The 115,042-nt window shown below is 66.5% G+C and carries 97 protein-coding genes, 1 tRNA gene, 1 other RNA gene and 1 riboswitch (2 of these 100 only partly in view); of the genes, 60 read left to right on the top strand and 39 right to left on the bottom strand.

The genetic code is table 11. The features are described from left to right. Positions 1-1,780, top strand: the 3' portion of a protein-coding gene (gene ggt, locus ACZK33_RS19385) for a gamma-glutamyltransferase (protein ID WP_423175197.1). The gene continues 14 nt to the left of window position 1, outside the view; only the last 1,780 of its 1,794 coding nucleotides appear in the window; its start codon lies beyond the left edge, outside the window; its stop codon occupies positions 1,778-1,780. A 558-nt stretch (positions 1,781-2,338) separates the two neighbouring features. Here ggt and ACZK33_RS19380 read toward each other — a convergent pair. Beyond that, complete coding sequence (locus ACZK33_RS19380; RefSeq protein WP_049400562.1) at positions 2,339-3,916, bottom strand: BCCT family transporter; 1,578 nt, start codon at positions 3,914-3,916, stop codon at positions 2,339-2,341. 245 nt (positions 3,917-4,161) lie between these two features. Beyond that, positions 4,162-4,263: riboswitch (TPP riboswitch) on the top strand. Positions 4,264-4,345: 82 nt separating this feature from the next. Here ACZK33_RS19380 and thiC point away from each other — a divergent pair. The 5 genes from thiC to ACZK33_RS19355 all read left to right on the top strand — a co-directional run bounded on the left by thiC (position 4,346) and on the right by ACZK33_RS19355 (position 13,513). Further along, positions 4,346-6,190 carry a phosphomethylpyrimidine synthase ThiC gene (gene thiC / locus ACZK33_RS19375; protein ID WP_032128403.1) on the top strand — a complete coding sequence of 615 codons (1,845 nt, stop codon included), beginning with the start codon at positions 4,346-4,348 and terminating at the stop codon, positions 6,188-6,190. A 137-nt stretch (positions 6,191-6,327) separates the two neighbouring features. After that, complete coding sequence (locus ACZK33_RS19370) at positions 6,328-6,999, top strand: ion channel (RefSeq protein ID WP_032128402.1); 672 nt, start codon at positions 6,328-6,330, stop codon at positions 6,997-6,999. Between the two features lie 260 nt (positions 7,000-7,259). After that, complete coding sequence (locus ACZK33_RS19365) at positions 7,260-9,584, top strand: winged helix-turn-helix domain-containing protein (protein ID WP_197616263.1); 2,325 nt, start codon at positions 7,260-7,262, stop codon at positions 9,582-9,584. A gap of 115 nt (positions 9,585-9,699) precedes the next feature. Beyond that, positions 9,700-10,599, top strand: coding sequence for a helix-turn-helix transcriptional regulator (locus ACZK33_RS19360; RefSeq protein ID WP_032128400.1), 900 nt, complete (start codon positions 9,700-9,702; stop codon positions 10,597-10,599). 49 nt (positions 10,600-10,648) lie between these two features. Beyond that, a complete protein-coding gene (locus tag ACZK33_RS19355) occupies positions 10,649-13,513 on the top strand; it encodes a TonB-dependent receptor domain-containing protein (protein ID WP_478453751.1) in 2,865 nt (954 codons plus the stop codon). 179 nt (positions 13,514-13,692) lie between these two features. On the opposite strand, the gene ACZK33_RS19350 is transcribed toward ACZK33_RS19355, so the two are convergent. Beyond that, entirely contained in the window at positions 13,693-14,814 is a 1,122-nt protein-coding gene (locus tag ACZK33_RS19350) for an HDOD domain-containing protein (protein ID WP_032128397.1), read from the bottom strand. 152 nt (positions 14,815-14,966) lie between these two features. Further along, a complete protein-coding gene (gene ppa, locus ACZK33_RS19345; protein WP_005410935.1) occupies positions 14,967-15,503 on the bottom strand; it encodes an inorganic diphosphatase in 537 nt (178 codons plus the stop codon). Positions 15,504-15,688: 185 nt separating this feature from the next. Between ppa and ACZK33_RS19340 the strand changes: the two genes are divergently transcribed. From ACZK33_RS19340 to ACZK33_RS19325, 4 genes are all read left to right on the top strand, one after another. Continuing rightward, positions 15,689-16,162, top strand: coding sequence for a hypothetical protein (locus ACZK33_RS19340; RefSeq protein WP_197616267.1), 474 nt, complete (start codon positions 15,689-15,691; stop codon positions 16,160-16,162). Between the two features lie 72 nt (positions 16,163-16,234). Further along, on the top strand, positions 16,235-16,735 hold the full coding sequence (locus tag ACZK33_RS19335) for an RNA polymerase sigma factor (RefSeq protein ID WP_423175180.1): 501 nt from the start codon (positions 16,235-16,237) through the stop codon (positions 16,733-16,735). Positions 16,736-16,839: 104 nt separating this feature from the next. Further along, positions 16,840-17,772, top strand: coding sequence for a FecR family protein (locus tag ACZK33_RS19330; RefSeq protein WP_423175181.1), 933 nt, complete (start codon positions 16,840-16,842; stop codon positions 17,770-17,772). Between the two features lie 233 nt (positions 17,773-18,005). Next, the gene (locus ACZK33_RS19325) at positions 18,006-20,924 is read left to right on the top strand and encodes a TonB-dependent receptor (protein ID WP_423175182.1); all 2,919 of its coding nucleotides are present in this window, start codon (positions 18,006-18,008) and stop codon (positions 20,922-20,924) included. Positions 20,925-21,020: 96 nt separating this feature from the next. Here ACZK33_RS19325 and ACZK33_RS19320 read toward each other — a convergent pair whose 3' ends face one another. Continuing rightward, positions 21,021-21,278: a DUF2789 domain-containing protein gene (locus ACZK33_RS19320; protein ID WP_006390068.1), complete on the bottom strand. Its 258-nt coding sequence runs from the start codon at positions 21,276-21,278 to the stop codon at positions 21,021-21,023. A gap of 106 nt (positions 21,279-21,384) precedes the next feature. Here ACZK33_RS19320 and ACZK33_RS19315 point away from each other — a divergent pair, with 106 nt between their 5' ends. From ACZK33_RS19315 to ACZK33_RS19295, 5 genes are read left to right on the top strand one after another with little or no spacing between them, the layout of a single operon-like run. Then, on the top strand, positions 21,385-21,972 hold the full coding sequence (locus tag ACZK33_RS19315) for a biliverdin-producing heme oxygenase (protein WP_423175183.1): 588 nt from the start codon (positions 21,385-21,387) through the stop codon (positions 21,970-21,972). 31 nt (positions 21,973-22,003) lie between these two features. Continuing rightward, the gene (locus ACZK33_RS19310) at positions 22,004-22,471 is read left to right on the top strand and encodes a YbaN family protein (protein ID WP_253145186.1); all 468 of its coding nucleotides are present in this window, start codon (positions 22,004-22,006) and stop codon (positions 22,469-22,471) included. Next, positions 22,458-23,186: a tonB-system energizer ExbB gene (gene exbB / locus ACZK33_RS19305; protein ID WP_423175184.1), complete on the top strand. Its 729-nt coding sequence runs from the start codon at positions 22,458-22,460 to the stop codon at positions 23,184-23,186. The genes ACZK33_RS19310 and exbB overlap by 14 nt, the downstream gene beginning before the upstream one ends. Positions 23,187-23,195: 9 nt before the next feature. After that, positions 23,196-23,621: a TonB system transport protein ExbD gene (gene exbD / locus ACZK33_RS19300; RefSeq protein WP_134951973.1), complete on the top strand. Its 426-nt coding sequence runs from the start codon at positions 23,196-23,198 to the stop codon at positions 23,619-23,621. Next, the gene (locus ACZK33_RS19295) at positions 23,618-24,337 is read left to right on the top strand and encodes an energy transducer TonB (protein ID WP_423175185.1); all 720 of its coding nucleotides are present in this window, start codon (positions 23,618-23,620) and stop codon (positions 24,335-24,337) included. Before exbD ends, ACZK33_RS19295 begins: the two co-directional genes overlap by 4 nt. A gap of 141 nt (positions 24,338-24,478) precedes the next feature. Here ACZK33_RS19295 and ACZK33_RS19290 read toward each other — a convergent pair whose 3' ends face one another. Continuing rightward, entirely contained in the window at positions 24,479-26,521 is a 2,043-nt protein-coding gene (locus ACZK33_RS19290) for a sodium-translocating pyrophosphatase (RefSeq protein ID WP_423175186.1), read from the bottom strand. A gap of 308 nt (positions 26,522-26,829) precedes the next feature. Here ACZK33_RS19290 and ACZK33_RS19285 point away from each other — a divergent pair, with 308 nt between their 5' ends. After that, on the top strand, positions 26,830-27,333 hold the full coding sequence (locus ACZK33_RS19285) for a hypothetical protein (RefSeq protein ID WP_032128388.1): 504 nt from the start codon (positions 26,830-26,832) through the stop codon (positions 27,331-27,333). A gap of 72 nt (positions 27,334-27,405) precedes the next feature. Here the strand turns inward: ACZK33_RS19285 and ACZK33_RS19280 are convergent, their stop codons facing one another. Both ACZK33_RS19280 and ACZK33_RS19275 read right to left on the bottom strand, forming a co-directional pair. Beyond that, entirely contained in the window at positions 27,406-27,795 is a 390-nt protein-coding gene (locus ACZK33_RS19280) for a DUF488 domain-containing protein (RefSeq protein ID WP_423175187.1), read from the bottom strand. A gap of 119 nt (positions 27,796-27,914) precedes the next feature. After that, positions 27,915-29,171, bottom strand: a complete 1,257-nt coding sequence (locus ACZK33_RS19275; protein ID WP_423175188.1) for a 6-phosphofructokinase — start codon at positions 29,169-29,171, stop codon at positions 27,915-27,917. Positions 29,172-29,307: 136 nt separating this feature from the next. Between ACZK33_RS19275 and ACZK33_RS19270 the strand changes: the two genes are divergently transcribed. From ACZK33_RS19270 to ACZK33_RS19260, 3 genes are all read left to right on the top strand, one after another. Then, positions 29,308-29,871, top strand: coding sequence for an adenylate kinase (locus tag ACZK33_RS19270; protein WP_032128385.1), 564 nt, complete (start codon positions 29,308-29,310; stop codon positions 29,869-29,871). A 328-nt stretch (positions 29,872-30,199) separates the two neighbouring features. Beyond that, the gene (gene mpl, locus ACZK33_RS19265; RefSeq protein WP_423175189.1) at positions 30,200-31,564 is read left to right on the top strand and encodes a UDP-N-acetylmuramate:L-alanyl-gamma-D-glutamyl-meso-diaminopimelate ligase; all 1,365 of its coding nucleotides are present in this window, start codon (positions 30,200-30,202) and stop codon (positions 31,562-31,564) included. Then, positions 31,561-32,139 carry an LON peptidase substrate-binding domain-containing protein gene (locus ACZK33_RS19260; protein ID WP_010484006.1) on the top strand — a complete coding sequence of 193 codons (579 nt, stop codon included), beginning with the start codon at positions 31,561-31,563 and terminating at the stop codon, positions 32,137-32,139. Before mpl ends, ACZK33_RS19260 begins: the two co-directional genes overlap by 4 nt. Positions 32,140-32,313: 174 nt before the next feature. Here ACZK33_RS19260 and ACZK33_RS19255 read toward each other — a convergent pair whose 3' ends face one another. Further along, on the bottom strand, positions 32,314-34,308 hold the full coding sequence (locus ACZK33_RS19255; protein ID WP_423175190.1) for a bifunctional DedA family/phosphatase PAP2 family protein: 1,995 nt from the start codon (positions 34,306-34,308) through the stop codon (positions 32,314-32,316). Between the two features lie 85 nt (positions 34,309-34,393). On the opposite strand from ACZK33_RS19255, the gene ACZK33_RS19250 reads away from it, so the two are divergent. The 3 genes from ACZK33_RS19250 to ACZK33_RS19240 all read left to right on the top strand — a co-directional run bounded on the left by ACZK33_RS19250 (position 34,394) and on the right by ACZK33_RS19240 (position 36,079). Then, complete coding sequence (locus tag ACZK33_RS19250; protein ID WP_049400706.1) at positions 34,394-35,056, top strand: serine/threonine-protein kinase; 663 nt, start codon at positions 34,394-34,396, stop codon at positions 35,054-35,056. Between the two features lie 14 nt (positions 35,057-35,070). Then, entirely contained in the window at positions 35,071-35,559 is a 489-nt protein-coding gene (locus ACZK33_RS19245; RefSeq protein ID WP_423175191.1) for a DUF2867 domain-containing protein, read from the top strand. A gap of 157 nt (positions 35,560-35,716) precedes the next feature. Then, complete coding sequence (locus tag ACZK33_RS19240) at positions 35,717-36,079, top strand: DUF4288 domain-containing protein (protein ID WP_423175192.1); 363 nt, start codon at positions 35,717-35,719, stop codon at positions 36,077-36,079. Positions 36,080-36,124: 45 nt separating this feature from the next. On the opposite strand, the gene ACZK33_RS19235 is transcribed toward ACZK33_RS19240, so the two are convergent. Next, a complete protein-coding gene (locus ACZK33_RS19235) occupies positions 36,125-36,808 on the bottom strand; it encodes a hypothetical protein (RefSeq protein WP_423175193.1) in 684 nt (227 codons plus the stop codon). 108 nt (positions 36,809-36,916) lie between these two features. Between ACZK33_RS19235 and ACZK33_RS19230 the strand changes: the two genes are divergently transcribed. From ACZK33_RS19230 to ACZK33_RS19220, 3 genes are all read left to right on the top strand, one after another. Then, on the top strand, positions 36,917-37,735 hold the full coding sequence (locus ACZK33_RS19230) for an SDR family oxidoreductase (RefSeq protein ID WP_071228178.1): 819 nt from the start codon (positions 36,917-36,919) through the stop codon (positions 37,733-37,735). Between the two features lie 93 nt (positions 37,736-37,828). Next, positions 37,829-38,821, top strand: a complete 993-nt coding sequence (locus tag ACZK33_RS19225; RefSeq protein WP_423175194.1) for a YiiG family protein — start codon at positions 37,829-37,831, stop codon at positions 38,819-38,821. A gap of 17 nt (positions 38,822-38,838) precedes the next feature. Then, positions 38,839-39,804 (top strand): YiiG family protein, encoded by a 966-nt coding sequence (locus tag ACZK33_RS19220; RefSeq protein WP_071228198.1) that lies wholly within the window; start codon positions 38,839-38,841, stop codon positions 39,802-39,804. Between the two features lie 65 nt (positions 39,805-39,869). Here the strand turns inward: ACZK33_RS19220 and ACZK33_RS19215 are convergent, their stop codons facing one another. Then, the gene (locus ACZK33_RS19215) at positions 39,870-40,742 is read right to left on the bottom strand and encodes an ion transporter (protein ID WP_032128376.1); all 873 of its coding nucleotides are present in this window, start codon (positions 40,740-40,742) and stop codon (positions 39,870-39,872) included. 63 nt (positions 40,743-40,805) lie between these two features. On the opposite strand from ACZK33_RS19215, the gene ACZK33_RS19210 reads away from it, so the two are divergent. Next, positions 40,806-42,032: an acetylornithine transaminase gene (locus ACZK33_RS19210; RefSeq protein WP_006467246.1), complete on the top strand. Its 1,227-nt coding sequence runs from the start codon at positions 40,806-40,808 to the stop codon at positions 42,030-42,032. A 53-nt stretch (positions 42,033-42,085) separates the two neighbouring features. Here ACZK33_RS19210 and ACZK33_RS19205 read toward each other — a convergent pair whose 3' ends face one another. Continuing rightward, positions 42,086-42,688, bottom strand: coding sequence for an HAD-IA family hydrolase (locus ACZK33_RS19205; RefSeq protein WP_423175195.1), 603 nt, complete (start codon positions 42,686-42,688; stop codon positions 42,086-42,088). Positions 42,689-42,811: 123 nt separating this feature from the next. On the opposite strand from ACZK33_RS19205, the gene azu reads away from it, so the two are divergent. Then, a complete protein-coding gene (gene azu, locus ACZK33_RS19200; RefSeq protein WP_049460658.1) occupies positions 42,812-43,261 on the top strand; it encodes an azurin in 450 nt (149 codons plus the stop codon). A 79-nt stretch (positions 43,262-43,340) separates the two neighbouring features. Here the strand turns inward: azu and hemL are convergent, their stop codons facing one another. Together hemL and thiE are read right to left on the bottom strand one after the other, a co-directional pair. Next, entirely contained in the window at positions 43,341-44,630 is a 1,290-nt protein-coding gene (hemL, locus tag ACZK33_RS19195; protein ID WP_423175196.1) for a glutamate-1-semialdehyde 2,1-aminomutase, read from the bottom strand. Between the two features lie 16 nt (positions 44,631-44,646). Further along, positions 44,647-45,273 (bottom strand): thiamine phosphate synthase, encoded by a 627-nt coding sequence (gene thiE / locus ACZK33_RS19190; protein WP_182266644.1) that lies wholly within the window; start codon positions 45,271-45,273, stop codon positions 44,647-44,649. A gap of 34 nt (positions 45,274-45,307) precedes the next feature. On the opposite strand from thiE, the gene ACZK33_RS19185 reads away from it, so the two are divergent. Further along, positions 45,308-45,532: a rubredoxin gene (locus ACZK33_RS19185; RefSeq protein ID WP_080291769.1), complete on the top strand. Its 225-nt coding sequence runs from the start codon at positions 45,308-45,310 to the stop codon at positions 45,530-45,532. Positions 45,533-45,603: 71 nt separating this feature from the next. Here ACZK33_RS19185 and ACZK33_RS19180 read toward each other — a convergent pair whose 3' ends face one another. From ACZK33_RS19180 to ACZK33_RS19145, 8 genes are all read right to left on the bottom strand, one after another. After that, complete coding sequence (locus ACZK33_RS19180; protein ID WP_100473812.1) at positions 45,604-46,449, bottom strand: SirB1 family protein; 846 nt, start codon at positions 46,447-46,449, stop codon at positions 45,604-45,606. Between the two features lie 144 nt (positions 46,450-46,593). Next, complete coding sequence (locus ACZK33_RS19175) at positions 46,594-47,037, bottom strand: DUF192 domain-containing protein (protein WP_099605443.1); 444 nt, start codon at positions 47,035-47,037, stop codon at positions 46,594-46,596. Positions 47,038-47,058: 21 nt separating this feature from the next. After that, positions 47,059-47,706, bottom strand: a complete 648-nt coding sequence (rpiA, locus tag ACZK33_RS19170) for a ribose-5-phosphate isomerase RpiA (protein ID WP_006389802.1) — start codon at positions 47,704-47,706, stop codon at positions 47,059-47,061. A 22-nt stretch (positions 47,707-47,728) separates the two neighbouring features. Further along, complete coding sequence (locus ACZK33_RS19165; protein ID WP_032128370.1) at positions 47,729-48,208, bottom strand: EVE domain-containing protein; 480 nt, start codon at positions 48,206-48,208, stop codon at positions 47,729-47,731. Continuing rightward, positions 48,205-48,798 (bottom strand): 5-formyltetrahydrofolate cyclo-ligase, encoded by a 594-nt coding sequence (locus tag ACZK33_RS19160; protein WP_032128369.1) that lies wholly within the window; start codon positions 48,796-48,798, stop codon positions 48,205-48,207. The genes ACZK33_RS19165 and ACZK33_RS19160 overlap by 4 nt, the downstream gene beginning before the upstream one ends. Before the next feature lie 83 nt (positions 48,799-48,881). Further along, a non-coding RNA gene (ssrS, locus tag ACZK33_RS19155) (6S RNA) lies at positions 48,882-49,067 on the bottom strand. Between the two features lie 152 nt (positions 49,068-49,219). Continuing rightward, a complete protein-coding gene (locus ACZK33_RS19150) occupies positions 49,220-49,516 on the bottom strand; it encodes a cell division protein ZapA (RefSeq protein ID WP_005410899.1) in 297 nt (98 codons plus the stop codon). Beyond that, a complete protein-coding gene (locus ACZK33_RS19145; RefSeq protein ID WP_005410898.1) occupies positions 49,513-49,734 on the bottom strand; it encodes a TIGR02449 family protein in 222 nt (73 codons plus the stop codon). Before ACZK33_RS19145 ends, ACZK33_RS19150 begins: the two co-directional genes overlap by 4 nt. A gap of 153 nt (positions 49,735-49,887) precedes the next feature. Between ACZK33_RS19145 and ACZK33_RS19140 the strand changes: the two genes are divergently transcribed. Both ACZK33_RS19140 and ACZK33_RS19135 read left to right on the top strand, forming a co-directional pair. After that, positions 49,888-50,436, top strand: a complete 549-nt coding sequence (locus ACZK33_RS19140; protein ID WP_032128368.1) for a YecA/YgfB family protein — start codon at positions 49,888-49,890, stop codon at positions 50,434-50,436. A 5-nt stretch (positions 50,437-50,441) separates the two neighbouring features. Next, a complete protein-coding gene (locus tag ACZK33_RS19135) occupies positions 50,442-51,764 on the top strand; it encodes an aminopeptidase P N-terminal domain-containing protein (RefSeq protein ID WP_152906883.1) in 1,323 nt (440 codons plus the stop codon). Positions 51,765-52,268: 504 nt separating this feature from the next. On the opposite strand, the gene ACZK33_RS19130 is transcribed toward ACZK33_RS19135, so the two are convergent. The 8 genes from ACZK33_RS19130 to rph form a co-directional block, all read right to left on the bottom strand. After that, a protein-coding gene (locus tag ACZK33_RS19130; RefSeq protein ID WP_423174462.1) for an IS3-like element ISStma2 family transposase occupies positions 52,269-53,620 on the bottom strand; the annotation gives its coding sequence in 2 pieces (ribosomal slippage) (positions 52,269-53,173 and positions 53,173-53,620; 1,353 coding nt in all). A 131-nt stretch (positions 53,621-53,751) separates the two neighbouring features. Then, positions 53,752-55,083 (bottom strand): Xaa-Pro dipeptidase, encoded by a 1,332-nt coding sequence (gene pepQ, locus ACZK33_RS19125; RefSeq protein WP_277778969.1) that lies wholly within the window; start codon positions 55,081-55,083, stop codon positions 53,752-53,754. A 75-nt stretch (positions 55,084-55,158) separates the two neighbouring features. Further along, a complete protein-coding gene (locus ACZK33_RS19120) occupies positions 55,159-55,533 on the bottom strand; it encodes a PilZ domain-containing protein (protein WP_032130391.1) in 375 nt (124 codons plus the stop codon). After that, on the bottom strand, positions 55,530-57,809 hold the full coding sequence (locus ACZK33_RS19115; protein WP_423175830.1) for a DUF1631 family protein: 2,280 nt from the start codon (positions 57,807-57,809) through the stop codon (positions 55,530-55,532). The genes ACZK33_RS19120 and ACZK33_RS19115 overlap by 4 nt, the downstream gene beginning before the upstream one ends. A 201-nt stretch (positions 57,810-58,010) precedes the next feature. After that, positions 58,011-59,237 (bottom strand): radical SAM family heme chaperone HemW, encoded by a 1,227-nt coding sequence (gene hemW / locus ACZK33_RS19110; protein WP_423174869.1) that lies wholly within the window; start codon positions 59,235-59,237, stop codon positions 58,011-58,013. Positions 59,238-59,293: 56 nt separating this feature from the next. After that, the gene (rdgB, locus tag ACZK33_RS19105; RefSeq protein ID WP_014038346.1) at positions 59,294-59,890 is read right to left on the bottom strand and encodes an RdgB/HAM1 family non-canonical purine NTP pyrophosphatase; all 597 of its coding nucleotides are present in this window, start codon (positions 59,888-59,890) and stop codon (positions 59,294-59,296) included. After that, positions 59,887-60,276, bottom strand: coding sequence for a VOC family protein (locus ACZK33_RS19100; RefSeq protein ID WP_423174868.1), 390 nt, complete (start codon positions 60,274-60,276; stop codon positions 59,887-59,889). The genes rdgB and ACZK33_RS19100 overlap by 4 nt, the downstream gene beginning before the upstream one ends. Next, positions 60,273-60,998 carry a ribonuclease PH gene (gene rph / locus ACZK33_RS19095; protein ID WP_423174867.1) on the bottom strand — a complete coding sequence of 242 codons (726 nt, stop codon included), beginning with the start codon at positions 60,996-60,998 and terminating at the stop codon, positions 60,273-60,275. The genes ACZK33_RS19100 and rph overlap by 4 nt, the downstream gene beginning before the upstream one ends. A 124-nt stretch (positions 60,999-61,122) precedes the next feature. Between rph and ACZK33_RS19090 the strand changes: the two genes are divergently transcribed. Continuing rightward, positions 61,123-61,983: a YicC/YloC family endoribonuclease gene (locus ACZK33_RS19090; RefSeq protein WP_019661992.1), complete on the top strand. Its 861-nt coding sequence runs from the start codon at positions 61,123-61,125 to the stop codon at positions 61,981-61,983. Between the two features lie 57 nt (positions 61,984-62,040). On the opposite strand, the gene selD is transcribed toward ACZK33_RS19090, so the two are convergent. The 8 genes from selD to fdnG form a co-directional block, all read right to left on the bottom strand. Then, positions 62,041-63,120, bottom strand: coding sequence for a selenide, water dikinase SelD (selD, locus tag ACZK33_RS19085; RefSeq protein WP_423174866.1), 1,080 nt, complete (start codon positions 63,118-63,120; stop codon positions 62,041-62,043). Positions 63,121-63,146: 26 nt separating this feature from the next. Next, a tRNA-Sec gene (locus ACZK33_RS19080) sits at positions 63,147-63,242 on the bottom strand. 24 nt (positions 63,243-63,266) lie between these two features. Next, positions 63,267-65,198, bottom strand: coding sequence for a selenocysteine-specific translation elongation factor (selB, locus tag ACZK33_RS19075; protein WP_423174865.1), 1,932 nt, complete (start codon positions 65,196-65,198; stop codon positions 63,267-63,269). Then, positions 65,195-66,619: an L-seryl-tRNA(Sec) selenium transferase gene (gene selA, locus ACZK33_RS19070; protein ID WP_423174864.1), complete on the bottom strand. Its 1,425-nt coding sequence runs from the start codon at positions 66,617-66,619 to the stop codon at positions 65,195-65,197. Before selA ends, selB begins: the two co-directional genes overlap by 4 nt. Before the next feature lie 4 nt (positions 66,620-66,623). Continuing rightward, positions 66,624-67,607, bottom strand: a complete 984-nt coding sequence (fdhE, locus tag ACZK33_RS19065) for a formate dehydrogenase accessory protein FdhE (RefSeq protein WP_423174863.1) — start codon at positions 67,605-67,607, stop codon at positions 66,624-66,626. A 265-nt stretch (positions 67,608-67,872) separates the two neighbouring features. Then, positions 67,873-68,520 (bottom strand): formate dehydrogenase subunit gamma, encoded by a 648-nt coding sequence (locus tag ACZK33_RS19060; protein ID WP_071228193.1) that lies wholly within the window; start codon positions 68,518-68,520, stop codon positions 67,873-67,875. Next, positions 68,517-69,434 carry a formate dehydrogenase subunit beta gene (gene fdxH, locus ACZK33_RS19055; protein WP_012481154.1) on the bottom strand — a complete coding sequence of 306 codons (918 nt, stop codon included), beginning with the start codon at positions 69,432-69,434 and terminating at the stop codon, positions 68,517-68,519. Before fdxH ends, ACZK33_RS19060 begins: the two co-directional genes overlap by 4 nt. Positions 69,435-69,444: 10 nt before the next feature. Next, positions 69,445-72,513, bottom strand: a complete 3,069-nt coding sequence (gene fdnG / locus ACZK33_RS19050; protein ID WP_423174862.1) for a formate dehydrogenase-N subunit alpha — start codon at positions 72,511-72,513, stop codon at positions 69,445-69,447. Positions 72,514-72,803: 290 nt separating this feature from the next. Between fdnG and gmk the strand changes: the two genes are divergently transcribed. From gmk to ACZK33_RS18970, 16 genes are all read left to right on the top strand, one after another. Further along, positions 72,804-73,469, top strand: coding sequence for a guanylate kinase (gene gmk / locus ACZK33_RS19045; RefSeq protein ID WP_014038334.1), 666 nt, complete (start codon positions 72,804-72,806; stop codon positions 73,467-73,469). 110 nt (positions 73,470-73,579) lie between these two features. Then, positions 73,580-73,879, top strand: a complete 300-nt coding sequence (gene rpoZ / locus ACZK33_RS19040) for a DNA-directed RNA polymerase subunit omega (protein WP_005410877.1) — start codon at positions 73,580-73,582, stop codon at positions 73,877-73,879. Between the two features lie 106 nt (positions 73,880-73,985). Beyond that, positions 73,986-76,148 carry a RelA/SpoT family protein gene (locus ACZK33_RS19035; protein ID WP_019661980.1) on the top strand — a complete coding sequence of 721 codons (2,163 nt, stop codon included), beginning with the start codon at positions 73,986-73,988 and terminating at the stop codon, positions 76,146-76,148. Positions 76,149-76,331: 183 nt separating this feature from the next. After that, positions 76,332-76,718, top strand: a complete 387-nt coding sequence (locus ACZK33_RS19030; protein WP_005410875.1) for a RidA family protein — start codon at positions 76,332-76,334, stop codon at positions 76,716-76,718. A gap of 67 nt (positions 76,719-76,785) precedes the next feature. Further along, complete coding sequence (recG, locus tag ACZK33_RS19025; protein ID WP_478455106.1) at positions 76,786-78,837, top strand: ATP-dependent DNA helicase RecG; 2,052 nt, start codon at positions 76,786-76,788, stop codon at positions 78,835-78,837. A 469-nt stretch (positions 78,838-79,306) separates the two neighbouring features. Further along, positions 79,307-80,245 (top strand): nucleoside hydrolase, encoded by a 939-nt coding sequence (locus ACZK33_RS19020; RefSeq protein ID WP_032127836.1) that lies wholly within the window; start codon positions 79,307-79,309, stop codon positions 80,243-80,245. A gap of 88 nt (positions 80,246-80,333) precedes the next feature. Further along, positions 80,334-80,576, top strand: coding sequence for a type B 50S ribosomal protein L31 (locus ACZK33_RS19015; RefSeq protein ID WP_005410871.1), 243 nt, complete (start codon positions 80,334-80,336; stop codon positions 80,574-80,576). A 296-nt stretch (positions 80,577-80,872) separates the two neighbouring features. Further along, positions 80,873-82,150 (top strand): citrate synthase, encoded by a 1,278-nt coding sequence (locus tag ACZK33_RS19010; protein WP_032127838.1) that lies wholly within the window; start codon positions 80,873-80,875, stop codon positions 82,148-82,150. 347 nt (positions 82,151-82,497) lie between these two features. Beyond that, a complete protein-coding gene (locus ACZK33_RS19005) occupies positions 82,498-83,568 on the top strand; it encodes a hypothetical protein (RefSeq protein ID WP_423174860.1) in 1,071 nt (356 codons plus the stop codon). Between the two features lie 298 nt (positions 83,569-83,866). Then, on the top strand, positions 83,867-84,229 hold the full coding sequence (locus ACZK33_RS19000; protein ID WP_329811380.1) for a NirD/YgiW/YdeI family stress tolerance protein: 363 nt from the start codon (positions 83,867-83,869) through the stop codon (positions 84,227-84,229). Positions 84,230-84,566: 337 nt separating this feature from the next. Continuing rightward, a complete protein-coding gene (locus tag ACZK33_RS18995; RefSeq protein WP_329893108.1) occupies positions 84,567-85,073 on the top strand; it encodes a CS1 type fimbrial major subunit in 507 nt (168 codons plus the stop codon). Between the two features lie 51 nt (positions 85,074-85,124). Continuing rightward, a complete protein-coding gene (locus ACZK33_RS18990; protein WP_423174859.1) occupies positions 85,125-87,857 on the top strand; it encodes a TcfC E-set like domain-containing protein in 2,733 nt (910 codons plus the stop codon). After that, complete coding sequence (locus tag ACZK33_RS18985; protein ID WP_423174858.1) at positions 87,854-88,999, top strand: CfaE/CblD family pilus tip adhesin; 1,146 nt, start codon at positions 87,854-87,856, stop codon at positions 88,997-88,999. The genes ACZK33_RS18990 and ACZK33_RS18985 overlap by 4 nt, the downstream gene beginning before the upstream one ends. A gap of 18 nt (positions 89,000-89,017) precedes the next feature. After that, positions 89,018-89,725 carry a pilus assembly protein gene (locus ACZK33_RS18980; RefSeq protein ID WP_423174857.1) on the top strand — a complete coding sequence of 236 codons (708 nt, stop codon included), beginning with the start codon at positions 89,018-89,020 and terminating at the stop codon, positions 89,723-89,725. A gap of 60 nt (positions 89,726-89,785) precedes the next feature. Next, the gene (locus ACZK33_RS18975; RefSeq protein ID WP_423174856.1) at positions 89,786-95,245 is read left to right on the top strand and encodes an ESPR-type extended signal peptide-containing protein; all 5,460 of its coding nucleotides are present in this window, start codon (positions 89,786-89,788) and stop codon (positions 95,243-95,245) included. Between the two features lie 69 nt (positions 95,246-95,314). Then, the gene (locus ACZK33_RS18970) at positions 95,315-96,058 is read left to right on the top strand and encodes a hypothetical protein (protein WP_107432127.1); all 744 of its coding nucleotides are present in this window, start codon (positions 95,315-95,317) and stop codon (positions 96,056-96,058) included. 281 nt (positions 96,059-96,339) lie between these two features. Here the strand turns inward: ACZK33_RS18970 and ACZK33_RS18965 are convergent, their stop codons facing one another. Both ACZK33_RS18965 and ACZK33_RS18960 read right to left on the bottom strand, forming a co-directional pair. Continuing rightward, positions 96,340-96,984: a hypothetical protein gene (locus tag ACZK33_RS18965; protein WP_010484059.1), complete on the bottom strand. Its 645-nt coding sequence runs from the start codon at positions 96,982-96,984 to the stop codon at positions 96,340-96,342. A gap of 108 nt (positions 96,985-97,092) precedes the next feature. Next, a complete protein-coding gene (locus ACZK33_RS18960) occupies positions 97,093-99,516 on the bottom strand; it encodes a penicillin-binding protein 1A (RefSeq protein WP_132810710.1) in 2,424 nt (807 codons plus the stop codon). Positions 99,517-99,735: 219 nt separating this feature from the next. On the opposite strand from ACZK33_RS18960, the gene ACZK33_RS18955 reads away from it, so the two are divergent. The 13 genes from ACZK33_RS18955 to tkt all read left to right on the top strand — a co-directional run. After that, positions 99,736-100,794, top strand: a complete 1,059-nt coding sequence (locus ACZK33_RS18955; protein ID WP_010484061.1) for a pilus assembly protein PilM — start codon at positions 99,736-99,738, stop codon at positions 100,792-100,794. Further along, on the top strand, positions 100,794-101,690 hold the full coding sequence (locus tag ACZK33_RS18950; protein WP_049422632.1) for a PilN domain-containing protein: 897 nt from the start codon (positions 100,794-100,796) through the stop codon (positions 101,688-101,690). Before ACZK33_RS18955 ends, ACZK33_RS18950 begins: the two co-directional genes overlap by 1 nt. Continuing rightward, a complete protein-coding gene (locus ACZK33_RS18945) occupies positions 101,687-102,343 on the top strand; it encodes a type IV pilus inner membrane component PilO (protein ID WP_049400744.1) in 657 nt (218 codons plus the stop codon). The genes ACZK33_RS18950 and ACZK33_RS18945 overlap by 4 nt, the downstream gene beginning before the upstream one ends. A gap of 26 nt (positions 102,344-102,369) precedes the next feature. Continuing rightward, positions 102,370-102,876, top strand: a complete 507-nt coding sequence (locus ACZK33_RS18940; RefSeq protein ID WP_010484064.1) for a pilus assembly protein PilP — start codon at positions 102,370-102,372, stop codon at positions 102,874-102,876. 21 nt (positions 102,877-102,897) lie between these two features. After that, the gene (locus ACZK33_RS18935) at positions 102,898-104,871 is read left to right on the top strand and encodes a type IV pilus secretin PilQ (protein ID WP_049422631.1); all 1,974 of its coding nucleotides are present in this window, start codon (positions 102,898-102,900) and stop codon (positions 104,869-104,871) included. 172 nt (positions 104,872-105,043) lie between these two features. Beyond that, on the top strand, positions 105,044-106,069 hold the full coding sequence (locus tag ACZK33_RS18930) for an AAA family ATPase (RefSeq protein WP_032127852.1): 1,026 nt from the start codon (positions 105,044-105,046) through the stop codon (positions 106,067-106,069). Between the two features lie 8 nt (positions 106,070-106,077). Continuing rightward, complete coding sequence (locus ACZK33_RS18925; RefSeq protein ID WP_049422629.1) at positions 106,078-107,007, top strand: DUF58 domain-containing protein; 930 nt, start codon at positions 106,078-106,080, stop codon at positions 107,005-107,007. Then, positions 107,004-107,453 (top strand): DUF4381 family protein, encoded by a 450-nt coding sequence (locus ACZK33_RS18920; protein WP_197616968.1) that lies wholly within the window; start codon positions 107,004-107,006, stop codon positions 107,451-107,453. Before ACZK33_RS18925 ends, ACZK33_RS18920 begins: the two co-directional genes overlap by 4 nt. Further along, complete coding sequence (locus ACZK33_RS18915) at positions 107,450-108,454, top strand: vWA domain-containing protein (RefSeq protein WP_197616969.1); 1,005 nt, start codon at positions 107,450-107,452, stop codon at positions 108,452-108,454. Before ACZK33_RS18920 ends, ACZK33_RS18915 begins: the two co-directional genes overlap by 4 nt. Then, positions 108,451-110,289 (top strand): tetratricopeptide repeat protein, encoded by a 1,839-nt coding sequence (locus tag ACZK33_RS18910; RefSeq protein WP_423174855.1) that lies wholly within the window; start codon positions 108,451-108,453, stop codon positions 110,287-110,289. The genes ACZK33_RS18915 and ACZK33_RS18910 overlap by 4 nt, the downstream gene beginning before the upstream one ends. After that, a complete protein-coding gene (locus ACZK33_RS18905; protein WP_423174854.1) occupies positions 110,286-112,001 on the top strand; it encodes a BatD family protein in 1,716 nt (571 codons plus the stop codon). The genes ACZK33_RS18910 and ACZK33_RS18905 overlap by 4 nt, the downstream gene beginning before the upstream one ends. Positions 112,002-112,058: 57 nt before the next feature. Then, positions 112,059-113,378 (top strand): dicarboxylate/amino acid:cation symporter, encoded by a 1,320-nt coding sequence (locus tag ACZK33_RS18900; RefSeq protein ID WP_032127858.1) that lies wholly within the window; start codon positions 112,059-112,061, stop codon positions 113,376-113,378. Between the two features lie 473 nt (positions 113,379-113,851). Beyond that, positions 113,852-115,042 carry the 5' portion of a transketolase gene (tkt, locus tag ACZK33_RS18895; RefSeq protein WP_423174853.1) on the top strand. 807 nt of this gene lie beyond the right edge of the window, so 1,191 of the gene's 1,998 nt are visible here — the first part of the coding sequence; the start codon lies at positions 113,852-113,854; its stop codon lies off the right edge, out of view.

The raw sequence follows: 115,042 nt of genomic DNA, 5'->3' as shown, positions 1-115,042 counted from the left end.
ATACCGCATGCAGGCCGCAGCGGCGAAGATCGAGGGACCACCCTTCCATCGGAACCCGACCGTGTCCCGACGCCTTGCCCGTTCCCTGCTGGCCGCTGCTCTGCTGGCCGCTGTGCCCGCACTGTCTTCCGCCGCCGACCGCATCACCGGCCACACCTTTGCCACGCGTTCGGAGGTGATCGCCCCGCATGCGATGGCTGCCACTTCACAGCCGCTGGCCACCCAGATCGCGCTGGACGTGATGAAGGGCGGTGGCTCGGCGGTGGACGCGGCGATCGCCGCCAACGCCGCGCTTGGCCTGATGGAGCCGACCGGCAACGGCATCGGCGGCGACCTGTTCGCCATCGTCTGGGACCCGAAGACGCAGAAGCTCTATGGCTACAACGGTTCGGGCCGTTCGCCGAAGTCACTCACCCTGGCCGAGTTCCAGCGCCGTGGCCTGAAGGACATCCCGGCTACCGGCCCGCTCCCGGTCTCCGTGCCCGGCGCAGTCGATGGCTGGTTCGCGCTGCACGACCGCTTCGGCCGCAAGCCGATGGCCGACAACCTGGCGCCGGCGATCCGCTACGCCCGCGAGGGCCATCCGGTGGCCGAGGTGATCGCCTACTACTGGGACCGCTCGGTGCCCAAGCTGTCGCAGTACCCGGGCTTCAAGGAACAGTTCACGATCAACGGCCACGCCCCGCGCAAGGGTGAGATGTGGAAGAACCCGAACCTGGCCAACACCCTGCAGCAGATTGCCGACGGCGGCCGCGATGCCTTCTACAAGGGCGATATCGCCCGCACCATCGGCGACTATTTCAAGGCCAACGGTGGCTACCTGAGCTACCAGGACATGGCTGACCACCACGGTGAGTGGGTCGAACCGGTCAGCAGCAACTACCGTGGCTACGACGTGTGGGAGCTGCCGCCGAACAGCCAGGGCATCGCCGCGCTGCAGATCCTCAACGTGCTGGAAGGCTACGACTTCTCGAAGATTCCCTTCGGTTCACCGGAGCATGTGCACCTGTTCGTTGAAGCGAAGAAGCTGGCCTTCGCCGATCGCGCGCGCTTCTATGCCGACATGGCGTTCCAGCCGGCGCCGGTGCAGAAGCTGATTTCCAAGGACTACGCCGCACAGCGCCGCGCGCTGATTTCCATGGACAAGGCGCTGAAGGAAGTGCAGCCGGGCACGCCGAAGCAGCTGGAAGAAGGCGACACCATCTACATGACCGTGGCCGACGCCGACGGCATGATGGTGTCGCTGATCCAGTCCAACTACCGCGGCATGGGCAGCGGTATGGCGCCGCCGGGGCTGGGCTTCATCCTGCAGGATCGTGGCGAGATGTTCGTGCTGCAGAAGAACCATCCCAACGGCTACGCACCGGGCAAGCGCCCGTTCCAGACGATCATCCCGGCGTTCATCACCAAGGGCGGCAAGCCGTATGCCAGCTTCGGCGTGATGGGCGGCGCGATGCAGCCGCAGGGCCACGCGCAGATCGTGATGAACCTGGTGGATTTCGGCATGAACCTGCAGGAAGCCGGTGATGCGCCGCGCATCCAGCACGAAGGCTCGACTGAACCGACAGGTCAGGCCACGGCGATGACCGACGGTGGTGAAGTGAATCTGGAAACCGGCTTCCCGTATGAAACGGTGCGTGCGTTGATGCGCAAGGGGCATCGCATCGTGTTCGCCGATGGTCCGTATGGCGGGTATCAGGCGATCATGCGTGATCCGGAATCCGGCGTTTACTACGGTGCGTCTGAGAGTCGAAAGGATGGGCAGGCGGCGGGGTATTGAGGTTTCCCGGCCACCGGGCGCAGCCCCCTCCGCGGTGATGGTTCGTGGAAGCGGGATCATGTGATTGGGCCGGGCGGGTGGGCTGGTCGGGGGACGCCGTGAATCCGTCCCTGGAGGCTTGGCCGCGGCATCCATGCCGCGGACACCCCCGCCCAGCCCACCCGCCCGGCCACGGATAGTTTCCGTGTCCATCACCGCAGGAAAAGAAAAAAGAAGATCAAGAGCAAAGGCAATGGCAACAGCCGCGTGCTGTGAGTAGGGGGCGGATCCATTTTCCGGAGGAAAACGAATCCGACCCCTTCTTGTTTTCCGATACACCTCATCCACGCATAGCGTGGAAAACCCACCGTCACCGGGAAACTGTCGGAGGCGGGGAGGGGGCAGATGGCGGGACCGTCCACGGCATGGATGCCGTGGCCGAGCCTACAGGGACGTACTTGCGGTGTGTCCCGCCATCTGCCCCCTCCCCGCCAAGCAAGCAGCAACCCAGAGCCGCTCTGGCTTTTGAATCTGCACTTGCTTGAAAGAAGCGGTGCAGCCGCAGGCTGCAAAACACCCTCAATCCTGATCGTGCGCGCGCGCCGCCTCCGCCTGGGTCTCCTCCTGCGCCGCCATCTCCCGTGCGATCCACGCATCGATCATGTGCCGCTGGCGCTGCGCCTGCCGCCGCTCCCGCGTGTACTCCTGGTCCAGCACCCGGTACAGCGACACCATCACCAGCACCATCAGCAGCGCGAATGGCAACGCCGCAATCGTGATCATGCCCTGCAGTGCATCCAGGCCACCGGCCAGCAGCAACGCCGCTGCGATCAGCGCCACCGCGATGCCCCAGGCCAGCTTGCGCTTCAACGGCGGATCGCCTGCCTCGTCAGTGGACATGCTGGCCAGCACCAGCACCGCCGAATCGGCTGATGTCACGAAGAAGATCATCAGCAGCACCAGTGCGATGCAGGAAAGCAGCAAGGGCAGCGGCATGCTGTCAAACAGGGTGAACAGCACCGTTTCATAGCCGTTGCCCAGCGCCTGCACCAGGTCGGCATGGCCGAAGATCTGCGCCCACAGGGCAGTACCACCAAACACCGCGAACCAGAAGAAGCCCAGCACCGTGGGTGCCAGCACGACGCCGATGACGAACTCGCGGACGCTGCGCCCACGCGAGATGCGCGCGATGAACGAGCCGACGAACGGGGCCCAGGAAATCCACCACGCCCAGTAGAAGATGGTCCAGTCCGCTACCCATGTGCTGCCCGAGAACGGCGACATGCGCAGGCTCATCGTCACCAGCTGGTTGAGGTACGACCCCAGTGTGGTGGTGAACGTATCGAAGATGAATCCGGTCGGACCCAGCACCAGTACGGTGGCCGCAAGAAGCGCGGCCAGTGCAAGATTGAAGTTGGACAGCCACTTCACCCCGCGCTCGACACCGCTGGCGGTGGAGGCCATGTACAGCACGAACGCGATGGCGATGATGGTCAGCTGCAGTGGCACACCCGCGTGCAGGCCGAACACGCGTTCCATGCCGGCAGCGATCTGGATGGTGCCGAAGCCCAGCGTGGTGGCCACGCCAATGGCAGTGGCAACAACCGCGGCGATGTTGACCACGCGTCCGATCCAGCCGCGATGGTGCCGGCCGATGATCGGTTGCAGCATGTCACTGACCAGTCCACGGCCATTGCGGTTGAACTGGAACCAGGCCATGGCCAGGCCGATCAGCGCGTAGATCGCCCACGGGTGCAGGCCCCAGTGGAAGAATGCATAGCGCATCGAAGCCCGCGCCGCGTCCATGCTCTGCGGTGCGAGGCCTTCCGGAGGCTTGGTGAAGTGGGAAATCGGCTCGGCGGCGCCCCAGAACACCAGGCCGATGCCCATGCCGGCTGCGAACAGCATCGACATCCAGCTGGCGCGCGAGAACTCCGGCTCGGCATCTTCACCGCCGATGCGCAGGTTGCCGAAGCGACCGAATGCCAGGTACATCAGGAACGTCAGTGCCAGGAACACGACCAGAAGATAGAGCCAGCCGACACTGCGGATGACATCGGCCAGTACCGACTGCACCACGGTATTGAAGGGGCCGGGTGCAACACCGGCAAGCAGCACCAGAAGCAGAACCAGTGCGATGGAAACGCGAAACACCATGAAGGAGCTTCTCCGATCAAGGGATTGAGGGGAGCGAGCAGAGCTTGCTGCGAGGGGCCGGCGACATGCAGCACAGACCGGGCAGGGGCCGCGGAGGCGGCGGGGAAACACCGGCCGCAGCGGCACGATGCGCGTGCACGTTACTGAATGCGATGTCACGGTTCTGTTAATACAGAAACAGCAGATCCACGCCGTGCGTGGATGGAACCACCAGGAGCTGCAGTGCGTTCTATGCTCTAATGCACACCAAGAAGCGGGGGTACCGCGGCCATGTGGCCACGGTTGAGACAGTCCCTTGGAACCTGATCCGGCTCATACCGGCGTAGGGAAGCTTTGCAGTGCAGCCATGCCCGGACTCCGCCCAAGGACCGTCCGGGCGCGGCAGCAGTGCGCCGCCGCTTCGTCCCTGACCTTCCTGGACGATGCCCGATGAACGCACAGCTCTCCGCCCTGCAGCAACAGGCCCAGCAACTCTCCGAATCCGTGACCCGGCCCATTCCCGGCTCGCGCAAGATCCACGTGCCCGGTTCACGCCCGGATCTGCAGGTGCCGATGCGCGAGATCGCGCTGACCCGCACGCCGACCTTGTTCGGAGGCGAAGAGAATGCACCGGTGACCGTTTACGACACGTCGGGCCCGTACACCGATCCGGAGGTGCGCATCGATCTGTCCGCTGGTTTGCCGGCACTGCGTCGCGGCTGGGTGGAAGAACGCGGTGATACCGAGCGGCTGGAAGGACTGAGCTCTTCGTTCGGTCGCGATCGCGAGCATGACCCGAAGCTCGATGCGGTGCGCTTCCCCGCGCGCAGCCTGCCTCGCCGTGCGCGTGCAGGTGCCAACGTCACCCAGATGCACTACGCGCGCCGCGGCATCATCACGCCGGAAATGGAATTCGTCGCCATCCGCGAGAACCAGCGGCTGGACGCGATCCGCGATGCCGGGCTGCTGCAGCAGCACCCGGGCGAGGCGTTCGGCGCTTCGATCCAGAAGATCATCACCCCGGAGTTCGTGCGCGACGAAATCGCCCGCGGCCGTGCGGTGCTGCCCAACAACATCAACCATCCGGAAAGCGAGCCGATGATCATCGGCCGCAATTTCCTGACCAAGATCAACGCCAACATCGGCAACAGCGCTGTTTCCTCGGGCATTGCCGAGGAGGTGGAGAAGCTGGTGTGGGCGATCCGCTGGGGCGGTGACACGGTGATGGACCTGTCCACCGGCAAGCACATCCATGAGACCCGCGAGTGGATCATCCGCAACTCGCCGGTGGCGATCGGTACCGTGCCGATCTACCAGGCGCTGGAGAAGGTCGATGGCCGCGCCGAGGCGCTCACCTGGGAGATCTTCCGCGACACACTGATCGAGCAGGCCGAGCAGGGCGTGGATTACTTCACCATCCACGCCGGCGTGCTGCTGCGCTATGTGCCGCTCACCGCCAAGCGGGTCACCGGCATCGTCAGCCGCGGTGGCTCGATCATGGCCAAGTGGTGCCTGGCGCACCACAAGGAGAATTTCCTCTACACGCATTTCGAAGAGATCTGCGAGATCATGAAGGCCTATGACGTGACCTTCTCGCTGGGTGACGGCCTGCGCCCAGGCTGCATCGCAGATGCCAACGATGCCGCGCAGTTCGGTGAGCTGGAGACGCTGGGTGAGTTGACGAAGATCGCCTGGAAGCACGACGTGCAGACCATGATCGAAGGCCCCGGCCACGTGCCGATGCAGCTGATCAAGGAGAACATGGACAAGCAGCTGCGCGAATGCGGCGAAGCGCCGTTCTATACGCTGGGGCCGCTGACCACCGACATCGCACCGGGCTACGACCACATCACCAGCGCGATCGGTGCGGCGATGATCGGTTGGTTCGGTACGGCGATGCTGTGCTACGTGACGCCGAAGGAGCACCTCGGCCTGCCCAACCGCCAGGACGTACGCGACGGCATCATGGCCTACCGCATCGCCGCGCATGCGGCCGACCTGGCCAAGGGACACCCCGGCGCACAGGTGCGCGACAACGCGCTGAGCAAGGCACGCTTCGAGTTCCGCTGGGAAGACCAGTTCCATCTCGGGCTGGACCCGGAGAAGGCCAAGGAATTCCATGATGAGACGCTGCCGAAGGATGCGCACAAGCTGGCGCACTTCTGCTCGATGTGCGGCCCGCACTTCTGCTCGATGAAGATCACCCAGGACGTGCGCGACTACGCCGAGGCCGGCATGAAGGAGAAGTCGGAAGAGTTTCGCGCCGCCGGCGCCGAGGTCTATCACCAGGGCTGACGTGTAACGGGTAGTGCCGGCCGCTGGCCGGCATTCCGTCGTGCGTGGGACCGGGAGAGTGCCGGCCAGTGGCCGGCACTACCGCTCATCACGTCGCTCCCGGCTATCCTCCGCCCATCACCCTGGGGAAGGACGCCATGCCCGTTGCCATCACCACCCGCTGGCTGGCCATTGCCCGCCGCCATCCTTCGGCCTGGCTGCTGGGTGCCCAGTTGATCGCGGTGCTGCTGTATCCCGCACTTGATGACACCGCCGGCGGCCGTGCGGCACTGGGCATGTTCGGCATGGCGGTACTCGGCCTGGCGCTGTGGGTGGTCCAGCGCAGTCCGCTGGGCACCTGGCTGGCACTGCTGCTGGCCATTCCTTCGGTGGTGTTCTCGCTGGCCGGCGCACTGCTGGATCGCAGTGCGCTGCTGACCACCGCGCAGCTGCTGGAAAGCCTGCTGTACTTCTATACGGCCGGTGCGCTCATCGCTTACATGCTCCAGGACCATAAAGTCACCCGCGATGAACTGTTCGCAGCAGGTGCGACATTCACGTTGCTGGCGTGGGCCTTCGCGTTTGCTTTCGCCGTGTGCCAGCAATGGTATCCGGGCAGTTTCCAGGGCACCGGTGGTGGCGCGCAGCGCACCTGGATGGAGCTTCTTTATCTGAGCTTCAGTTTGCTCTCGGGCGTTGGCTTGAGCGACGTTGTGCCACTGCATCCGCAGGCGCGCGCCTTGGTCATGCTGGAGCAGTTTTCAGGCGTGATGTACGTAGCTTTGGTGGTTTCGCGACTGGTTGGATTGACCATGCTGCGGCGCATGTGAAAATGAACGCCAGATAAAAATTTCGCGCCCCGCAGGGCGCGAATGGTGCAGCAAATTATGTGAATGCGTCGGCGAGAGAGAGCCTGGATGTCGACCACGCGATAGGCGAGGTAACCCGCATAGGCTAGTATTCGCCCGCTTCATTGTTTTTGCGGTATGCGCCGATGCTTTGTGCGGAGTCTGGCTTTTTGCTGTTCCCAGGACGGGAGGGTATCGAAGGCAAACGCTGCCCCGGACCTGTCTCTACTGTGTAGCGGAAAATGAACAGCAGTGAAAACCAGCCCCCCGGATTCGATCGGATCCGGATAGGAGAGTGCACTGTCACTCTGTCCTCGCGCGAAGTCGAGGTCGTGGGTGCGCGTCGCCCGCGTCGGCTGACGCCGAAGGCGCTGGGCGTGCTGCGTGTGCTGCTGCGCCAGCCGGGGCGTGTTGTCACCCGCGATGAACTGTTCGCGGAAGTCTGGCCGGACACGCTGCCGACCAATGATGTGCTTACCCAGGCCGTCACCCAGCTGCGCAAGGCGTTCAGCAACGACGACGACAACGGCCAGGCCTATATCGAGACCATCGCCAAGACCGGCTATCGCCTGCTGGTGCCGGTGCAGGTACTGGACGATGTCGAGCCGGCGCCGCCCGCAGGAGCCGATGACGAAATCGTGGACATGCAACCGGCGATGGCCATCGCCGAGGTGATGCCGCCACACGTGCAGGCATCGCGCCGCCGCTGGCGCCACGTCCGCCGGCGCGTACTGCTGGTGCTGGGCGTGCTGATGCTGGCCACGGTGGTGGTGCTGACCGCGCTGCTGCTGCGGCGGGCACCGGCCAGCAGTTCAGCTGTGGATGCGGCCGTGGAGAACGGCACGCGCGTGATCGGCAGCCCGCAGCGTCCCTATCGGTTGATCACCGCGACCAGCGGCTTTGAAACCTATCCCACGCTTTCACCCGATGGTTCATTGGTGGCCTATGAGGGCGCCAACGAAGACGGGCAGGGCGGTGGCGCGATCAAGGTGCAGACCTCCGGCAACGCGCCTGCGCGGCAGCTGCTGGCTCCGCCGGCCGGCTCGGTCGATCGCTTCCCGAGCTGGTCGCCGGATGGACGCGAGATCGCCTTCGCGCGGTTCAGCAACAACGGCGGTTGCCAGGTGCTGATCGCCAGCGCGACCGGTGGTGCCCTACGCCAGGCGACACGGTGCGATGGCACCGAGCTGCTCAGTTTCGACTGGACGCCGGACGGCCGTGGTCTGGTGTTCGGCAGCATGGTGGGGCGCTATGCCCATCGCGGCATCCGCAAGCTTGATCTGGCCAGTGGCCAATGGGAGGCGCTGGACTACGGTGTCGCCGAGGATGACTTCGACTATGCGCCGCGCTACTCGCCTGATGGCAAGTGGCTGGTATTCGTGCGCAATCCGCAGCTGGGCGACCTGTGGCGCATGCCGGCCGCGGGTGGCACGCCCGAGCAGCTGACCAACGAGGCCGCTGAACTGCGTGGCTGGGCCTGGTTGCGTGATGGCCGGACGATCGTGTTTGGACGCCGTGTCGACAGTGAGGTGCGCCTGTATTACCTGGACGTCGAGAGCCGCACGCTGCGCGACGCCGGGCTCGACGACGCACAATGGCCGGCGACGGCGCGCCGCGCGGGGATGCTGGCCTTCGTTCACCGCCGCGCGCAGTTCGGCATCTTCAAGGTGCCGATGGAGGGCGGTTCACCCCCGCAGCGCTTGTTTGCATCCAGTGGTCGGGATGGGCAGCCGATGGCGGCGCCGGATGGACGCCAACTGGTGTTCACGTCCGATCGTTCAGGCAGCTTCGCGCTGTGGTGGGCGGACATGGAGCGCCCCGATTCGCTGCGGCCTATCGAAGGATTGCGGCCTGAGGCACGTCAGGCACCGGACTGGTCGGCCGACAGCCGGCGGTTGCTGGTGGTCGGGCGCGACGAACACGGACGCACGGTGGTCTATGAGATCGCACCGCGTGACGAACGCGTCCAGCCGTTGCCGGTACCGTCGGAGCAGCCGCTGCAGGCACTGTACGGCGCAAACCCGGACCAGCTGCTGGTAGTCGAGCGCGATGACCAGCAACAGACGCGGCTGAGCCTGTTTGATCGAAGCGTGCAGCCTTGGCGCCGCCTTGCCAGCATCGAGGGCGTGTCTCAGGCGCGGTTCGATCGCAGCAGCGGGCGAGTGCTGTTCACCCGCCTGGCGGCAGGTGGCCTGTGGTCGGTGGATGCGGCGCTGGCGCCAGGCAGCGTGCAGCAGATCAGCGATGACCAGCCCAGCCGGTGGCGGTACCGGGCCTGGACCGTGGCCGGCAACAGTGCGATCGGCTATCTCGGTACGTCCACCCGCTGCGGTACGACACTCGTGCTGATCCAGGCCGGGCGCGAGGAACCGGAACGCTGCCTGGATGCGGAACGCCTCAGTGCCGGCAACGGGCTGAGTGCCGGCGCCGATGGGCGCACCCTGTTCGTGGCAATGGCGGTCAGCGACGGTGCCGACATCGGTGTGATGCGTTTGCCCGAGCGCTCGCCGACGCTGCTTCCGGCGTTCTCCAAGTTGTTGTTGTTCAACGGAAATGGGCCTTCGTAATTTCTTCGTGGCGACCTCGCCGCGAATTCGTGGCGATCTCGTCTGACTTTCCTGACGTGGTGCCGCCTGATTTGGCAAAACGGAGGCCTGTACTAGGCAAATCCGTGGTGCCCCCATGCGTCAACTCTCGCTGGCCGATCGCGGCCAAACCGTCTCTCTGGACCGGTCGCTCGACGATGCTGCGCCGACCTGCCTGGGCGTGGCCCGGCTCGGCAGCCTGCAGACCGCAGGCAGCAGCTTCACTGTGTGGATGCAGGTGCGCGGCAGTTCCTGGGTGGAAGCCAAGGAAGGACGCTTCCGCTTGCGCCAGGGCGAGTGGATCGCCTTCGAGAAGGAGTCGCGGCCGCTGGTGCAGGCCGGTCGCAACGGCTTGTGCGTTGGCCTGAACCTGACGGTCGAAGCGCTGCGCGTGCTGGCCGAGATGGCCGATTGCGGTCTGTATGCCGGGCGTGGCCGCATGAACCGTGGCGATGCCCGCGTTGCGCTGCGCCTGTGGCGCGATGCGCTTGCCAGTGGCCAGCCGGCACAGGCACTGCGCCCGCTGCTGCTGCACCTGGCGGGCCTGCAGCGTGGGCTGGCCGACAACGTGCAGCGTTGCCCGGGGCGCTCGCGCAGCCGCAAGCGCCAGGTGTTCGGCCGCATGCAGCGCGCCCGCCTGTACCTGGAAGGCAACAGCCACCGCGTGGTGCGCATCGGTGAACTGGCCGAGCTGACCAACTTCTCCAGCTGGTATCTCTCCAAGACCTTCCAGAGCCTGTACGAGGAAAGCCCGCAGTCGCTTTCGGCGCGGCTGCGCCTTGAGCGCGCTGCCGACCTGCTGCGTGACACCGACATGATGGTCGGCGAAGTTGCTGCAGCCAGTGGCTTCGACAACTGCTGCAGCTTCGCGCGTGCGTTCCGCGCCCGCTACGGCCAGTCCGCATCGCGCTTCAGGGAGAACGGCGGCTTGCTGCCGCCACAATCTGCAAAGTCTCCGGTTGGTTCGCGCAAATACAGCGCTGCAACGCAATCGTAACGTGCTGGGGTGTTTTAACACGCTACTAACACGTACCTTGGAGAGATAGATGAACGTTCGTATTCCTGCAGTGCGGCTCGGCTTGTTGCCGGCCGGCATTGCGCTTGCCTTGGCACCGTCCTTCGCTTCGGCGCAGGACGCAGCTGCCGGCGGCACGACCGACCTGGACCGCATTTCGGTTACCGGCTCGCGCATCCGCCAGGCGAGCATGGAAACCGCGCAGCCGGTGATCGCGCTGCAGCGCGCAGACATTGAAAAGCAGGGCTTCACCAGCGTTGCCGACATCGTGCAGAACCTGTCGGCAACCGGTTCGCCGGCGATCAGCCGCGCCGATGCCTTGAGCTCGGGCGAAGAAGTCGGCGGCCAGTATGTTGACCTGCGCAACCTCGGCCCGCAGCGCACCCTGGTACTGCTGGACGGCAAGCGCATGGGCGTCAGTTCCGGCGGCTACACCGATCTGGCCTCGATCCCGACCTCGATCGTCGAGCGCGTGGAAGTGCTGACCGACGGCGCATCGGCGATCTACGGCTCCGATGCCATTGCCGGCGTGGTAAACATCATCACCCGCAAGAACTTCGATGGCCTGGAAGCGAGCGTCTACCGCGGCCAGTACGGCCAGGGCGACGGCGACAAGGAAACCTACAACTTCGTCTACGGCATGACCAACGACCGTGGCTCGTTGACCTTGGGTGCCGAGTACAGCGACGAGAAGCCGGTGCTGGCCAAGGACCGCCGCTTCAGCGCCTATGCCAACGGCCCACGTCATCCGTTCCCGACCGAAGATGACGCCAACGGCTGGTCGGCGATCACCGAGAAGGGCGTACTGGTCAACGGCGGCAAGAACTACGTCGTGAACCCTGGCGCCGATCCGACCGATTTTGCCAACTACCATGAGCTGACCAACGCCGACCTGTCCAACCCGACGCAGCAGATGTATCTGTCGACCGGGATCAAGCGTCGCTCTGTGTTCGCCAACGGCCAGTACGATTTCACCGACAACATCCGCGGTACCGCCAACGTTTTGTACACCGAACGCGAGGCGCTGCAGCAGATCGCCGGTTACCCGTACCGCTCCAGCGCGTATGGGACCAAGCTGTCCAAGGACAGTGCGTTCAACCCTCTGGACCAGGATGTCGACTTCATGCGTCGCACCTGGGAAATGCCGCGCCAGACCAAGTCCGAGCTGAATACCTTCCGCTTCTCGGCCGGCCTGGAAGGCTCGTTCGAGTTCGGCGATAAGTACTTCGACTGGGATGTCGGTTACGTCTACAACCGTAACAAGGGCACCAAGACCGGCACCGGCAACCTGTTCATCCCGAACGTGAAGAATGCCGTCGGCCCGTCGTTCGTCGAGAACGGCGTCGCGTACTGTGGTGCCCCGGGGGCGGTCATCGCCGGTTGCACCCCGTGGAACCCGCTGCTTGGTTATGGCATCGACGGCGCTGGCTCGCTGTCCAACCCGGATCTGCAGAAGTACCTCTTCCTGCCGACCCACGACACGTCGCTGACCACCTCCAAGGTCTACAGCGCCAACCTGTCCGGCGCGCTGTTCACCCTGCCGGCCGGTGACCTGTCGTTTGCAGCAGGCTACGAGCACCGCGAAGAGCAGGCCGAATACAACCCGGATGCGCTGCTTCAGTCGGGCCTGAGCACCGACCTGGCCGGTGCGTCCACGGCGGGTGGCTACAAGCTCAACGAGTTCTTCCTCGAGCTGAACGTACCGATTCTGGCCGACCTGCCGTTCGCCAAGGAACTGTCGGTCGACATGGCCGGTCGCTACTCGGATTACAACACCTTCGGCAACACCTTCAACAGCAAGTTCGGCCTGAAGTGGAAGCCGATCGATGATCTGCTGGTGCGCGGTACCTACGCCACGGGCTTCCGTGCGCCGACGGTGGCTGACCTGTACGGCGGCACCTCGCAGACCTTCGACAAGTACACCGATCCGTGTGACACCCTGTTCGGTGCGGCAGTACGTAACCCGCAGGTTGCCGCGCGCTGCGCCGGTGCCGTCCCGGCCAACTTCCGCCAGGAAGCATCCGGCGGCATCGATGCCACTGGCCCGGGGTCTCAGTCCAACTACGCCTACCTGTCCGGCTCCAATGCCGAACTGCTGCCGGAAACCTCCAAGACCTGGACCGTCGGCCTGGTGTACAGCCCGAACTTCGTACAGGGCCTGGACATCAGCCTGGACTGGTGGAAGATCCGCATCGACAACGTGATCGCGGCCGAATCGGTTACCTCGATCCTCAACCAGTGCTACATTCTGGGCAACGCCAACGCGTGTGATCGTGTCACCCGCGATCCGGAGAACGGCTCCCAGGTGACCGACGTCACCCGTACGCTGATCAACGGTGGTTACCAGGAAACCGCTGGTTACGATCTGGGCATCAAGTACCGCCTGCCGGAGTTCTCCTTCGGCAACATCGTCATCGACTGGAAGACCACCTACGTCGATTACCTGGAGTACAAGCGGGACAACGAAGAGCAGACTGCCGTCGAGCAGCACACCGGCTGGGGCACTGGCGACTGGGGTGGCAACTTCCGCGTGCGTTCGAACCTGAACATCGATTGGAGCCTGGGCAACTTCGGTGTCAACTGGGGCATGCGCTATTACTCCGGCCTGAAGGAAGAGTGCTCCTACGACCGCACCGGCGGTGCCGAGTGCAACAACCCGGACTTCTCCTCGGCCTACACCCTGGCCATTCCGGTTCGCAACACCGGTTCGAACACCTTCCACGACCTGCAGGTGCGTTACAACACTCCCTGGAACGCCACCATCTCGGCAGGTGCCAACAACGTGTTCAACCACGAGGGCCCGGTCATGTACAGCCAGCCGAACTCGAGCTTCTCGTACTACGGTGGCTTCGACATCGGTCGCTTCTACTACATGAAGTACACCCAGCGCTTCTGATCCATCAAAGCGTGACAGCAGAAAGAGGAGGGCGGGCCGCAAGGTCCGCCCTTCTTGTTTGCGCGCTGCACCGACTGAGGAGATCCGCGCCATGCGTGGATGAGTCTTCAGGCACAACGGAAAAAGGCAGGCCATCCGGCCTGCCTTTCATACCCAGAGAACTCGCCCGGGACGGCGCCTCAGGCCTCGCTGGGTACCAGTCCCATCAACGCATTGGCATGCTCGCGCCACTGCGGCAGCCTGTTGAGTACACCTGCGCGCTGCAGGTAGTCCTCATCCACCGGATCGCCGTTGACCAGCGCCAGCGCCACATGCACCGCACCGGTCACCCAGAAGCTGCGCGTATTGGCGCGCTGCGGCTGCAGGTGGAAGGCAACCGCTTCGATGATCGGCATCGGCAGGCCCCACAGGCCCAGCAGGTAGGCGCCGGCCTCGGCATGGCCGGGGCGGGTGTCACCGGCCAGCGACGGTTCGCTGCGCTCGTTGCGTACGCCGGGCAGCAGCAGGCCGATGTCGGCCAGCAGGGCGGCGGTCGCGCCCAGTTCGGCACTGGATTCGGGCAGCAGGCGCGCGGCCAGGCGCGAGGCGAGCAGGGCGCGCTGCTGCAGCGAATTGCGTTCGGCGGTGGACAACGTGGGTGCGGAAAACACCTCGCTGGCCAGCACCAGGTCGCGCAGCGTCGACAGGCCCAGGCGGGTCACGGCCGTGCGCAGGTCAGCGATGGTGCGTCCCTGGCTGAAGAACGCCGAGTTCGACAGCTGCAGCACCTTCGCGGCAATGGCCGGGTCGGCCGCCACCAGCTTGGCGACGTCGGCGCTGTCGGCGTCGTCGTCATGCTCCAGCGCCTGGGTCAGGCTCAGGTACAGGTGCGGCGGCGAGGGCAGCTTCTCGATACGGCCGATGGCATCGCGCAGGCGTGGGCTGTCCAGTACTTCGCGCAGCTCTTCCAGGCTGGTCAGCGCTTCCAGCAGCACTTCCGGTGCCAGTGGCAACGGCAGGAAACGGTGAGCGACACCGATCAGGCGTGCCGGCGGCGGCCGGTTGCCGTGCTGGGCATCGATCAGCGCGATGCGGATGGTTTCCGGGCGCAAGGTCCGGATCTGGCCCAGCAGCGTGGTGGCATTGAGATCCGGCAGCTGCGGGCAGACGATCACCGCATCCACGCCCTGCGTGGCCACCGCAGTCATCGCGGTCTGGCCATCGGTGGCGGTCAGCGGCTGCCAGTCTTCCCCAAGATCGGCAATGAATTCGGTCAGCTCGGCCGGCAGGCTGGCTGCATCCCCAACAAGCAGAATACGCACGACACATTCCCCTGGCTGTCTCGACGATGGATGTCGACGACGTGTGAAGTGACGCAATTTACCTAATACGGCGGCACGTGTGATGTGCCGTCGTCATGAAACGTGACCCGCATCGCTCCGGCGGGGTGCCACCGGAGCGATCCGGTTCAGGCTCAGGCCTTGCTGTCGAGATGGCGCTGGTGCGCCTCGATCAGGATCTGCTTGGCCTCAGCGGCGCCGCCCCAGCCGTCGAGCTTGACCCACTTGCCCTTCTCCAGGTCCTTGTAGTGCTCGAAGAAGTGGCCGATGCGCTCCAGCCAGTGGCTGGACACCTGGGCGATGTCTTCGACGTGGGCATAGCCGCTGAAGATCTTCGACACCGGCACGGCCAGGATCTTCTCGTCGCTGCCCGCCTCATCGCTCATCTTAAGCACGCCGACCGGACGGCAGCGCACGACCGAGCCCGGCACCAGCGGCAGCGGCAGCACCACCAGCACGTCGGCCGGATCGCCGTCGCCGCACAGGGTGCTCGGCACGTAGCCGTAGTTGCAGGGGTAGCGCATCGGGGTGGACAGGATACGGTCGACGAAGATCGCGCCGGTTTCCTTGTCCACTTCGTACTTCACCGGCTCCGAGTCCTTCGGGATCTCGATGATGACGTTGATTTCTTCCGGCGGGTTCTTGCCGGGCGAGACGAGTTCCAGACCCATGGTCGTGCTCCAGGTGGGGGATGTAGACGGATAGCCCCCCATTTTATGCCTTTGCCGGGCGCTGTGCAGAGGGAGGGGCCGACGGCGCTGCGGAGCGGGGGCCTACCCGGCAGGCCGGGATTGGCTGATGGGAGCGGTCGGCATGGGGAGCGCAGGCTGGACCAACCTTCCCAAGGAGTCTGCCCATGAACGTGTCTGCCCTGCCGTTTGGCCTGACCTGCATGCTGCTGGTTGCGCCTTTGGCCCAGGCGTCCCCTTATGTCGACCTGATCGACTACCCGCATCAGGAGGCCAACTGGGACCGCTTCTTTGCCCTGGAAGGCCGTTTGCAGCATGGCTTCGATGCCATCTGTGGCGACACCTTCTGCGAGGGCGAATACAGCGATATCCGCGCCCTGCGCCTGCGCTGTTCGGTGGATGCGGTGCGGGGAACCGTGCATGAATGCCTGTGGGCATTCGCCGCCAGCGATCTGGAGGTGTCCCGCAACGATGGCGCGATCGTGGCCCGGCAACCGACCTGGCTGTGCCGCCTGCCGCTGGTGGCGGGAACCCCGGTGGAAGCCTTCCATGCCGCGCTCGCCGCGCGCAATCCACTGCATGACCCGCTGCCGGGGACCTCGCAGAGCGTCTATGACGGGCTGACCGGGTGCATCCATTGATGAGAACGTGACTGATTCTCATTAACGGAGTAGCATGCGCGGCGCCTTCCGTCTGTCGTCCCGGTTCCGCGCATGTCCTCCAATGCCGCCTCCCTCACCGAACTGCTGATCCGCGAGCGGCCCGCGCTGCTGCGCCGGGTGCAACGCATCCTGGGGGGCGACAACGGCGCCGAAGACGTGATCCAGGCAGTGTGGTTCAAGGCACGTGGCGTCGACGACAGCCAGGCCATCGACAACCCGCGCGCCTATCTGTACCGGCTGGCCGCCAACCTGGCCACCGACCATGGCCGCGAATCGACCCGGCGCAACCGTCTGCTGGCCGACCACTACCTGTGGGGGCCGGACGAGGTGATCTCGACCGAGGAGCAGGCGATGGCACAGGACGAGCTGCAGCGGGTGCTCGACGCGGCGGGACACCTGCCGGAGCCGACCCGCACCATCTTCCGGCTCAACCGCCTGCAGGGCCTGACCCAGGCCGAGATCGCCCGCCGTATGGGGGTGTCGGTGACTACCGTCGAGAACCATGTGCGCACCGCGCTGCAACGCCTGGCCTGGGCGCGCAGCGGCCGATGATCGCCCCGGCTTGGGGCTGGCCCTCGCTGAAACGTCTTGATCACTGGACCGCGGATGCGGTCTAGTTCCTCCGCCCGCGCTTGAATGCGCCTGTCCGCCAGCCGATGAGCCCGCCGAACACGCTGCCCGCCGCCAATGACGATGCCCTGGCCGAACAGGCCCGGGGCTGGATCGCGTGGCTGGCCTCGGGTGACATCGGCGAGGGGCGCATGCATGAGTTCGAACGCTGGCTGGCACAGCCGGGGCACCGTCGGGCCTTCGAGCACGAGCGCGCGCTGTGGCGCAGCGTCGGACCACGCCCGCAGGCCCGGCCCGCCGAACGCCGGCGCCCGCGGCGGCTGCGCTGGGCAATGGCCGCTGCAGCTGCGCTGGCGATGCTGGTGGCATGGCCGGAGGCCTGGTTGCGGCTACAGGCCGACCATCGCAGTACGCATGTCGTGCAGAACGTGCAACTGCCCGATGGCAGTCGAGCCGTGCTGGATGCGGACAGCGCGATCGCCGTGCGGTTTGATGCCGATGCACGCCGGATCGAGCTGCTGCGCGGGCGCGCCTGGTTCGAGGTCAGCCCGGATGCCCAGCGGCGTTTCAGCGTGCGCGCGGGCAATGGTGTGGTCGAGGACATCTCGACCGCGTTCTCCGTCGCACGCGACAACGATCAGGTGGAAACCCAGGTCGGACAGGGCAGGGTGCGCGTGGCCAGCCCGGCCGACGGTGGCTGGACCTACCTGCAGGTGGGACAGCGTGCGGTCTATGGCGAGCGCAGTGGCGTGACGCGTCTGGAAGATGTGGCGGCCGACAGTGTCGGCGCGTGGCGGCAGGGTGAACTGCTGCTGGAGCAGGCCACCGTCGCCGAGGCCGTGCAATGGGTCGGGCGCTATCGCGCTGGCCCGACCTTCGTGCGTGGCGATCTGTCGCAGCTGCCGGCCGTCAGTGCAGCATTGCGCATCGATCGCCCGGAGCAGGCGCTGGATGCGTTGGCGGCAACAGCAGGTCTTCGGGTTACTCGTCTTCCATTCGGCGTCGCCATCGTGCAGTAGATCCACGCCATGCGTGGATGACCGTCCCTGTGCCGACCAACGGTTGGCACCCACCGCTGCAAGCAGCCGACCAACGGTTGGCACCCACCGCGACCGCAAATCGCCCTTGGGGTTGCCACGCTTTCATCCGTCTTACTCGGCGAACGTACCAGCCGCCGCCAGTACGTCGCCGTGTCCGCCCGTGTTGCGGATGACGCCGCGCCCGCGGCACTGATTACCTGACAGGTTCCCCCATGTTCGATTTCCATCGTCCGGGCCGCATGCCGCGTCCGTCCCGCCTGTGCATCGCCCTGCTGGCGGCCGGCCTGGCCAGCGCCGCGCCGTCGGTACTGGCGCAGAACACCAGCGGTGACCACGCTGCCGTGCAGCGCTTCGATATCCCCGCGCAGCCACTGGACGAGGCGCTGCGCAGCTACATGCGCCAGTCCGGCGTGCAGGTCGTGTACCCGGCCACCCTGGCCCGGGGTGTGACCTCGCGTGCGGTCAGCGGCAGCCTGTCGGCCAGCGAGGCTTTGCAGCACCTGCTGCAGGGCAGTGGCCTGGCGGTGCGCCGGGTCAGTGCCGATGCGGTGACCCTGGAAGCGGCAGCGTCGGCGCAGGCCGACAGCGGTGTGATCGTCACCGATACGCTGAGCGTGGCCGGCGACCGTATCGACAGCGGCGCAACCAGCGACGAGGCGCGCCTGCTCGACGGCTATCGCAGCGTCGGCTCCACCACCACGCTCAACCGCACGCACCTGGAGCGATTCCGCGGTACGTCCAACGGCGACATCGTCAAGGGCGTGGCTGGCGTCACCGCCGGTGATCCGCGCGTGGGCAACGGCTTCGACGTCAACATCCGTGGCATCCAGGGCCAGGGCCGTGTGCCGGTGATCATCGACGGTGGCCAGTCCAGCATGGATACCTACCGTGGTTATGCCGGCCAGTCGCAGCGCACCTACCTCGACCCGGACCTGATCTCCAGCCTGACCATCACCAAGGGCCCGAGCCTGCAGGCCAACGCCTCCGGTGGCATCGGCGGCGTGGTCGAGATGGAGACGCTGAAGATCGGTGACGTGCTGCGCGAAGGCCCGGACTTCGGCGTGCGCGTGCGTGGCGGCCTGGCCAACAACAGCGCCAACAACCTGCCGTCCTACAGCGCCGCGCCGCGTACCGACCGCAGCGCCACCGGCAGCCAGTTCTTCAACGTGGCCGCTGCGGGACACTGGGATCGCTTCGATCTGGTTGCCGCCTACGCCTACCGCGACAACGGCAACTACTTCTCCGGCAAGCATGGCTACGATGACTTCCCGCAGACCCGGCGCACGCTGGCACCGCTGAATCCGCCGCGTACCGAGGTGTTCAATACCTCGGCGCGCTCGAAGTCGGCGCTGCTCAAGGGCACCTGGCGCATCGACGATGCACAGACCCTGGAAGCGGGCTACCGCCGCTACGAGGGCACCGCCGGCGAGATAATGGCCTCGCAGATCATCCGTGTGGATCGTGACCGCATTCCGCAATGGGACCCGGGCCACGTCGACATGGACAGCTATACCCTGCGCTATCGCTTCAACCCGGACAGCGAGCTGGTCGACCTGCGCGTCAACGCCACGTACACCGACACCGACAGCGTGATGTACAACAGCCTGACCGGCATCACCCCCTGGTACTTCGATCGCCGCACCGAGTGGTACGACGCGCCCAGCTTCAGTGGCGACCCCGGTTACAAGGATGCCTACCGCAATCCGCTGCGGCAGAAGCGCTTCGGCCTGGATGCCAGCAACACCTCGAAGTTCGATACCCACGCCGGTGCATTCACCCTCGACTACGGCCTGTCCTACAGCGATGAGGACATTGCACCGGGCAGTTCGGGGCCGGTCATGCACGATGACCTGATCAACAACCGCTTCCTGCGCAACGCCGAGCGCAAGGAATACAGTGCCGTGGCCTCGCTGAAGTGGCAGCCAGATGAGCATTGGGAACTGCTGGCGGGCGGCCGCTGGAACCGCGTGGATGTGCACGACCGCAACCGCCTGGCCACGCCCGATGCCTACGAGGTGCAGGGCCAGTACCGCTACACCGAGCTGCTCAATGGCAACCCGGCGCTGCCGTCGTGGCGGGCCAAGCGCATCGCGCTGCTGAACTGGTATCCGGACGCCAACGGCAATTTCACCCAGGAATCGCTGCTGGCTTCACCGTACAAGAAGGGTACGGTGGGCGACATCGGTGGCTGGAACTTCTACGACGCCGGCAAGGCGCAGGACCTGGAGGTGCCGGTCAGCTGGACCTGGTCGCAGCCGATCCGCCGTCGTGACACCGCGTTCTCGCCGACCGCCAGCGTGGCCTACCGCTTCAGCGAAGACACCATGGTCTATGTGAAGTACGCCGAAGGCACCAAGCTGCCGAGCCTGTTCGAGACCACGCTGGGCCTGTTCACCGCCGCCAAGCCGGTCGGCGAACTGAAGCCGGAGCGTGCGCGCAGCTGGGAAATCGGTGCCAGCACCATCCGCTACGATCTGTTCACTGCCGGCGACCGCCTGGCGCTGAAGCTGGCCTACTTCGATACCCGCATCGACGACCTGATCACTCGTGACTACCGCACGCTCTCGGCCGGCCTGATCCGCAACGTCGACCAGTTCAAGGTCTCGGGCATGGAGTTCCAGTCCAGCTATGACAGCGGCAAGGTATTTGCTGATCTGTCCGCGCACTATTACTTCAAGGCCAAGACCTGCGCGCCGGATATCGCTGCCGAGCGCCGCGCCTATGGTGCACAGCGCAGGAACGATGAGCTGGCCAACACGCCGAACTGCGTGGACGGCGGCTTCGAGGGCTCGTACACCAATACCCAGAACCCGCCGCGCTACATGGTCAACCTGACCCTGGGCTCGCGCCTGTTCGACGAGCGCCTGACCTTCGGTACCCGCGTGGTCCACAACGCCGGCCCGATCAGCAAGCTGGACAAGGACTGGAACGTGGGCCTGTCGGCGATCCAGCAGCTGTACCGGCCGACCACCCTGGTGGATCTGTTCGCCAACTGGAGCTTCAACGACCAGCTGTCGGTGGAAGCCGGCGTGGACAACCTGACCGACCGCTACTACCTGGACCCGCTTGCCCTGGGCGTGATGCCGGCCCCGGGCCGTACCGCGAGGCTGGCGCTGACCTGGAAGTATTGATCGTCGGGGTCGGATCCCTTTCCTGCAGAAAGGGCTCTGACCCCAGCGGGAGACAACGGTAGCGCCGGGCCATGCCCGGCGCCTTCCTCCAGCCAGTTACAGCCCGGTCGCCGCCTTAACGGCATCTTCGTGCAGCGACTCGTTCAGCTCATCCACCACCGTGGTCCATGCCGCATCGGCCTGCAGCGACTCGGACAGGAACTGGCGCTGGGCATCGTTCCAGTACGGCGCTTCGACCACTTCCACATCGGTGGCCAGCTGGTGTTCGCGGATGAAGCGGGCGATGCCCTCGGCGCTGGCATCCAGGCCCAGCTGCAGGAACAGGTTGGTCATGCGCGGTTCGGTGGTGATCATCGTCGGTTCCTGCGGGAAGAAGGGATACGCCATTATCGGTGCACATGGCCTTGGGGAAAGCCCCGTGGCGAACGTCTACAGCAGGACGACCCCCTTGGCATCCCCCATGAACGCACACATCGCCCCTGAAGACAGCCGCAGCCTGCGGCTCAAGGCCGCCACCCGCGACAGCCACGGCGCGTTGGACAAACGCATCATGGCCGGCGACATCTTCGCCGACCGCGGCAACTTCGCCCGTTTCCTGCGCGTGCAGTACCGCTTCCACCGCAGCATCGATGCGCTGTATGCCAACCCTGCGCTGGACGCACTGCTGCCCGATCTGGGCGAACGCCGCCGCCTGACCCAGGTGGCGCGCGACCTGCAGGATCTGGAGCAGACCCTGCCGGGGGCCGACATCGCGGCGTTGCCGTCCGATCTGGAGCTACCCGCCGCATTGGGGTGGCTGTATGTGGCCGAAGGCTCCAATCTCGGCGGCACCATTCTGTACAAGATGGCTGCCAAGCTCGGCCTGGACCGCGATTTTGGTGCCCGCCACCTGGCCGCACACCGGGATGGCGCGGCGCGCCACTGGCGTGAATTCACTGCTGCGCTGGATGCGGTGCCGCTGAGCGCCGAGCAGGAGCAGCAGGTGATCGATGCGGCCGATGCTGCGTTCCGCAGCGTGCACGGTCACGTTGAAGTGGAATTCGCCTGATGCACGCCTCCCGCCTATCGGCGCAACGCTGATGCGCTGGCTCTGGTTCGCGCTGGGCTGGGTGATGGTCGGCCTCGGGGTGATCGGCGCGCTGCTGCCGGTGATGCCGACCACCATCTTCCTGATCCTGGCCGTGGGTTGCTTCGCGCGCAGCTCGCCGAAGTTCGAGCAGCGCCTGCTGGCGCATCCACGCTACGGCCCGTCGTTGCGGCTGTGGCGCGAACAGGGCGCGGTGTCACGCAAGGGCAAGGCGTTCGCCAGCGCCGGCATGGCGGTGGGCTTCGCGCTGTTCTGCTGGGGCGCGCACCCGTCCTGGCGCCTGCTGCTGGGCGTGGGCCTGTTCTTCGCGGTCAGCGCCGGCTACGTGCTCAGTCGGCCCGCACCGCGGCTGGAGCCCAATCCGGTCGTGGAAGTGGACGACGCCAATGATCCGCGCGCGGCCCGCCGCCGCGCAGCGACACCTGATGCTGATGGAAACCGAGACGATGCTGCCTGCTGACCTGGCCCCCGTGGCCGCCCCCGCATTGACCCCGTGGGGCATGTACCTGGCCGCCGACGTGGTGGTGAAGACGGTGATGATCGCGCTGGCACTTGCCTCGCTGGCCACCTGGACCGTGCTGCTGTCCAAGGGCTGGGAGCTGGCCCGGCAGGGCCGGCAGCTGCGTGCAGCGCGCGCGCTGTTGCTGCAGGCGCCGAGCCTGCCCGGCGAGAGCGCCGACGCCAGTATGCAGCAGGGTACCGCACTCGCCATGCTGGACGCAGCGCGCACCGAACTGTGCCTGTCGCAGGAACTGGATAGCCGCGACGGCATCAAGGAGCGCGTGGCCTCGCGCCTGGACCGCATTGAACTGGAAACCGCGCGCGTGCAGCGACGCGGCATCGGCGTGCTCGCCAGCATCGGCGCGGTGGCGCCGTTCGTCGGCCTGTTCGGCACGGTGTGGGGCATCATGAACAGCTTCATCGGCATCGCGCACAGCAACACCACCAACCTGGCGGTGGTTGCGCCCGGCATCGCCGAGGCTCTGCTGGCGACCGCGCTGGGTCTGGTCGCAGCGATTCCCGCCGTGCTGGTCTACAACCACTTCAGCCGTGTACTGGCCGGCCTGCGGGGTCTGCTCGGTGATCTGTCGGCGGCCGTGCAGCAACTGGTTTCACGCGATCTCGATCGTGCCGTTCCGCGTACCGCAGCGGCGCCGCTGCGTGCGGTGCACTGAGGCGCGGCGATGGCGATCAGGACCGCGTCCGACCGCGACGATGTGCCGGAAGAAGCACACGAGATCAATGTCACGCCCTTCATCGACGTGATGCTGGTGCTGCTGATCATCTTCATGGTGGCCGCACCGCTGGCCACCGTGTCGGTGCCGGTGCAGCTGCCGGCCAGCAGCGCCAGCGCCACGCCGCCTGAACAGGCACCGGTGTACGTGACCGTGCAGGCCGATCTGTCGCTGCGCGTTGGCGAACAGGCCGTGGCGCGCGACGGCCTGGCGGCCGCATTGCAGGCGGCCACTCACAGTGACACTACGCAGCGCATCTTCCTGCGTGCCGATACCCGCGTGCCCTATGGCGAACTGATGGCCACGCTGGATGCGCTGCGAGCGGCCGGCTACCTGAAGGTGGCGCTGGTCGGCCTGGAGCAGGGCGCACGATGAGTGGACTGCGGCGCTGGGCGACCAGCCTGGCGATCGTGCTGCTGGTGCATGCGCTGTTGATCGGCGCGGCCTGCTGGTGGGCGGCCCGTGCGCCGGCGCTGACGGCTGCGGTTCCGCCTGCGGCGCTGATGCTGGAACTGGCGCCGATGGCACAGGCACCGCCGGTGCCGCCGCGCGAGGTCGCGACCGGGCCGCTGCAGCAGCAACAACAGCGGCAGGCGCCGACGCCGGCCGTGCGTGAACAACCCAAGGCGCCGGTGCAGCCGCAGGGTGACCTGCCGCCGCCGCGTACACCGGAGCCGACGCCGTCGCCGGACACCGCTGACGCCAATGTCGCGCAGACCAGCGCACCGCCGCAGGTGGCGGCTGATGCGGCCACACGCTACACCGCACCGCAGACCACGGCGGGTGAGCGCAGTCGTGCCGAGGCGACCTGGGAAGGACGCCTGCTCGGGCACCTGCAGAAACACCGCCGCTATCCGCGCCAGGCCGAGCGGCTGCGCCAGCAGGGTGTGGTCTACGTGCGCTTTGCGGTTGCCCGCGATGGCGCGGTCTTGGGGTTGAAGCTGGGCCGCAGCAGTGGCTTCGCGCTGCTCGACCAGGAGACGCTGGACACCGTGCAGCGGGCCAGCCCGGTACCGGCGCCGCCGGCCGAAGTGGCCGGCGACCCGGTGGAAGTGATGGTGCCGGTGTCGTTCTTCCTGCGCGGGCGGTGACCGCTTTGGTAGACCCGGCCCCATGCTCGACTGCTCTGCTCTTGCTGCCCTTGTAGAGTCGAGCTTGCTCGACTGCTCCTGCGGTGCGGGCCGGAAGCAGTCGAGCAAGCTCGACTCTACGGGTTTGCGCATGGTGTGGATCTACAGCAGCGGCACCAGCAGCAGCGCCACGATGTTGATGATCTTGATCAGCGGATTGATCGCCGGACCGGCGGTGTCCTTGTAGGGATCGCCGACGGTATCGCCGGTTACCGCCGCCTTGTGCGCCTCGCTGCCCTTGCCGCCGAAGTGGCCGTCCTCGATGTACTTCTTGGCGTTGTCCCAGGCGCCGCCGCCGGTGGTCATCGAGATGGCCACGAACAGGCCGGTCACGATCGTGCCGATCAGCAGGCCGCCCAGTGCGCGCGGCCCCAGCAGCAGGCCGACCACCACCGGCACAGCCACCGGCAGCAGCGAGGGCACGATCATTTCGCGGATCGCCGAGCGGGTCAGCATGTCCACCGCCTTGTCGTACTGCGGCTTGCCGGTGCCCTGCATGATGCCGGGGATCTCGCGGAACTGGCGCCGCACCTCTTCCACCACTGCACCGGCGGCGCGGCCGACCGCTTCCATCGCCATCGCACCGAACAGGTAGGGAATCAGGCCGCCGATCAGCAGTCCGATGATCACCGTGTGGTCGCTGAGGTCGAAGCGGAATTCCTGCCCCGGATGTGCTGCCTGCAGGTTATGGGTGTAGTCGGCGAACAGCACCAGTGCCGCCAGTGCCGCAGAGCCGATCGCATAACCCTTGGTCACTGCCTTGGTGGTGTTGCCCACCGCATCCAGCGGATCGGTGATGTCGCGGATCTCCGAGGGCAGCTCGGCCATCTCGGCGATGCCACCGGCGTTGTCGGTGATCGGTCCATAGGCATCGAGGGCGACGATCATGCCGGCCATCGACAGCATCGCGGTGGCGGCGATGGCGATGCCGTACAGGCCCCCAAGCGCGAACGCGCCCCAGATTGCCGCACACACCGCCACCACCGGTAGCGCGGTGGACTTCATGGAAATGCCAAGGCCGGCGATGATGTTGGTGCCATGCCCAGTGGTCGAGGCCTGTGCCACGTGCTGCACCGGCTTGTACTGGGTGCCGGTGTAGTACTCGGTGATCCACACGATCAGGCCGGTCAGCACCAGCCCGATCAACGCGCAGCCATACAGCGCCATCGGCCCATGCACGTTGTCACTCATCAACCCGGTGGTGATCGGGTAGAACGCGATGGCGGCCAGAACGCCGGAGACGATCACGCCCTTGTACAGCGCCCCCATGATCGAGCTGCCCCGGCCACTACCCGGTTCGCCCACCTTGACGAACAGCGCGCCGATGATCGAGGCGATGATCGACACGCCGCCCAGCACCAGCGGATACAACACCGCATTGGCGCCGGCCTCGGCCAGCATCAGGCTGCCCAGCAGCATGGTGGCGATGACGGTGACCGCATACGTCTCGAACAGGTCGGCGGCCATGCCGGCGCAGTCGCCGACGTTGTCACCGACGTTGTCGGCGATCACCGCCGGGTTGCGCGGGTCGTCCTCGGGAATGCCGGCTTCGACCTTGCCAACCAGGTCGGCACCGACGTCCGCGCCCTTGGTGAAGATGCCGCCGCCCAGGCGCGCGAAGATCGAGATCAGCGAGGAGCCGAAGGCCAGGCCGACCAGGGCATGCAGCGCCTGTTCCATCGGCAGGCCCATGCGCAGCAGCAGCGCGTAGTAACCGGCCACGCCCAGCAGGCCCAGACCGACCACCAGCATGCCGGTGATCGCACCGCCGCGGAAGGCGACGTCCATCGCCGCGCTGATGCCGTGGCGGGCAGCTTCGGCGGTGCGCACGTTGGCGCGTACCGACACGTTCATGCCGATATAGCCGGCCGCGCCGGACAGCACCGCACCGACCGCGAATCCAATCGCGGTGTACCAGCTGAGGAAGATGCCGACCAGCACGAACAGCACCACACCGGCCACGCCGATGGTCAGGTACTGGCGGTTGAGGTAGGCACGCGCACCTTCCTGGATCGCGGTGGCGATCGCGATCATGCGTTCATTGCCGGTGGGTTGGCGCAGGATCCAGCGCGCCGAGACGATTCCGAACAGGATCGCGAGAATGGCGCAGCCCAGCGCCAATGACAGCCCGTGACGTTCCAGCATTAGACCCCTCCGCAGAATGGATGTAGGCATCCAGTGGCGATGAACGGCACCACGAGGGGGACGACGGGCTGCAGCCTGGAACCAACCCGTACCGACCTTGGTGGTCGTCCGACGTATGGCGGTGTTCAGCATTCCCTGGTGCCCGCAGTATGCGTGCCGCGCACTGTAGAGTCGAGCCGTGCTCGACTGGTTTTTACGAGCCCCGCCGCATGCCGCCAGTCCATGGGCATGATTCGGAAGCCGCAGGCCTTTTCACCCCGTTAAGCCAGCCTCTGCAAGCCTGCGCTCAGTCCCGTAGGAGATTCCCCATGCGCCTGTCCCTGTTGATGCTTGCCGCCCTGGTCCCGGCCGTACCGGCACTCGCCGCGGAAACCCCGGAGCTGCAGCGCGCCGTGGGTGCCCCCCAGGCCGTGGGCGCGGTGCACACCCTGCGGCAGATTCCCGAGGCCTGCGCGCGCCTGGAAGGTGCCTTCACCGGTCAGGCGGCCGAGCCGTATCGCTTCGCGCCGGTGCGGACCAGCGAGCAGTGCCAGCCGCGCGCGCGTTTCGTCGACTATGCCAAGGCGCAGCCAAGCGCCGACAAGGGCTGGAAGCTCAATGATGTGATCCGCGTACCCAATGCCGCGTGCCCGGCGCAGCAGGCGGTAGTGCGGGTGTGGCGCCTGCCGTCGAGCAACAAGGTCGAGCTGGACGGGCAGGGCCAGTCGCGCATCTATCTGGAAGAGGCCAAGAAGCAGGCCGCCGCCGGCCAGATTCCGCAGGTGACGATGTTCGCCGCGCAGCTGCAGATGGAAGGCAAGGCCTGCAATTGAAATTGCGTGGGCGATGTACCCGCGCGGTCATCCACGCATAGTGCCGGCCGCTGGCCGGCAACCCTGCGATCTTCACTCCGCCAGCGTCGCCCCGCGCGCCACCAGCAGCTCGCGCAGGGCGCTGCGATGGCAATGCGCTTCATCCTCGCAGTAGCACCCCACGCTGATGTCGCTGTGTTGTGACATCGCGGCCAGCAGGTCCAGCGCGTGGGTCGCATCGGGCGCCTTCATCTCGGCCCTGTAGTGGCGGAAGAACGCATTCCAGTCGGCCGCGGTTTTTGCCTCGTGCGCCTGCTTCACCAGTTCCGCGCTGGGTGACAGGGTCGGGAACCAGACGTCGTACCAGTCCAGTGTCGCGAATTCGCTGCGTGGTACGCCGCGCGGTGGTCGTCGCACGGTACCGATGCGCAGGCCCTCGCCGGGAGCGCGCGGCGTACCCAGTCGAACAACTCGCAGTGCCAAGGTGTGCCTCCACTAAAAAGGGGACGGAGGGGATTAAGTCGTATCCGACCCACTGCTGACGCTGTAGGAGATGACGGAGGGGCGTATACGACTTAATCCCCTCCGTCCCCTTTTTCGGCTCAGCCCTCGAAGGCCGGCAGCTTCTGCTTCACGGCCACGTTCTTCAGCGTCACGTACTTCGGCAGGCCGTCGGTGCCGTACGGCAGCGGGGCTTCGCCCTTGATCAGCGGCGACAGGTAGGCGCGTGCCTTGGCGGTGATGCCGAAGCCATCGCGGCGGATGAAGCCGGCCGGCATCTTCTTCTCGTGGTTGGCGATCTTCGACAGCGGCGCCGCTTCGATCTTCCAGCGATAGGGCGCATCGCTGCTGCGCACGATCACCGGCATCACACCGTTCTGGCCCTTCATTGCCAGCTGCACGGCGGCCTTGCCGACCGCCTGCGCCTGCTCCCAGTCGGTCTTGCTGGCCAGGTGGCGGGCCGAGCGCTGCAGGTAGTCGGGCAGCGCCCAGTGCACCTTCAGGCCCAGCTGGTCCTTGACCCGGCCGGCCAGGTGCGCGGCCACGCCGCCCAGCTGCGAGTGACCGAACGAGTCCTTGCCGCCGCCCGCGTCGGCGACGAAGCGGCCATCGGCGGTGGCGATGCCTTCCGACGCCACCACCACGCAGTACCCGACGCGCTCGACCACCGCCTTGACCTTGGCCAGGAACGCCGCTTCGTCATAGGCGCGTTCGGGCAGCAGGATGATGTGCGGGGCCTCGTCATCGCCATTGCCGGCCAGGCCGGCGGCCGCCGCCAGCCAACCGGCATGGCGACCCATCGCCTCGTAGATGAAGACGCGGGTGGAGGTCTCTGCCATTGCCGCCACGTCCAGCGCCGCCTCGCGCACCGACACGGCGGTGTACTTGGCCGCCGAGCCGAAGCCGGGGCAGGTGTCGGTCACCGCCAGGTCGTTGTCGATGGTCTTGGGTACACCGATGCAGGTCAGGTCATAGCCGGAGGCCTTGGCCAGCTGCGAGACCTTCAGCGCGGTGTCGGCCGAGTCGTTGCCGCCGTTGTAGAGGAACCAGCGCACGTCGTGCGCGCGCAGCACTTCCAGCAGGCGGTCGTAGCGGGCACGGTCGGCATCCAGCGATTTCAGCTTGACCCGGCACGAACCGAAGGCGCCGCCCGGGGTATGGGCCAGCGCGCGGATCGCGGCGGCACTCTCTTTGCTGGTGTCGATCAGCTCCTCGCGCAGGGCGCCGAGGATGCCGTTGCGGGCGGCCAGAACCTTGATGCCCTTGGCCCGGGCCTGCTCGATCACCGCCGCCGCCGTGGCGTTGATGACCGCGGTGACACCGCCGGACTGGGCGTAGAGGAGAGTACCGTTGCGCATGCTTCTACCTGCTCGGGGGAGGGGACATTGCAGGGACATTACCCGGATGCGGTAAAGTGGCGCTATTGCGGTGCAGCGATACCGGTCCGTCCGGGACGCGAACCTTCTTTGTTTTCAACACGTTGGAGTCAGGTCAATGCGATTGGTTCTGTTGGGACCGCCCGGTTCGGGCAAGGGGACACAGGCGACGCGCCTGAAGGAAAAGCTGGGGATCGCCCACATTTCGACCGGTGACATGCTGCGCGCGGAAATCGCCGCGGGCACGGAGCTGGGCAAGCAGGCCAAGACGGTGATGGATGCCGGCAACCTGGTGTCGGACGACATCCTGCTGGGCATGCTGGAGTCGCGCCTGACCCAGGCCGATGTCGCCAAGGGCTTCATCCTCGATGGCTACCCGCGCAATGTGGCCCAGGCCAATGCGATGGACGGCCTGCTGGCCAAGATCGGCCAGCCGCTGGATGCCGTGGTGCAGCTGGACGTGGCCACCGAGCTGCTGGTCGAGCGCATCGCCGGTCGTGCCAAGGAACAGGGCCGCGCCGATGACACGCCGGAAGCGGTGCGCCAGCGCCTGCAGGTCTACAACGACCAGACCGCCCCGGTGGTCGACTTCTACGCCGGCCGTGGCACCCTGGCCCGCGTCGACGGCGTCGGTGAGCTGGACGAGATCGAAGCCCGCATCCTGGCGGCGATCAAGGGTTGATCCTGCAGGGCCGGTGCACTGCCGGTCCTTCGGGCGCAAAAAGCACAGGCCTGGTCCGCGAGGACCAGGCCTGTGTCGTTTGATAGGCGCCAGCAGAGGGCTTGCTCAGGGCCCCGCAGCATGAGCTCCCTTGGGGATGGCCTCTTGGGGAGTAGGACCGGTTCGGGTACTGCGGCTGGCAGTTCGAATTGTGTCCGGGTTCACAGAACATCGCTATCGGGATTTCCCTGACAGATGATTGGAGTTTTCTCACATCCTGTGTAGGACTTGTCTTACCCCGGATCGGACATTGGCCCTATACAGCCGTCATCGGTCACAATCCTCGGTCATGAGCAGCGTACATATCCTTGCAATCGCCGGCACCTTCATGGGCGGCGTGGCCGCCCTGGCGCGGGAACTGGGCCATACGGTCAGCGGCAGCGACCAGGCCATCTATCCGCCGATGTCGACCCAGCTCGAACAGCTGGGTATCACCCTGGACCAGGGTTACCGCGCCGACAGCGTGCCGGCCGGCACCGACGAGGTGGTGATCGGCAACGCGCTCTCGCGCGGCAACCCGGCCGTGGAGGCCGTGCTCGACGCCGGCCAGCGCTACATCTCCGGCGCCCAGTGGCTGTCCGAACAGGTGCTGCCGGGCCGCGACACCCTGGCCGTGGCCGGTACCCACGGCAAGACCACCACCACCACCATCCTCACCTGGCTGCTGGAAAGCGCCGGTCGTTCACCCGGTTTCCTGATCGGCGGCGTAGCCGAGGATTTCGGCGTCTCCGCCCGCCTGGGCCAGGGCCGCGAGTTCGTGGTCGAGGCCGACGAGTACGACACCGCCTTCTTCGACAAGCGCAGCAAGTTCGTGCACTACCGGCCGCTGGTGGCCATCCTCAACAACCTTGAATACGACCACGCCGATATCTTCCCCGACGTGGCCGCGATCCAGCGCCAGTTCCACCATCTGGTGCGCACGGTGCCGGCGCGTGGCCGACTGATCGTCAACGGCGAGGATCAGCATCTGGCCGAAGTGCTGGCGATGGGCTGCTGGACGCCGGTCGAACGCTTCGGATTCGATCCGTCGCTGGAATGGCATGCCGAGCTGCTGGCCGCCGATGGCAGCGCCTTCCGCGTGCATCACCGCGGGCAGGCAATGGGCGATGTGCAGTGGTCGCTTCTGGGCCGTCACAACGTGCTCAACGGCCTGGCCGCGCTGGCCGCCGCGCATGCAGTGGGCGTGGCGCCGGCCGAGGTGATTCCGGCGCTGGCGCGCTTCCGCAGCGTCAAGCGCCGCATGGAAGTGATCGGCCAGCATGACGGCATCACCATTTACGACGACTTCGCCCATCACCCGACCGCGATCGCCACCACATTGGAAGGCCTGCGTGCCAAGGTGGGTGATGCGCGCATCGTGGTCGCGATGGAGCCGCGCAGCAATTCGATGCGACTGGGCGCACACGCTCAGGCGCTGGCTCCGTCGCTGGCGCTGGCCGATGAAGTGGTGTTCCTGCATCGCCCGGAACTGGCCTGGGATGCCGCTGCGGTGATCGCCGCGGTGCGTGGCGAAGCGCACGCGGTGCCCGATACCGACGCGTTGCTGGCGCAATTGCAGGCCAGCGCGTGCAGTGGTGACCACGTGGTGTTCATGTCCAACGGTGGCTTCGACGGTGCACCGCGCCGTTTCCTGGCCGCGCTGCAGGCCCGATGAGCGTCGACGGTTCGCTGCCGCTGTTTCCGCTGCACACCACGCTGGTGCCGGGTGCAGCGGTGGGCCTGCGTGTATTCGAGCGGCGCTACCTGGACCTGGTCCGCGACAGCGGCCGCAGTGGTGAAGGCTTTGGTGTCTGCCTGATCCTCGACGGCCAGGAAGTGGGAGCCCCGGCGACACCGGCAGCGTATGGCGTGCAGGTACGCATCGAAGACTTCGATGTCGGCGCAGACGGCGTGCTGCAGTTGCGCCTGCGTGGCACCCGCCGCTTCCATGTCGAGCGCACCCGCGTGCGCGACAACGGCCTGGTGGTAGCCGACGTGCGTTGGTGCGATGAAGACCCCGATGACGAACTGCGGCCGCAGCATGCGCTGCTGGCCACGGTGCTGGGGCACATCATCGAACAGGCCGGCGAGGCCTATGCGCCGGCCAACCCGGCGTTGCTGGACCAGGCCAGCTGGGTCGGCTGGCGGCTGGCCGAACTGCTGCCACTGAGCGAGCAGCAGCGCCTGCAGCTGCTGCAGATGGATGACCCGCACCAGCGATTGCAGCAGTTGCTGGGCTGGATGCCGTAACCGGAAAACGCCAACCAAGGTTGGCCACTACCAGAGCGCAGCGGAACCGGGAAACGCCAACCAGGGTTGGCGACAGCCAGAGCGCACCGGAACCGGTAGCTGCCAACCTTGGTTGGCGGCCTTTTCCCGAAGCGCCAACCAAGGTTGGCGACTACCAGAGAAGCACCGGCTCGATCACGGCATGGTCTTCAACCGCAACACCGGCAGCCCGGTTTCGCTGTGCACATCCTCCCGCTGCGGCAGGTCCTGCACGGCGTCCTTCACCGCGTTCAACGCCGGGTCGACACCACGCAGCGGGTGCCACATGCCGATCCATTCGAAGTGGCGCTCGTAACGCAGGGTCTGTGCACTGCCCAGCCACAGCGGCGTGTTGCCCGGCTGCAGCTGCGCGGGTGCCGGCCACAAGCGCAGCACATAGCGCTCATCCGGCTGCGCGCCCTGGCGCACCATCAGCAGTGCTTCCACGCGGGTATCCAGCGTTGCCGGCAACACCGGCAGCTCGTCGGCGCCGGTGTTCTTGTCCAGCATCAGCAGCGCCTGCTGCCAGCCGGCCTGCTCCTGCCGCTTCCAGCCGCGGGCTTCCAGCTGCGCCTGCAGCGGCGCCAGCGGGCCCGCCACCTGCACGTCCAGCGGCCAGCGCTGGTCGTCGTCGAACTCGTTGCGGCGCGCCGGCAGCGTGGCCCAGTCGTGCTGCCACCAGGCTTGCGCATCCATCGCCTGCGGTGCCGGCAGGGTCGGCTCGAACCGCTCCAGCTTCACCGGAATGTGGCGCGGCGCGTACCACATCGCCGCCACGGCGAATACGCCGTAGAACAGCCAGGCCACCGGCTTCACCCAGAACGAGCGGTTGAAGCGGCGGCGGTAGGCGATGCCCAGCACCAGCAGCCAGAACGTGCCGAACAGCATGCCGCCGATCACATCGCTCAGCCAATGCGCGCCCAGGTACAGGCGCGAGAAGCCGATCAGGCTGACCACGATGCCCGACACCAGGTACGGCCAGACGCGGGTGCGACCGGGCATCTCGCGGGCGATCAGCACCGCGAAGAAACCGAAGGTGATGGTGGCCATGGTCACCGACACCGACGGGAAGCCAAAGCCGCTGCTGGCATCGACCGGGCGCACCACATCCACGGTGGCACCGAGCAGCATGGTCAGCGCCAGGCCGAAGGCAAGCGCGGCCAGCCAGTGCGCGGCTGCCATCCAGCGCCGGCGCCAGATCAGATAGCCCATCGCCGCCGCGGTGGCCGGCAGCAGTACCTGCCAGGCGCCCAGCGATGCCAGCGCGGCCATCGGGTAGTCGGCCAGCGGATTGCGCAGCGCCAGCATGGCCTGGTGCACCAGCAGGTCGATGGCCAGCGGCTCGCCGTGTGCGACCACCACGGTCAGTAACGCGAACCAGCCCCAGCCCAGTACCAGCAGCATCAACGCCAGCATCGCCAGCGGCACCGATTCGCGGCGCTTGGGATCAAGCACGCCGACGGTGTAGCGGCCCAGCGTTGGGTGGCGGTTGGACCAGTCCAGCAGGCGTGCCAGCCAGTTGTCCATGCGCGCGGCCGACCAGCGATAGCCGTACAGAACGATGGCCCAGACCAGGCCGAGGATCACCGCCAGCAGGCCGACCACCACCACCAGACGCCCGGCCACCGCCGCGACTGCGTCGTAAGCTTCGCCAAGAATCCAGCCCGGCGCCAGGAACAGTACGGCCCAGGAGATGCTGGCGATGCCGCTGGCCTGCACGTAACGGCTGGCGGGCATCTTCATCATGCCGGCGATGGCCGGCACGAACGGTCGGATCGCGCCGACGTAGCGTGCGATCAGGATGCTCTTGAAGGCATTGCGGCGGAACAGGTTCTCGCCGCGGTCGAGCAGCTGCGGGTAGCGGCTGAACGGCCACACGCCGCGCAGGCGGTCACCCCAGCGTCGGCCGATCCAGTAACTGATACCGTCGCCGGCAAATGCGCCCAGGGCTGCAGCCGCCACCGCGTACGGCCCGGAGATCTGGCCCAGGCCGATGAACACGCCCACCGCGAACAGCAGCGGCAGCGCCGGCACGATGGCGCCAAGAATGATCACCGCATCGCAGAAGGCGATGAGGAAGATAACGGCACCCGCCAGCACGGGGTGAGCGGCAATCCACGCGAGCGTGGCGTCGATCCATGAAGAGTCCATTGCCCGATTATAGGGGCGTGAAGGTGACTGGTTCCCAGCCGCTTCGTGACCGTTTGCAACCGGCGCCTTCGCCTAGAATGGCCCCATGCCGCATACTCCAGACGCTCCACCGCATGCTTTGAAGGCCGACAGCTTCGGCCAGATCCTTCTTGTGAAAGGGCCCGATGGCCCCTTCGTGCGCCGTGATCTGGGCGCCACGCCGCTGTGGCTGCGGCTGCCGGCCTGGTGGCTGGCCCGCCGGGAAGCACGCGCGCTGCGCCACATCCACGGCATGGCCGATGTGCCGCAGCTGCTGGCGTGGGATGGCCGTCATCTCGATCGCAGTTTCATGGCCGGCGACGCCATGTACCAGCGTCCACCACGCGGTGACCTGGCCTGGTTCCGCTCGGCGCGTCGGCTGCTGCAGCAGCTGCACCGCAATGGCGTGGCCCACAACGATCTGGCCAAGGAAGCCAACTGGCTGGTCACCGAAGACGGTCGTCCGGCGCTGATCGACTTCCAGCTGGCGGTGATCGGCAACCCGCGCTCGCGCTGGATGCGGCTGCTGGCCCGCGAGGACCTGCGCCACCTGCTCAAGCACAAGCGCATGTATTGCCGCGAGTCGCTCACCCCGGTGGAGAAGCGCGTGCTCAAGCGCACCTCGTGGGTGCGCGAACTGTGGTTCGCCACCGGCAAGCCAGTCTACCGCTTCGTCACCCGGCGCATCCTGCATTGGGAAGACAACGAAGGGCAGGGGCCGAAGCCGTGAGCAGTGCGTCGGTCGTGAGCAGGCCGCCAACTGCCTGCAGCGTGCTGCGTGCGCAGTTGCCCGGTGCCGACTTCGTGCACGCCTGCCAGGCGACGACCCGTCGCGATGGGCGCTCGGCCTTGCAGGCCTATCGCGATATGGCGGCGACCATTCCCGGCTGGTTCGATGGGCTGATGGCGCTGCGCAACCACGGCATGCGCCTGCTCGGCATGAAGCATCTGGGCTCGTTGCGGGCGGTGCAGGTTGTTGCGGATCCTCAACCCGGCCAGCGGCTGGGCATCTTCACCCTGCAGTCGCTGGACGACGATGCCATCGTGCTGGAAGACGACGACCGCCACCTGCGCGTGCAGCTGGCGCTGCAGTGGCAGGGCGACGTGCTGGAAGTGGCGACCGTGGTGCATACGCACAACGCGTTCGGGCGCGTGTACATGCTGCCGGTTGCGCCGGTGCATCGGTTGATCGTGCCGCATCTGCTGGAGAAGCAGGTGCGGTTGTACCGGTAGATCCAGGCCATGCGTGGATGTGGTTTGTGATCCGTGGGCTGCTTAACGGCTAAACGGCTCATTGCCAAGTGCCGCATAAATGTGGATTCCGCTGGCAGCAGAAGGCTCGCGACATCCAAACCAGGGACAACCCGCAAAAGAATCATTGAGGTGATGCATGTGGTATTGCGCACACGCCATTTTCTACTACGAGAGTCCAGGACAGGGGGCGTTCCGGGTGCATGAGAACGTGTATCTGATCAGTGCCGACAACGATGAACACGCTCTTGAGAATGCGGAAGCGCTTGCTTCCGGGTATGAGGATCTGACCGGTCGCCTGGTGGGTGAAGACGGTAGGCCTTCCCTCTATCGATTCGCCGGAATTCGCAAGCTGATATCAGTGGCGAGTGATGAGGACACTGCCGAGGGACGCCTGCACTCGGGTGTGGAGGTCACGTACTCCGTCATGACGGTGGATACGTTGGACCAGGTGAAGCGGCTTGCCCGTGGTGATGGCGTGGCAGTGCTGTACCAGGAATAGAAATGTAGAGCCGAGCCATGCTCGGCTCTATAGGGGGCGGTGGCCTTACGGCGTCGCCGGCACCACCTGCTGGCCGATGAAGTTGCGCTTGGCATCGAAGTCATAGGCGATCTGCAACTGCCCCACATCCGGGCAGGCGTGGCAGTCGCGCAGCGGCGTGCGGTACAGCAGGCGGATGCCGCCGTTCTCCAATGGCGAAGCGCCGGCCGATTGTGCCGGTGCGAACGGCGTGGCCTGCGGGTTGGCCTTCAGCAGTTCCTGCACGGCGGGGTCGGCACGCAGGGTGTCGTCCAATTGCACGGCATCCACATCGATGCGCTTGCCGCTGGCGTCGACCAGGCGGGTGCCTTCGTTGGTGTTGGCGCGGAACGGATACTCGACCGTGGCAATGCCCAGGCCTTCGTTCTCGTGCCAGGCCGTCACATAGGCCAGCTCACCGCCGCTGGACAACTGCTCGGCGGCAGCAATGGCATCGGCGCTGGCGCCACCGGCGCGCATCGCATCGCGCAGGCACTCGCGGGTGGCCGCATTCTCGCCCTGGCGGCAGGCGTTGAGGTCGCCATCCCACACCACGGCCTCGCTCCAGCGCAGCTTGCCGTCGGCGGCGGCCTTCTCTGCGCTGGGCGTGTCACCGGCAGGTGGCTCCTTGCCCGGTTCCGGCGAACGGCCCTGGCAGGCGGTCAGCAGGGCAAGCCCCAGGGCAGGCAGCAACAGGCGGGAACGGCGCATGGCGTGGACCTCGTGCGTTGTCTGGAGGCCCAAGTATCGTCAAGGGCGGGTGAACTCCGCGTCGGCGCGGCATACTAGCGGCTCATTGCATACGCTGGAGTGTGGAACGTGGGCAGTCTGCAGGGCAAAACGCTTTTCATCACTGGTGCCTCGCGCGGCATCGGCCTGGCCATCGCACTGCGCGCTGCGCGCGACGGCGCCAATGTGGCCATTGCAGCCAAGTCGTCGGTGCCGAACCCGAAGCTGCCGGGCACCATCCATACCGCGGCCGAAGCGGTAACGGCGGCTGGCGGCCAGGGCCTGGCCCTGAAGTGCGACATCCGCGAGGAAGAGCAGGTGCAGGCGGCGGTGGCGGCCACGGTCGATACCTTCGGTGGCATCGACATCCTGATCAACAACGCCAGCGCGATCTGGTTGCGCGGCACGCTGGATACGCCGATGAAGCGTTTCGACCTGATGCAGCAGGTCAATTCGCGCGGCAGCTTCCTGTGCGCGCAGGCCTGCCTGCCGTACCTGCTGCAGGCGCCGAACCCGCATATCCTGACTCTGGCGCCGCCGCCGAGCCTGGAGCCGAAGTGGTGGGCACCGCACACCGGCTACACGTTGGCGAAGATGGGCATGAGCTTCGTCACCCTGGGCCTGGCCGCGGAATTCGGTCCGCAGGGCGTAGCGGTGAATGCGCTGTGGCCGCGCACGGTGATCGCCACCGATGCGATCAACATGATTCCGGGCGTGGATGCGGCTGGCTGCCGTACGCCGCAGATCATGGCTGATGCCGCACATGCGGTGCTGGTGCGTGAAGCGGCCGGCTTCCACGGCCAGTTCCTGATCGACGATGAAGTGCTGGCACAGGCCGGTATCACCGATCTTTCCGGATACGCGGTGGATCCGTCGCGGCCGTTGTTGCCGGATCTGTTCCTGGATTGACCGCGCGTCGCTGGAAGAGGCCGAGGGCTGCGACCCTCGGCCTACTGCGCTAGAATGCGTGGCTGTAATCGTTTTCAACAAGGATGTGAGCACATGTCACGCACTCTTTCCGTGGCGGCGCTGGCCGCTTCGCTGTCGTTGATCCTGACCGCCTGCGGTGGCAAGGCACCCGCAGCTGCGGGCGCCGCCGCTGCCTCCGGCACGCCGGACGCCAACACGGCCCCGTCCGATACACAGCAGCAGTTGACCGCCAAGCTCAACGCCTACATCGGCTGCTTCAACGCGCTGGATTCGAAAACCCACGGCAGCATCCAGTCCTACACGCGCTGGATCAAGGATGTCGACGCTGGCCCGACCGGACGCGAGACGCACGTGTACGGCCCGTTCGAGATCAGCGACTACGACATGAAGCAGTGCGACGCCCCGGTGACCGAGGCGATCGCTGCCAAGCCGGCGCTGGCCGAACTCGATGCGGCTGCAGGTCACTACCAGCAGGCGCTGAAGGCGCTGGTGCCGGTCAGCAAGGACGCGCATGACTACTACGATCGCCAGGACTACGAAGACGACCAGTTCGCCAAGGGCAAGCAGCTGCACGCGCCCTTGATGGCTGCCTTCAAGGATTTCGTGGCTGCCAGCGAAACGTTCAATGCCGAGCTGGAGCGCCAGAACGACGCCGCCCAGCGCGAGCAGCTCAAGGCGCTGGAACAGGCCGAGGGGCGCACGCGCGAGTACTACCGTCTGGCGATGATGCTGGAAGCCAAGGCGATCATGGATCTGATGAGCGAGGATGATTTCGATCAGGCCAAGGCCCGCGAACGCCTGGATGCCTTCAACCGCATTTCCGATGAAGCGCACGCCAAGGTTGCCGACCAGGAACCGGGCAAGTCGGACTGGGAAGGCTTCGAGCGTGGGGCCGAGAATTTCCGGCGCGAAGGCAAGGAGCGGCTGCAGCGCGTCAGCGAGAAAAAGCCTTACACCGATTTCGAACGACGCATGCTTGATTCGCCGTCGATGGCGCCGCGTGGCTCTGCCAGCAAGCTCATGCAGGAATACAACACGCTCGTTTTCCAGAGCAACCGCCAGTGACCGGCGCGCCAGCACCCATGCGAGAGACCATGACGACTTCCTGTCTGCGTATCGCGCCGCTGCTGCTGATCGGCGCTGTGGCTGGCCTGAGCGGCTGCAACAAACCGGCAGGGTTGTCGCTGGCCGACCCCAGCCTGGAGAAGGTGAACGCCTACATCGAGTGCTACAACGGCGTTGAACAACCCATTCACGAGGGTTTCCAGACCTACACCAGCTGGATGAAGGACCCTGAAGCCGGCCCGACCGGCAAGGAAGCGCAACCGCGTTCGCCCGGGAAGGTGCTGTCGCACCGCGTCGAGTACTGCGGCCAGCCACTGACCGACGCGCTGGCGAAGACCCCGGCCTTGCCGATGGATGGCCCCGCGCGTGACTATCAGCAGGCCTTCCAGGCATTGAACACCCTGGTCGAGCGCGCCGATGGATACTTCACCCGCGAGGATTATCGTCGTGATGGCGGTGAAGGGATGCGCAGCCAGCATGCCCCGCTGATGCAGGCCTATGCTGATTTCTTCAAGGCCAGCGAAGCGATGGATGTGGCGCTGGAAAAGAACGAGAACGATCGCCGTGCCGCGCAGCTGAAGCAGATCGAGGAGAGCGAAGGGCGCTCGCTGGCCTACTATCACCTTCGCCTGCTGGGCGACGGCAAGCTACTGGCCACGGCGTTCCAGGACGACGCACCGGACGTTGCGGCGCTGCGCGTGCAGCTGGCTGACTATCAGGCACTGGTGACGGAAATCCAGAACGGCGGTGTCGGCAAGGACGACCCGATGTGGGGCCACGTGCAGCGTTCGGCGGACAAGCTGGTGCGTACTGCGGGACGTGGCGTCGAGCGCCTGGAGCAGCACAAGCCGATCACCGCCGAAGCACTGGCGGCAGAGCGGAAGGCGTCGGGCAGTTGGCTCACCACCGACCCGGAAGGGGCGCAGTCAACGATCCTCGCCGCATACAACGATCTGGTGACCACCAGCAACCGCATGCGGTGAGCAACGGCACACGCATCCATGCGTAACCGCCGAGAGGTAGTGCCGGCCGCTGGCCGGCATGTACCTCAATGGTTGAACGCATCCGGCAGCTTGCCGCCGCACTTGCGGCAGTGCAGTGCATCCGGTTCATGGCCTTCCAGCCCACAGTCCGGGCAGCCACGTGCATCGCGGCGCGCGGCCTGCTCGGCTTCACGCATGGTGCTGGCCAGCTCGGCGGTATAGATGCCGGTGGGCACGGCGATGATGCTGTAGCCGATCAGGATCAGCACCGAGGTGACGAAGCGGCCGAGCACGGTCTGCGGCACGATGTCGCCGAAGCCGACCGTGGCCATGGTCACCACCGCCCAGTACATGCTGGCCGGGATGTTGGTGAAGCCGTGTTCGGGGCCCTCGATCACGTACATCAGCGCACCGGCGATGATGGTGATGGTGATCACCGTGAAAAGGAACACCAGCACCTTGCGCCGGCTGCGCCACAGTGACGTCATCAATACGCCGCTTTCCTCGATGTAGCGGGTCAGCTTGAGGATGCGGAACACGCGCAGGATGCGCAGCGCACGCACCACCAGCAGGCTCTGCGCGCCGGGGATGAACATCGACAGGTAGGCGGGCAGGATCGACAGCAGGTCGATGATGCCCCAGATGCTCACCGCGTAACGCAGCGGGCGTTTGACCACCGCCAGCCGCAGCAGGTACTCGGCGGTGAAGATGATCGTGAAGCCCCATTCCAGGATGTACAGGCCGGTGGACCATTCGGCATGCAGGTGCTGCACGCTGTCGATCATCACCACCAGGATGCTGGCGATGATCGCCACCACCAGGATCAGGTCGAAATTGCGCGAAGGCCGGGTGTCGTGGCGGTAGATGATGTCGAACCACCGACGGCGCCAGCCGGTCTCGGTGGCGGGGTTCAGCTGGGGGGCGGAAAACGGTCGCATGGGCGCATTGTGCCGCAGGGGTTCCGGCGCGAGAATGGGGATTCCTGAACCCTGCCGACTGCCATGACCGCCGCTACCGATCCGCTGATCTCCCTTTCGCACTATTACCTGCCGGTCTACAAGCCCCGCCAGGTGGTACTGGAACGAGGCCAGGGCGCCCGCGTGTGGGACAGCCAGGGCCGTGAGTTCATCGACCTGGCCGCCGGCATCGCCGTGTGTGGCCTGGGCCACAACGATCCGGACCTGGTGGCCGCGCTGGTCGAGCAGGCCGGCAAGCTCTGGCACACCAGCAACGTGTTCTACAGTGCACCGCCGCTGCACCTGGCCGAGGAGCTGGTGAAGGCCAGCCGCTTCGCCGAGCGCGTGTTCCTGTGCAACTCCGGCGCCGAAGCCAACGAAGTGGCGATCAAGATGGTCCGCAAGTGGGCCTCCAGCCAGGGCCGCCCGGCTGACAAGCGCGTCATCATCACCTTCCGTGGCAGCTTCCACGGCCGCACCATGGGCGCAGTGACGGCTACTGCCCAGCCGAAGTACCAGGAAGGCTACGAGCCGCTGCCCGGTGGCTTCCGCTACATCGATTTCAACGATGAGGTGCAGCTGGAAACCGCGATGGCCGCCGGCGACGTGGCCGCAGTGATGCTGGAGCCGATCCAGGGCGAGGGCGGCGTGATGCCGGCCAAGTCCGGCTTCCTCAAGCGCGTGCGCGAACTGTGCGACCAGCACAACGCACTGCTGGTGCTGGATGAAATCCAGGCCGGCATGGGCCGCACCGGCACGCTGTTCGCGCACTGGCAGGACGATGTGGTACCGGACATGGTCACCCTGGCCAAGGCGCTGGGTGGTGGCTTCCCGATCGGTGCGATGCTGGCCGGCCCGAAGGTGGCTGAGACCATGCAGTTCGGCGCACACGGCACTACCTTCGGCGGCAACCCGCTGGCTGCTGCGGTGGCCCGCGTGGCACTGCGCAAGCTGGCCTCGGCGGAGATCGCCGCCAACGTCAGCCGCCAGTCGAAGGCGCTGCGCGATGGCTTCGCCCGCATCAACGACGAGTTCGGTGTGTTCAGCGACGTGCGTGGCCGTGGCCTGATGCTGGGCGCGGTGCTGAGCAAGGACTTCGCCGGCCAGGCCGGTGCGATCCTCGACCATGCCGCCGAGCAGGGCCTGCTGACCCTGCAGGCCGGTCCGGACGTGCTGCGCTTCGTGCCGTCGCTGAACATCACCGACGAAGAAGTGGCCGAAGGCCTCAAGCGCCTGCGCGCAGCGATTGCTGCTTTCATCGCCGCGCGCTGACGCCGCGGCGCTGGGGTCGGATCCCTCTCCTGCGGAGAGGGCTCTGACCCCGATCAGCTCACCGCGTAACGCTTCAACACCTTGCCCAGCCCACGGCCATCACGCACGGTTTCCGCGTGCAGGCCGGCGGCGCGTGCGCCGCGCACGTTGGCGAACAGGTCATCGACGAACAGCGTGCGCGCAGGTGCCACGCCGAGTACCTCAAGCGTGCGCAGGAAGACTTCCGGCGCCGGTTTGCGCAGGCCGAAATCGGCGCTGCAGAACACGCGGTCCTGCAGGGCAGGGAACAGTTCCGGTAGCAGGGTGGGCAAGGCCTGTTGCATCAGCGCGCCGTTGTTGGTCAGCACTGCCATCGGCAACTGCAGGGCCTGCAGCCGCTGCAACACGGCAGCCTGCGGATGGCTGGCGGCCCGCCGCGCCGCGGTCCAAGCAGTCACATCGACCGTCGTGCCTAGAAGCTCTCCCAGCTGCGCCAGATAGGCCGGGCCATCGAGCGTGCCATCGTCATGTGCCGCTTCCAGCCCGCTGTCGTACAGCGCGGCCTGCACGGTTTCCGGCATGACATCCAGCGCCTGCGCAAGGTGCAGCACGCGCTGCGCGCGCTGGTACTGCACCAGCACGCCATCCACATCCAGCAGCAACAGGTCGATCCGCATTGGTCGAGCATGCCATTGCAGTGAACACGCGGGAAACCCTGGAGCAGCCATGCGACAGACGGTCGCAGACGCGGCCGCAGGGGCCTGCCTAGAATGGCGCTTGAATCCGCAGGAGATGCAACGATGAAGGCTTGGATGGTGGCAGTGGGACTGGGCGCGCTGATGCTGGCGCCGTCGGCGATGGCGCGGGTGTGTGCGGTGAGCATCGACAGCACCGACCAGATGAGCTTCAGCAGCCGCGAGATCAAGGTGGCCGCTGATTGCACCGCCGTGGATCTGACCCTGCGCCACACCGGCAAGCTGGCCGCTACCGCGATGGGCCACAACTGGGTGCTGACCCGCAGCGCGGATTACCAGCCGGTGGCGATGGCCGGCATGCGCATGACCCTGGCCGACAGCTACCTGCCGAAGGCCGACAAGCGCGTGCTGGCGCACACCAAGGTGATCGGCGGTGGTGAAACCGCGCGCGTGCGCTTCTCTACCCAGGGCCTGCAGAAGGGTGGGGATTACACCTTCTTCTGCTCGTTCCCCGGCCACTTCGCGATGATGAAGGGCAAGTTCGTCTTCGGTTGAAAAAAGGGGACGGAGGGGATTAAGTCGTTTGTGCACAAACGACTTAATCCCCTCCGTCCCCTTTTTGTGCAGAGCGGGCTCAGCCCTTGGCGGCCTTGAATGCCACGCGTGCAGCGGCCAGGGTGGCCTCGATCACCGCATCGTCGTGCGCGCTGGACAGGAAGCCGGCTTCGTACGCCGACGGCGCCAGGAACACGCCCTGGTCCAGCATCGCGTGGAAGAAGCGGTTGAACGCCGGGATGTCACAGGCGGTGGCCTGCGCATAGGTCTCCACCTTTTCACTGGTGAAGAACAGGCCGAACATCGCGCCCACGCGGGTGGTGGTCACGGCCACGCCGGCTTCGGCAGCGGCCGCTTCCAGGCCGGCGCACAGGCGCGCGGTGCGCTCGGCCAGGTCGGCGTGGAAGCCCGGCTGCTGGATCAGTTCCAGCATCGCCAGGCCAGCAGCCATCGCCACCGGGTTGCCGCTCAGCGTGCCGGCCTGGTAGATCGGGCCGGCCGGGGCGATCTGCTGCATCAGCTCGCGGCGGCCGCCGTAGGCACCCACCGGCATGCCACCGCCGATGATCTTGCCGAAGGTGGTCAGGTCCGGCGTGATCCCGTAGTGCGCCTGCGCACCGCCGAGGGCGACGCGGAAGCCGGTCATCACCTCGTCGAAGATCAGCAGCGCGCCGTGCTTCGTGCACAGTTCGCGCAGGTGCTGCAGGTAGCCGTCGCGCGGCGGGATGCAGTTGGCATTGCCGACCACCGGCTCGATGATCAGGCCGGCGATGTCGTCACCCTGTTCCTCGAACAGTGCAGTGGCCGCTTCGAAGTCGTTGTAGGGCAGGGTCAGGGTCAGTTCGCTGAGGCCTGCCGGCACGCCGGGGGAGGTCGGCACGCCCAGCGTCAGCATGCCGCTGCCGGCCTTGACCAGGAACGAGTCGCCGTGGCCGTGGTAGCAGCCTTCGAACTTGACGATGCGGTTGCGGCCGGTGGCGCCGCGCGCCAGGCGGATCGCCGACAGCGTGGCCTCGGTGCCGGAGTTGACCATGCGCACCATCTCGCACGACGGCACCAGGCGGGTGATGGTCTCGGCCATGGTCACTTCGGCCGCGCAGGGCGCGCCGAAGGACAGGCCATTGTCGATCGCCTTCTTCACCGCCTGGCGCACCGCCGTGTGGTTGTGGCCGACGATCATCGGGCCCCAGGAGCCGACGTAGTCGATGTAGCGATTGCCGTCGACGTCGTACAGGTAGGCGCCGTCGGCGCGCTCGACGAAGAACGGCTCGCCGCCGACCGATTTGAACGCGCGTACCGGCGAATTGACGCCGCCCGGCAGCAACTGCTGGGCGCGGGAGAACAGGGCGTGGGACTGGTCGTGGTTCATGGGGCTTTCCTGGGCGTTACGCGAACTGGGCGAGGTAGGCGCGCTGGATCGCCACCGGGTCTTCGGCGGCGAACACGCTGCTGACCACGGCGACCAGATCGGCGCCGGCGTCGATGATGGGACCGACATTGTCCGGCGTCAGGCCGCCGATCGCCACCCGCGGCACGCCCAGTGCGGCGCTTTGCCGCAGCAGGTCGGTGTGGGCGCGGCTGCTGGTGATCTTGGTGGTGGTCGGGAAGAACGCGCCGAAGGCCACGTAGCTGGCGCCGGCCGCCACGGCCTGCTCGGCGTTGGCCAGCTGGTCGTAGCAGGACGCGCCGATGATGGCGTCCGCGCCGAGCAGGGCACGCGCGCTGGGGATATCGCCATCGGTGCCGCCCAGATGCACGCCGGCGGCGCCGACCGCCTTGGCCAGCGCCGGGTCGTCGTTGACGATCAGCGGCACGCCGTGTTCCGCGCACAGCGCCTGCAGGGCGGTGGCCTGCTCGCGCCGCAGCGCGTCGCTGGCGGTCTTGTTGCGGTACTGCAGCCAGGTGGCGCCGGCGGCCAGCAGCGGCGCGGTGCGGGCCAGCAGGCGTGCGGTATCGGGCTCGTCCGGGGTGATCAGGTAGACGCCGCGGGGCGCCGGGGAAGCAGAAGTCATCGATGGCTACCGGTGAGTGGACCGCGATGGGACAATGGCGGCCCGTGAATCCAGCCTTGATTATCCGATGAGCGATGCCACCCCCACCACCTTGCGTACCTGGATGTGCGTGGTCTGCGGCTTTCTTTACAGCGAAGCGGAAGGCTTGCCGGAAGAAGGCATCGCGCCGGGGACGCGCTGGGAAGACATTCCCGAGACCTGGACCTGCCCGGATTGCGGGGTGACCAAGGCCGATTTCGAGATGGTCGAGGTCGATTGAGTTTCCGGGCCGCCGGGCATGGCCCGGCGCTACCGGTGGGTGTGGACCGTTGGTCCGCACACCGGACACCCTCAATGCAGCCGTGGCACCGGCCCGCCGAGGTCGATCAGCTTCTCGCGCAGCCACTGCGCATCGCTGGCCTCGGGATTGCGCTTCAGGTACTGCCCCAGGTCGTGGCGGGCACCGGCCAGATACTCCAGCTGCAGGTAGGCCAGGCCGCGATCACGCAGCGCGTCGTCCTGCTCCGGGGCCAGCTTCAGCAGGCGGTCGGCACTGCGTGCGGCACGGTCCCATTCGCCCGCTTCGGCATACACACCGTGCAGGTTGCGCAGCATCCGCATCAGGATCGCGCGCGCAGGGGCTGGGTCGAGGATCTGCGCCAGCACCTGGTCGTCGGGCATCTGCCCGCCCAGGTGTGACTTGGCCCGCTCGCGCAGTTCGTCCACGTCCAGCGGGCGGCCGCCATTGAACGGGTCCATCACCAGCACGCCGTCGTCTACCGGCAGGCGCACCAGGAAGTGGCCGGGAAAGGACACGCCGTCGAGCGGAATGCCCAGCCGGCGCGCGACTTCCATCTGCACCAGTGCCAGCGAGATCGGGTTGCCCAGGCGGCGCTCGAATACCTGGTTGAGGTAGCTGTTGCGCGGGTCGTAGTACTCGTCGTGGTCGCCGCTGTAGCCCAGCTCGTCGAACAGGTGGCGGTTGATCGCCGCCATCTTCAGCGGGCTGTTGTCGATGCTGTCCACTTCCGAGCGGAGGTGGTCGACATGGCTCTGGATCAGTGCGTCGTAGGTCGACGGCTGCAGATCGGGGTATTCATCGCGCGCGATCAGCAGCGCGGTCGGCAGCAGTGGCAGCGCCTCGTCTTCGAGGTCGGCCAGTGCATCCCAGTCGGGGAGTGTGATCCGGTCCTGCATGGCCACAGACTGGCGTCATTCGCAGGCGGTTTCAAGCGGTGTCGCGTGAAAAATTCAGGGGTCAGATCCCTTTCGCGTGCGAAAGGGATCTGACCCCGGCAGGATTGCCGGCCAGCGGCCGGCACTACCGTGGGCAGAACCCTGTTACTCGATGCCTGGGCCGAATTTCAGCTCCGTGCCGTCCTTCAACTTGAGCTTCTCGGCCTGGCCGGCGTTGAGCTCCAGCACATAGCGCGCCGGGCCGCCGCTGGGGTAGGGCGGGCACATGTCGCCGGCCGAGCACGGCGGCACATCGCGCTGCTGGCTGACCAGCTTGCGCTGGCTGTCGAAGTACAGGATGTCCAGTGCGATCTTGGTGTTCTTCATCCAGTACGCCTGCATTTCTTCGCGGTCGTGGATGAACAGCATGCCGTGGTCGGCCGACATCTGGTCGCGGAACATCAACCCGCGCGCGCGGGTTTCATCGTTGGTGGCCAGCTCCACCTGGTAGCGGGCGCCATCCAGCTCGACCCAATGGCGGGCCGCGTCGGTAGCACAGCCGGCCAGGGCCAGCAGCGGAAGCATCAGCAGCGAACGCAACAGCGACATCGTCAGGATCCTTCGAAAGGGTCAGAGCACGACCGGCGGCTCACCACCGACGATCACCACATCGGCGCGGCGGCGAGCGAACAGGCCCACGCAGACCACGCCCGGCAGCTGGTTGAGCTCGCGCTCCAGCTTTTCCGGATCGGTGATCTGCAGGTTGTGGATGTCCAGGATCTGGTTGCCGTTGTCGGTGACCACGCCTTCGCGCCAGGTCGGCTGGCCGCCGGTCATGTCGCGGATCTGGCGGGCGACCAGGCTGCGCGCCATCGGGATCACTTCCACCGGCAGCGGGAACTTGCCCAGCACCGGCACCTGCTTGCTCGGGTCGACGATGCAGATGAAGCGCTCGCTGGCCTCGGCGATGATCTTCTCGCGGGTCAGTGCGGCGCCGCCGCCCTTGATCAGGCACTTGTTGGCATCGCACTCATCGGCGCCGTCCACGTACAGCGACAGATTGCCGCTGTGGTTCAGCTCGATCACCTCGATGCCGTGCTGCTTCAGGCGCGCGGTGCTCTGCTCGGAGCTGGACACGGCACCCTTGATGCGGTGCTGGATGCGGGCCAGGGCATCGATGAAATAGGCCACGGTGGAACCGGTGCCGACACCGACGATCATGCCGTCTTCAACGTACTCGATGGCTTTCTCGGCGGCCAGGCGCTTGGCTTCGGACATGGGAGAACTCTCAGGCAGGGAATCAGGATTTCTTTTCCAGCGACAGCAGCAGCTTCCACTGCGCGGCGGTCACCGGGAACACCGACAGGCGGTTGCCCTTGGCAACCAGCGGGAAGCCCTCGCCGAGTTCTTCGGCGTGCAGCTTGATCTCGTCCAGCGCGATCACCTGCTTGAGCTTGCGGTCGAAGGCCACGTCCACCAGCATCCAGCGCGGGTTCTCGCGCGTGCTCTTGGGGTCGTGGTAGTCGGATTTGGGGTCGAACTGGGTGTCGTCCGGGTAGGCCGGGCTGGCGACCGTGGCCAGGCCGACGATGCCCGGCACCTTGGTATTGGAGTGGTAGAACAGGATGCCGTCGCCGACCTGCATGCCATCGCGCATGAAGTTGCGCGCCTGGTAGTTGCGCACCCCGTTCCAGGGTTCGACCTTGACCTTGGCGAGGTCATCGATGGAGAAGGCGTCCGGTTCGGACTTCATCAGCCAGTAGCGCTTGCGGGCGGTCATGCGTTCACGGGGGCAGCGGAGGGGAACAGGGTGCCGTCTTCGGTGCAGATCGCATCCACCGGCACGTCCCACGACGCCACCGGCAAGGACTCGACCTGCTGCACCGCGAACGCAGCGCCGACCAGCCAGGGCGGCGCCGGCCGATCGTGGCGGAAGGCGAAGCTGCGATCATACCAGCCGCCCCCCATGCCCAGCCGCCGGCACTGTGTGTCGAAGCCCACCAGCGGGGTCACCACCAGCGCCATCTGCGCCGGTTCCAGGGTGTCTTCCACGGCCACATCCGGCTCGGGGATGCCGTAACGGTTGCTGGTCAATGCTTGCCCGGGCCGCCATGGCGCGAAGCGCAGCGTGTCGCCGGCCAGAATCGGCAGGCAGTAGGTCAGTGTGTCGGGTAACTGCACCTGCCACCGGTGCAGGGCGATTTCGCCATCCAGCGCCCAGTAGCCGGCCACGGCGCCTTCGCGCGGGGCGAACGGCAGGGCCAGCAGGGCATCGGCGAGGGATTCGGCGGCGGCAATGCGCTCAGCGGCGGAAAGGTCGCGGCGGCGTTGCCGCAGGTCGTGGCGCAGGGCCTGGCGCGGGTCGGTCATGGCAGCGTGCGGCAAGGATCAGCCGTCATTGTGCCGGAAAGAACAAGGGCGACGCCCGAAGACGCCGCCCTTGCTGGAATATTGCATTCTCCGCAATGTCGATGCATGCGAAACGACCTTGAACCCGGGGGCTCAAGTGGGAACGCTGGAGAACCATCGGGCTTCCCGCTACAAGGCGGACCTGCACTCCCGGCGCTGTCGCGCTCCCGGTGTCGTTCTTAAGGGACAAGGCGAATGTTTGCACATGCCGTCGAGTACCGCAGAGAACGCGTGGCCATTATAGCCAGCACGCAGGATCTGGATAGGCCGTTCGTCGGCAACAGTCCGTGCCAATTCAGATATGAGAAAAGGGGACGGAGGGGATTAAGACGTTTCCGGCACGGAAGGGGCGAATGCGCCTTGATTCCCTCCGTCCCCTCTTCTACGGGGTGCCGTCGATCGCGCGGTCCAGGCGCCGGTTCAGGTCGGCCAGCGTCTGCTGCAGGGCGACTGCCTGGCGGGCGTTCTCGTCGCGCAGCAGTTGCAGTTCATGGGCCAGGTTCAACGCCGCCAGCACGGCGACGCGGTCGACCGCGGCCATGCGGTTGCTGCCGCGGATTTCGCGCATGCGCGCATCGAGCAGGCGCGCGGCCGCCATCAGGCTGTCGCGTTCATCGCCGCCGACACCCACGGTGTATTCACGATCGAGGATGCGGACACTGACCGGTTCGGCGCTCATGTGTGCTGCTCCAGGGATTTGAGCCGGCTGATCATTGCTTCCACCCGCGAGCGTGCCTGCTCGTTCTTGGCCAGCAGCGTGGAACGCTCGGCCACCAGCTGTTCCTGCTGGTGGCGCAGGCTGCGGTTCTCCTCGGCCAGGCGCTGGTTGCGTTCAAGCAACGCTTCCACGCGGGCAGCGAAGTCCTGCAGCTGGGCAAGGGGATCGGCGGGTTCCATACGGGCACGATAGGCAAGCCGGGTAAGGGCGGTCAAGCGTTGTCGCAGCAAGGCCTGACGGTCGCAGAGAGGATGCCGTCGGGTTGCTACACTACGGGGTCTCACGGGCGCGCGCGTGCGCGCCCCGGGTTTCCTTTCCGAACGAGCCGCACGATGACCGAACTTCCCTCCGTCGACGACGTTACCCGCGCCAGCCAGGAACTGGGCCTGGGCGCCACCGCTGCCGAGCTGCACGGCGCACTGTGCGGCTGGCTGGCCGCCGGTGGTGCCCCCGGCAATGATTGGCCGGCGCGTGTGCTGGCCGACGACAACCTGCCGCCGGTGGCCGCCGACAGCGTGCTGGGGCAGCTGCTGCAGGTCACCATCAAGCAACTGGAAGACCGCGATTTCGCCTTCGAACTGCTGCTGACCGATGGCGACGACGTGTCCGCGCAGGCTGATGCCATGTTCAGCTGGACCCGTTCCTTCCTGGGCGGCTTCGGCCTGGGCAGCGGCGGCCGCCGCCCGACCCTGTCCGAAGAGGGCGAAGAAGCGCTGACTGACATGGCCAGCCTGGCGCGTGCCTCCAGCGAGGATTTCGAGGCCGGCGGCGATGACGATGACGAAGCCCTGTCCGAGATCGAGGAATTCATCCGCGTGGCGGTGTTGCTGCTGCACGGTGACGTGGTGCTGGCCTCGCGCCATCGGCAGCGCCTGAACTGATGGACATCAAGCAGCGCACCGGCATCGCGGCCGGCGAATACAAGCGTCGGCGCCGCCAGCTGATGGACATGGCCGGCGAGGATGCGATCCTGGTGCTTCCCGCCGCCGCCGAGAAGGTGCGCAGCCTCGATACCCATTACCCGTTCCGGCAGGATTCGGACTTCCAGTACCTGAGCGGCTTCCCGGAGCCGGAAGCGGTGCTGGTGCTGATCCCGGGGCGACGCCACGGCGAGGCCATCCTGTTCTGCCGTGAGCGCGACGCCGAGCGCGAAGCCTGGGACGGCAACCGCGCCGGCCAGGAAGGTGCGGTGGCGCAGTACGGCATGGACGATGCGTACCCGATCGACGATCTGGACGACATCCTGCCGGGCCTGCTGGAAGGGCGTTCGCGCGTCTATTACCACTTCGGTCGCGACGCCGATTTCGATCTGAAGCTGATCGGCTGGGTCAACCGCGTGCGTTCGCAGGTGCGCCACGGCGCGCAGCCGCCGCATGAGTTCCTGGAGCTGGGCCACCTGCTGCATGAGCAGCGCCTGTTCAAGTCCGGCGCCGAAGTGGCGCTGATGCACCACGCCGCGCAGATCAGTGTACGTGCACATCTGGCGGCGATGAAAGCGGCGAAGGCCGGCATCCACGAATACGAACTGCAGGCCGAACTGGAACGCGTGTTCCGCGCCAACGACGCGGTGCCGGCCTATTGCAGCATCGTCGGTGCAGGTCGCAACGGCTGCATCCTGCATTACCGCGACAACAACGCACGTTCGCGCGATGGTGAGCTGGTGCTGATCGACGCCGGTGCCGAATACCGCGGCTATGCCAGCGACATCACCCGCACGTTCCCGGTGAACGGCCGCTTCAGCGCCGAGCAGCGCGCGCTGCACGACCTGGTCGGTGACGCGCAGGCCGCGGCACTGGCCCAGGCCAAGCCGGGCGTGGCCTACGAGATGGGTCACCTGGCGGCGGTGCAGACCCTGACCGAAGGCCTGCTGCGGCTGGGCCTGCTGAAGGGCACGCTGGAAAAGAACCTGTCCGAGGGCCTGTACCAGCGTTTCTACCGGCACAAGACCGGGCACTGGATCGGCATGGACGTGCACGACGTGGGTGACTATCGCCTGGCCGGCGATTCGCGCCTGCTGGAGCCGGGCATGGCATTCACCATCGAGCCGGGGCTGTACATCGGTGTGGACGATACGACGGTGGAGCCGCGCTGGCGCGGTATCGGGATCCGTACCGAGGATGACGTGCTGATCACCGATGACGGGCATCGCGTGCTGACCGAAGGCCTGGCGCGCAGCGCCGACGAGATTGAAGCGGTGATGGCGGGGTAAGGGGTTTCGGCAGGGCTTGCAGCCCTGCACCCGCAGAGGCAACAGCCAAAGCCAAGGCCAAAGCGGGCTATCCGTGGGATGGCGGGGCACGGTGGGTTTGCGGGGACGCCGTGAATCCATCCCTGGAGGCTTGGTCGCCGCATCCATGCGGCTCACACCCCGCAAACCCACCGTGCCCCGCCTTCGACAGGTTCACGCGGCTGTTGGTGGGTGCCGACCGTTGGTCGGCACATCTGTCAGATATCGAATGAATCCTCCACGCATGGCGTGGATCTACTGGCGACTGCGGCCGTTGGAATGCGCGACTGTTGGTAGGTGTCGACCTTGGTCGACACAGAGCGAGCGCAGCGAGCGACCCGCTTTTGATTCTCTTTTTCTTTTCCGTGGTCGGCCGCGCGCAGGAAACTGTCAAAGGTGGGGCGGGGTGGGTTCGCGGGGGTGTCCGCGGCATGGATGCCGCGGCCAAGCCTCCAGGGTGAAGTGACCCCCGAGACTTGGACGGGGTCAGGCGGCCGATTGGGCCTGCTCCCGGTACTTTATCGGGCTCAGACCTTTCAGTTTCAGTTTGATGCGTTCTTCGTTGTAGTACTGGATGTATTCCACCAGCCCAGCCTCCAGACTCTCGAGGCTGTCAAAGCTGTTCAGGTAGAAGAATTCCGACTTCAGCGTTCCAAAGAAGCTCTCCATCGCCGCATTGTCCAGGCAGTTGCCGCGCCGGGACATGCTTTGCTTCAACGAGTGCTTTTCCAGCATATGCCGGTAGTTTTCATGCTGGTACTGCCAGCCCTGGTCGGAGTGGATCATCGGGCGCTCATCCGGGGAAAGCTTCTTGATGGCCTCCTCCAGCATTTGGCCCACCAGATCAAATACGGGCCGACGCTTGATCTGATAAGCCACGATTTCACCGTTGTAGAGGTCCATGATCGGCGACAGGTACAGCTTCATGCCCTGCACCTTGAACTCGGTCACGTCAGTCACCCATTTCTGGTTGGGGCGCTCGGCATGGAACTGGCGATTGAGGTCATTGCCAACCACAACATTGGCCGCCCCCTTGAAGGCCTGGTAGCGCTTCACACGCACCCGCGATTTCAGCCCCATCTCCCCCATCAGGCGCTGAACCCGCTTGTGATTGGTCCGATGGCCCTGATTGGCCAATTCCAGCGTCACCGTGCGATAGCCATAGCGCCCTTGGCTTTGATCGTAGATTGCACGGATGCGCTCGCACAGGGCTGCCTCATCCTGATCCGGATGGGCCAGGACATGGTTCTGGTAATAGAACGTACTGCGTGACAGCTCAGCTGCTTCGAGCAGAAGCGACAGCGTATGAACCTGCCTCAATCCTTGGACGGCTTGCGCTTTGCGTCCTGCGCCGCCTGCTCTTCCCGGATCAAGGCATCGAGTTTTTTTAGGTAGTCGGTCTCCGCACGCAGATAGGCGACTTCCTTGAGCAGCTCATCGCGGCTCATATCTTCAGGTGGCTTGGACGAACGGGTCTTTTTCATCGGCTTTCGGGGCGGCGGCGGAGGGGGTGCCAACGCTTGGGCACCGCCTTGAGCATACAGGCGCCGCCATCGCCCCACCGCGCCGGCATCGCCAATTTGAAAGTAGGTGGTGGCCTCCCGCCCGGACATGCCGTCCTGGCTCATTTTCTCCAGGACAGCCAGCTTGAACGGGAGGTCATAGGACCGGGCCTGGCGATGAAATCCCCGCCAGCCATGCAGCCGATAGGTCGCCACCCAGCGCCTGACCGTGGAGAACTCCAGGCCGTGGCGACGGGCAATGGCTTTGACCGATGTGGAGGTCTTGCAGGCCTCTTTGGCGACCTGCAGTTTGAAACGCGCGTCGTATTTGTTCATGTATCCCTCGGGGTTGGATCTGGTGTCCAACTCCCGGGGGTCACTTCAGGGATGGATTCACGGCGTCCCCCGCGAACCCACCCCGCCCCGCCAAGCGCGGCTTTTGATTTCAGCGGCCAACCACGAGGGGCTCAGCCGTTCGCCGCCGCAAACTCCGGCCGCGTCAGGTTGTCCGCTTCGCCCTCGGTGCACAGCACTTCGTCTTCGATGCGGATGCCACCATACGGACGGAAGAAGTCCACGCGGTCCCAGTTGATCGCATCGCCATGGCCGGCGTCCTTCACTTCGTTCAACAGCATGTCGATGAAGTACAGGCCCGGCTCGATGGTCACCACCATGCCCGGTTCCAGCACGCGGGTCAGGCGCAGGTACGGGTGGCCGGCCGGGCGCTCGATACGGCCGCCTTCGTCGCTGGCCGCGAAACCGGCCACGTCGTGCACCTGCAGACCGATCAGGTGGCCGATGCCATGCGGGAAGAACGCGGCGCTGACGCCGGTTTCCACTGCGGTCTGCGGCGAGACCTTGATCACGCCGAAGTCCTTCAGCACGCCCATCAGCGAAAGATGTGCGTCCACGTGCAGCTGCTTGTAGTCGAAGCCCGGGCGCACCGCTGCGCACATCTGCTGCTGGGCAGCGTCGACGGCGGCGATCATCGCGGCGAACTCGTCGTGGCCCTGCGCGGCGTAGGTGCGGGTGATGTCGCTGGCGTAGCCGTGCGCGCTGGCACCAGCATCGATCAGGAAGCTGCGCAGCGGCTGCGGCGCCTTGCGGCCCAGCTCGGTGTAATGCAGCACGGCGGCATGTTCGTTCAACGCCACGATGTTGCCGTAGGGCAGCTCGTTGGCGTCCTGGCCGACGGCCTGGCAGTACGCCATGTGGATGCTGAACTCGTCGGCGCCGTTGCGGAACGCGGCTTCGGCGGCGCGGTGGCCGCGCACGCCCAGCACCTGCGCCTGGCGCATCAGCGCGATTTCATACGGCGTCTTGCTGCCGCGGTGCCATTCCAGGTAGTTCACCACCGGCGCCGGGTTGTTCGGCACGTAGTTGCCCAGCGTGCTCTGCGGCTCGCCGAGGATCGCGCAGCGCGACGGGTCGGCCGGCAGCAGGGCCAGCGCCTCTTCGGGCTTGCGGATGATGTGGATGTCGAAGTGCTCCACCCACCAGCCACTCGGTGCGTCCGGTACCACGTGCCAGTAATCGAACGGCTGGTGGAAGATCACCGCCGGACGCTTGCCGGGGGTGAACACGATCCAGCTGTTGGGCACGCGGGTCAGCGGCAGCCAGGCCTTGAACTGCGGATTCACCGCATACGGGTAGTCGCGGTCGTCGAACACCTGGTAGTGCAGGGTGCCGCTGGGCACCACCAGGTGATCGAAGCCGCCGCGGGCCAGCGCCTGTTCGGCGCGTCGGCACAGCACGGCCAGGTGGTCGGGATACAGGGCGCCGGGGTCTTGCTGGATCATTGCGGTGGCTCGACACGGAAAACGGCCCTAGATTCTGCCGCATACCGCGAAAAACCGCTGTGCCGGAACCGGCACTCAGACCGTCGAAACCGGTCCCTCGTCGCTGTCCTCGCCCACCCACTGGCGCAGCAGCTGCCGATGTTCGCGTGAAAGGGTCAGGAAGCGGAAGCCGGTCCAGCTCTGGCCGGGTGCATGTGCGGGCTCGCTCCACAGCAGGTGCACGCCCACATCGATGGCCTGCTGACGGCCATCACCCAGTGGCAACGGGAAGCGCAGCTGGTACAGCGCATCCTCGCGCAGCGGCACGCTGGCCAGCATCAGCATGCCGGTTTCGGAGACATTGCCGAGGCGCCCGACCACGCACTCGCGCATCTGGTCGGTGACCGGCACCAGATCCGAGACCTGGCGGCGCGGCGCGCGGCGGGTGTCCTGCGGCGGTACGGCTTTCATGCGGGGGTCTCCTGTGCGCGGCCTGTGGCCAGTGCGCGCAGCGCACCAAGGCTGGCTTCCCAGGCACGGTCGACCAGCCGGCCCTTGTCTTCGGTGACCAGTTGCGCGCGCCCGGCACTGATCTGCCGTGCCAGCGTATCCAGGTCGGTATCGGTGATCTTCTGCCCGCGTGGATTGACGAACAGGGCGTGGCCGGTCAGCAGGCTGTACCAGGACAGGCGCTGGCGGCGCAGCGTGCCATCACCGGTATCGATGTCGAACCAGCTGCCGAACGGCAGCGTGGACAGCTGCTGGTAGGCGGCTTCTTCGGCACTGCTGCGGGGCGTTGCAGGCGCCGTGCCGGTGGGCGCGCCGGCGTGTTCGCCCAGGCGCGCACGTGCCTTCAGGCGGGCACTGAGTTCGGTACGCGAGGTGCTTTCATCCTCGCCACCGGGCGTGGCCAGCCTGCGCGCGACGGCGGCGGCTTCCTCGGCGTGGTAGCCGACCTGCAGCAGTGCGGCCTCCACGTCCGCTGCCAACGCGGTATCGGTGCCGCCGGGGGCGTCGATGGCCTGTGCGGTGATGGCAGCGATGCGCTCGGTCTGTTGCAGGCGTTCCTGCCACTGTGGCGAATCATCGCCATGGCGCAGGCGGGTGAGGGTCAGTGCATCGGCCCAGGCCTGGCGCAACAGGGTCTGCACGAAGCGCGGTGGCGACTGCGTGTCGCAGCACTGGTCGATCTGTGCGGTGGCCTGGCGACGGGCCAGTTCCAATCGTTCCTTGCCGCGCGCGGCTTCCACGTGGCGGCGCTCGGCCAGTTCGGCACGATGGGCCGCCGCGCGCTGGTGCTGCTGCACGTCTTCGTTGGCAGCGGCGAAGGCTTCCGGCGCGCGTGCATCCTGGCCGAGCAGGCCCTGCACGCTCTGCGCCATGCGCTGCAGCAGCTGCGGGTCGACATCGTCGTCGCCCAGCCAGTTGGCGCCGACTTCGGCAATCTGGTTGAGCAGCTCGCGCGCGGGATGTTCGTCGCGTACGAAGAAGCCCGGATCGGCCATGGCCGCACGTGCCAGGGGCACCTGCAGGCGGGCCAGCAGGGCGGCCGGCACCGGATCGGGACGCTGCTGCTGTTGCACCTGCTGCATCAGCATGCGCAGCAGGTCCAGGTTGTCCCGGTCGTGACTGCCCAGCTGGGCCTGCGCACCATGCTCGCTGCGCAGCTGCGCGACCACGGCGGCCTGCAGGTCGGCCACGCCGGTTGCCGCGCTGGACTGAGCCTGCAGACGCGCGAGTACCGCGTCGACTGCCGCACTGGGCACTGCGCCGCTGTCCGCCGGGGCAGGGTTGGCGTGCCGGGCCTGCTGCAGCAGCTCATGCAAAGCACTGCCGGTGGATGTGGTCACGCCCGGCGTGGCGGGGCCGGCTGCGCCACCCTCGTGGAAGGCGTCCTGTACCAGGCTGGACCAGGAGCCGGCCGGTGCCGAACCGTTCCAGCCGGTCAGGGGGGCCGCGCTGCGCTTGGCCGGCTGCGTGGTGCGGCCACCACCCACCGACTGGGTGATGATCCGACGCGTGCTCGACGAGCGTGCCAGGTAGGGGGTGTAGACCAGCCCCGGCAGTACGCCGGACTGGGCCAGCAGGGCATTGGCACGGTCAAGGATATCGCCCAGCCGTTCCAGCACCTGTCGTTCGAAACTGCGGTACAGCGCCAGCTGTACCTCGACGCTCAGCGCGTCCTGTTCGGCAATCCGGCGCACCATCGCGCACAGTGCCTGCGGCGCCAGCGGCAGGGTGTCGGCCTCGAAGGCCGGCGCCGCCGCCAGTACCCCCAGGCGTTGGCCCAGCAGGTTCAGTGTGTTGGTTGAACGCAGGGTTTCGCGCCGCACCATCTCGGTCAGCAGCAGGTCGCGATCCACTTCGTGCTCATCAACCAGCGACAGCCCGAGCATGCCCGGCAGCGCTGGCGGCGTAGCGCTGGTGCTGACACCGCTGCCCGGTTCGCGCAACCGTGCGAGGGCGTCGGCAACGGCATCGAGCATGCGGTCGGCGAAGTGGCCGGCGAAGGCGTGCAGCTGTCCACGCTGGGCCATCAGTTCGGCCTGCTGCTGCGGATTGCGTGCGCGATCGGCGTCGTGCAGCAGGGTCTGCTCCAGCGCTTCGACAGTCAGGATCAGGGGCGCGGCCAGCGTCTGCCGGCACAGGCCGATCAGCGCGCCCAGCAGCTCACGTACCCGCGGTGGCAGGTCGCTGGCGGCCAGGCGGTTCTTGTCGGCAGGAGTGATGGAAAAGACAGCTGACATCGGCAGGCGGTATCCGGATTCCCGCGGATCGATCTGGTGAATCTACCGTGTCGGCCGCTGTCGGCGCTACTTTAGGGCGAATGTGCATCCCGTTCGCCAGGCATGGCCCGACCGATGAACGGTAGTGCCGGCCGCTGGCCGGCAATCCGCGCCGATCGAGCTGCCGGCCAGCGGCCGGCACTACCCGTTACTGCAGGACGCTCACTCCTCCAGGAACAGGCTCACCACATCGTTGGTGAAGCGGCGGCCCAGTTCGGTCGGCTGCACATGGCCATCGGTCACGTCCAGCCAGCCACGCTGCACGGCCTCGGCCAGCGGTGCATCCAGCACGCTGCGCGACAGCCCGGTACGCGACTCGAAATCGCGCAGGCCGAAGCCTTCGTGCAGGCGCAGCAGATTCAGCATGTACTCGAAGGGCAGGCGCTCAGGCGCGATCACATCGTCACCCCCGAACGAGGCCGGGGTGCCCGCGCTGTCCAGATAAGCCTGCGGATGCTTCAGCTTCCAGCGTCGCAGCACGTGTTCCTCTGCACCGGAGCTGATCTTGCCGTGCGCACCGGCACCGATGCCCAGGTAATCGCCGAAACGCCAGTAGTTCAGGTTGTGCGCGCTCTGCCGACCGGGTCGCGCGTAGGCGCTCACCTCGTACTGGCCGAAACCGGCCTGCGCCAGCAGCGCCTGGCAGTGTTCCTGCATGTCCCAGGCGTTGTCTTCATCGGGAATGCCCTGCGGCGGCCGCGCGAAGAACACCGTGTTCGGTTCCAGGGTCAGCTGGTAGTGCGAGATGTGTGCCGGCTGCAGCGCGAACGCGCGTTCCAGATCGGCCTCGGCACCGGCCAGGGTCTGTTCCGGCAGCGCGTACATCAGGTCGATGTTGAAGTTGTCGTAGCCCGCGTCCTGCGCCATCTTCACCGCGCGCTCGGCTTCGCCACTGTCGTGGATGCGGCCCAGGCGCTTGAGCATGGCGTCGTCGAAACTCTGGATGCCGAAGCTGAGGCGGTTCACGCCGACCGCGCGATAGCGGTCGAAGCGGCCATGCTCTGCGGTGCCCGGGTTGGTTTCCAGGGTGATTTCGGCATTGGGCGCGAAACGCAGGCGTGCGCTGGCCTGTTGCAGGAAACGGTCGATTGCTTCCGGCGGGAACAGGCTGGGCGTGCCGCCACCGAAGAACACGCTGTGCACCACCCGGCCCCAGACCAGCGGCAGGTCCTGGTCGAGGTCGCGCAGCAGCGCATCGATGTAGGCATCGAACGGCAGCTCGCCCTTGGCCTGGTGCGAATTGAAATCGCAGTACGGGCATTTGCGCACGCACCACGGCAGGTGCACGTACAGCGACAGCGGCGGCGGCACCAGTCGTACCGAAGTGTCGTGGTCCGCCGAACAGGCTTCGCCGGGCAGGTGGTTGCAGTGGTCGTGGGCGTGCGGCATGGGCTTCTTCGGTAGTGCCGGCCGCTGGCCGGCTTCCCTGGTTCGATCGGGTGGCGTCAGTACAGCGTCGCCAGCTGCTGCTTGAGCTGCTGCAGGGCAATGGCACGGTGGCTGATGGCGTTCTTCAGGGCCGGCTCCATCTCCGCGGCGGTCAGGCCGTGGGTGGTGTCCAGGAACACCGGGTTGTAGCCGAAACCATTCGTGCCGCGCAGTTCACGGATGATCTGGCCCTCCCAGCGACCTTCGCAGATCAGCGGCTGCGGATCGGTGGCGTGACGCAGCAGCACGATCACCGCATAGAAGCGGGCGCCGCGCTGGCCATCGGGAACGTCGGCCATCGCCTCCAGCAGCTTGGCGTTGTTGGCCGCGGCATTGGTCGGGTGGCCGGCATAGCGCGCGCTGTACAGGCCCGGCGCACCGCCGAGGGCATCGACGATCAGGCCGGAATCATCGGCCAGCGCGGGCAGGCCGGTCGCTTCGCAGGCCGCGCGCGCCTTCAGCAGCGCGTTCTCGACGAAGGTCAGGCCGGTTTCTTCCACGTCGCCCAGGCCCAGCTCGGCGGCCGAGGTGATCTGCAGCGGCAGGTCGGCGAGGATCTCCTGCATCTCCACCAGCTTGCCGGCGTTGTGGCTGGCCAGTACCAGTTTCTTCATTGACGGGGCTCCAGCAGGTCCCAGGTGTTGCCATACAGATCGCGGAACACCGCGACCGTTGCATAGGGTTCTTCGCGCGGCGCTTCCAGGAACTCGACCCCGGCGGCCAGCATCGCCGTGTGGTCGCGGTGGAAGTCGTCGGTGTTGAGGAAGAAGGCGACGCGGCCACCGGTCTGGTTGCCGATGCGGCTGCGCTGTTCCTCGTCGCTGGCACGGGCCAGCAGCAGGGCGGCAGCGCTGCCGTCGGTCGGCCCCACCACCACCCAGCGCTTGTGGCCCTGGTCGATGTCCTCCAGCAGTGCGAAGCCGAGCTTGCCGGTGTACCAGGCAACGGCTTCGTCGTAGTCGGCCACCACCAGGGTGGTCAGGGCGACGCGCCGGTTCATGCCGACAGCGCCGCCTGCTGTGCGTCCAGCAGCTCGCGCACGCCCTTCTCGGCCAGGCCCAGCAGCGCGTCCAGCTCGTCGCGACGGAAGGCATGCCCTTCGGCGGTGCCCTGCAGCTCGATGAAGCCGCCACCGTCGTTCATCACCACGTTCATGTCGGTGTCGCAGTCGCTGTCTTCGGCGTAGTCCAGGTCCAGCACCGGGGTGCCGCGGTACACGCCCACCGACACCGCGGCCACTGCGCCCAGGATCGGGTTGCGCTTGATGTCGCCACGCTTCATCAGCACGTTCACCGCATCGACCAGGGCCACGTAGGCGCCGGTGATGGCAGCGGTGCGGGTGCCACCGTCGGCCTGCAGCACGTCGCAGTCGAGGGTGATGGTGCGCTCGCCCAGCGCGTTGCGGTCCACGCAGGCACGCAGGCTGCGGCCGATCAGGCGCTGGATCTCCAGGGTGCGGCCGCCCTGCTTGCCACGGGCGGCTTCACGGTCGCTGCGGGTGTGGGTGGCGCGCGGCAGCATGCCGTACTCGGCGGTCACCCAGCCTTCGCCCTTGCCGCGCAGGAAGCCCGGCACGCGGTTCTCGACGCTGGCGGTGCACAGCACACGGGTTTCACCGAAGCACACCAGCACCGAACCTTCGGCGTGGCGGGTGAAGCCGCGTTGGATGGCGACCGGGCGGAGCTGGTCGGGCTGGCGGCCGCTGGGGCGGGAATCGGACATGGTGCGGGTTCCGTAATGGCGAGGGAGTACGCCGCCACGCCCGCGGCCTTCACGGGGCGGGCAAGGGGGCTCTGGTGAGGGCGCTAGGGTACCATTCCCCCTTTGCACGCACCGGACACAATCCATGATTCGAAGCATGACCGCCTATGCCGGCGGCGAGCGGGTCACCCCGTGGGGCACGCTGGGCTGCGAGCTGCGCTCGGTCAACCACCGCTTTCTGGAGGTCGGCACCCGCCTGCCCGAGGAACTGCGGGCGCTCGAACCACAGCTGCGCGAGCGCATCGCCGCGCGCCTGAGCCGCGGCAAGCTGGATCTGGTGATGCGCCTGCGCGCGCCGGAAGCGGCCGCCAACCTGCAGGTGGACGAGGCCCTGCTGGGCCAGCTGGGCCGCCTGGCGCACCGCCTGACCTCCGATTTCCCCAACCTGCAGGTCAGCTTCACCGACCTGCTGCAGCTGCCGGGCGTGACCCGCGGCGAGGCCACCGATGCCGCCGCCCTGCAGGTCGAGGCACTGGCCCTGCTGGACCAGGTGCTGGACGGCTTCGTCGAGGCCCGTGAGCGCGAAGGCGGCAAGCTGTCCGCGGCCATCAGCGAGCGCGTGGACGGCATCGAACGCATCGCCACCGAAGTGCGCACCTTGATTCCGGCCATTCGCGACGGCCAGCGCGCCAAGCTGGCCGCCCGCCTGGCCGACCTGCCGCATCCGGTGGACCCCGGCCGCGCCGAGCAGGAGCTGGTGCTGTGGCTGCAGAAGCTGGACGTGGATGAAGAGCTGGACCGCCTCGGCAGCCACATCGTCGAGATCCGCCGCGTGCTCAAGCAGCGCGAGCCGGTCGGCCGCCGCCTGGACTTCCTGCTGCAGGAGTTCAACCGCGAAGCCAATACGCTGGGCTCGAAGTCGGTGGACAGCCGCACCTCCAATGCGGCGGTGGAGCTGAAGGTGCTGATCGACCAGATCCGCGAACAGGTGCAGAACATCGAGTGATGTTGCATCCAGCGATACAGCAGGGGCGCCTTCGGGCGCCCTTGTCGTTTCAGCGCATCAGCGCACCCTGACGCCCGCCGCTCCCTCGCTCAAGCGCCCCAGCACGGCCGCCTGGCCGAACCCCGCATCGTTGAAGCAGGCCAGCACCGCATCCAACGCTTCCGGCGCACAGGACACCAGCAGGCCGCCGCTGGTCTGCGGGTCGGTCAGCAGTGGCTGCCAGTGGGCGGCCAAGCCCTCGGCGAAGCGCACCTCGGCGCCATACGAGGCCCAGTTGCGGTTGGAGGCGCCGGTTACGCAGCCACGTTGCAGCAGGTCCAGGGTCTGCGGCAGCAGCGGCACCTGTGCACTGTCCACCTCGGCGGCCACGCCACTGGCGCGGCACACTTCCAGCAGGTGGCCGAGCAGGCCGAAGCCGGTGACGTCGGTCATCGCGTGCACGCCGTCCAGCGCGGCCAGCGGCACGCCCACGCTGTTCAGGCGGGTGGTCGACGCGACCATCTGCCGGTAGCCCTCGGCATCCAGCACTTCTTTCTTCAGCGCCGACGAATACACTCCCACGCCCAACGGCTTGCCCAGCACCAGTACGTCACCGGCGCGTGCATCGGCATTGCGCTTGAGCCGCTGCGGATCGAGCACGCCGATCGCGGCCAGGCCGTAGATGGGTTCCACCGAATCGATGCTGTGGCCACCAGCCACCACGATGCCGGCATCAGCACAGGCGCGTTCGCCACCCTGCAGGATGCCGCGGATGGTGTCCTGCGGCAGGCTGTTGATCGGCATGCCGACGATGGCCAGTGCGAACAGCGGGCGCGCGCCCATCGCGTACAGGTCCGACAGCGCATTGGTGGCGGCGATGCGGCCGAAGTCGAACGGGTCGTCGACAATCGGCATGAAGAAGTCGGTGGTGGCGACGATTGCCTGCCGGTCATCGAGGCGATACACCGCGGCGTCGTCGCTGGTCTCGCGGCCGACCAGCAGCTCGGCCGGTGCCGGAAGCGCTGGAACCCCGCGCAGCAGTTCGGTCAGCACGCCGGGCGCGATCTTGCAGCCGCAGCCACCGCCATGCGCGAGAGACGTCAGTCGTTGCGGGGCATCGGCCGTTGAAGGAGCGGGGGACTGCGCGTGCGTGGCCATGCCGACATCTCCTGCGGGAACGCGAATGGCGGAAGGCAGCAGGAGTCGAACCTACCAGGGAACGATCGACGCCCCCTACTGGGTTTGAAGCCCAGCCGCATGCCCGGATGCGCATGCCTTCCGAAAGTACGGCGGTACCGGTGGGCTCAGTCGCGGGCTGCGTTCCACTGCAGGTCGCCGCGCGGCCGATGCTGGTCACCGACGCGTCGAGTGTAGCCAACGCGATTGAAGAACTCCAAGATCTGGATGCTGCGTTTGCGGCCCAGGCCGATGGCATCGCGGAACGCCGCCGCATCCACCGTGCCGCTGGCCTGTGACAGCTGCGCGACGATCGTGGCCAACTCGGCGATGCGGGCCGGCGCATAGAACAGGTCGGGCACCACCTGGAACAGATCGCCACGCGCGGCGGCGCGACGCAGGACGGCGCGGACCTCGTCTTCGGCCAGTCCGATGTCGGCGGCCAGGGTGCGCACCCACGGTGGATCGAAGCCACCGGCGTGCAGTTGCGGCAGCACGCGTTCCAGCAGAAGGCGTTCGCGTTCCGGTGGCGCATGGTGATGGCCGGGCAGGCGCCACCACGCGCCCACGCGCTGCAGCGTGCCATCAGCCAGCAGGTCCTGCAGCAGCGCATTCCAGAGGCTCGCTGCAAGCGAGGGCAGGGTACTGCGCTGCAGGCGCCCGCTGTCGACGCCGGGTTCGTCGGGGCGTCGCTCGTGCCAGCCGCGCAGCGAGGTGATCACCTGCTCGCGCAGTGCTTGCCAGTGCGGTGCGAGGATGATCACCGCGTCATCGCGGGTCGCGATGCGTCGCGCGTCCTCGGGCAGGTCGATGCGGTCGGCGGCGCGTCGGCAATAGCGTTGCAGCGCGGTGAGGGGAATGCCGGCAGGTGCCTGCTGCAGCAGCGGGACAACACCGGCACCGGCCGCCAGCTGCTCCAGTGCCCCCAGCCAGGCCAGCCGCGCAGGACTGCGCCGACGCCGCTGCGGAGGATCCGGATCGAGCACGACGCCACCGCCCAGTGTGTGGGTGGCTGCTGAATCACGGGCGATGAAACGATCGCCACACATCGCGCAGACTGGTGCATCGAACACCAGCTGCACCAACTGACCATCGCCGTGATCGTGGTCTTCCAGCAGCACCACATGGGCCTGCCGGTGCATCGTGCCCCAGTGGATGTGCAGCGGTGACCAGTCGCGCAGTGGCGGCGCCAGTGCGGAAAGTCGCAGGCGCACGTCGACGCGGGTAGTGGCCAGCAGCGCGCGTGGATCGGCAATCCAGTCGCCACGGCGGATGTCGTCGCGGGCGATGGCGGCCAGGTTCAGCGCGCAGCGTTGCCCAGCCATCGCGTGCTCGCTGGCCTGGTTCTGCGCATGGATGCTGCGCACGCGCACGTCGGTGGCGGTTGGCATCAGCTGCAGATGCTCACCCACTGCGGCGATGCCGCCATGTACCGCGCCGGTCACCAGCGTGCCGTGGCCGGGCAGCGAGAACACGCGGTCCACCGGCATGCGGAACAGTTCGCTGCGCAGTTCGGCCTGGCGTGTGCTGGCATCGTCCGCCGCCCACGCGTGCAGCTGGGTACGCAGTGCGCTGATGCCGGCATCGTCGGGTGCGGTGCTGTTGCAGGCGAACAGAGGGGAATCCTGCAGCGGTGTTGCGGCCAGCAGCGCGGCAATCTCGATCTCGACCCGGGCGAGGCGCGCCGCATCCACACGGTCGATCTTGGTCAGCGCCACCGCGCCGCGATCCACGCCCAGCAGCTGCAGGATGGCCAGATGCTCGCGGGTCTGTGGCATCACGCCGTCGTCGGCAGCGATCACCAGCAGGGCGACATCGATACCCGTGGCGCCGGCCACCATCGTGTGCACGAAGCGCTCATGGCCTGGCACGTCGACGAAGCCCAGCGTCGCGGCGGGGCCTTCGACGTCCCTGCTTTCCACCGGGACATAGGCGTAGCCCAGTTCGATCGATATACCGCGCGTTCGCTCTTCCTGCAGGCGATCGGTTTCGATGCCGGTCAGCGCGCGTACCAGGCTGGTTTTGCCATGGTCGATATGCCCGGCGGTGCCGACGATCATGCCTGCAGCGTGCTCCACTGGGCGAGGAAGTCGGCTTCGTCGGCGGGTTCCAGGCAACGCAGGTCCAGCCACAGCGCGTCATCGGCAATGCGGCCCAGCACGGGTCGCGGCAGCTGACGCAAGCGCTTGGCCAGGCGATCCAGTCCGCCACGGCGCGCGCTGGTAATGCGCAGTCCGGCGCTGGCCAGCTGCGCCTGTGGCTGGGCGCCGCTGCCGATCTGGCTCTGCATTGGTGACCGTTCAAGATCGTAGTCGGCCGCGAGCACGGAACGCATCGGCTGCAGCAGGCGCTGGGCCTGCACATCGAGGTCCTCCTGCGTGCGTGACAGGGTGCGCAGGGTCGGCAGTCGCTGTGCCAGCAGCTCCGGCTCGCGGTACAGGGCCAGCACCGCTTCCAGTGCGGCCAGGCCCATCTTGTCCATGCGCAGTGCCCGCTTCAGCGGGTTGCGGTTGATCCGCGCGATCAGGTCGGCGCGGCCGGCGATGATGCCGGCCTGCGGACCACCCAGCAGCTTGTCGCCACTGAACGACACCAGGTCGGCGCCGGCCGCCAGCGTTTCCTGCACGGTGGGCTCGTGCGGCAGGCCGAAGGCCGCCAGATCACACAGGCTGCCACTGCCCAGGTCCACCACCAGCGGCAGGCCATGCTCGCGCGCGATCGCGGCCATCGCCGCGGTGTCGACCTTGGCGGTGAAGCCGGTGATCGCGTAGTTGCTGGCGTGCACCTCCATCAGCAGCGCGGTGCGCGTGCCGATGGCATTGGCGAAGTCAGCCGGATGGGTACGGTTGGTGGTGCCGACTTCCAGAAGCCGCGCACCGGCACTGCGCATCACGTCGGGAATGCGGAAGGCGCCACCGATCTCCACCAGCTCGCCGCGTGACACCACCACGTCGCGGCGGTTGGCCAGGCTGTTGAGCAGCAGCAGGACCGCCGCCGCATTGTTGTTGACCACAGTGGCGGCTTCAGCGCCGGTCAGTTCGCAGATCAATGCCTGCACCCTTGCATCGCGGTCGCCGCGACGGCCGCGGCTGATGTCGAATTCAAGATCCACCGGCGCGGTCATCGCGCGGGTGACCGCGTGCACGGCGGCATCCGGCAGCAAGGCGCGGCCGAGATTGGTGTGCAGCACGGTGCCGGTCAGATTGAACATCGGCTGCAGATCCTGCCGTGCGTCAGCGGCCAGTGCGGCCTCGACTGCTGCCACCAGCGCCGGGACGTCAACCGCTTCCTGCAGCTGCGTGCCCGAGAGCTGGCCGGCGCTGATACGGTCGCGCAGCACCTGCAGGTGCGAACGCAGCAGCTGGGTGATACGGCTGCGGCCGTGGCCCTCGATCAGTGCTGCCAAGGCAGGCAGACGCAGCAACCGGTCCAGCGAGGGCAGGGCGGAAACCGATGCCGGGGTGGGGGGCGTGGCTGTCATCGCCTCACTCGCCGTCGGATTGCCACAGCAGCGGATTCTGGCTGGCGCGCGCATACCCTTCCTCGCCCAGCAGCAGGTCCAGCGCCAGCGTGCCGAGGTCGTCGGCCACCGGCTCCAGCGACGGGTCTTTTTCCAGATACAGGATCTTGCGGTAGCTGTGGCAGTGGTCGCAGGTCTCGGCACGGACCGCGCTCTCGCGCACCGCCTCGCCGCTGTCGCCGTCCACATCGGCCAGGGCGCGATAGGCGATGTCCTTGCCGGCGGCACCACACTGGCTGCACTGCACGCGTACGTAGTGCCACTGGCAGGCACACAGCGAGCACGACAGGTAGCGGTAGGAGGCATAGGGCGGCCGCGCCTGCACCACGCTGACCACCGGCAGGGTGCCGCACAGCGGGCACAGCCCCGGTGCATCGGCCAGCGGCTTCAGCTCGGTGGGGCGGAAGCTGTCCGCCAGCACCGCCCAGTAGGCCTGCAGCGCATTCATCACCAGCAGCGCAGCCACCGCATCCACTGACGGCGCGTCATCGCGCTCCAGCACCGCATGCGCCTGCGCATCCAGCCACCCGTCATCGGCAGCAGCAACGCGCTGCAGTTCCTGGCGGGTTTCCGCCGGCAGGCCGGCTTCTTCAGCGCAGTGCTGGCATAGCGTGCGCAGCCAGCCGCGCCAACAGCCATCCAGCTGAAGTGTGTTGGCCGGCCGCAACGGCATCCCGGCGCCGGCCGCCGCACTCGACTGCTGTGCACGCGCCTGTGCCTGAAGTTCCTCGCGTTGCTGCGGTGTCAGATCCTCCAGCAGCGCCTGCTGCGCATCGGCCAACGCCGCCAGCAGCTGCAGGTAACCACCGATGGCACTGTGTGCAGCCAGACTGCGCAGGCGGTCCGCACGTCCGGCAAACAGCGACGCGGTATCGGGCAGGATGATGCGCGGCACATCGCGCGAGGCCAGCGTCTCGATCTCACCGGGTTCAAGGATGCGTTGCGCCATGCAGGGCCAGCCAGAAGAACCAGGCTCCATCCTCGCCGTTGTCGACGCTGGCGTCCAGCGTGTCGAGGCAAAGCAGTCGAGCATGGCTCGACTCTACAAAAGCCGGTTTCGATCATTGCCATGTTCATCGTGTCGACCAAGGTCGACACCCACCAAAAGCACCGCGGACCTGTCGAGGGCGACCGGACCCACCCCGCCACCCCTCAGGAAGCCGCCTTTTGACGTTGACGTTGCCTCTGCGGGTGCAGGGCCGCAGGCCCTGCCGCTACCCCTCTTCCCGCCGTCCGCGCAGGATGTCCCGGAACCACTGCCGGTGATGCTTGTACGCCCACCCGTAGGTCACCTTGCCCTGGGTCATCGCCCGCACCGAGCCCTTGATCCAGATCGCTGCATAGATGTGCACGACGATCGCGCACACCAGCACCCAGCCGAACAGCGCATGGGCCAGCATCGCGAAGCGGATCACCCCGATCGGGAAGAAGTGGCTGAAGTACTGCCGCCAGATCACGAAGCCGGTCAGCAGCAGCGCCGACAGGCAACCGATGATCGCCCAGAACAGCAGCTTCTGGCCGGCATTGAAGCGACCCACCGGCGGCAGCTTCTCATCCTCGTTGCGCAGTACATCGCGCATGCCGCGCATCCACTTGCCATCGTCGGCGGTCGGCAGATTGTCGCGCCACATGCGGAACGCCAGCAGCGCAAAGCCGACGACCATGGCCAGGCCGATGAACGGGTGCAGGATGCGCGTCCATGGCCCACCGCCAAACAACTGGGTCAGCGGGAACAGGGCAGGGTGGAACAACGCCAGCCCGGACAGCGCGGTCAACACGAAGCAGATCGCCACAATCCAGTGATTGATGCGGGTCGGCGCGCGGTAGCGGATGATCTGCCGCGGGTGCGGGGCGTACTTCATGGCCGCTGCTCCTCTTCGATCTTCTTCGCCTCGTGCTCGGCTTCCTCTTCTTCCTCGTCATTGACCGTGTTGCGGCCGATGCCGATGTAATGCAGGAAGCCGGCGAAGGCGGTAGCGGCAATCGCCAGCACGCCCAGCGGCTTGGCCACGCCCTTCCACACCTCCACCATCGGGCTGATGCGCGGGTCCTTCGGCAGGTCGGCATACAGTTCCGGCTTGTCCACGTGCTGCAGCACGTACATCACATGGGTGCCGCCCACACCCTGCGGGTCGTACAGGCCGGCGTTCTCGTAGCCGCGCGATTTCAGGTCTTCCACGCGGCCGGCAGCATGCTCGGTCATTGCCTGCTTGCTGCCGAAGGTAATCGCACCGGTCGGGCAGGTCTTCACGCAGGCCGGTTCCTGGCCCACCGCCACCCGGTCCGAGCACAGCGTGCACTTGTAGGCCTTGTGGTCCTTCTTGGAGATGCGCGGCACGTCGAACGGGCAACCGGTCACGCAGTAGCCGCAGCCGATGCAGTTCTCTTCCTGGAAGTCGACGATGCCGTTGGCGTACTGAATGATCGCGCCCGGCGACGGGCAGGCCTTCAGGCAGCCCGGATCGCTGCAGTGCATGCAGCCTTCCTTGCGGATCAGCCACTCCAGCTTGCCCTTCTCGTCCTCGTACTCGCGGAACTTCATCACCGTCCACGACTGTTCGCTCAGGTCGGGCGGGTTGTCGTAGCTGCCAACGCAGCTGCCGACCTCGTCGCGCAGATCATTCCACTCCATGCAGGCGACCTGGCAGGCCTTGCAGCCGATGCACTTGCTCACATCGATCAGCTTGGCGACCTGGCCGGTGTGCGCGCCACGCGCCTCCGGCGAGGGCGTGGTGGTGGCCGAGCGGCGGATGATGTCCAGGGATTGCAGTGACATGGCGTGTCTCCTACACCTTCTCGACCTTGACCAGGATGCACTTCGATTCGGGCGTCTGCGAGTTGCCGTCACCGATGGCGTTGGTCAGCGTATTGGCGATGTATCCGGGCTTGGCCGCACCGAGGAAGCCCCAGTGGATCGGCACGCCCACCTGGTGCACGGTTCTGCCATCAATCTGCAGGGCCTTGATGCGCTTGGTCACCATCGCCACCGCTTCGATGTGCCCGCGCTTGGAACTGACCCGCACGCGGCTGCCGTTGTTGATGCCCAGCTCATCGGCCAACGCCGCGCCGATCTCGACGAACTGCTCGGGCTGGATGATGGCGTTCAACTTGCCGTGCTTGGTCCAGAAGTGGAAATGCTCGGTCAGGCGGTAGGTGGTGGCTACATGGGGGAACTCGTCCGGCGAACCGATCTGTGCGCGATCGCTGGCGAACACGCGCGCCGCCGGGTTGTTCAACGTCAGTGCCTGGCCCGGGCTGAGCGGGTTGCTGCGCAGCGGGGTATCGAACGGTTCGTAGTGCTCCGGGAACGGCCCTTCGGCCATGCCAGCCTTGGCGAAGAAGCGGGCGATGCCTTCCGGGTTCATGATGAACGGGCCCATGCCGCCGGCGGGATCTTCATCCGCCTTGAAGTCCGGCACGTCCACGCTGCCCCAGTTTTTCCCGTTCCAGGCCAGCAGCGTGCGGCGCGGATCGAACGGTTGGCCGGCCACGTCGCACGAGGCGCGGTTGTACATCACGCGGCGATTGGCCGGCCATGCCCAAGCCCAGCCCAGCGTGTTGCCGATGCCGGTGGGGTCGCTGTTGTCACGTCGCGCCATCATGTTGCCGGTCGGGCCCCAGGCGCCGATGTAGATCCAGCAGCCGGAGGACGTGCTGCCGTCGTCGCGCAGGTCGCCGAACGCCGCCAGCTGCTCGCCGGCCTTGCGCACCAGCTTGGTCGGGTCCTTCGGATCGAACACGTCGGCCAGTGCCTTGCCGTTGTATTCCATCGCCAGTTCTTCCGGCGTCGGCAGTTCCGGGTTGGAGTACTTCCAGGCCAGGTCGCGCACCGGCTCCCACCACGCACCGCCGTCCTTCTCGTACATCGCTTTGATGCGATGGAACAGCTCGGACATGATCTCGATGTCGCTGCGCGCTTCGCCCGGCGGATTGGCACCCTTCCAGTGCCACTGCAGCCAGCGCGAGGAGTTCACCACTGCACCGTTCTCCTCTGCGAAGGAGGTGGTCGGCAAGCGGAATACTTCGGTCTGGATCGCACTGGGATCAACATCGTTCAGTGCGCCGTGGTTCTGCCAGAACGCGATGGTCTCGGTTTCCAGCGGGTCCATGCTGACCATGAACTTCAGCTTGGAGAACGCGCTGATCAGCTTGCCCTTGTTCGGCGCCGAAGCCAGGGGGTTGAAGCCCTGGCAGATGTAGCCGTGGATCTTGCCCTCGTTCATCAGCTCGTACGCCTGCAGCATGTCGTACGGCTTGTCGAGCTTGGGCAGATGGTCGAAGCACCAGTTGTTGTCGGCGGTAGCGGCGTCGCCCCACCACGACTTCATCAGGCTGACGTGGAACTTCGGGTAGTTCTGCCAGAACGACATCTGGTTGGCGCGCAGTGGCTTCTGCGTGCGCTTGGCGATGTAAGCGTCGTAGTCCTGCTCGTCCTGTTTCGGCAGCGTCAGGTAGCCGGGCAGCAGGTCGGACATCAAGCCGATGTCGGTCAGGCCCTGGATGTTGGAATGCCCGCGCAGCGCGTTCATGCCGCCGCCGGCCACGCCGATGTTGCCCAGCAGCAGCTGCACCATGGTGCCGGCGCGCACGTTCTGCGCGCCGATCGAGTGCTGCGTCCAACCCAGCGCGTACAGGATGGTCATCGCCTTGTCCTTGCCGGCGGTGGACGCGATCATGTCCCAGACCTGGCGGATGCTGTCGGCGGGCGTGCCGCAGATGCGTTCGACCATCTCCACGGTGTAGCGTGCGTAGTGCTGCTTGAGCAGGGTGTAGACGCAGCGCGGGTCCTTCAGCGTCGGGTCGCTGCGCACGAAGCCATCGTCACCGTAGGCGTAGTCCCAGCTGGAGCGGTCGTAGCTGCGCTTCTCTTCGTTGTAGCCCGAATACAGGCCGTCCTTGAAGGCGAACTCGTCCTTCACCAGGAACGACATGTCGGTGTAGTTCAGCACGTACTCGTGCTGGATGCGGTCCTCGGTCAACAGGTAGTTGATCAGGCCGCCCAGGAACACGATGTCGGTGCCGGTACGGATCGGCGCATACACGTCGGCCACCGCGGCCGAGCGGTTGAAGCGCGGATCGACCACGATCAGTCGGGCCTTGTTGTGTGCCTTCGCCTCGGTCACCCATTTGAACCCGCACGGGTGTGCCTCGGCGGCATTGCCACCCATGATCAGGATCAGGTCGGCATTCTTGATGTCGACCCAGTGATTCGTCATCGCACCACGGCCTAGCGTCGGGGCAAGACCTGCCACCGTCGGGCCGTGTCAGACACGTGCCTGGTTGTCGAATGCCAACATGCCAAGGGAGCGGACGACCTTGTGGGTCAGCACCGCGGTTTCATTGCTGGTGGCCGAGGCCGCCAGCATGCCGGTGGTCAGCCAGCGGTTGACCGTCTGCCCGGCCTCGTTCTTCTGCACGAAGTTTGCATCGCGGTCTTCCTTCATCAGCCGCGCGATGCGGTCCAGCGCATCGTCCCAGCTCAGCCGCTTCCACTCGTTCGAGCCCGGTGCGCGGTACTCGGGGTAGAGCAGGCGCGACTTGCTGTGGATGATGTCGGCCAGGCCGGCACCCTTCGGGCACAGCGTGCCGCGGTTGACCGGATGGTCCGGGTCGCCCTCGATATGGAAGATGCTCGGCTCGGCGTTCTTGGCGCCGTCGCCGAGGCTGTACATCAGGATGCCGCAGGCCACCGAACAATACGTACAGGTGTTGCGGGTCTCGGTCGCGCGGGTCAGCTTGTACTGCCTGACCTCCGCGAGCGCGATGCCGGGCGCGAAGCCCATCAATGCCAGGCTGGAGCCGACCAGGGTTGTCCCGGTCACTTTCAGGAACTGGCGGCGGCTCATCGATGGCATGCCGTTCTCCTGGGATGGCGGGGAGGCGCAGGCCTCCGGGCTGTCGTTGGGTACGGCCCGGTTATAGCACAGGCCCCCGCACGCCCATGTGGCACAAGGCCCGGCGCCTGCCGGACGGGCGCGCAACGCGGCCGCTCTGGTAAAGTTGCGTGCCCGCCCCCCGGGGAAGCGTCTGCCGGGCCTGGTTCCAGGATGTTCCGCGCAGCCCCCGCCGTCCTGGCGCGATCCTCCGCGCCGGATCTGGAACACCGAGGAAAAATTTTGCGAAATCAACCAGTTGGGTTCCGCGCATGAGCGCCCCGTCGAAGCCGTCGGACGCCGTTGCGCGCGGCACGCTGTACATCGTTGCCGCCCCGTCCGGCGCCGGCAAGAGCAGCATCGTCAATGCCACCCTGGCGCGTGACCCGCAGATCGCCCTGTCGATCTCCTTCACCTCGCGCGCGATGCGCCCGGGTGAAGTGAATGGCCAGCACTACCATTTCGTCTCTGCGGAGAAGTTCGAGGAAATGATCGCCGCCGGCGACTTCTTCGAGCATGCCTGGGTGCATGGTGACTGGAAGGGCACCGCCCGCCAGTCGGTGGAGCCGCAGCTGGCCGCCGGCCAGGACGTGCTGCTGGAAATCGACTGGCAGGGCGCGCAGCAGGTACGCCAGCTGGTGCCGGGCACGGTCACCGTGTTCATCCTGCCGCCGTCCAAGCAGGCCCTGCAGGACCGCATGCGCAAGCGCGGCCAGGACAGCGAGGCGGTCATCGCCCAGCGCCTGGGCGCCGCCCGTGACGAGATGCTGCACTTCAACGAGTTCGACTACGTCATCGTCAACGAGGTGTTCGACACCGCCGTGGACGAGCTGTGCGCCATCTTCACCGCCAGCCGCCTGCGCCGGGAGGCCCAGAAGGTCCGCCACGCAGGCCTGATCCAGGCCTTGTTGACCCCCGATCCGGGCGCAACTGACTGATTCCAAAAGAATCGGGTAGGGGTTGGCTTGATTTTGTCCAGCCCCTGCCAGTACACTCCGTCCCCTTTCCCTCATTCGACTGAGCGGCCGACCGGTCGCCGGGAGCCCGTATGGCCCGCATCACCGTAGAAGATTGCCTGGAAGTCGTTAACAACCGTTTCGAACTGGTCATGATGGCTTCCAAGCGTGCCCGCCAGCTCGCCAACGGCGTGCAGGCCACGCTGGACAACAGCGAGACCGAGGACAAGCCGACCGTGCTGGCGCTGCGCGAAATCGCAGCCCGCAAGATCGACAACGCGCTGATCGACGAAGTCGAGAAGGCCGAGCGTGAGCGCGCCGAGCGCGAAGCGCTGGAGTGGGCTGCCGCGGAAGTGGTCGCCGACGAAGACATGTCCAAGAACGACGATTGATCGCATCGATCAACGTAATCGTTGGATGTGCCGAACAGCCCGCCCCGTGCGGGCTGTTTCGCATTCAGGATTTGCCGTAAACGTCGCGCTGGAATAGGCTTCGGGCATGAACCCAGGCCCCACTGCCAAGGTCGCCGCAGCCCCCGCTGCCGCCGTACCCGACTACGTCCTCCAGCTTGAACGCGCCGCCCATTACCTGCCGCCGGAACAGCTGCCGCTGTTGCGCCGTGCCTGGGAAGTCGGAGCCGCCGCACACGCCGGGCAGACGCGCAAGTCGGGCGAGCCCTATATCACCCATCCGGTGGCCGTGGCCCAGGTGCTGGCCGAGCTCGGCCTGGACGTGGAGGCGCTGATCGCCGCGATCCTGCACGACACCATCGAAGACACCCCGCTGACCCGTGAAGCGCTGGCTGCCGAGTTCGGCGAAGCCGTGGCCGAACTGGTCGACGGCGTGACCAAGCTGGACAAGCTGAAGTTCCGCGACCGCCAGGAAGCGGCCGCCGAGAGCTTCCGCAAGATGCTGCTGGCGATGTCGCGCGACCTGCGCGTGATCATGATCAAGCTGGCCGACCGCCTGCACAACATGCGCACGCTGGGCGCGCAGAGCCGCGAAGCGCGCGGCCGCATCGCCCGCGAGACGCTGGAGATCTATGCGCCCATCGCCCAGCGCCTGGGCATGAGCCTGGTCAAGAGCGAGCTGCAGAACCTCGGCTTCAAGGCGCTGTATCCGTGGCGCCACGCGATCCTGGAAAAGCACATCCGCAGCCAGCCGGTGGTCCGCCGTGAAGCGCTGGCGCAGGTGGAAGTGCAGCTGTCGCAGCGGTTGGCGAAGGAAGGCATCGAGCACCGCCTGGTCAGCCGCATCAAGACCCCGTGGAGCATCTACAACAAGATGCGCGACGAGAACAAAACCTTCGACCAGGTGATGGACGTGTTCGGCTTCCGCCTGGTGGTGCGCAGCGTGCCCAGCTGCTACCACGCGCTGGGTTCGGTGCATGCCACGTTCAAGCCGCTGGATGGGCGTTTCCGCGATTTCATCGCCATTCCCAAGGCCAACGGTTACCAGTCGCTGCATACGGTGCTGTTCGGGCCGTATGGTTCGCCCATCGAAGTGCAGATCCGCACCGAAGAGATGGACCTGATCGCCGAACGTGGCGTGGCCGCGCACTGGACCTACAAGTTCGGCGGCGATTCACCGAACAGCGCGCAGAGCCGCGCACACGCCTGGATCGTTGAACTGATCGACTCGCAGCGTGCCGCCGGTTCCTCGCTGGAGTTCCTCGACAACGTCAAGGTCGACCTGTTCCCGGACGAGGTCTACCTGTTCACCCCGAAGGGCAAGATCCTGGCCCTGCCGCGCAATTCCACCGCGCTGGACTTCGCCTACGCCGTGCATACCGACGTCGGCAACATGGCCGTGGCCTCGCGCGTGGACAAGAAGCTGGTGCCGTTGCGCACCAAGCTGGTGTCGGGCCAGTCGGTGGAGATCATCACCGCACGCTCGGCCACGCCGAAACCGCAGTGGCTGGAATTCGTGGTTACCAGCAAGGCGCGCACCGCCATCCGCCACCAGCTCAAGCAGCTGGAGCACGAAGACGCCGTGCAGCTCGGCCACCGCATGCTCGACCGTGCGCTGGAGGCGATGGATTCCTCGTTGGAGCGGCTGCCGAAGGGGCGCCTGGATGCGTTCCTCGCCGAGCACCGCTTCCCGCGCCTGGAGGCGCTGCTGGCCGAGGTCGCACTGGGCAACTGGATGCCGACGCAGGCTGCACAGGCGCTGATGGCCTACGCCGAACTGCGTGGCGGCCCGCATTCGCGCCACCACTCGCAGGAAAAGATCCTGATCAACGGCAGCGAGCGTGGCGTGGTCACGTTCGCCGGCTGCTGCCAGCCGATTCCCGGCGACGAGATCATGGGCTACCACACCGCCGGCAAGGGCATCGTGGTGCACCGCATGGACTGCCCGAACCTGGCCGAGCTGCGCAAGTCGCCCGAGCGCTGGGTGCCGATCGGCTGGGACACCACCGTCTCCGGCGACTACGACACCTCGCTGGTGGTGGAAGTGGAGAACGGCACCGGCGTGCTGGCACAGCTGGCCGCCGCCATCGCCCAAAGCCACTCCAACATCGAGCGCGTGGACTACCTGGACCGCGACTTCAACGCCGCCGTGCTGGCGTTCAACATCCAGGTACGCGACCGCAACCACCTGGCTGAAGTGATGCGCCGCCTGCGGCGCCTGTCGGTGGTGCAGTCGGTACGCCGCCAGTAGGTCCTGCGCGCACCCGGTAGTGCCGGCCGCTGGCCGGCAACTTCGCGGTGCTTCCGACGTTCATGGGGTTGCCGGCCAGCGGCCGGCACTACCGAAGCGGCGCGGTAGACCCGCGCCATGCGTGGATGCAGCCCCAGCCGGTACAATCACCGCTCTGTTTTCCCCCAAGCACCGGAGCGACCCATGTCCCGCCAGATCATCAACACCGAAAAGGCCCCCGCCGCGATTGGCCCGTACTCGCAGGCCGTGCGCGCCGGCAACACCGTGTACTTCTCCGGCCAGATCCCGCTCGACCCGGCTACCGGCGACATCGTCGGCGCTGGTGACGTCGAAGCACAGGCCCGTCGCGCCTTCGACAACCTCAAGGCCGTGGCCGAAGCCGCTGGCGGCTCGCTGGACAAGGTCGTGCGTCTGGGCCTGTACCTGACCGACCTGGGCGAGTTCGCCAAGGTCAACGCGGTCATGCAGGACTATTTCCAGGCCCCGTACCCGGCCCGTTCCACCATCGAAGTCTCCGGCCTGCCGAAGGGCGCCAACTTCGAGGTCGACGCGGTGATGGTCATCGACTGACCGCCACGTGGCACGCAAGGCGGCGGTCACCCCGGTCCTGTCACCGTCCGGCGAAGCATCCCTGGCGATGCTTGCGGGCGTCGGCCCGGCCGTGGCCGCCAAACTGCAGGCGCGTGGCCTGGCCACCCTGCAGGATCTCTGGCTTCACCTGCCGCTGCGCTATGAAGACCGGACCCGGCTGACCCGCATCGAAGACCTGCGCAACGGCGTGCCGGCGCAGGTGGAAGGGCGGGTGGTCGCGGTCGAGCGCGGCATGCGTTACCGGCCGATGCTGAAGGTCGCGGTGGAGGACGAAGGGCAGGGCACCCTGGTGCTGCGCTTCTTCCATTTCCGCCAGCAGCAGGTCGGCCAGTTCGCAGTCGGCAACCGGCTGCGCTGCTTCGGCACCCCCAAGCCCGGCCACCTCGGCCTGGAAATCGTCCACCCCAGCTACCAGGTGCTGGGCCGCAATGACGATCCCGAACTCGGCGACCGCCTCGACCCGGTGTATCCCACCGTGGAAGGTGTCGGCCCGATGACCATGCGCAAGCTGATCGGCCAGGCCCTGGATCGCCTGCCCGAGGAAAGCACGCTGGAACTGCTGCCCAGCGGCTGGCTGGATGGCCTCGGCCTGCCGTCGCTGCGCAGTGCGTTGCTGACCGTACACCGGCCACCGCCGGATGCCGATCTGGCCGCGTTGGCCGCAGGCAACCATCCGGCGCAGCGTCGCCTGGCGATGGAGGAGCTGCTGGCCCACCACCTCAGCCTGCGTCGGCAGCGCATTGCCTTGCAGGCGCACCATGCGCCGCCGCTGGCCGGCCCCGGCAAGCTGGTCAAGGCGCTGCTGAAACAGCTGCCGTTCGCCCTGACCGGCGCACAGGCGCGCGTGTTCAAGCAGATCCGTGAAGACCTCGCGCGCCCCAGCCCGATGCTGCGGCTGGTGCAGGGTGACGTCGGCTCCGGCAAGACCGTGGTTGCCGCACTGGCGGCGATGCTGGCGGTGGAGCAGGGCAAGCAGGTCGCATTGGCCGCCCCCACCGAACTGCTGGCCGAGCAACATCTCAACAACCTGCGCGGCTGGCTGGAACCGCTCGGCGTGCGTATCGCCTGGCTGGCCGGCAAGGTCACCGGCAAGGCGCGCGCCAAGGTGATGGAGCAGGTCGCAAACGGCGAAGCGCAGGTGGTGGTCGGTACCCATGCACTGATGCAGGAGGCGGTGGTATTCCAGGATCTGGCCCTGGCCATCGTCGACGAACAGCACCGCTTCGGCGTGCACCAGCGCTTGGCCCTGCGCGACAAGGGCGCGGGCGCGCACAGCGTGCCGCACCAGCTGGTGATGACCGCCACGCCGATTCCGCGCACGCTGGCGATGTCCGAATACGCGGATCTGGATGTGTCGGCCATTGACGAACTGCCTCCCGGCCGCACACCGGTGCAGACCGTGGCACTCAACAACGATCGCCGTCCCGAACTGATCGAGCGCATCGCGCTGGCTTGCCAGGAAGGGCGGCAGGTGTACTGGGTGTGCACGCTCATCGAGGAAAGCGAAGAACTGGATGCCACCCCAGCGCAGGCCACCTACGAGTCGCTGCAGGCGCTGCTGCCGGGCGTGCGCGTCGGGCTGGTGCATGGCCGCCTGAAGGCCGCCGAGAAGCTGGCGACGATGGTGGCGTTCAAGGCCGGTGAGATCGATCTGCTGGTGGCGACCACCGTGATTGAAGTGGGCGTGGACGTACCGAACGCTTCGCTGATGGTGATCGAGAATGCCGAGCGCCTCGGCCTGGCCCAGCTGCACCAGTTGCGCGGCCGCGTCGGTCGTGGTTCGGCGGTATCGCGTTGCGTGCTGCTGTACCAGGCGCCGCTTTCGCAGATGGCGCGCGAGCGCCTGCAGACCATGCGCGAAACCAATGATGGGTTCGTCATCGCCGAGAAGGATCTGGAGCTGCGTGGCCCCGGTGAACTGCTCGGTACCCGCCAGACCGGCCTGGCCGGTTTCCGCATTGCCGATCTGGCCCGCGACGCCGGCCTGTTGCCCGGCGTGCACGATCTTGCCGAACGCCTGCTGGCCCAGCAACCCGCGCTGGCCGATCGCGTGGTGCAACGCTGGATCGGCACCGCCGTGCGTTACGCCTCGGCGTAAGTTGCGGGGTCAGAGCCCTTTGCACAGCAAAGGGCTCTGATTCCATCCCCGGGACGCTCATCCACGCATGGCGTGGATCTACTGCTCGCTGCGCGCGGGAGTCGAGCATGGCTCGACTCTACAGACAGCCTTTTCGATGAATCCGTGGATATGTCGACCAAGGTCGACACCTACCAGAGCAGAACGCCGTTCCGACAGACTGCAGAAATCTGTCGAAGGCGGGGTGGGTCCGGTTGCGGGGGCGTGAGCCGCATGGATGCGGCGACCGAGCTTACATGGACGTACTTGCAGCGTCCCCCGCAACCGGACCCACCCCGCCATCCCCCAGGAAACCAGCTTTTGCTGTTGCTCTGGCGTTTGCCGTTGATTCGGCGGGTGCAGGGCGCAGCCCTGCCGAACCCCAACCCCCCGTACTTGCAACGGTCATCATCCCGGTCCACACTTCGTTGCCGATCTGAAGACGGCAACGATGACCCACAAGATCCCCCTGTTGATCGACACCGACCCCGGTGTGGACGACGCCCTGGCCCTGCTGATGGCCTTTGCCGATGAACGGCATGACGTGGTCGCCCTGACCATCGCCGCCGGCAATGTCGGCCTGCAGTACACCGTCCGCAACGCCCTCAAGCTCTGCGACATCGTCGGCCGCGCCGACGTACCGGTGTTTGCCGGCAGCCCGGATCCCCTGCTGCATCCCTCCGTTGACGCCGCCCACGTGCATGGCCGTGACGGCTACGGCGACGTGGACCTGCCGCCGCCGAGCCGCCAGGCTGAAGCCGAGCACGCCGCACTGGCCATCCTGCGCCTGTCGCACGAGCACGCCGGTGAACTGATGCTGGTGATGCTTGGCCCGCTGACCAACCTGGCCCTGGCACTGAAGCTGGACCCGACCCTTCCCGAGCGCATCAAGCGCATCGTGGTGATGGGCGGTGCGGTCACCTGCCACGGCAACATCACCCCGGCGGCCGAATTCAACATCGCGTTCGATCCGGAAGCGGCGCACGTGGTGTTCACTTCGTTCAAGCACCTGCTGGTGTCGGACTGGGAGGCCACCGTCGCCCATGGCCTGCCGCTGCAGGATGCTGAAAAGTGGCTGCAGGCTGATTCCGATCGCGCCCGTTTCTACGAGCTGATCTCGCGCAAGACCCGTGGCCTGTCCGAGGACAGCAAGGGTGGCCGCTGGTATACCGCCGATGCGGTCGCCATGGCCTGGGCGCTGAACCCGGAAGGGCAGCTGCAGGTCGAATCGCGGCCGCTGAACGTGGAGCTGAACGGTACGTTCAGCCGCGGCGCCACCATCGTCGACTGGAACCGCCAGACCGGCCAGCCGGACAACTGCGATCTGCTGATGGCCTACGACCAGCAGCGTTTCGAGGCCCTGGTGCGCCAGGCCCTGGGCGCGGACTGAAGTCTGTTGACCCGCACCGGTTGCCCCGAGCGGCAACCGGTGCTTATAATGCCGCTCTTGACCACCAGCCCATTTACGGTGTGAGCCCATGAAGGCCGATATCCATCCGAACTACCGCGACGTCGTCTTCCATGACGTCACCTCCGATTTCAAGATCCTGACCCGCTCGACCATGGCGACGAAGGAAACCATCCAGTGGGAAGACGGCAACGAATACCCGCTGGTCAAGGTTGAAATTTCCTCTGCTTCGCACCCGTTCTACACGGGCAAGCACAAGGTCATCGACACCTCGGGCCGTATCGACAAGTTCCAGAAGCGCTACGCGCGCTGATCTGTCGATCCAGCTTCGAACCGACGGCCGCGCTCTGCGCGGCCGTTTGTTTTTCCCCAACGCCTACCCAACGGGCGTTTGGATGGACGGAACACTGCGTTCGGATGACAACGCTTTTGCCGATCCGGGCCGCTCAACGGCCGGCGTCTGGCCGCCTGTCGTATACGACTTCTGTCTAGCGCCGGGCAAATGCTGCTGTGCGATAATGGCGTGATCCCCGGCACAGGCCGAGGACGTCATTCACGTGCCTGACCAATGCGCTTGGGCAGGCGCCTTCCCATGAAGGAGCGCACACAGTGTCCGATCTTGATCAGGTCACGCTCAACGCCGGCGATAAGTCGGTCGTTCTGCCCGTCATCAAACCCACCCTTGGCAACGACTGCGTCGACATCGCGAAGCTGACCAAGGAAACGGGGTATTTCACCTACGATTCCGGCTTCACCGCGACGGCCAGCTGCAAGTCCGCCATCACCTACATCGACGGCGACAAGGGCGTGCTGCTGTACCGCGGCTACCCGATCGAACAGCTGTCGGAAAAGTCGAGCTACGTCGAAGTGGCCTACCTGCTGATCAACGGCGAGCGCCCGAGCGCCGAGCAGCTGAAGGCCTTCACCGACGAGCTGGCGGCTGAAGCCAACGTCGATGAGTCGATCAACACCCTGATCGGCAGCTTCGCCAAGGATGCACATCCGATGGCCATCCTGACCGCCGCCATCGCGCAGCTGTCGGGCATCTACCACGCCTCGCTGGACCTGTCCGACGCCGAACAGCGCCGCCAGGCCGCTGTGCGCCTGATCGCCAAGGTGCCGACCCTGTCGGCGCTGATCTACCGCCACGGCAAGGGCCTGCCGGCCAACAAGCCGGACACCTCGCTGGACTACGTCAGCCGCTTCCTGAAGCAGACCTTCGAGTCGGCTGATGGCCAGTACGATCTGAACCCGGACGTGGTCAAGGCGCTGGACCTGCTGTTCATCCTGCACGCCGACCACGAGCAGAACGCCTCGACCTCGACCGTGCGCCTGGTCGGCTCGACCGGTGCCAACCCGTACGCGTCGGTCGCCGCTGGCGTCACCGCGCTGTGGGGTCCGGCCCACGGCGGTGCCAACGAAGCCGTGCTGAAGATGCTGGAAGAGATCGGCAGCGCTGACAACGTCGAGTCCGCCGTGGTCAAGGCCAAGGACAAGACCTCCGGCTTCCGCCTGATGGGCTTCGGCCACCGCGTCTACAAGAACTTCGACCCGCGCGCCAAGGTCATCGGTGAGATGACCAGCAAGGTGCTCAAGCAGCTGGGCGTGCAGGATCCGCTGCTGGACGTGGCCGTGAAGCTGGAACAGGCCGCGCTGCAGGACGAGTACTTCGTCGCCCGCAAGCTGTACCCGAACGTCGATTTCTACAGCGGCATCATCTACAAGGCGCTGCAGATCCCGACCGAAATGTTCACCGTCATGTTCGCCCTGGGCCGTACCTCCGGCTGGGTCTCGCATTGGCTGGAACAGCAGGTTGACCCGGAAATGAAGATCGGCCGTCCGCGCCAGGTCTACACCGGCAGCGACGTGCGCGACTACCAGGGCTAATCGCCCGCGTAGGTTGTGCCGAGAACGCCCCGCATCCGCGGGGCGTTTTTTTTTGGAGCGGACCTCGTAGGTGCGGACCGTTGGTCCGCACGATTTCGGCGCCCGTGAAAAATCATCCACGCATGGCGTGGATCTACTTTGTCCTCGCCCTTGGCTGGCACGCTTCCCCATCCACGCATGGCGTGGATCTACCACCGCATCCGCCTTCGGTAGGTGCCAACCTTGGTTGGCACGCTCTTCACCGCGCCAAGACCGCGTGATTCAAGGGTCTCGCCAGCTTCACAAGCGCTCGCGCAGCCTCAGGACGCCAGCTGCATCCGCAGCATCTGATCCGGAGCGTCCGTCCCATGAGTACCCGATTCGACCCACCCGAGCGCGGCCCGCTCGGCCCTGACGTCGCCACTGTCGTCGCCGCCCCCATCGTCGCCCCTCCAGGCGAAAGCGCCGTGTCCTGGGGCGCGATCTTCGCCGGCGCCGCCGCTGCCGCTGCACTCTCCCTCATCCTGCTGATTCTCGGCGTGGGCCTGGGGCTGTCCTCGGTGTCGCCGTGGTCGTTCGAAGGCGTCAGCAAGGAAACCTTCGGTTGGTCCAGCATCATCTGGCTCACCTTCACCGCGCTGGCGGCTTCGGGTCTGGGTGGCTATCTGGCAGGACGCCTGCGTACCAAGTGGACGCAGATTCACGGCGACGAAACCTACTTCCGCGATACCGCACATGGCTTCGTGTCGTGGGCGGTGGCCACGCTGCTCACCGCCGGTCTGCTCACCTCGGCCATCGGCGGCGTACTCGGCACGGGTGCGAAAGTGGCCGGCGCCACTGCAGGCGCCGCTGCCTCCACCGCCGGCGTTGCCGCAGCGGGCGCCGGTAGCGCCGCCGCGGCTGCGCCGGAAGGCGACCTCAACTACTGGGTGGACTCGCTGTTCCGCAGCGCCACCAGCACAGGGCCGTCTGATCCTGCAGCGCCGCCTCCGCCGGGTGCGCCGATGGATCCGAATGCGGCACCGCCGCCGCCGGCCGCAAGCGACGGCCCGCGCGACGCGCGCATGGCCGCACCTCCGCGTCCGACGCCAGGCAATGGCCCGATGGGTGATCGCCGCGAAGTGCGTGCCGAGGTGAACCGCATCATCGTCAACAGTCTGCAGGGAGATGGCCTGGATCCGGCCGACACCCAGTACCTGTCCCAGCTGATCGCGCGCGAGACCGGCATGAGTCAGGCCGAAGCGCAGGCGCGCGTGACCGATGTGCAGACACGCATGCGTGCTGCGCTGGAGAAGGCCAAGAACGCCGCCAAGCAGGCCGCCGACGACGCCCGCAAGGCAGCAGCGTATGCCGCGCTGTGGCTGTTCATCACGCTGCTGATCGGCGCGTTCTTCGCCAGCCTCAGCGCCACCTGGGGCGGCCGCCGCCGCGATCTGTAACCCCGTTCCATGCAAGGAGACCTGCCATGAAAATGATTCTGCTCTGGTTGTTGGGCGTACCGATTCCGCTGCTGATCCTGTACGCGATCTTCTTCTGATCACGCGCCAACGCGAGGTCCACACATGCGTGGATGGGTCTTTGTAGAGTCGAGCCGTGCTCGACTCTACAAAACCTTGCTTCAGGATCTGAACGAATTCTGACACTGAGTGTCGCTTTCACATCTCTCGGATCTATTGCATAGGCATCACATCCGGGGCGATAGAACCTGAGGACACTTACTCAGCCATGGAGACCACCATGAACCGACTGCTTGCCATTGCCCTCATCGCCACGCCGCTCACCCTGTTGAGCCCGCAGGGGTTCGCGCAGTACACCGGCCCAGGCGCAGGAACCGCTGTCAGCACCGTGGCCGATGCGCGCGCCCAGCGCGATGACCACCCGGTGGTGCTGCGTGGCACCCTGGTCGCCAAGCTTGGCCACGAGCGTTACCAGTTCCGCGACGCCAGTGGCCAGATCGAAGTGGAGATCGATGACGACGACCTGCCGCCGCAGGCCATTGGTGCGGACACCGTGGTGGAACTGCATGGCAAGGTCGATACGCATCGGTTCAAGCCGACCGACATCGATGTTGATCGCGTCACCGTGGTGCCTGCCGGTTGAAGCGAACGGCAGCCGAGCATGGGCTCGGCTCTACAGTAGAGCCACGCCATGCGTGGATCACGTGGAAATGACCGGAGAAGCTGTGTCTACAAAGGCGAAGCAATGAGATTCGTTGCATTTACCGAATGAGGGAAATTGCGTAAGCCTGGAACGTTGAACTAATTCAAAGATTCTTCTTAACGTTCAACGTTTTAGGAATGCTTGAATGGCCTGCAGGACAAGGGGTTCCTAACATTCTCTCCGTCGCCCGCAACCACCTCTGCGGGCGGCGCCTCCCTCCCTTTCTCCTTAGGGGAGGGGGGCTTTCTCATTCCCCCTTGTCCGAGAGAGACAACCCATGCACGCCATTCTCAAGAAGGCCGCGCTCGCTGCAGCGCTGGCCACGGCTTCGCTGTCCGCGCACGCCGTGGAAACCAAGATCTCCGTCTACGCCGACGTCGACCCGACCCTGGCCCTGCTGCGCGACGACGGCACGCCGCTGCCGGACACCGTGCAGATGACCCACGATCCTCTGCGAGGGCTGCTGCCGTCGACGCAGCAGGTGCGCATTCACTCCAACGATGACAAGGCAGACATCGACGTTCGTCTCCGCCACGATCCGTTGCTGATCAATGGCAGCACCCGCGTGCCGCTGGACGTCAGCCTGAACTCTGATGCGCTGAGCACCTCGGGCACCGAGTTCAAGGCGGCTGACCTGTTCAACGGTGCCAGCTCGACGCCGGGTGCTTCCATCGCCATGCCGCTTACCATCGCCCAGGCCGGTGCCGGCGGGCCGCTTACGGTCAAAGGTCGCTATGAAGGCGTGGTCTACATCGTCATGAACCAGAAGGCCACCACGCCGTAATCCCCGCGCCGGCCCGTACGTCGGGCCGGCTGCTTTTCCAGCGGTACCCCCATGACATCACACGCCCCCGCCATCACCCGGCTGGCGGTCGCGCTCGCCCTGGCGTTGTCCACTCCACTGGTGGCCGCACGCGGCGTCCCGCCCGGCTTCGAGGATCTGGTCGAAGGCCAGACCGAACAACTCGACATCCAGCTGTTCGGCCACTCGGCCGGGCTGTCGCCGGTGCGCGTGACCCTGGAGCACGTACTACTGGAAGATCCAGCAAGCGTGCTGCAGGCGCTCGACCTGCCCGCCGATGCGCAGGCCGCGCTGTTGCCCGCGTTGTCACAGCCCATGCCGCGCAACAGCCACCTGGCCTGCCGCTACGGTGGGGCCACCGCCGGCTGCGGTTATCTCGATCCACCGGACGACCCCGCCGCCGTGCGCGCGCTGTACGACGAAGGCGAGGGCGCGCTGCGCCTGTTCGTCGCCCGCCAGTGGATTCCCGGCAAGCCGGCTGCCGAGCGCTTCCACCGCGTCAGCGCCAACGCCGAGAACGCCTTCCTGCACCAGCAGGTGATCAATGTGAGTGGCAGCCGCGACTACCAGACGCTGTCCGCGCGTGGCACCGGCGTGCTGGGCCTGTTCGATCGCGGGCATGTCTCCGCCGAATGGAACTTCAACCAGCAGCGCTACCGCAGTCGTGGTAGTGACAGCACGTTCCAGTTCGACAACGTCTACTACCGCCACGACCTGGGGCAGGCGCACTACCTGCAGGCCGGGCGCATGGACCGCCGCAACCTGTCCAGCCCGCAGGGCGGCACCTTCAGTTTCAGCATGCTGCCGCTGGACCGCTTCCAGGGCCTGCGCGTCGGCACCACCCAGGCCTATGTGGATGCCGATGCCGCCGTGCAGGCCACGCCGCTGACCGTACTGCTGGCGCGCGACGCACGCGTGGATGCCTACGACGGCACGCGCCTGCTGCAGACCTTCTACCTGCAGGCCGGCATCAACCAGATCGACACCCGCAACTTCCCGTTCGGCAACTACAACGTCACCCTGCGCATCTACGAAGATGGCGTGCTGGTGCGCAGCGAAGACGCGCCGTTCGACAAGGGCGGCGACTGGACCAACAGCCAGTGGCAGTGGTTCGTGCAGGGCGGCAAGCGCAGCGAGCGCCGCAGTGATCGCTTCGATGGCGAACACGTGGCGGTGGCTGGCATGCGTGTGCCGCTGGGCCGCGGCGTGGCGGTGGTGGCCGGCGCTGCCGACCTCGGCGGCTTCCGCTATGGCGAGCTGCGCGTGGACCTGCGCCGCCTGTATGCCACTCAGGAACTACGCGCCAGCTTCGGCGGCATGCGCGGCAACGATGGCAGCACCGGCCAGCAGCACCAGCTGTCGTACCGCCGCACCGCGTCCTGGAACATCTACCAGCAGCGCATGCGCGGCAAGGCCTGCCAGTTCGAGGCCGACGCGCGCGACCAGCTGGGCTGCACCAACTCGCTCAGCGCCTCGATGGCGCTGCCGCTGGCCGGTGGCAGCGCCTATGTGGGCTACACGCGGCGCCAGACCTGGCGCGCGGGGCGTGTCCTGCCGGGTGCGGAGGGCGACCCTCTGGCTGGGCTGGACCCGCTGCTGCCACCGCCACCGCCGTGGCAACCGCGCCGCGAGCCGCAGCTCAGCCGCACCTGGCAGGCCAGCTACAGCCGCAGCCATCGCTGGCAGGATTTCAGTGTCTCCACCCGCGTGGGTGTGTGGCAGCAGCGTTCCAGCGACAGCCTGCGCGGCAGTGACCAGCGCGACCGCGGCATCTACTTCAACCTGAGTCTGACCCGCCTGCTGCGTGGCACCGCCGGCAGCGGCCAGCGCCGTTACAGCGTGGACGTGCGCCAGCCGCAGCATCAGCGCCCGGACATCAACTACAGCGTTGGCCACAGCCTGCGCCAGGACGTCGATGCACAGTACCGCGAGCTGTCAGCCGAACTGCGCGCCAACAACAGCGACCGCTACAGCGCCACGCTCAGTGGCCAGCTGCAGAACAGCCTGGGCCAGAGCGGCGCCACGCTGGCGCACTACCAGCAGCGCGGCCGCAGCGAGACCGCCTACAGCGGCATGCATAGCTCCGGTTTTGCACTGGGCAAGCGCGGTTTCTACTGGAGCGGCAGCAGCGGTGCCGACGCCGGCCTCGCCGTGCAGGTGGCCGACACCGACGATGTCGACCTGCGTGGCGTGGCGGCCGAACTGCAGGTGGGCGGCCTGCGCCGTCAACGCCTGCAGATCGGTGAGCGCCGGTTGCTGCCGTTGTCGTCGTACCAGTCGCACCGTGCCGAAGTGCAGGACGCCAGCACGCTGGACAGCATCGCCGCCATCCGCGTGACCGGCGTGGGTGGCGCACGACCGATGTTCCTCAGCCCCGGGCGGCTGATGCGCATGCCGGTGCCGATCGAGGTGACCTACACCTTCATCGGCAACGCCAAGGATCTTGCCGGAGCGCCGCTGGGCGGCGCCCGCATCCTCAACGCGCCGGTGCCCGGCACCAGCGCCAACGGCGGCTTCGTTGCCGACTTCCCGCGTCGCGAGACAACGCTGTACCTGCTGCAGGACGACCGCCTGCTGCACTGCCCGCTGCAGGTGCGCGAGCGCCGCCAGGTGGTGCTGCTGGTCGGCGCCGTGCACTGCGAGCCGCTGGCCGTGGCCCAGCTGCCGGCGGAGATCCGCCAGCAGGCCCGCGTGACCCGCCTGCTGCAGGAACGCGCGCTGATTGCCGCCACGCCCCAGACCGCTGCTGCAGGAGGAACGCCATGAACCGGCGTGTGTTGTTGGTGTTGATGCTGGTGTGTGCGCTGGTGGTGCTGGCGCCGAGGGCGTGGGCGCAGTGGCCGCCGGAAACGCATCCGGCGAATCAGAACCGGGACATCGTGATGTCGTGGGATCGCTCGGCGGTGCCGGGTGATGTGGAGCTGTGGGCGCCGCGGACGGTGTTGGGGTTTAGCCACGACCTGGCGATGAAATATGGGCAGATCCATGTGGTTTGTGGGTCTGCTTCTGATAGTGAGTTTGGGCGGTGCCCGACGGAAAGTGAGCCGAGCATATCAGTGGGAGCAACAGAGATTGCGTTGCGTCTCGTTGATGCTAGGACTGGTCTGCGTGCGGAGATTCGTGCAGTAGGAAGCCTGCAGCGGGCTATGTCGGGCTACCGCTGCAGTAGCGATTACTGGGACGCTGAGCGGCGCATTCTGAATGAAGCACACTGGTACAAGTGTGGTGTGGGGAGCGGGGCGGATGAGCCGCTTGGAACCGGCGTCGAGCTGATCCTGCCTCAGCGCGAGATCTCACGGCTCGTCGCCGGCCACTGGAAGGCGACGATGCGCCTGAATATCAAGGCCGACCCAGCCGCCGCGCCGGTCGCCACGGCCACCTTCAATTTCGACTTCACCGTCACCGACTACGACGCCATCTCGATCTACTTCCCGGCCTTCGATGGTGTCGCCCCCCTGGTCAACATGGATCTGCGCTACGACCCCATCCGCAAGGTCGTCGCCGGGCGCAAGGAAGTGGACATGTGCCTGTACGACGGCGTGGGCTCGCAGAGCGAATTCCTCGGCGTCACCGTGCGTGATAGCGGGCCTCGGCCACCGCCCGGGCGGGACTTCGCGGTCTGGCATCAGGACGGCGGCAGCGACGACACCCAGCGTCTCGACTACCAGGTCGGCCTGAACTACGGCGGCAACCTGCTGGCGATGAAGCACGGCGAAGAACAGCTGCTGCGCGGCATCGACAGCGCACAGCTGCGCATGGTGCTGCTGCCGGGCATCAGCCAACCCGTGTACTGCGTGCCCACGCCGCTGACGCTGGAAACACCGCCCACGCCCATCGCCAGCAAACGCCCCGGTCTCTACGACGGCGAGCTGACGGTGGAGCTGCGCGTGCCGACCGTCAAACCCTGATCCCCACGGAGGCTCATCATGAAGAAGCTGCTGTTCTGCCTGTTGCCGTTGAGTGCACTGCTGGCCCCGCCGGCACAGGCCAATCTGTCCATTCATCCAATGCGCGCAGCGGTGGATGCAAAGCACGGCACGAAGATCCGCGTGTACTCGCAATCCACCCAGCCGCAGTACGTGCAGGCACGCCTGCTGCGCATCAGCAACCCGGCACAGGTGGGTGAGGAAGAGATCGAAGTGGAAGCCGCCGATGCGGCGATTGCCATCACCCCCGGCAAGTTCGCACTCAGCGGTGGTGGCAATCGTCTGATCCGGGTGATTCCGCTGCAGACGGTCGAAAAGGAGGCGGCCTATCGCATCTACTTCGAGGGCGTGAATGGCCCCGACGGCACCATTCTGGAAGGCGACGAGCAGGCGGCGCAGGCCAACGTCGGCGTCAGCCTGGTCTGGGGGGCGCTGGTGAACGTCGTGCCTGCCAAGGGCAGCGTGGATCTGCAACTGCAGGGCAACACCCTGCGCAACACCGGCACGCTGCGTGTGGGCATCACCGGTGCTGCCGAGTGCAGCGCCGGTGGCGTGTGCACGCCGCTTGAGCTGTCCAGAAGTCTCTACCCCGACGCTGCGCTGACCTTGCCGTTCCAGCTCCAGCCGGGCAGCACCCTGCAGTTGCAGTACCGACTGTCCAACGACGGATATCGCGATCACGTAACGACCCTGGCGCCGAGCGCCTGACCTTCTATCGCCCCGCGCAAGCGCGGGCTTCATTTCCCTTTGGTGTTAAGGAGAACAAGCATGAATCGAATCTATCGACGTATCTGGAGCGTGGCCAAGCAGTGCTGGGTGGTGGGCAGCGAGTTGAGCAGTCCACGCGGGAAATCCTCCCGGACCAAGCCGCGGTTGCTGGTACTGGCGGCTGTTGCATCGGTCGGGATGTCTGCATCAGCCCAAGAGCGCCCGAAGGATGAGTATGAGAACGGAGAGGCTCAGGAAGAGGTGACCAGGTTCCTGGCCAGCTCTCCCATGATCTCTTCGCTGTTCGCTGCGCAACCGCGCAAGATCGTGGTGCAAGGCGCCATCGTCAATGATGCCTACTACAAAGACTCAACCCTCAACGGTGACATGCAGATGATTCTGGGCTCGAGATCCAGCATCAGCGGTTGGGGTTCGGTGGCCGTCGGCACCGCGTCGGCGCTGTCAGGGAAGGGGAGCGTACTCCTCGGAAATGAGGCGATTGCAAAGGGTGACAGGAACGTGGTGGTTGGGTACAAGTCGGAAGCCACAAGCGGCTACTCGACGGTGCTGGGTGCGAGTTCGGTTGCGTCGGGCGTCGGCACCACTGCTATCGGTCACGATGCTCGCGCCTACGCTCAGAACTCCATAGCAGTAGGTAGTGGCGCCCGCACAGTTGAAAGCACGGCGGGTGTGTCCCGCATCGCGATCGGAGGGAATGCATTTGCGGGAACCGCTGGCTACTCGGGAGCAATCGCCTTGGGCGGAAACTCGCGTGCAGAGTTCAGCGGCGTTGCGCTCGGTCATCATGCGAAGGCACTGGCTGATGGATCGGCCGCCATCGGCGCCAACTCTGAAGCGACCGAGGCGAACTCGGTCTCCGTTGGCAACGCGTCGACCAAGCGACGAATCGTCAACGTGGCTGATGCGCGCTTGAGTGCGACAAGCACGGATGCCGTTACCGGCAAGCAGCTGTTTGCAACCCAAACCCTTGCGCAATCGGTCAACAATCGGGTGGATGCGACAGCACTGGCGCTTGGCAAGGGGGCATTGGCAGAGTCGAATACCACCTATGGCGCAAGCACGGCAGTCGGCAACAACGCCAAAGGCTACAACGGCGCGAGCGTTGCGCTAGGCGATGACGCGCGCGCCGGCGTCGATGTGGCGGGAAACAAGGTCAATGGCAGGGCGGGCGGCGTCTCGGTGGGGTCCGGTACCCGGAGTGCGCACGGTGCCGTGGCCATGGGTCACAAGGCCGTTGCGGGTGGCAATTTCTCTGTTGCGATCGGTTCGGATGCCGTCGCCAATGAAGAGCTGAGTACCGCTTTCGGGAAAGCCAGTATCGCCGGGGCCCAGCAGACGACGGCCCTGGGGCGAGGAACGCAGGCAACGGCGAAGTTCGCCACCGCAGTGGGCAATCTTGCGAGGGCAACGGGCGTCAGTTCACTGGCCCTTGGAAACGGTGCACATGCAGGGCACGAGAACGCAGTTGCGCTGGGGGCTGGTTCGGTCACCGCCTCGGCCAATTCCGTGTCCGTGGGCAACGCAAAGTCCACGCGGAGGATCCAGTACGTCGCCGATGGTGTGGTGGGTGCCGGCAGCACCGATGCCATTACCGGCAATCAGTTGTTCCAGACCAATACCCGGCTCTCGGCCGTGGAGAAGACCGCCGGCGATGTCACGGGTGAGCTGGTCGCGGTAAAGTCAATTGCGCAGGCCGCGACGAATCGTATCGACGCGGCCACCTTGGCCTTGGGCAAGGGCGCCAGCGCGGAGAACGGCAGCTTCGGTATCAGCACTGCACTCGGCAACAACGCCAAAGCGTACAACGGCCGCAGCGTAGCGCTGGGCGATGACGCACGCGCTGGTGTGGATGCGGATGGTAACAAGGTGGCGAACCAGAATGCGGGTGTCTCGGTTGGCGCCGGAACCCGTAGCGCCAACGGTGCCGTAGCAACCGGCTTCCGTGCAAATGCAAGCGGCAACTTCTCTATTGCTGTGGGCGGCGACGCCAAGGCCGAGGCAGAGCATGGCACTGCGGTTGGCTATCTGAGCAAAGCCAGCGCCAGCCAGGCAACGGCACTGGGGCGGGGTAGCGAGGCGACGGCAAAGTTCGCCAGTGCGCTGGGCAATCTGGCCAAGGCTACGAACACCAGCTCTGTGGCGCTGGGTGACCGCGCTCAGGCCTCGCATGAGAATGCCGTTGCCTTGGGTGCAGGTGCAGTGACGGCCTCGGCCAATTCGGTATCGGTGGGCAGCACCAGCAGGAAGCGGAAGATCCAGTACATTGCCGATGGTGCGGTGGGCGCCGGCAGCACCGATGCCATCACCGGCAACCAGCTTCATGCCACCAACCAGGCCGTGACCAAGGCCCAGACAGCAGCTGACGGCGCGACGACCACCGCCAATGCCGCAAAGGTGGAATCGGGCAAGGCACTGGCCGAGACGGTGGTGCTGGGTGGCCTGGTGAACCAGACCGCTGCCAATGGCAGTGTTCGTCTGGGTCAGAAGAACAGTGGCACGCAGCTGGATGTGCGCAACAGCGCCAATGCAAATCGCAGGATCGTGGGCGTCGCCGACGGGGCCATCAGCGCGACCAGTAACGAGGCCGTGACCGGCAAGCAGCTCCATGAAACCAACGCGAACGTGACTGCGGCACAGACGGCAGCCGCCGCGGCGAAGGTCAGCGCGGACACAGCACTGGCTGATACTGGAGTGCTGAAGGGTCTTGTCGGTCAAGTCACTGCCAACGGCAACGTTCGTGTTGGCGAGAAGAACAGCGGCACCGTGCTCGATGTACGCAACAGCGCGAATGCGAATCGGAAGCTGACCGGCGTAGCCGATGGTGCGGTCAGCGCCAGCAGCTATGAGGCCGTCAACGGCAGGCAGCTCAACGCGACCAATGACAAGGTGGCGACGGTGGAGGGCATTGCCAAGTCTGCGGGCACGGAAGCTGCCGTGGCAAAGGGAGATGCAGCCAAGGCGATGGCTGAGACAGTGGCGCTGGGTGGGTTGGTGGCGGAGGTATCCGCGACTGGCAATGTGCGCTTGGGTGAGAAGAACAGTGGTACGACGTTGGATGTGCGTAACAGTACCAATGCTAATCGGAAGATCAGTGGTGTGGCGGATGGGGTATTGAGCGCCAGCAGTGCCGAAGCTGTGTCTGGTAGGCAGCTGTATTCAACCAATTCACGCGTCTCAGGCCTGGAGGGTGTCGCGCAGTTTGTGAGTATCGGGTCAGCCCCCTTCAGTGAGCGCGCAGAAGCCGGTATGGCAGGTGTCGCGGTCGGAAATTCTGCCAAGACGGGACTGGATGGAGGAACCGCGGTAGGCACGTTTGCGGAGGCGATGGGGAAGAACTCCACCTCAGTTGGTCGTGGAGCAGCCGTCTCTGTGGATTCCGAGAGTGGATTCGCAATGGGAGCAGGTTCACAGGTCGGCGGAGACGCTGGCGGTGCGCGTGGAGGTGTGGCGATTGGTGCTAGCGCAAGAGTTGAAGGCGGAGCTCACGGATCGCTGGCACTAGGAAATGGTTCCCAAGCAGATGAAGTTGGAGTTGCGTCATTTGGTGGTGTTGGCATTCAGCGCCGCCTTGTAAACATCGCGCGCGGTACAGCTGATCACAACGCCACCACAGTCGCTCAGCTCAGTGATTCCCTAGCCACCCTCGGCGGCGGCGCAGGCATGGATGCCAGCGGCAACATCATCGCCCCGACCTACACGGTGCAGGGAGGAACGCAGAGCACCGTCGAGGATGCGCTGACGGCACTCGATGGCGCGGTCGTCACCGCAGGCCGTCGCGCGGACAAGGTGGAAGGCCAGCTTAGCTCGATCTTCCAGGATTCGCCTTCGGCCCGCGCCGACGGCATGAACCAGATCGCGCTGAATGGCGTGAACGGCATGGTGCTGACCAATCTTGCCGATGGCCGAGTGGTACCAGGAAGCCGCGATGCCGTAACAGGCAACCAGCTGTACGCCGCAGAGCAGAAGATCTCGCAGAATCGGAATGATCTGGACGCGATGCGCAAGGAGCGGGAGATGGGGCAGCAGGCAATGCGAGGAATGGATGCAAACGGACCGATCGACTTCGGTGGTGCGCGTTTGACTGGCATCGCCGAGGCGAAGCTTTCGGCTGATAGCTCGGACGTTGTGCGCGGCAGTCAGCTCTTCTCGACGAACACTCGACTGAACGTGGTCGAACGCAAAGCTGAGTACTTTGATTTTGGGTCAAGTGTTCCGGATCTGGAGTGGAGGGCTCCACGTGCCGGACGTGCCGGGGTCGCGATTGGCGAGGGGGCAGTGGCATCACTATTGAAGGATGGCGCTGTCGCAGTGGGCTTCTACGCAACCGCGCACGGTGAGAACTCTGTGGCTCTTGGTCGCGCGGCTTGGGTTCAGCCCGGCGCAGACCATGGATTTGCACTCGGCACACGATCCATAGTTGAGGAGCGTGGTGGCATTGCGCTTGGCGCGGGCAGCCTCGTGAAGAAGGGGGCATTGAACAGTGTTGCGGTCGGAAACAACTCTGTAGCTCATGAAAGCCAGACCGTGTCCTTTGGGGGCGGTTTACTGCAACGCCGCCTCGTAAACATCGCCAACGGCACCGCCAACCACAACGCCGCCACCGTCGGCCAGCTGCGTGGTGCACTCTCCGCCCTCGGTGGCGAGGTGGATGCCAACGGCAACATCGTCGCCCCGCGCTTCAACGTCCAGGGCCAGGCGCAGTCCACCTTGAATGGCGCACTTGAAGCACTGGATGGCGCGGTCGTCACCAACACCTCGCGCGTGGACAAGGTCGAAACCCAGCTCCGCTCCGTGTTCCAGGACACCCCCTCGGTCCGCGCCGATGGTGTCAACCAGCTCACCCTCGCCGGTGCCAACGGCATGGTCATTTCCAACGTGGCAAACGGCCTGATCGCGGCCGGCAGCCGTGACGCGGTCAACGGTGGCCAGCTGCATTCGATGCAGCAGCAGCTCAACGGCCGCATGGATGGGCTGGAGCAGCGCATCGACGACGCCCCGGCTCCGCGTGCACTGGCGTCGTCCTCGGTGCCGAAGCCGCAGGCCGAGGAAACTCCTGTGCTTCCGGAAGGCAAGGACTCCCAGCAGGTCGCTTCGGTAGGCGAGGGCGACAATCCCACACCACAGCCGAAGGCCAACAGGGACGACTCGCCGAAGCCGCAGGTCGACACCGCCGAGCTGGAGAAGATGCTGGCCCGCGCCAACGAGTACACCGATGGTGCGATCAGCAACTTCGAACGCCGCCTGGACAAGATGGACAAGCGCTTCAACCGCATGGCGGCGATGAGCAGCGCGCAGACGGCGATGGCGATGAACACCGCCGGCCTGGCCACCTACAACCGCCTTGGTGCGGGCGTGGGTTACAGCGAGGGTGAGTCGGCCATGGCGGTGGGTTACCAGCGCGTGCTCAACGAGAAGGGCTCGGCCACCTTCAGCCTCAATGGGGCGTTCACCAACAGCGGTGAGCGCAGCATGGGCGTCGGCGTAGGCATCGGCTGGTAAGCCATGGAGCCCCGGCGTGACGCGCGTACTCCACCCCGCCGCGCCGGGGTCCTCGCCCAGGAGATGGCGATGTACAGATGGGTAAAGGGAATCATCAGCTATCGCACGTTCTACATCTGGCGGGCGCGCTATCGCTACTACACACGGAACCTGGATCTGTGGACGCTGATGAGCGGGCTGTGCATCGCCGGTCTGTTGCTGGTGCTGTGGTACATGTGGCGGATGCTGAGCGTGCCGACGCCGCGCGTGCATCCGGAGACAGCGGCGCTGCGCATCGAGGGTGTCACCAGAGAGGCGATCCATCGCATCGTGCTGGTGCGCCACGCGGGCAGCACGCCGGGTGCTCCGTTCACTACGCCGGAGGAGGTGCGGGCGAGCACGCTGCGCACGATGCGGGTACGGCAGGTGATGGACAGCGAAGTGGTGTGGCGGCTGAAAGCCGACATGCTGGCGGACATCGCTGACTACATCACCGCCACAGGTGGGTGCTTTCCCTACGATTGTCGGCGGGTGCTGGATCGGTTGGACTACGTGCGCCAGGCCGGTGTGGAGAATGCGCAGATCAACGCGGCGCTGGCGACGATCCTGGAGGTGTCGTTGGACCAGATGCCGTCGTTGGAGGCAGACGAGCATGAGCGGGTGAAGAGTGGTTGGTCGGATGGGTTCAACGACATCTACTACCAGTCCTGGGTGTTGCGGGACCTGCAGGCCATGCACGCACAGATGATGCGGGAGTATCCGCAGCGTGCCCCCGCACCGTGGTTGCCGCGGCTGCTCAGCGACCCGCTGCGCGATACCCGTTTTGTCTGGTAGCGGGAGCAAGATGGGCATCATCTGCCAGAGCAGGTAACACCGCTTTTGTAGAGTCGAGCTTGCTCGACTGCTCTCCGCTCAGCCATCGAAATGCACGAAGCACAGTGCGGACCAGCGGTCCGCACCTACCAAACACGGGTGCAGCGCCCCTGTAGAGTCGAGCCATGCTCGACTGCTCTCCGCTCAGCCATCGAAATGCCCGAAGCACAGTGCGGACCAACGGTCCGCACCCACCCAAGGCAGGCACGGCTGCGCTCGCCGGCCATGGACCGGCGCTACCGTCACCCGCCGATGTACGCGGTGATCTCCGCTTCGGCCAGCACCTGCCGCAACTGTGCCACCGACGCGCGTCGCATCGGCTTCTCATCCACCGGTGACAGTGGTGCCTGGCGCAGGGCGTCGTAGGGCAGCACGGCCAGGTCGAAGGTCAGCTCTTCGGCACTGAACACCCACACCGGCACGTCGAGGCAGCGTTCGCGGTCCATGCGCAGGCGGCGGGTTCGCGATTCGGCGGGGATGCCGTGTTCGTCCAGGAAGCGGTGCACGGCTTCCGGGTCGTCACTGTGCAGGTGCAGCTGCACGGGGCTATTGGCGTCGGCGGTGCCGTCCAGTACCGGACCGGCCAGGCGCGGGGAGAAGCCGTGCAGGAACTCCAGGGCACGCATGGCGGCTTCGCGGCGGCGCTGCAGTTCGTTGCCGTGCTGGGGCCCGGAGAACAGCCGCTGGTACTCGCGCAGGGCGTCTTCGATCTCGGTATTGCGGGGCAGGGAGGCATCGTCGTGGATGCCGAGCCGGCTGGCGGCCTTCAACTTGGCCTGGTGGTAGTCGCGGATTCCGCCTTCGGCCATCAGGCGAGCGGCTTCGTGGGCGAGGCGGTGGCGCCGCTCGCGGGTCTGGCTGGCAGCATGCTGACGGGCGCGATGCATGCGATGACTCCCTGTTGCGACCTGGCTACAGACTAGCGCACGGATGTGACATCTGCGTGGGTATTTCGCGGAGGTGCCAACCCACGGTTGGCACCCCAACATCCTTCCTCAGAAGATATCGAACGCGGCGGCGTCGGCCTGCGGGGTATTGAGGTTCAGGTCGTAGTCGGTCAGGCGGTCCATGTCTTCCACCTTCACCCACTCGGTAGCACCGTTGAGGGTGGCCTGGACCATGCCGCTGGGCGGGTCGTTCTGCGCGATCGGGGTGTCCTTCAGCGCGGTGCGCATGTAGTCGATCCAGATCGGCAGGGCGGCCTTGCCACCGTATTCGCGGTAGCCCAGCGAACGGAAGTCGTCGCGGCCCACCCACACGGTGGTCACGTACGGGCCGCCGAAGCCGGAGAACCAGGCGTCGCGGTGGTCGTTGGTGGAGCCGGTCTTGCCGCCCACGTCCTCGCGGCCGAGCACCTTGGCCTGGGCACCGGTACCGCGCTGGACCACGTCACGCATCATCGACACCAGCTGGTACGCGGTGCGGGCGTCGATCGCGCGCGGGGCGGTGCGGGCATCGGGGTTGACCGGCGCGGCCGGGGTTTCGGTCTTGGCTTCGGCCTTGGCGGCAGCAGCCGGGTCCACCTTCGGGGCCGGGGCACCGAAGTTGAAGCCGTCCACCACCTGGTTGACCGGCTGGTCGCTGCTGCCGGCGCAGTCGCGGCAGGCCAGTGCCGGGTTTTCCTTGAACACCAGGTTGCCGTCGCGGTCGTTCACCTGGTCGATCAGCCAGGTGTCCACGCGCGAGCCGCCGTTGGCGAACACGGCGTAGCCGCGGGCCACCGACAACGGGGTCAGCGAGGCGGTACCCAGCGACATCGACAGGTTCGGCGGCAGTTCCGATTCGGCAAAGCCGAACTCGCTGATGTACTTGCGCGCGTAGTCCACGCCCATGCCATCGAGCAGGCGCACCGAGACCAGGTTGCGCGACTGCACCAGCGCTTCACGCAGGCGCATCGGGCCGCGGAAGCCGCCACCGTCGTTCTGCGGGGCCCAGGTCTTGCCGCGGCGGTCGCGGAACACGACCGGGGCGTCGAGCACGATCGAGGCCGGGTTGTAGCCCTTGTCGAAGGCGGCCGCGTAGACGAACGGCTTGAAGCTCGAACCCGGCTGGCGACGGGCCTGGGTAGCGCGGTTGAATTTGTTGCCGGAGAAGCTGAAGCCACCCACCAGCGCCTTCAACGCGCCGTTGTGGGCATCCAGCGAGACCAGTGCGGACTGGCCGCGCGGGATCTGGTCCAGCAGCCACTCACCTTCCTTGGCACCGGCGCGCACGCGCACGATGTCGCCGCGCTGCACCAGCTTGCCCGGGGTCTTGTTGGTCCACTTGGCGGCGCCGGCCGGCAGCACGATCTCGCTGCGGTTGGCCAGCACCACCGTTGCGCTGCCATCGGCACCGGTGCTGGCGACGATGGCCGGCAGCAGGCCGGCCTGGCCGTACATGCCACGCAGGTGCTCGGCCAGGGCAGCGGCGTCTTCGCCGGCACCCACCTGCACCTGCTTCTCCACGCCGTGCCAGCCGTGGCGGTGGTCGTACAGCAGCAGGCCGTCGCGCACCGACTGGTTGGCGGCGGTCTGCAGGGTGGCATCGATGGTGGTGGTGACGTGGTAACCCTTGTTGACCACATCGCCGCCGAAGCGGGCGATCATTTCCTGGCGCACCAGCTCGGCCACGTAAGGGGCATCGACCTGCACCGGCGGCTCATGCGCGGTGGCGTGCATCGGCACGGCCTTGGCCGCGTCGGCCTCGGCCTGGCTGACGAACTTCAGGTCGGCCATGCGCTGCAGCACATAGTTGTCGCGGCGCTGGCGGGCACGTTCCGGGTTGGAGATCGGGTTGCCCGAAGACGGGAACTTGGGGATGCCGGCTAGCGAGGCCATTTCATCCAGGTCCAGCTCGTTCAGCTTCTTGCCGTAGTAGAACTCGGCGGCGGCGGCCACGCCGTAGGCGCGGTTGCCGAAGAAACTCTTGTTCAGGTACAGCTCGAAGATCTCGTCCTTGCTCAGCTCGGACTCGATCTTCCGCGCCAGCAGGATCTCGGCCAGCTTGCGGGTGTAGCTGTACTCGGAGCTGAGGAAGAACTGGCGGGCCACCTGCTGGGTGATGGTCGAGCCACCCGGCACGCGCTTGTCGTTGGTGGTGGCCAGCAGCCACACCGCTCGGCCGATGCCCATGTAGTCCACACCGCCATGCTCGTAGAAGCGGGCATCCTCGGTGGCCAGGAACGCCTGCTTCAGGCGCTCGGGCACGTCCTTCATGGTGATGGGGGTACGGCGGGTCTCGCCGAACACCGCCATCAGTTTGCCGTCGGCGGCATAGACGTACATGGGCTCCTGCATTTCCACGTCGCGCAGGGTCTGCACGTCGGGAAGCTTGGAGGACACGGCGTAGTACAGACCGCCCACGGCGGCCGCGCCGATCAGCGCCAGGACCAGGACAATCAGGAAGATCCAGCGCAGCCAGCGGCGGAGTCGAGTCATCGGGTTCAGATTCCGATTGCGAATTTCGTGGTCGCAGAGTATAGATTACGCAAGGTGGCGGCTGGGGTCGGCACCGGGGAGCGCAAGGGGAACAGTCAGGGGCTGCATGGTGAATCCGTGAGGGACTTCACAGCAGGGCCGTTGCCATTTGCTAAGAATACGTTATTAATGCTCGGGCGCAGGTCTTGCGTCCAAGTGCCCGTCGGCAGGGGAGAAACCGTGGGGCTCATCCCAAAAAGTCAGTCGCCGCTTGTAGGCGTCGACATCAGTTCGACTGCGGTAAAGCTTTTGCAGCTGTCCCGCAGTGGCAATCGTTTTCGTGTGGAACATTACGCTGTGGAACCTCTTCCGCCGAATGCGGTGGTGGAGAAGAACATCGTGGAAGTGGAGGCCGTGGGTGAGGCCATCCGCCGTGCGATGAACCGCTCGGGGAGCAAGGCCAAGCTGGCCGCTGCCGCCGTCGCTGGGTCGGCGGTGATCACCAAGGTGATCCCGATGCCGGCCGAGCTCGACGAGAACGACATGGAAGCCCAGATCGAGCTGGAAGCGGTCAACTACATTCCGTACCCGATCGAGGAAGTGAACCTGGACTTCGAGGTGATCGGGGCGATCCCGAACAACCCGGAGATGGTCCAGGTGCTGCTGGCCGCGTCGCGTTCGGAGAACGTGGAACTGCGCCAGTCGGCGCTGGAGCTGGGTGGCCTGCAGGCCAAGGTGATGGACGTGGAGGCCTTCGCGGTCGAGAACGCCTATGCCCTGGTCGCCAGCGAGCTGCCGGTATCCATCGAGGGTGTGGTCGCGCTGGTCGACATCGGTGCCACCATGACCACCCTCAATGTCCTGCGCGGCGGCCGCAGCCTGTACAGCCGCGAACAGGTGTTCGGTGGCAAGCAGCTGACCGACGAGATCATGCGCCGCTACGGCCTGAGCTACGAGGAAGCCGGACTGGCCAAGCGCCAGGGCGGGCTGCCGGAAAGCTACGAGATGGAAGTGCTGGAGCCGTTCAAGGAAGCCACGGTCCAGCAGATCAGCCGCCTGCTGCAGTTCTTCTACGCAGGCAGCGAGTTCAACCGCGTTGATCACATCGTGCTGGCCGGTGGCTGCGCCGTGCTGGGCGGTCTGCCGGAAATGGTCGAGGAACAGCTGGGCGTGCCGACCGTGGTCGCCAACCCGCTGGCGCAGATGACCCTGGGCCCGAAGGTGAACGCGCATGCGCTGGCCCAGGATGCCCCCGCGCTGATGATCGCAACCGGTCTGGCGCTGAGGAGCTTCGACTGATGGCACGCATCAATCTATTGCCCTGGCGCGCCGAGCGGCGCAAGCAACGCCAGCGCGAGTTCTACGCAATGCTGGGCATGGCCGCGATCGGTGGCCTGCTGCTGTCGCTGGTGATCTGGTTCTACTACGACCGCCAGGTGAGCGGCCAGATGGACCGCAACGCCTATCTGGAAGCCGAGATCGAGAAGGTCAAGGAACAGAACAAGGAGATCGACCGCCTCGACGCGCAGAAGGAACGCCTGCTGGCCCGCAAGAAGGTGATCGAGGAACTGCAGGCCAAGCGCTCGCAGATGGTGCACCTGTTCGATGCGCTGGTGCGCACGATTCCCGATGGCCTGGTGCTGACCGCGCTGAAGCAGGAAGGCGACGTGCTGACCCTGGAAGGCCGTACCCAGTCCAATGCCCGTGTTTCGGCGTACATGCGCAACCTGGAGACCTCCGGTTGGATGACCAACCCGGAACTGTCGATCATCGAAGCGCGTGATCCCGAGAAGGACAAGGACGGCAAGGTGGGCCCGCTGGCCGACATCAAGGCGCTGCCCTATGTGTTCGTGGTCAAGGTGAAGCTGCCGGCACAGAGTGAGGAAGTGGCCGGTACGCCAGGCCTCAACGCCGATGGTTCGGTGGCAACGCCGGCTCCGCCCGCAGTGGCACCGCTTGCAGCCGGCCCGGATGCAGCGGCACCTGCTGCACCGGCCGCAGGCCAGCCCGCTGCTGCACCGGCTGCACCCGCACCCGCCGCCGCGCCGGTCAACGCACCTGCTGCCACCCCGGCCCCGGCTACGCCGAACCAGCCGGCAGCCCCGGCTGCAAAGCCTGCGCCGAAGCCCGAGGGCAGCCGCCTGGCGCAGCCGCCGCAGGCCTTCAACGCCCCGCTGCAGGGGGATCGCGCATGAGCCAGAAAATCGATCTGAAGAACCTGGATTTCAACGACATCGGCAACTGGCCGCAGAAGGCCAAGATCGTCTTCTGCTCGCTGTTGGCGCTGGTGATCATGTTCGTGGCGTGGATGCTGCTGATCAGTGGCAAGCGCGAGGAACTGGCCGGCCTGGAATCGAAGGAAGTCGAGTTGCGTTCGGAGTTCACCAAGCAGCAGGAGCGTGCGGTGAACCTGGCGCCGCTGAAGCAGCAGCTGGCACAGATGGAACAGGTGCTGCAGCAGATGCTGCGGCAGCTGCCCAGCAAGACCGAAATGCCGGACCTGATCATCGACATCTCGCAGACTGCGCTGTCCAGCGGCCTGACCAACGAGCTGTTCGAGCCGGAGCAGGAGCAGGTCAAGGAGTTCTACGCCGAGAAGCCGATCAAGCTGCGCATGGTGGGCAGTTACCACCAGTTCGGTGCCTTCGTCAGTGGCGTGGCGTCGCTGCCGCGCGTGGTCATCCTGACCATGCACGACATCAACCTCAAGCCCAAGGACAAGACCAGCGGCAACGCCCGCAGCGGTGCGCTGGAGCTGTCCGGCACGGTCAAGACCTATCGCTATCTGGATGAGACCGAAGTGCAGGCACAGCAGGCGGCTGACGCCGGCAAGGAGGAGAAGAAGTGATCCGTTCCCTCTTTGCGCGTTGTGGGATGGCTGCCGTCGTGCTGATGTTGGCCGCATGCGGCCGTGATGTGACCAGCACGCCGGGTGATGCGCCGAATCTTGAAAAGTGGGTGGAAGGCGAGCGTGCGCGACCGGCACAGCCGCTGGAGCCGCTGCCGGTGATGCAGCAGTTCGAAACCTTCGAATACTCCGCACAGGGTCTGCGCGATCCGTTCACCGATGCCTGGACCAATCCGCAGCAGGGGAATGGCGGATTGCGTCCGGATCCGAACCGGCGCAAGGAGCCGCTGGAAGGCTTCCCGCTGGACGCACTGGACATGGTCGGCACCATCGGCACCGGAGCCGCCACCGTGGCGCTGGTGATGGGGCCGGACAAGGTGACCTACCGGGTACGCCCGGGCGGCTACCTGGGGCAGAGCGACGGGCGGGTCACGGCGGTCTTCGAAGACCACGTGGAGCTGATCGAACTGGTGCCGGATGGCGCGGGTGGCTGGCTGGAACGGCCGGCAACGCTCTCGCTTGAAGATCAATGATCGTTTATTGGGGATAGCACGATGACCTTTCACCAAGCCAAGGGGCTGCGTCCCATCCGGCGCTTTACCTTGAACCGTGTCAGCGCGTTGGGAGTCGCGCTGATGCTGGCCTGCGCTCCGGCGCTGGCCGCCGCACCGGCGGAAAAGCCGGTGGGCGCCACCGTGGCACCGGCAGCAGCGCCGGCCGGCCTGTCGGTGGCCAAGATCGATTTCAAGCGCGGCGATGATGGCGCCGGGCGCCTGATCGTCCAGTTCGACGGCCAGGGCGCGGTTCCGGACCTGCGTACGCAGGGCAACAGCGTGGTGGTCGATGTCGGTAACGCCCGACTGCCAGCCAACCTGCAGAAGCCGATGAACGTCATCGACTTCGCCACGCCGGTGCAGCGCATCGACGCCAAGCCGTCCGGTGCCGGTACCCAGCTGGTGCTGAGCACCGGTGGCGCAGTGGAGTCGCTGGCCTACCAGAGTGGCAACGAGTACGTGGTGGAGATCAGCCCGCGGCAGGCGCCAGCCGCCGTCGGTGCCGTCACCGCCGGCAGCGTCACCCAGGCTGCCAAGGCTGTTGGTCAGCGCGGTTTCACCGGCAAGCCGGTGACCTTCAACTTCCAGGACGTGCCGGTGCGCACCGTGCTGCAGTTGATCGCCGAGGAATCCAATCTCAACGTGGTGGCTTCCGATTCGGTACAGGGCAATGTGACCCTGCGCCTGGTCAACGTGCCGTGGGACCAGGCTCTGGACATCGTGCTGCGTGCCAAGGGCCTGGACAAGCGTCGCGATGGCAGCGTGATCTGGGTCGCTCCGCAGGCTGAGCTGGCCAAGTTCGAGCAGGAGAAGGAAGACGCGCGCATCGCCATCGAGAACCGCGAAGACCTGGTCACCGATTACGTCCAGATCAACTACCACAGCGCCACGCAGATCTTCAAAGCGCTGACCGAGGCCAAGGGCATCGGTGGCGGCAGTGGTGGCGGCAATGGCGGTGGTGGCGGCTCGTCGCAGGAGGAGAGTGGCTTCCTGTCCGGGCGTGGCCGCATCGTCGCCGACGAGCGCACCAACACGCTGATGATCAGTGACATTCCGAAGAAGATCGCGCGCATGCGCGAGCTGATCAGTGTGATCGACCGCCCGGTCGACCAGGTGCTGATCGAAAGCCGCATCGTCATCGCGACCGACACCTTCGCCCGCGAGCTGGGTGCGAAGTTCGGCATCAGCGGCAGCCGCGACAACGTGTACTTCAGCGGCAGCCTCGCTGCCAACGAGGAAACCCGCAAGTCGCAGGTCGATACCGCACTGGCCAACGCCAAGGCGGTCCGTGAGTGGCAGGCCGGTGGCAGCGTCGGCCCGGCGCCGATTCCCAGCGGCCCGACCATCAAGCGTGGCCTGAACTGGAACCTGCCGGTGGCTACGGCCAGCAATCCGGGTTCGCTGGCGCTGTCGATCCTCAACGCAGGCTACCTGCTGGACGTGGAGCTGTCGGCCATGCAGGAAGAGTCGCGGGGTGAGGTGATCTCCAACCCGCGCGTGGTCACCACCAACCAGCGCGAGGCGATGATCAAGCAGGGCAAGGAAATCGGCTACGTCACCATCAGTGGCACCGGTGCTGCCGGTGGCGCCGGTTCCACCCCGAACGTGCAGTTCAAGGAAGTGGTGCTGGAACTGCGGGTGACCCCGACCATCACCAACGACAACCGCGTGTTCCTCAACATGCAGGTGAAGAAGGACGAAGTCGACCGCCTGATCGAACTGCAGGGCTACGGCACGGTACCGTCGATCAACCGCCGTGAGGTCAACACCGCGGTGCTGGTCGAGGATGGGCAGACCGTGGTCATCGGTGGTGTGTACGAGTTCACCGACCGCAGCAGCATCAGCAAGGTGCCGTTCCTGGGCGACGTGCCGTTCCTGGGCAACCTGTTCAAGAAGCGCGGCCGCAACAAGGACAAGGCCGAGCTGCTGGTGTTCGTGACCCCGAAGGTGCTGCGCGTGGCCAAGCAGAACTGAGCCCGCGCCTCCGCGAAACGCAGAAGGGCCGCCCTGCGCGGCCCTTCTGCGTTTCCGCCCGTAGATCCACGCCATGCGTGGATGGGTCGTTCAGCCGTTCTTGATGCCATTCGCAGGGCACCCTGCGATGATGTCGGGAACCCGTGCCGTTCCGCGCCGGTCAAAGGCCCCCATGAACCTGCCACCGCCGATGCCCGAAACCGTCTCGCCGCCGTCCGCGCCGGCCACCTCCCGCCTGCATGCCGCTTTCAGCCAGCTGCGCGACGCATTGTCGGCCGAGATCGTCGGCCAGGCCGCGCTGGTGGAACGCCTGCTGATCGCGCTGCTGGCCGATGGCCACCTGCTGGTGGAAGGCGCTCCGGGCCTGGCCAAGACCACGGCGATCCGCGCGCTGGCCTCGCGCCTGGAGGCCGACTTCGCCCGCGTGCAGTTCACCCCGGACCTGTTGCCGGCCGACCTGACCGGCACCGAGATCTGGCGCCCGCAGGAAGGCCGCTTCGAATTCGTACCCGGCCCGATCTTCCATCCGATCCTGCTGGCCGATGAAATCAACCGCGCGCCTGCCAAGGTGCAGTCGGCACTGCTGGAAGCGATGGGCGAGCGCCAGGTCACCGTGGGCCGCCACACCTACGCGCTGCCGCCGCTGTTCCTGGTGATGGCCACGCAGAACCCGATCGAGCAGGAAGGCACCTTCCCGCTGCCGGAAGCGCAGTTGGACCGTTTCCTGATGCATGTGCGCATCGGCTACCCGGACCAGGCCGCCGAATCGGAGATCCTGCGCCTGGCCCGCGAGCGCGCCCGTGGTGCGTTGGGCGAAGCCGCACAAGCGCCGGAAAAGCTGCCGATGCAGGATGTGTTCGATGCCCGCCGCGAAGTGCTGGACCTGCACATGGCGCCGGCGCTGGAACGCTACCTGATCGAGCTGGTGCTGGCCTCGCGTGATCCGTCGCGCTATGACGCAGGCCTTGGCCGCCGCATTGCCTGGGGCGCCAGCCCGCGCGGTTCCATCGCGCTGGAACGCTGTGCGCGCGCGCGCGCCTGGCTGGCCGGCCGCGATTTCGTCACCCCCGATGACGTGCGTGCGGTTGCCGCCGACGTGCTGCGCCATCGCGTGCTGCCCAGCTATGAAGCCACCGCTGAAGGCTGGGATGGCGAACGCCTGGTGCAGGAGCTGCTGGCCCGGGTGCCGGCACCCTGAGCCTGCGCATGACCGATCCATCCCTGCACCACGCTTCCTCCGTCAGTGACGGTGACGGGCTGCGCCCGCAACTGTCCGAACTGGTGGCGCTGCGCCGCCTTGCACAGCGACCGCCGCCGCCACGCCGTGGCCGCGCCGGCAACGCCGGGCAGGCGCCGTCGCCGCTGCGCGGGCGTGGCATGGAATATGCCGAGTCACGCGAGTACGTGGCCGGTGATGATGCACGGCATATCGACTGGCGGGTGACCGCGCGTACCGGACGTGCTCATACCAAGCTGTTCCAGGCCGAACGCGAGCGGGTCAGCCTGATCGTGGCCGATACCTCGCCGGCCCTGTACTTCGGCACCCGCGTGCGCTTCAAATCGGTGCAGGCTGCACGCGCGGGCGCCGTCGCCGCGTGGTCGGCGCAGCGTCGGGGCGATCGCATCGGCGCCCTGCGTGGCAGCGACCGTGAACCACCGATTGCACCGGCAGGCGGCCCGCGCGGCGTATTGCGCGTGCTGGACGCGCTCACCCGCTGGTATGCGCAGCCCCCGGCCGACGACCTTGGCCTGGAACGTGCGCTGGACCATGCCGGTCGCGTCCTGCGCCCGGGTGCACGTGTGCTGGTGCTGGCCGATCCGCAGCAGGCCATCCGTATTCCGCCGGCGCGCTGGAGTGCGCTGGCCCAGCACCACGACCTCAGCCTGGTGCTGCTGGTGGATCCATTGGAACTGCAGCCTCCGTCAGCCGCGCTGCAGTTCCAGACCCTGCAGCAGCGCATCGGCCTCGACCTGCGCCGCAGCGAGGTCCAGGCCCATTGGCAGGCGCATTTCGTTGAACCGCTGCAGGACCTGCGGCGCCAGCTGGGAGCGCGCCGCGTCGATGTGCAGGTGCTGTCCACCGACGCGCCCAGTGATGCCTGGCTGGCGCCATCCCCGACCGAGGTGCCGGCATGAGCGCGAACCTGCCGCTGCGCGATGTGCAGGTGCCACCCGCTCCATCATGGTGGCCGCCGGCACCGGGCTATCTGATGATCGGCGGCGTGGTGCTGCTGTTGCTGGTGGTGGCGGCCTTCTTCTGGTGGCAACGTCGCCGTCGCCGCCAACGCTGGTTGCAGCTGTTCGATCAGGAGCTGGCATCCACCGCCGATGCTGCTGCGGAACTGGCGGCGATCGCAGGACTGCTGCGTCGCGCCGCACGCCAGGCGCAGCCCGGCAGTGAATCCCTGCGCGATGACGCCTGGTGGCAGCGCGTGGATCCGAAAGGCACGCTGCCCGCGGCACGTCGCAGTCTGCTGGCGGAAGGCGCCTATCGTCCACGGGTGGACGCCAACGATGTGGCGGCGCTGCGCAGCTGGGCGCGCGAGCGCTATCTGGCCATGCTGCTGGAGCGGCGCCGATGAATCTGCTGGCAAGTTACTGGCCATGGCCGGACCTGCAGCTGGCGTGGCCGTTGGCCCTGCTGGCGCTGCCGTTGCCGTTGCTGATGCGCTGGTGGAAGCGTCGTGCCGATCCCGGTGCTGCGCTGCGGGTGCCCTATGCGGCGACGGAACTGGAAGCGCTGGCCGGTGGCGGCCGCGTTGACGTGTCGTGGCTGCGCACGCTGCTGTTGTGGCTGGGTTGGTGCGCGCTGTGCGTAGCACTGGCTCGCCCGCAACAGCTGGGTGAAGCGATCACGCCTCCGCAGGAGGGCCGGCAGATGATGCTGGCGATGGACGTGTCCGGCAGCATGGGCGAGGGCGACATGGTGCTGGGCGGGCAGGCGGTGGATCGCCTCACTGCCGCGAAGGCGGTGCTGGCCGACTTCCTCGATCGCCGCGCCGGTGATCGCATCGGTCTGCTGATCTTCGGCGACCGCGCCTACACGTTGACGCCGCTTACGGCCGATCTGGCCAGCGTGCGCGACCAGCTGCGCGACAGCGTGGTCGGCCTGGCCGGGCGCGAGACCGCCATCGGTGATGCCATCGGCCTGGCGGTGAAGCGCCTGCGCAGCCAGCCCGAAGGCCAGCGCGTGCTGATTCTGCTGACCGACGGCGTCAGCAATGCCGGCGTGCTGGAACCGCTGCGTGCCGCCGAAGTCGCGCGTGCCGAAGGTGTGCGTATCCACACCGTCGCCTTTGGCGGTGATGGCAGCATGCGCCTGTTCGGTATTCCCATTTCCGCCGACCAGGATCCGGTCGACGAGGCTACCTTGAAGAAGATCGCGAGCATGACCGGCGGCCAGTTCTTCCGCGCCCGCGACACTGCACAGCTGGCCGGCATCTATGCCGAGCTGGACCGGCTGGAGCCGATCGCTGCGAAGGGGCCGAGCCTGCGTCCGCGCGAAGAGCGTTATGCCTGGCCGTTGGGCCTGGCGTTGCTGCTGGGCGCATTGGCCTGGCTGTGGCCGGAGCGCCGTCGATGATCGCGTTGGCTTCGAATCTTCCTGACTGGAACGCGCTGCACTTCCTGCGCCCGGAATGGCTGTGGGCGTTGCTGGCGCTGCCGCTGATCATCGTGGTGGCGTTGTATCGGCAGCGGCGCAGCGATGTGTGGCGAACAGCGGTGGATGCCCACCTGTTGCCGCATCTGCTGGCTGCGGGCACGCGCCGCCGTGCACGCCTGCCCTGGGCCGTGCTGCTGGGCTGGACCCTGGCAGCGCTGGCCATGGCCGGGCCGAGTTGGCGGCAGCAGGCACAACCGATGTTCCAGGCCAGCGCACCGCTGCTGGTCGTGCTGGATCTGTCCAGCCGGATCAATGCCACCGATCTGCCGCCGTCGCGCCTGCTGCAGGCTCGGGCGAAAGTGGGCGAGCTGCTGCGTGCCCGCCAGGGGGGCCAGGTGGGCCTGGTGGTCTATGCCGAGGATGCCTACACCGTGGCACCGCTGACCGACGACGGCAGCAACGTCGCGTTGTATCTGGACGCGCTGTCGCCGGATGTGATGCCGCGCGACGGACAACGCGCCGACCGTGGCATCGACTGGGCGACGCGGTTGATGCGCCAGATCGGGGCATTGCGGGGGCAGATCCTGCTGGTCAGCGATCAGGCGGATGATGAAGCGGCACTGGCCGCAGCGCAGGCGCGCAGCCTCGGCATGGAGGTGTCGGTACTGGGGCTGGGCACATCTGCCGGTGCGGCGTACCGGGATGGCACTGGGCAGATCCGTCAGGCCGCGCTGGATGAAGGCAGCCTGCGTGCGGTGGCGACCGCAGGCGGAGGCCGCTATGCCCGCATCGCCACCGATGACAGTGATCTGCGTGCGCTGGGCGTACTTGATGCACGCGAGGGTACTGCGGCGCAGCGGCCCGGCGAGGGCAAGCAATGGCGTGATGAAGGGTTCTGGCTGCTGCCACCGGTGATGCTGCTGGCGCTGCTCGCTTTCCGTCGCCGCGCGCTGCTGGCGGCGGTGCTGGCGGTGGGCCTGCTGCCATGGATGAGTGATGTGCAGGCGCAGGCGCCCGCGGTGCCTGCCGCACCGCCGGCGCAGGGCACGCTGTGGAAGCGCGCCGACCAGGTGCAGCACCAGCGTCTGGCCGAAGGTGCGCAGGCTTACCGCAACGGTGATTTCGCCAGTGCCCGCAAGCAGTTCGAGGGCATCGACAGCGATGCGGGCTGGTACAACCTGGCCAACACGCTGGCCCGCCAGGGCAACTACGACGAAGCCATTGCCGCCTACGACCGCGCGCTGGCACTGCATCCCGGCATGGCCGATGCGGTCGCCAACCGTGCCGTGGTCGATGCCGCGCGCAAGCGCAAGCAGTCGGGTGGCAAAGGCCAGGATCAGCAGAAGCCACCGCAGAACGGGCAGCAGAAGCAGCAGAACGATTCACAGGGCCAGCAGAATCCGCAGGGCCAGCAGCCGCAGCAGGGCCAGCAGAATCCCGGTCAGGGACAGCCGCAGTCGGGTCAGCAGGGCCAGCCCAATCCCGGTGACGACAAGAACCCGTCGAGCCCGCAGCCCGGCGAGCGCGGCCGCGATGGACAGCAGGCGCCGCCACAGGTGGAGGATGCCAAGGCGCAGGCCCAGGCTGATGAGCAGCAGCGCCAGCGCATGCAGCAGGCCATGCAGCACGCACGTGAGGGCAAAGGCGATCAGGATGGCAAGCCCGTGCCAGGCAGCGACGGCACCACCCCACGCCAACGCGAGGAGCAGCAGGCGGTGGAGGCGTGGATGCGGCGCGTGCCGGATGATCCGGGCGCATTGCTGCGGGCCAAGTTCCAGCTGGAAAACGAACGCAGGAAGAGGGAAGGGCGATGACGCGGGCGATCAACATGCACGGGCACTGGCCCCGACAGGTACTGGCGGCACTGCTGCTGTGGCTGCCGCTGCTGGCCTGGGCGCAGCCGCGTGCGTGGCTGGACCGCGACCGCATCGCGATGGGCGACACGGTCACGCTCAATGTCGAGAGCGACCAGGGCGCCCCTGACTTCACACCGTTGCGCACCGACTTCGACCTCAGCGGGCAGACCAGCAGCCGCCAGGTAGCGTGGAGCAACGGCAGCATGCAGCAGCGCAATCTGTATGGCGTGGCACTCACGCCACGGCGTAGCGGTGCACTGGTGGTGCCGGGCCTGCAGGTGGGCAGCGTACGTACCGCACCGTTGACCCTGCAGGTGGATGCCGCTGCCGTGGCCGGTCCCGAGAGCAATGCGGTGGCGTTCATCGAAACCGCTATCGATGACGAGACACCGTATGTGCAGCAGAGCGTAGGCGTGGTGGTGCGGTTGTATTTCGCTTCGCAGCTGGCCTCCGGCGAACTGGTGCTGGATACACCGGCCGGCGCGTCGTTGCAGCGGGTGGGCGATGACCGCACCGATGTGCGACAGGTCAACGGCCGTCGCTACAACGTGGTCGAGCGGCGCTTCCTGCTGATCCCCGAGCGCAGCGGTGCACTTCGGCTGGCCGGTGCGCGCTTCAGCGGGCGCAGTGCCGGTGGCTTCTTCGACGATTTCTTCGGCGGCGGCGACGGGCGCATGAATGCCACTGGCGCGGACCGCACGTTGCAGGTGCAGGCGCAACTGGCACAGGCGCCGCAGCCATGGCTGCCGCTGCAGGGCCTGCAGCTGCGCTACACCAGTGCACCGACCAGCGCCCGTACCGGCGAGGCGGCCAACGTGGTGGTGGAGGCGATTGCCGAAGGCGCCACCCGCGCGCAGTTCACCGATCTGCCGGTGCCCGACGTCGGCAACGCCGCGCAGGTGTTCGCCGAACCTGCGCAGTACGAAGAGACCTTCAATGGCAGTACGCCGCGGCTGAAGATCACCCGCCGCTATTCCATCGTGCCGCGCCAGCCGGGTTCGCTGGTGGTGCCGGGGCCGCGCCTGCCGTGGTGGGACGTGCGCAATGGCAAGGCACAGGAAGCGAAGCTGCCGGACCTGACGCTGGCCGTGGTGGCCGGTAACGGGGCTGGCAGTGCGTCACCTGCACCGCTGCCGCCGATCGACACCAATGCGGCGCTGCCGGATGGCGATGGCCAGGACAGCCGTATCGCGGCGACCGATCCGCGCGCCAGTGGTTTGTCCGAGCGTCCGTGGCCGTGGATGGGCGCCGCCATCGGCCTGGCGTTGCTGTGGCTGTTGACGCTGTTGTGGGGCTGGCAGCGAGGCCGTCGCCCGCGCGTGGCGGCACCCGTGGCGGCCAAGGGCGCTGTGCCGGCTGTGGCGACTGGACGTGCCGGCGTGGCCGAACTGCGCCGCGCGCTGGATGGTGAAGGGTTTGATCAGGTGGAAGCGCAGCTGTGTGCGATGGCCGGTGTCGAACGCATCGAGCAGGTCATCACGCGGCTCGATGACCCGGCCCAGCGCCAGGTGCTGCAGGAACTGCAGCAGGCCCGATGGGGCGGGCAGGGTGATCTTGCGCCGCTGCGCACGCGCCTGCGCGAGGTCTTCCGTGACGGACCGCACTGGTCGGCGGCAGCAAAGACCGCTGACACTGGCCTGGCGCCGCTGTATCCGCCGCGGCGAACCTGAACCGGCGCCGCTTGCGCGCTTTGTTAGAGTGCATTCATTTTTCGAGGAAACCCGCGCATGACAGCAGCTGCTGCCGACAAGAAGAAGTTGCCCCTGCATTGGAAGATGGGCATCGGCTTTGCGATCGGCCTGATCCTGGGACTGATCGTGCACGCCCTGGGCGGCAGCGTCGATGGTCTGCAGGCCGGTGCCAAGTGGGTAATGGACTACATCACCACCCCGGCTTCGGGCCTGTTCCTCAACCTGATCTTCATGCTGATCGTGCCGCTGATCTTCTCGGCGCTGATCATGGGTGTGTCGGAGATGGGCGACATCCGCGCCCTTGGCCGCATCGGCTGGAAGACCCTGGCCTATACCGTGCTGCTGTCCGGCATTGCCGTGGGCATCGGGCTGGTGCTGGTGAACCTGCTCAAGCCGGGTGTGGGCGTCGACCCGCAGGTCGCTGCGATGATGCTGTCGGAGAACGCCGAGCGCAGCAAGGAGATTGTCGCGGGCATCCACGGCACGCCGAAGGGCATGGACATGCTGCTGTCGATCGTGCCGAGCAACGTGCTGCAGGCCGCGTCTGACAACGGCGCGATCCTGTCGCTGATGTTCTTCGCGCTGATGTTCGGCATCGGCATGGTGCTGACCGACAACGAGAAGGTCGCGCCGCTGCGCCGCGCCATCGAAGGCGTGTTCGAAATTTCGATGACCCTGATCAACCTGGTCATCCGCCTGGCCCCGTATGCGGTGGCCTGCTTCATGTTCAACCTGGCCGCGCTGTTCGGCTTCGAGCTGATCATCCGCCTCGGTGCCTACGTGGGCGTGGTGGTGCTGGCACTCGGCCTGCACATGGTGGTGAGCTACGGTACGGCCGTATGGCTGTCCGGTCGTTCGCCGCTGTCGTTCTTCCGCGATACCCAGGAAGCGACGGTGATGGCGTTCTCCACCGCCTCCAGCAACGCCACCCTGCCGACCGCGCTGCGCGTGGCCGACCAGATGGGCCTGCCGCAGCGCGTGTCGCGCTTCGTGCTGACCGTGGGCGCCACCGCCAACCAGAACGGCACCGCGCTGTTCGAGGGCGTGACGGTGATCTTCCTGGCCCAGTTCTTCGGCGTGGACCTGAGCATCGGCCAGCAGATCATGGTGATGGCGGTCTGCATCCTCGGTGGCATCGGCACTGCCGGTGTGCCGTCGGGCTCGCTGCCGGTGGTCGCGATGATCTGCGCGATGGTCGGCGTGAACCCGCTGGGCATCGGCCTGATCCTGGGCGTGAACCACTTCCTGGACATGTGCCGCACCGCGCTGAACGTGACCGGCGACCTGGCCCTGACCACGCTGGTGGCCAAGGGCGAGTCCCACGACGGCCCGGCGCTGGGCCCGCAGCAGGACTGAGACCGGATTCCCGTCACCCGGACTCCGGGGCGGTAGTGCCGGCCGCTGGCCGGGTACGCGTCATCGCATGCGCGCTGCCGCTCCCACGTTTCGCGATGCGAATCGCGGGCCCCCCTTACCGGCCTCCACACCCCGGCGCCTATGGCGCAGCCCCCGGACTCCGGGGGCGGGTAGTGCCGGCCGCTGGCCGGGTACGCGTCATCGCATGCGCGCTGCCGCTCCCACGTTTCGCGATGCGAATCGTGGGCCCCCCTTACCGGCTTCCACACCCCCGCGCCTATGGCGCAGCCCCCGGACTCCGGGGGCGGTAGTGCCGGCCGCTGGCCGGCAACTTCATGATCTTCATTGGATTCTGCGCAACTGCCGGCCAGCGGCCGGCACGACCGGGCAAGGTGAACCGACCCCCCGCCCGGCGACTATGGGACAATAGGCCGCCCGCACGTCCGCGGCCGCCTCCCGATTCCGACAGAACCATGACGCAGCCTACCCGTCGCCAGTTGGCCAACGCCATCCGCTTCCTTGCCGCCGATGCGGTTGAAACCGCAAAGTCCGGCCACCCCGGCATGCCCATGGGCATGGCCGACATCGCCGAAGTCCTCTGGAACGACTATCTCCGCCATAACCCGAGCAACCCGCACTGGTTCAACCGCGACCGTTTCGTGCTGTCCAACGGCCACGGTTCGATGCTGCAGTACGCGCTGCTGCACCTGAGCGGTTACGACCTGCCGATCGAGCAGCTGAAGCTGTTCCGCCAGCTGGGCAGCCACACCGCCGGCCACCCGGAACGCCACGAGACCCCGGGCGTGGAAACCACCACCGGCCCGCTGGGCCAGGGTTTCGCCAATGCCGTGGGCTTCGCCCTGGCCGAGAAGCTGCTGGCACAGCGCTTCAACCGCCCGGAGCTGGAAGTGGTCGACCATCGCACCTGGGTGTTCATGGGCGATGGCTGCCTGATGGAAGGCGTGTCGCATGAAGCCGCTTCGCTGGCCGGTACCTGGGGCCTGCACAAGCTGGTCTGCTTCTGGGACAACAATCACATCTCCATCGACGGCAACGTCGAGGGCTGGTTCACCGACAATACCCCGGAGCGTTTCGAGGCCTATGGCTGGAACGTCGTGCGCGATGTCGATGGCCACGACCCGGAAAGCATCAAGGCCGGCATCGAGGCCGCGCTGTCGCAGAGCGACAAGCCGACCCTGATCTGCTGCCGCACCACCATTGGTTTCGGTTCGCCGAACAAGGCGGGCAAGGAATCCAGCCACGGCGCACCGCTGGGCAAGGACGAACTGGAAGCCACCCGCAAGCAGCTGGGCTGGGAATACGGTCCGTTCGAGATCCCGCAGGCGATCTACGACGGCTGGCGCGCCAATGGCGCTGGCACCCTGCGCCAGGCCGAGTGGGAACAGCTGTTCGACAAGTACGCCAGCCAGTACCCGGCTGAAGCGTCCGAGCTGACCCGCCGTTCGCACGGCGAGCTGCCGGCCGACTTCGTTGCCAAGGCCGATGCCTACATCGCCCAGGTGGCCGCTGAAGGCCCGACGATCGCCTCGCGCAAGGCCTCGCAGCTGGCCATCGAAGCCTACGCCCCGCTGCTGCCGGAAATCGTCGGTGGCTCGGCCGACCTGGCGCACTCCAACCTGACCCTGTGGAAGGGCAGCAAGTCG

This window comes from Stenotrophomonas sp. 86156_Sma (genome assembly GCF_056481625.1).
Note: the sequence above shows the minus strand (reverse complement) of the source record. Positions and strands in the feature narration are given on the sequence as shown.

Excerpts from the sequence above, each read along its gene's own strand:
- ACZK33_RS19380 (WP_049400562.1), bottom strand. The coding sequence starts at position 3,916 with ATGGTGTTTCGCGTTTCCATCGCACTGGTTCTGCTTCTGGTGCTGCTT.
- thiC (WP_032128403.1), top strand. The coding sequence starts at position 4,346 with ATGAACGCACAGCTCTCCGCCCTGCAGCAACAGGCCCAGCAACTCTCC.
- ACZK33_RS19370 (WP_032128402.1), top strand. The coding sequence starts at position 6,328 with ATGCCCGTTGCCATCACCACCCGCTGGCTGGCCATTGCCCGCCGCCAT.
- ACZK33_RS19365 (WP_197616263.1), top strand. The coding sequence starts at position 7,260 with ATGAACAGCAGTGAAAACCAGCCCCCCGGATTCGATCGGATCCGGATA.
- ACZK33_RS19360 (WP_032128400.1), top strand. The coding sequence starts at position 9,700 with ATGCGTCAACTCTCGCTGGCCGATCGCGGCCAAACCGTCTCTCTGGAC.
- ACZK33_RS19355 (WP_478453751.1), top strand. The coding sequence starts at position 10,649 with ATGAACGTTCGTATTCCTGCAGTGCGGCTCGGCTTGTTGCCGGCCGGC.
- ppa (WP_005410935.1), bottom strand. The coding sequence starts at position 15,503 with ATGGGTCTGGAACTCGTCTCGCCCGGCAAGAACCCGCCGGAAGAAATC.
- ACZK33_RS19340 (WP_197616267.1), top strand. The coding sequence starts at position 15,689 with ATGAACGTGTCTGCCCTGCCGTTTGGCCTGACCTGCATGCTGCTGGTT.
- ACZK33_RS19335 (WP_423175180.1), top strand. The coding sequence starts at position 16,235 with ATGTCCTCCAATGCCGCCTCCCTCACCGAACTGCTGATCCGCGAGCGG.
- ACZK33_RS19330 (WP_423175181.1), top strand. The coding sequence starts at position 16,840 with ATGAGCCCGCCGAACACGCTGCCCGCCGCCAATGACGATGCCCTGGCC.
- ACZK33_RS19325 (WP_423175182.1), top strand. The coding sequence starts at position 18,006 with ATGTTCGATTTCCATCGTCCGGGCCGCATGCCGCGTCCGTCCCGCCTG.
- ACZK33_RS19320 (WP_006390068.1), bottom strand. The coding sequence starts at position 21,278 with ATGATCACCACCGAACCGCGCATGACCAACCTGTTCCTGCAGCTGGGC.
- ACZK33_RS19315 (WP_423175183.1), top strand. The coding sequence starts at position 21,385 with ATGAACGCACACATCGCCCCTGAAGACAGCCGCAGCCTGCGGCTCAAG.
- ACZK33_RS19310 (WP_253145186.1), top strand. The coding sequence starts at position 22,004 with ATGCGCTGGCTCTGGTTCGCGCTGGGCTGGGTGATGGTCGGCCTCGGG.
- exbB (WP_423175184.1), top strand. The coding sequence starts at position 22,458 with ATGCTGCCTGCTGACCTGGCCCCCGTGGCCGCCCCCGCATTGACCCCG.
- exbD (WP_134951973.1), top strand. The coding sequence starts at position 23,196 with ATGGCGATCAGGACCGCGTCCGACCGCGACGATGTGCCGGAAGAAGCA.
- ACZK33_RS19295 (WP_423175185.1), top strand. The coding sequence starts at position 23,618 with ATGAGTGGACTGCGGCGCTGGGCGACCAGCCTGGCGATCGTGCTGCTG.
- ACZK33_RS19290 (WP_423175186.1), bottom strand. The coding sequence starts at position 26,521 with ATGCTGGAACGTCACGGGCTGTCATTGGCGCTGGGCTGCGCCATTCTC.
- ACZK33_RS19285 (WP_032128388.1), top strand. The coding sequence starts at position 26,830 with ATGCGCCTGTCCCTGTTGATGCTTGCCGCCCTGGTCCCGGCCGTACCG.
- ACZK33_RS19275 (WP_423175188.1), bottom strand. The coding sequence starts at position 29,171 with ATGCGCAACGGTACTCTCCTCTACGCCCAGTCCGGCGGTGTCACCGCG.
- ACZK33_RS19270 (WP_032128385.1), top strand. The coding sequence starts at position 29,308 with ATGCGATTGGTTCTGTTGGGACCGCCCGGTTCGGGCAAGGGGACACAG.
- mpl (WP_423175189.1), top strand. The coding sequence starts at position 30,200 with ATGAGCAGCGTACATATCCTTGCAATCGCCGGCACCTTCATGGGCGGC.
- ACZK33_RS19260 (WP_010484006.1), top strand. The coding sequence starts at position 31,561 with ATGAGCGTCGACGGTTCGCTGCCGCTGTTTCCGCTGCACACCACGCTG.
- ACZK33_RS19255 (WP_423175190.1), bottom strand. The coding sequence starts at position 34,308 with ATGGACTCTTCATGGATCGACGCCACGCTCGCGTGGATTGCCGCTCAC.
- ACZK33_RS19250 (WP_049400706.1), top strand. The coding sequence starts at position 34,394 with ATGCCGCATACTCCAGACGCTCCACCGCATGCTTTGAAGGCCGACAGC.
- ACZK33_RS19240 (WP_423175192.1), top strand. The coding sequence starts at position 35,717 with ATGTGGTATTGCGCACACGCCATTTTCTACTACGAGAGTCCAGGACAG.
- ACZK33_RS19235 (WP_423175193.1), bottom strand. The coding sequence starts at position 36,808 with ATGCGCCGTTCCCGCCTGTTGCTGCCTGCCCTGGGGCTTGCCCTGCTG.
- ACZK33_RS19225 (WP_423175194.1), top strand. The coding sequence starts at position 37,829 with ATGTCACGCACTCTTTCCGTGGCGGCGCTGGCCGCTTCGCTGTCGTTG.
- ACZK33_RS19220 (WP_071228198.1), top strand. The coding sequence starts at position 38,839 with ATGCGAGAGACCATGACGACTTCCTGTCTGCGTATCGCGCCGCTGCTG.
- ACZK33_RS19215 (WP_032128376.1), bottom strand. The coding sequence starts at position 40,742 with ATGCGACCGTTTTCCGCCCCCCAGCTGAACCCCGCCACCGAGACCGGC.
- ACZK33_RS19210 (WP_006467246.1), top strand. The coding sequence starts at position 40,806 with ATGACCGCCGCTACCGATCCGCTGATCTCCCTTTCGCACTATTACCTG.
- ACZK33_RS19205 (WP_423175195.1), bottom strand. The coding sequence starts at position 42,688 with ATGCGGATCGACCTGTTGCTGCTGGATGTGGATGGCGTGCTGGTGCAG.
- azu (WP_049460658.1), top strand. The coding sequence starts at position 42,812 with ATGAAGGCTTGGATGGTGGCAGTGGGACTGGGCGCGCTGATGCTGGCG.
- hemL (WP_423175196.1), bottom strand. The coding sequence starts at position 44,630 with ATGAACCACGACCAGTCCCACGCCCTGTTCTCCCGCGCCCAGCAGTTG.
- thiE (WP_182266644.1), bottom strand. The coding sequence starts at position 45,273 with ATGACTTCTGCTTCCCCGGCGCCCCGCGGCGTCTACCTGATCACCCCG.
- ACZK33_RS19185 (WP_080291769.1), top strand. The coding sequence starts at position 45,308 with ATGGCGGCCCGTGAATCCAGCCTTGATTATCCGATGAGCGATGCCACC.
- ACZK33_RS19180 (WP_100473812.1), bottom strand. The coding sequence starts at position 46,449 with ATGCAGGACCGGATCACACTCCCCGACTGGGATGCACTGGCCGACCTC.
- ACZK33_RS19175 (WP_099605443.1), bottom strand. The coding sequence starts at position 47,037 with ATGTCGCTGTTGCGTTCGCTGCTGATGCTTCCGCTGCTGGCCCTGGCC.
- rpiA (WP_006389802.1), bottom strand. The coding sequence starts at position 47,706 with ATGTCCGAAGCCAAGCGCCTGGCCGCCGAGAAAGCCATCGAGTACGTT.
- ACZK33_RS19165 (WP_032128370.1), bottom strand. The coding sequence starts at position 48,208 with ATGACCGCCCGCAAGCGCTACTGGCTGATGAAGTCCGAACCGGACGCC.
- ACZK33_RS19160 (WP_032128369.1), bottom strand. The coding sequence starts at position 48,798 with ATGACCGACCCGCGCCAGGCCCTGCGCCACGACCTGCGGCAACGCCGC.
- ACZK33_RS19150 (WP_005410899.1), bottom strand. The coding sequence starts at position 49,516 with ATGAGCGCCGAACCGGTCAGTGTCCGCATCCTCGATCGTGAATACACC.
- ACZK33_RS19145 (WP_005410898.1), bottom strand. The coding sequence starts at position 49,734 with ATGGAACCCGCCGATCCCCTTGCCCAGCTGCAGGACTTCGCTGCCCGC.
- ACZK33_RS19140 (WP_032128368.1), top strand. The coding sequence starts at position 49,888 with ATGACCGAACTTCCCTCCGTCGACGACGTTACCCGCGCCAGCCAGGAA.
- pepQ (WP_277778969.1), bottom strand. The coding sequence starts at position 55,083 with ATGATCCAGCAAGACCCCGGCGCCCTGTATCCCGACCACCTGGCCGTG.
- ACZK33_RS19120 (WP_032130391.1), bottom strand. The coding sequence starts at position 55,533 with ATGAAAGCCGTACCGCCGCAGGACACCCGCCGCGCGCCGCGCCGCCAG.
- ACZK33_RS19115 (WP_423175830.1), bottom strand. The coding sequence starts at position 57,809 with ATGTCAGCTGTCTTTTCCATCACTCCTGCCGACAAGAACCGCCTGGCC.
- hemW (WP_423174869.1), bottom strand. The coding sequence starts at position 59,237 with ATGCCGCACGCCCACGACCACTGCAACCACCTGCCCGGCGAAGCCTGT.
- rdgB (WP_014038346.1), bottom strand. The coding sequence starts at position 59,890 with ATGAAGAAACTGGTACTGGCCAGCCACAACGCCGGCAAGCTGGTGGAG.
- ACZK33_RS19100 (WP_423174868.1), bottom strand. The coding sequence starts at position 60,276 with ATGAACCGGCGCGTCGCCCTGACCACCCTGGTGGTGGCCGACTACGAC.
- rph (WP_423174867.1), bottom strand. The coding sequence starts at position 60,998 with ATGTCCGATTCCCGCCCCAGCGGCCGCCAGCCCGACCAGCTCCGCCCG.
- ACZK33_RS19090 (WP_019661992.1), top strand. The coding sequence starts at position 61,123 with ATGATTCGAAGCATGACCGCCTATGCCGGCGGCGAGCGGGTCACCCCG.
- selD (WP_423174866.1), bottom strand. The coding sequence starts at position 63,120 with ATGGCCACGCACGCGCAGTCCCCCGCTCCTTCAACGGCCGATGCCCCG.
- selB (WP_423174865.1), bottom strand. The coding sequence starts at position 65,198 with ATGATCGTCGGCACCGCCGGGCATATCGACCATGGCAAAACCAGCCTG.
- selA (WP_423174864.1), bottom strand. The coding sequence starts at position 66,619 with ATGACAGCCACGCCCCCCACCCCGGCATCGGTTTCCGCCCTGCCCTCG.
- fdhE (WP_423174863.1), bottom strand. The coding sequence starts at position 67,607 with ATGGCGCAACGCATCCTTGAACCCGGTGAGATCGAGACGCTGGCCTCG.
- ACZK33_RS19060 (WP_071228193.1), bottom strand. The coding sequence starts at position 68,520 with ATGAAGTACGCCCCGCACCCGCGGCAGATCATCCGCTACCGCGCGCCG.
- fdxH (WP_012481154.1), bottom strand. The coding sequence starts at position 69,434 with ATGTCACTGCAATCCCTGGACATCATCCGCCGCTCGGCCACCACCACG.
- gmk (WP_014038334.1), top strand. The coding sequence starts at position 72,804 with ATGAGCGCCCCGTCGAAGCCGTCGGACGCCGTTGCGCGCGGCACGCTG.
- rpoZ (WP_005410877.1), top strand. The coding sequence starts at position 73,580 with ATGGCCCGCATCACCGTAGAAGATTGCCTGGAAGTCGTTAACAACCGT.
- ACZK33_RS19035 (WP_019661980.1), top strand. The coding sequence starts at position 73,986 with ATGAACCCAGGCCCCACTGCCAAGGTCGCCGCAGCCCCCGCTGCCGCC.
- ACZK33_RS19030 (WP_005410875.1), top strand. The coding sequence starts at position 76,332 with ATGTCCCGCCAGATCATCAACACCGAAAAGGCCCCCGCCGCGATTGGC.
- recG (WP_478455106.1), top strand. The coding sequence starts at position 76,786 with ATGCTTGCGGGCGTCGGCCCGGCCGTGGCCGCCAAACTGCAGGCGCGT.
- ACZK33_RS19020 (WP_032127836.1), top strand. The coding sequence starts at position 79,307 with ATGACCCACAAGATCCCCCTGTTGATCGACACCGACCCCGGTGTGGAC.
- ACZK33_RS19015 (WP_005410871.1), top strand. The coding sequence starts at position 80,334 with ATGAAGGCCGATATCCATCCGAACTACCGCGACGTCGTCTTCCATGAC.
- ACZK33_RS19005 (WP_423174860.1), top strand. The coding sequence starts at position 82,498 with ATGAGTACCCGATTCGACCCACCCGAGCGCGGCCCGCTCGGCCCTGAC.
- ACZK33_RS19000 (WP_329811380.1), top strand. The coding sequence starts at position 83,867 with ATGAACCGACTGCTTGCCATTGCCCTCATCGCCACGCCGCTCACCCTG.
- ACZK33_RS18995 (WP_329893108.1), top strand. The coding sequence starts at position 84,567 with ATGCACGCCATTCTCAAGAAGGCCGCGCTCGCTGCAGCGCTGGCCACG.
- ACZK33_RS18990 (WP_423174859.1), top strand. The coding sequence starts at position 85,125 with ATGACATCACACGCCCCCGCCATCACCCGGCTGGCGGTCGCGCTCGCC.
- ACZK33_RS18985 (WP_423174858.1), top strand. The coding sequence starts at position 87,854 with ATGAACCGGCGTGTGTTGTTGGTGTTGATGCTGGTGTGTGCGCTGGTG.
- ACZK33_RS18980 (WP_423174857.1), top strand. The coding sequence starts at position 89,018 with ATGAAGAAGCTGCTGTTCTGCCTGTTGCCGTTGAGTGCACTGCTGGCC.
- ACZK33_RS18975 (WP_423174856.1), top strand. The coding sequence starts at position 89,786 with ATGAATCGAATCTATCGACGTATCTGGAGCGTGGCCAAGCAGTGCTGG.
- ACZK33_RS18970 (WP_107432127.1), top strand. The coding sequence starts at position 95,315 with ATGTACAGATGGGTAAAGGGAATCATCAGCTATCGCACGTTCTACATC.
- ACZK33_RS18965 (WP_010484059.1), bottom strand. The coding sequence starts at position 96,984 with ATGCATCGCGCCCGTCAGCATGCTGCCAGCCAGACCCGCGAGCGGCGC.
- ACZK33_RS18960 (WP_132810710.1), bottom strand. The coding sequence starts at position 99,516 with ATGACTCGACTCCGCCGCTGGCTGCGCTGGATCTTCCTGATTGTCCTG.
- ACZK33_RS18950 (WP_049422632.1), top strand. The coding sequence starts at position 100,794 with ATGGCACGCATCAATCTATTGCCCTGGCGCGCCGAGCGGCGCAAGCAA.
- ACZK33_RS18945 (WP_049400744.1), top strand. The coding sequence starts at position 101,687 with ATGAGCCAGAAAATCGATCTGAAGAACCTGGATTTCAACGACATCGGC.
- ACZK33_RS18940 (WP_010484064.1), top strand. The coding sequence starts at position 102,370 with ATGGCTGCCGTCGTGCTGATGTTGGCCGCATGCGGCCGTGATGTGACC.
- ACZK33_RS18935 (WP_049422631.1), top strand. The coding sequence starts at position 102,898 with ATGACCTTTCACCAAGCCAAGGGGCTGCGTCCCATCCGGCGCTTTACC.
- ACZK33_RS18930 (WP_032127852.1), top strand. The coding sequence starts at position 105,044 with ATGAACCTGCCACCGCCGATGCCCGAAACCGTCTCGCCGCCGTCCGCG.
- ACZK33_RS18925 (WP_049422629.1), top strand. The coding sequence starts at position 106,078 with ATGACCGATCCATCCCTGCACCACGCTTCCTCCGTCAGTGACGGTGAC.
- ACZK33_RS18920 (WP_197616968.1), top strand. The coding sequence starts at position 107,004 with ATGAGCGCGAACCTGCCGCTGCGCGATGTGCAGGTGCCACCCGCTCCA.
- ACZK33_RS18915 (WP_197616969.1), top strand. The coding sequence starts at position 107,450 with ATGAATCTGCTGGCAAGTTACTGGCCATGGCCGGACCTGCAGCTGGCG.
- ACZK33_RS18910 (WP_423174855.1), top strand. The coding sequence starts at position 108,451 with ATGATCGCGTTGGCTTCGAATCTTCCTGACTGGAACGCGCTGCACTTC.
- ACZK33_RS18905 (WP_423174854.1), top strand. The coding sequence starts at position 110,286 with ATGACGCGGGCGATCAACATGCACGGGCACTGGCCCCGACAGGTACTG.
- ACZK33_RS18900 (WP_032127858.1), top strand. The coding sequence starts at position 112,059 with ATGACAGCAGCTGCTGCCGACAAGAAGAAGTTGCCCCTGCATTGGAAG.